Here is a 112,813-nt window from a genome sequence, read left to right as displayed (position 1 = left end):
GGCCGCAGTTCTCGATGGTCGGCTGACCGTCGCAAACAGAAAACGCGCCGCATGACCCCCATGTTTTGTCCACTCCCTCGCTAACGTGACCCAAGGCCGCCCAATTGGTTGGCGTTCAAAACTGTCGACGAGAATGATGTCCGCAGGCGTATGGTCGATTTGGACGACCTCCAGTGGCTGGTTTGCCTTGTTTTCGCCTGTGACCGGCGCAAATTTCTGGCGGGCCGCCTTTGCCCCTTCTCGTGCCTTTGCAATTTCGAGGGCATCCATTGCATCCAGACGACGCTGAACCGTCCGCCGCGTCGGCGGCTGTAACCCCTGTTGCCAGCAGGCACTGCGGATCTCCGTCACGACGCGCGACAGGCTCGGACGTTCCCGGCGCAAGAAATAACGGCGAAGATGCTCTTCGATCACCGCTTCAACTTTGCCGGATATCAAAGTTGTTCCAGTCGGGCGGCCCCGTTTCCGCGGCACCAGAGCGCTCGTGCGCCCACCCTCTTCGGCCAGCCGCTTTAACCAACGCCATACCGTAGCCCTGCTGACACCGAGTTCCCAAACGGCATCATTGATGCCACTTTCCAGACTGCCAGTTCCTTTGAGATATGCCTGAACAAGCGGACGCAGAACGGTCGCCCTGCGCGCCTCCTCAGCACCAGCGGCAACGGAGTCTTCGCGATCATCATCCATCAATATTTGCCGCACAAGTCTGTGAACCCTGTCTCAGTTTTAAGGGCAAAAATATCGGAATCAAAGGCAAAACCTCATATTTAAGGGCAAAGGACAGCCGCTGATTTCGTTGAATTTCCCATCTCACAATTAAGGGCTACGCGACACATCTATCGCTACATCTATTCCGAGAAAGGTCAGCGCGAAGACCTGTAGTGGTATCTTCCGACCCACCGTGTCGCCCGCAGACCACGTCGCACCAGAAGGCGTGGAGAACCCAAATTTCACCGCGATGTCAGTATCCTGTTCCGCCCCGATGATGTCGCCCATCGTCGCCAGTTTGGTCACTGGGAGGCAGATTTGATGCTGTTCAAACAAAAGCTTGGCCAGACCAGCGTCACCTCACTGGTTGAGCGCGTCAGCCGCTTCACCATGATCCTGAAGAACCCCAACAAGCGCACCAAGCCGGTCATGGCCAAGATAATGAGCGCCATCAAAGATCTCCCCCTCGTCGCCCGTCGGTCCATGACTTTTGACCGCGGAACCGAGTTTGTTAATTGGCCCCACCTCCAAGCCGAGATCGGAACCCAGACGTGGTTTTGCGACCCTTCCAGCCCTTGGCAGAAAGGCACCGTCGAGAACACAAACCGACGCCTTCGAAGGTGGCTGCCCCGCAAACGCGACATTCGACAATGCACAGATCACGATATGAAGGTGATCTGTGATCGCCTCAACAACACGCCGCGCAAGTGTCTTGGATGGAAGACCCCAGCCGAGGGCATTGCCAAGTTGTTCAGCTTGCATGATCAGGCTATTTCAACGTCATGAGAATCCCAACCAGTGTCCTGCGACTGAAGGGCTTCCGGTTCCCTCGCGAAATCATCGCATACGCTGTTTGGGCTTACCATCGCTTCGCAATGAGCACGGCCGACGTCGAAGACCTGCTGGCCGAGCGCGGTGTGATTGTAAGCCGGGAAGCGATCCGGTTGTGGGTCAATCGCTTTGGTCCCCATTTCGCAAAGTGCGTCCGGCGCGATCGTCCTCGCCCCAATGGCAAATGGCATCTGGATGAGGTCGTTATCTCGATTCGAGGGAAGAAACATTGGCTGTGGCGTGCCATTGACGCGGAAGGGGACGTCCTCGACATTCTCGTGCAAACGCGACGAAACGCTAGAGCAGCCAAGCGGTTTCTCCAAAGGCTGATCAATCAGTTCGGCGAGCCGAGGGTCGTGATCACCGACAAGCTGCGCAGCTATGTTAAGCCGATCAAAACATTGGCACCGGACGCTGACCACCGCGCCCACAAGGGATTGAACAACGCCATCGAAGGATCACACAGGCCAACCCGGAAGCGAGAGAAGATATTCGGCCGGTTCAAGTCACATCGGCAGGCTCAGAGGTTTCTATCCGCTCACGATCAGATCAACCTGATTTTCCGTCCCCGCCGATTTCAACTCACCGCAAACTCATATCGCCACGCCCGAGCTGACGCGTTCAGCCTCTGGGCAGAATACACCATCGAGATGGTGGCGTAATTTACAGACCAGCAACACCCTACGACACGCGGCCAACAACTTGGCAATGCCCCCTCGACTACCGGGAGCGACTTTTCCCCAACCTGTTCGCTGACGGGGATCTGCCTCAATAATTGAAGAGAATCTACTGGAGGCCATAAATATTGCTTCGGTTTTCAGTTGGAGGCGCACCACATCCGATACCGCCCCTGCCCGGTCACCTCGCGGATAAGGCCCCGCGTTTCCATCCAGGCGAGGTTGCGCTGGACGGCGGCGCGGCTGGCACCGGTCAGGGTCTCGGCCATTGGAGCGGAGACGACGGGCCATTCGGTCAGCACCGCGCGCAATGCTGGTGGTGTCTTGCCAGAGAGCGGGGCCATCATGGTTTCCGCCCGCGCTGACCATGCCTGGATATCGTCGAGGTGCCGCATCGCGGTCAGGCATGCTGTTTCCATTCCCTCGAGCCAACGCTCCAAGCGCTCAGCTGGTGGACCACTGGGGCGCAGCCCCCCTGCCCCGCGTATGGCCAGAGGCGCAAAGATGGCCCCCTTGCCCTCGCCCACCGCAATACGTGCGGCGGTAACCGCAGCTTCCATCTGGCCGCCGTGTTGCCCGAGACCCGCAAGGTTCCAGAGGTGAAGCCCCATGCATGAGCGTGTGATCGGGTGCAGATCGGCAGCTTGCGCCATCAGGGCAAGCCAACCGCCCGCGCGATCCGCAAAGGGCTCGGCTTCATCCGCCATGTTTTCAGGGTCACGGCGATCAAGGAAAGCGGACAGGTCCACCTCTGGGCCGGGACCGCCTGCAAGACGCCGCACCGCCCATCCGACACGCGCGAGCGCTGCGGTGTCGTCCTGCACCGCGGACAAGCGCATGGATATCCAGAGCGCCAGCCGCTCCGGGCCAATTCGGTCGCCCACAAACCAGCTGAGGTCAGCCGCCTCCATCAGCGCGAGCCTGTGCCGCCAGCCCTCCGGGCCACGGCGCAGCCGGTCGTCCAGCGCGCCGATCCGGTCAGCCACTCGGGCGAGACGCGCGGCATTGCCCGCCTCAGCCTTCCGCCAATCGTCGAGGACTGCGGTTTCACGCAGCTCTGCCCTCGGTCCGGGCGGCAGATAATCCGGCTCCACTTCCATCGGACCGGGCAGGAACCACCGGTCGTCCTCAGACGTCTCTTCAAGCCCCTCCAGATCCACTAGAGGATCGTCAAAACTATCATGCCGCGTAGATACTTGAGGCTTCATATGTGCAAAATACGGCACTTTTGCATTTTACCCAAGTGTTTTGTCAGGGTGCGCCTGCACTCCTTATATAGCACGCGCGCGCGGTGGTCTGCGAGATCTCTCTGATCGCGCTCAGCGTATGAAAACCGAGGGGTTTTTGATGAGCAGCAGCTCAGAGAGCGCCCTTGCATCTGTTTACAAACGGTCGTTTATTGGCAATATATTAAATTGCAAAGGGCCCAGTTTCATGCCCCTGATCGGCTACGCCCGCGTCTCCACCGAAGATCAGACCCCCCTGCCCCAGTCTGAGGCACTGCAGTCTGCGGGATGCGCCGAGATCTTTGAAGAGCACGCCTCGGGCGGCAATCGCGCGCGGCCCGTGCTTGCACGTGTGCTGGAGCGGATTGGCAAGGGCGACACGCTGGTCGTCGTTCGGATTGATCGGCTTGCGCGGTCTCTGTCGCACTTGCTTGAGGTGATCGAAAGACTGGAGGGCAAGGGGGCGTTCTTCCGCTCGCTCCAGGACCCGATCGACACTGCCTCGCCCCAGGGCAAGTTCACGTTGCAGGTTCTGGGCGCTGCGGCTGAGTTCGAACGCGCCCTGATCCGCGAGCGTACCAAAGCCGGACTTGCCTCGGCACGCTCAAAGGGCCGCGTCGGCGGCAACCCAGGTCTTCGCGTCAAGGACCCTGAAGCGCTGCGCACGGTGCGGCTGGCGCGACAGGACGGCTACATGGAGCGCTTGAACGAAACTGCGCAGGATTGGGTGCCCCATGTGCGCCGTTTGCGCCCCGATATGGCTTGGGAAGACGTCCTGCGGATCATCAATGGCCCCCTGCACCATGATCGGCGCTGGACGTCGCGAAACCGACGATCGCCTGCCTGCGATTGTCGCCGCAATCAAAGGTGCTGACCCCGAGATCACCTTGCAGGCAATCTGCGACCGACTGGAATCCATGCGTGAGCGCACCCCTCGCGGTCGCACCAGCTGGCAGCCTTCCTCAGTCAGAATGTTGCTGGAGCGGGCAGAGCGCCTCGGGCTCGTCTAATCGGCTATTCGGTGCCAATCGCTCAATCATTCAGAAGCGACGATTCGTCGGCAGACCCCGCCGCGATACCTAGGGGTAGGCTGCAGTGAAGCCACAACATGTTCGACAAGGCGCTAGAGCAGACTGAGATTTATCCTGATCGGCTAGATACTTAGACTACTTTCTCACGCCAGAAAGCACGCCCAGCTCAAGTTCCCGCCCTCCGCCTTCAAAAAAAATTGTTGTCTGGCGATAAGTTGCGTGTCATGAGTGCTGTAGTCGCAAAAAAGCGAAAATCGCGCACTTTGGCGACGAAACACAATCGACCCACCAAGAGGTCACGAGGGCAGCATGAACGGCAAGGCAGATTTCCCCGGTGCAAAATCCATTGCAGCTTCCATTTCTGCCAACGCCGCGCGCCTGTCGGATGCTCTCAACCATCATATGCGCAACAGCTTTCAACCGGAAAGCAGAAAGACGCTGCGGAAGTTTCACCCTGCAGAGGTCTCTGAGCTGACAGGCATCAGCATGTCGAACCTGAGAACGCGCCATCAGGAAGGTGATTTTCCCGAAGTCGAGACAGACTCTCGCGGCAGGCGTCTCTATTCCGCTGAAGAGATCGATCAAATCCGCAGGGTGATGGCGCGGACCGGTCGCAACGGGGAAGCTTATTCGCCAGGCCGGCGGGATGGCGATGGACTTCAGATCATATCCATCGTGAATTTCAAAGGCGGGTCCAGCAAGACGACGACAGCAATTCATCTAGCCCAACGTTATGCCCTCAGAGGGTATCGCGTCTTGGCAGTAGACATGGATCCCCAAGCCAGCCTAACGACTATGTTCGGATACCGCCCAGAAATCGAATTTGCCGAAAGCGGCACGGTGTACGACGCCCTGAAATACGAGGATCCGGTTCCCCTGAGCCAAGTCGTCCGCAAGACTTACTTCCACAACCTCGACCTCGCGCCAGCCGGATTGTTGCTGTCTGAGTATGAAACCGAGACGGCTTACGCGCTTCAACACAAGGTCGATCCTCCGTTCACTCAAAGGTTGGCCATTGCGCTCGATGAGATCGAAGCCAACTACGATCTGGTGATCATCGATTGCCCACCGCAGTTGGGCTTCACGACGATGACGGCATTGCTCGCGTCAACCGGCCTCCTGATTACCGTGGTGCCGAGTATGCTGGACGTCGCCTCCATGGCGCAATTCCTTGAGATGGCGGGAGAAACCGTCAGGACTTTGGAGGAAGCAACAGGACCGATCGACTGGTCGTTCCTCAAGTACCTCGTCGCGAGGTTCGAACCGACCGATGTCCCACAATCGCAGATGGCTGGGTTCCTAAGGTCGATTTTGCTCGACCAGGTTCTCAACACGCCCATGCTGAAATCCACTGCCATTTCGGACGCCGGGATGACGCAGCAGACGATCTATGAACTAGAGCCGAGCCAGGTCGTCAAGAAGACATTGGACAGGATACTCGAAAGCGTAAACGGCGTCGCAGACGAGTTCGAAAAGACGATTCAACAGGCTTGGGGGAGGACGGTCGAGTAATGGCGCGTAGAAACCTTTTCCAGCCCCCTCCCCCACCGGACACCACCGAGGACGTGGCAACGGCTGACCTTAAGCCTCGTTTCCCCAACACCGGTGCGATGAGCGGTGTGAAATCGACCCTGAAGGATCTATCCAGCAACGCTGTACGGGAAATTCCGGTCGATCTCATCGAGGAAGACGGGCCGAAAGACCGTCTTTCATTCTCCGATGCCGACGTCGCGTCTCTTGCCGCGAGCATCAAGGAACATGGGCAGCAGGTGCCGATCATGGTCCGTCCGCTTGCGGACAAACCGGGTCGGTACAAGATCGTTTATGGTCGTCGCCGACTGCGGGCCCTTCAATCGATCGGAGTATCGGCCAGAGCCTTGGTGCGCACTCTTTCGGACGAGGAGGCGATCCTTGCCCAAGGCCAGGAAAACTCACACAGACTGGACCCTAGTTTCATTGAAAAGGCCTTGTTCGCCGCGCAGCTGAGCGACAATGGCTACGATCAGCCAGTGATCCTCGACGCACTTGCCATCGACAAACCTATGTTGTCGCGAATGACTAAGGTTGCCCGCACAATACCGGTGACAGTGATACAGTTGATCGGCTCGGCACATGGCGTCGGACGTCGCCGGTGGGAAGACCTAGCAGACAAGGCGAAGGGCAGCAATGCTGACCTAGTTCGAGTAGCTTCCGATTTGGGTCTGGATCAGATCCCTACTTCGGACGACCGCTTTGCGCGCGTCAGCGACGCCATTTCGAAACTTGGCAACCCCGCGAGGTCCACAAAGTCCGCAGCACATATGGTTGTCTCAAGCGACGGCAAGACACTTGCAGAGGTCAAGGATAGCCCGCGCGCTTTGACGGTAAAAATGTCCAAGGTTGATACCCCGGAGTTCGCTCAATGGATGCGAGACAACGCGGAAGTTGAGTTGAAACGTCTCTATGAGGCGTGGAAGTCGGACCAGCAATCCGGCTGACAGACAGGCGAGCAGAGCAACAAAAAAGGAGCACGAAAACAGCCAGAAAAGAAAGAGCCCCCCAAGGTCATCCCCGGAGAGCCCAATCTGTTCTTAGCACCCTCAGATGTACCAGCTTCTCCGTAGCAGTCAATAACAACCGAATCGGTTGAACGATGATCTGTTGCCTTTTCTCAAGAAATCGGGGGATCTGGGCCTTTCCCGACCGGTTGTCGTGAAAAATTCATGGCATTCACTCAGGCATCCGCCTCCGTTGGAGAGCGGACAGAGATCATGTTGTCCGCGGACAACGCCCGCCCCGAACGTCACATCATCATCGACACACTGCGCCAGGCGGCTCCGTTGATGGGTCTAAAAGCATCAGTCATTGCGACGCTCGACGCGATGCTCTCGTGCCTTCCACCGAAAAGGCCGCACAACACCGTCTTTGCATCTAACGCCACGCTTGCGTTCCGACGCAATGGAATCTCCGACCGAACAATTAGGCGCCATGCGGCCATTCTCCAAGAACTCGGGCTGCTTGTTCGCCGTGATAGCGCAAATCGAAAAAGGTTCAGCAAGCGAAACGTAACCGAAGGCACCGCCCTTCGATTCGGGTTCGACCTCACACCCTTGTTCCAACGCTTCCAAGAGCTCGCAGAGCTTGCTGCCCAGGCCGTTCGCGAAAACGACCAGATCGCCTACCTCAAAGCAAAAATACGTGCCGCAGCAAACGACATCCTGCAAGCCGAACCCGACGACATTGATGCGATAATCGCTATGCGCACCCTTCGCAGAAAGCTTTCACTGGATGAATGCCACAGCCTCTTGGCTGGCCTAGATATCGAAGCGGTGGAAGCCGAACAACCTTGTGAAGCAGTCGTCGCCGGAGAGGAAAAAATGTCCGGCAACGACGGCCAAAATGTCCGCCATCATCATAACTCAAACAAAGAACATATTGATAAGAGAGAACACCACCCGTCGAAAACTCGACCAACACATCCAAGGGCAATACCCCTTAGCGTTCCCGAAATCCTTAGCGCCTGCCCTGAAGCAGCCCAATTTTCACTCACACCAGTGAAGACTATGTCCGACGTGGTTTCACACGCACGAACTCTCGCACCAATGCTCGGGATAGACTCGAGAAACTACCAAGACGCTCAAGAACAGCTGGGCATAGAAGGGGCAGCGCTTACCGTCTGGGCGATCATGCAGTTCCACGACAAAGTCCAAAAGGTCGGTGCCTATTTTCGGTCGATAACGTCAGGGAGAAACAGCCCTGACTTCGTTCCAGAGCAGCTTGTTCGGCGACTCTCTCGGGCACAACTGCAACCGATTTAGTCAGACAGTGCTCTACTGCTTGTGCCAAGAAATTGTCCGCGGACAACTACGGTCGAGGGAGAGAGGGGTTGTGAAATGGGTGACGGGAAGTGAGATCGGAAGAGTGGCTTCCGGCGCCCGTCGTGGAGAATATCTGATGGCGAAATCTGTCCAGAAAGTCACTCTGTCCCCGTCCCGGGATTTTCCCTTTAACAAGCTCGTCCTGAGCCAGATCAACGTCCGGCGCGTCAAGGCCGGCATCTCGGTCGAGGAACTGGCCGGAGACATCGCCCGCCGCAGGTTGCTGCAGAGCTTGAGCGTCCGGCCGGTTCTAACCAAGGATAGGTCCGAAACCGTCATGTTCGAAATCCCCGCTGGCAGCCGACGCTTCCTGGCCCTGTCACTCCTCGTGAAGCAGAAACGCCTGGCCAAGACGACGCCCATTCCCTGCATCGTGCGGGATGCCAAGTCCACGATCCTCGCCGAAGACGACCCGCTCGCTGAGAACATGCGGCACGCTGCTTTGCATCCGCTCGATCAGTTCCGGGCATTCGTGGCGCTGCGGCAGAAGGGTCAGGGTGACGAAGAGATCGCAGCCGCCTTCTTTGTCACGCCGCAGGTGGTCAAGCAGCGCCTGAAACTCGCCGCCGTGGCCCCTGCCCTGCTCGAGCTTTATGCCGAGGATCAAATGACGCTGGAGCAGCTGATGGCCTTCACGATCAATCCAGACCATGAGCGTCAGGTCCAGGTCTGGGATGCGATCAAATCGTCCTGGAACAAGGAGCCTTTTCAGATCCGGCGCATGCTGAAGGAAACCTCGGTGCGCGCCTCAGACCGTCGTGCCGCCTTTGTCGGCGTCGAGGCCTATGAGGCTGCTGGCGGCACCATGTTGCACGACCTCTTTCAGGGCGATGACGGCGGCTGGCTGGAAGACCCTTCCCTGCTCGATCGTCTGGTCAGCGAGAAGCTTCAAGTTGAAGCCGAAGCGATCGCGACCGAAGGTTGGAAATGGATCGAGGTCTCGCTCGACCTGCCCAATGGCTACAGCCATGGCCTTCGACGGCTTAGCGGCGATCCGGCGCCGATGACGGATGAGCGACCCATGCCAAGCTGCACCGAGCGCTCGAAGAGGAATACGAGGGCCAGGACGAATTCCCCGAAGAGATCGCGCGGGCAGGGGCTTTGGTGAAGCTTGATCGCTATGGCGAGCTTGCCTTCTATCGGGGCTTTGTGCAGCCCGAGGATGAGCCTCGGGAAGATGTTGACGTCCACAGCGGTGAACAGGCGGCAGACGGGCAGGGCACTTAGCTTTCAGGAGATGGTGTCGGCCATGGCACGGTGATCACCTCTGGCGGTCAGGCGCTTGGCGCCAACGTACCCGACGACGATGTGTCGGATGCGCGCTGGCTGAAAGCGCTCGAGGACGAGAAAGCCAAGCTGAAGAAGCTGCTGGCGGAAGCGATGCTCGACAATGCGATCCTGAAGGATGTCGCCTCACGAAGGTGGTAGCGCCCGGCGCTAGGCGGGAGGCGTTGGCGCATGTCGTGAAAGGCCACGGTGTGAGCCAGCGACGGGCGTGCAAGGCATTGGCGGTGGATCGGTCGAGCGTGCGCCATTGCAGTGTGCGACCGGACGATGCCGAGGCGAGAGCCGCGATGAAGGCTGTCGCAGCCGAGAGGCGGCGGTTGGGCTATCTGCGCGGCATGGTCGAGAAGGCCGGTGGGGCAGCATCTCGAGAGCAGCTTCTATGGCAGGCTCAGCGGGCAGGCGGCGTGATGGGGCAGGGGGTCAGAGACCAGCGGCCTTGGTCAGGTTCACGCGGAACCGGTCCCGACGGCGCTGGTAGCGGCGGGTCATCTCGGCCGAGGCGTGCCCCAGCTGCTTTTGGACATAGCGTTCGTCGACCTCAGCGGAACTGGCGAGGCCGGCACGCAGCGAGTGGCCAGAGAATAGCGTCAGGCGATCTTTCTCGGGCAGTTCGGATCGGATGCCTGCGTCCAGCACTGTGCGCTTGATCAGGCGTGCGACATGCTTGTCGTTGAGCCTCGTTTCGGATGCTCTTTTGCCGTCGCGCGAGGTGCCAACGAAGACCGGACCGAAATCGATCTTGGCAAAGTGCAGCCATTGCTGGAGCGCGTGCACGGGGCAGGTCTGATCCTTCGAGCCGCGGCCGATCTCGACCTCGCGCCAACCTGTCTTCGCATTGAGGGTCAGGAGGGCGCCTTTCTCGAATATCTCGATCCAGCCACCGGAATCCGGCGTGTCGTCTTTATGGACGTCGAGGCTGACGATTTCCGAGCGGCGCAAGCCTCCAGCGTAGCCGAGCAACAGGATCGCACGATCTCGTAGCCCGCGAAGATCGTAGGACAGGGTGGCAACCATTGCGAGGATGTCCTCGGCCTGGATCGCTTCCTTCTGCACCGGCGGGCGCGCGTGTTTGCGCTTGATCCCCGCCATGACCGAAGCAATGTGGCGGTTCTTGCGATCGAGAGTGAACCCCCGTTGCGCGTAGTTCCAGGCGAGGCCGGACAGGCGGCGGTCGATCGTGCTGACCGACAGGGGTCGGGCCGCCGACAGCGAAGGGGAGGAGCTTGAACCGGATGCCAGATCGGCGAGGTAGAGCCCGATCATCTCAGGGGAGGGGGGCAATGGCTCCGCGCCCTTCAGCCGGCACCATCGCGTGAAATGCGCCCAGTCCTTTGCATAAGCTTTCAGCGTGTTGTCCGACGCGGACGCGCGCGCGTAGTCACGCGCGGTGTCGACCAGTCGATCGAGCGTGCCGGACCCCGCGACATGGGAGGGCAGGGCGATACCGTCGCTTTCCTCTTGATCTCTCCCGTCGAGGGGAACATCATTTGTCGCATCAGAGGGCGCTGACGTCGATTTCTCGGTCTCTGAGGGCATCTTTCCACTGAATCTGTCGGTCTGCCGGAGTTCTTGAGACTGCGGTCCATTTGCTTTCAATGCTTTGCCGGTTTTTCATTTCGAGATTGAGTCGGAATTCATGAGACTGTATACGGATGTGAGTCGCTATTCGTGAGACTACACAGCATCCGTGCGTCGTTCAAGTCATGTCCGATAATCCCGCGCCTGACCAAGACTGGGAAGAAGCCGAGTTTCGCGCAAGAGTGCTTGCCGAACTGCCAGAACAGCTCACCGAAGGTGACGTTGAATGGGCGATGCGGCAGTTGAATGTCAGCCGGGCGACGGTCTTCCGCTTGGCAAAGCAGTTCCGGGAGGATGCGCGGACCAGCGCACTTCTGCCGAATACATCCGGCCCAAAGCCAGGCATGCAGCCAATGGACCCTGCGATCGAGGCGATCGTGACCCATCATTTCAAGGCGTTTTATGCCACCCGTCGCAAACCGACCAAGACCCGGTTCTGGCGCGAGGTTGCAGCCGACTGCAAGGCGAAAGGGCTGGCACCTCCTTCAATCAGACGCCTTGGCCGCTGGCTGGATCTGAAGGATCAGGCAAAACTCATGGCCAGGCGGGAGGGGAAGGACAAGGCGGAGCGCCGCCACCTTGCCACGCCCGGAACGCTCACCGCGGCCCGCCCGCTCGACATCGTCCAGATCGATCATACCAAGGCTGATGTGACGGTCGTCGATCCAGTGACCCGGCGCCCACTTGGCCGGCCGACGCTGACCGTGGCGATCGACGGGAATACCCGCATGGTTCTGGGGTTTCACCTGTCTCTGGAACCGCCCTCGCTTCTTTCAGTCGCGCTTTGCCTGACCCATGCGGTGATGGACAAGTCGCATTGGCTGACGGCGCGTGGGATCAATACGGACTGGCCCGCCCATGGTATCCCCAGGGCGATCTACGTGGACAACGGCGCGGAATTCCATGCCCGCGCCTTCGGGCTCGCCTGCGCCGAGTACCAGATCGACCTTCGGTACCGCCCTCCAGGCACACCGCGCTACGGCGGCCATATCGAGCGCCTGATCGGCACGATGATGGGGGCGGTTCACCTGCTGCCGGGCTCGCATTTCTCGAACATCTTCGAACGCGGCGATCTCGACGCCGAGGCCGAGGCGGTGATGACACTTGCGGAGCTGGAAACCTGGCTGGCGCTCGAAATCACCGGCTCCTACCATGCGCGCATCCACAGCGCCTTGGAAACTACGCCCTTAGCGGCCTGGGTTGCGCAGGCGGATACGGCGAAGCTCCGCATGCCCGCTGATCTACGGCAGTTCCTGGTCGATTTTCTGCCTTCGGAGCAGCGTATGCTTCAACGCGACGGTTTTCACCTCTTTCATATCCGCTACTGGTCGGGCGAGCTGCGTTGGCTGATGGCCCGGGAAAGTCGCAAATACACCCTCAAATACGACCCACGCGATCTCTCGCGCATCTTCGTGCTGACCGAGGATGGCATTATCGAGGCGCGGCCGGCCGATTTGACCCGTCCCGCGATCACGCTCTGGGAACACCGCGCGGCGCGGCGCGCCTTGCGGGAGGCCGGGCGCCGGTCGGTGGATGAGGAGCTCATCTTTCTCACGATCGAGGCGCAGCGCGACCTCGTTGATAGCGCCGCGCGGCAGACCAAGGCGATCCGGCGCCACCAGGCCCGGCGAGCGCATCTCGATCCGCGCCCAATGATCGATGTGACACCTGCATCTGAACCGTCTGCCGCTCTTCCCGCTTCGGAAAACAAGAGCAATGCACTGAAAGATCACCCGGGCTTCTATGTCGAGGAGTGGTACGAGGATGACTGAGTTTCCGCATCTCTATCCGAACGCCGGCAGGATTGCCGCTCTCAGTGCCGAGGAGCGGATTCTGCGCATCCGTGCAGACCGGTGGGTGTCCTATCCCCGAGCGGAGGCGGCGCTCGCCAAGCTGGAAACCCTGCTGTCATTCCCGGAGCGCGCCCGGATGCCGAACCTGCTCCTAGTCGGCGAAAGCGGCATGGGAAAGACCATGATCATCGAGAAATTCACGCGAGATCACCCCTCGAGTTTTGACGACACAACCGGTCGGTTGCATATGCCGGTCGTCGCGGTGCAGATGGTCTCAGGCCCGGATGAAACCCGCTTCTACCGTCGTATTCTGGCTGCAATTGGTGCCCCGGAACCTCCCCGCGCAACGCTTGCTGTCCTTGAAAGCCTGGCACTGCGCCTGCTCACCGAGTTGCGCCCTCATATGCTGGTGATCGACGAGATTCACAGTCTGCAGGCGGGCACGATCCGCGAACAGGCACGGTTTCTGAACATGCTGCGGTTTCTGGGCAACGAGCTGCGCGTGCCTCTCGTTTGCGTCGGCACCGCCCAGGCCCGCAATGCGCTGCGCACCGATGACCAGCTGGTGCGTCGGTTCGAGGCTTTCGCCCTGCCGCCCTGGCAGGACGGGGCCGATTTCACCGGGCTGATGAGCACGCTGATGCGCAGCCTGCCGCTGAGGCGGGAAAGCGAGATCGACGAGAAGGCGCTCTCACGGATGATCAAGGTGACCAGCGGCATCACTTCGGGGATATTTTCCATCATGTCTCAGCTGGCAATCGCCGCCATTGAAAGCGGCGAGGAACGCATCCTCTCGCGCGATATTCTGGGCGGCGACCGGTTGCAGGCGGTCCTGGGAGAGCCGGTGTGACCGCGCACGGGCGCTTGCCGGTAGTCTACCTCCCCGAGGCCGACGAACGGCTGTCTTCCTGGGCCGCGCGCATGGCCCCGTTCTACGCCATGACGGTTTCGGAATTCGTCGCCGCGCTTGGCCTGAAGGGGCACGACGTGTTCGACTTGGAATGGCGTCTTTCGGAAGGGCAGGGGGCTCTGATCGCGGCTCGGACCGGCCTTTCGCCGGAAGCGGTGCAGGCCATGACTTTTCGGAAGTTGGGGTCAGCGGTGCGCATGATGATCGCGCGGAAGAACCGGTCTCCGTGTCGGCACTGTCCCGAAGACGTGCATCGCAAAGCCGCCGCGCTGCCGTGGCGATTTCGCTGCCCGGTGCATGGTGTGGAGTTTCGGGACGCCACCGGCGAGACCCTGTCCAACCGGTTCGGTACGGATTGCTTCAAGAAACTTGAAGGGCATGCCGAGGCCGGGGCCACTTACCTCGATGCCTGGGCGCGCGGTGCGGGGCAGCAAGACCTGGAAGCGCTCGAAGTGCTTCAGGTTCTGACGGTGCGGCATCGCCGGGCCTCGCCGCCGAACGTTTGCGAGCAGCCACGGATGTCTCTGAAAGATCGCCGAGACTATCATGATTTTCTGACCACGCCGATCATCCGACAGGCGCTAACGGTCGTCGTTCCCGAATACGATCAGGTGGCGCCAGTGCTTGCCAAGGCAGTGCGCCCCGGTTTCCACGCCCTGGCGCAGAGCTCGCTGTTGCAATGTTTCGCGCTGACGGTCGGCGTCGGGCGGATCATTGAGGATCCGGTCAAACGGGTGATCTCAGTCATGCTTGTGAGCGATGCGGAAGGGCAGGGACGGGTCCGGCAGGCGATTAGGTCATGGCCTCTCTCGTTAAGACGAAGCATCTCAGCCCGGCTCTGGCGTGCTCAGCGCGACGACAGAGAGCGTCAGAGCGCTGCAAAGCCCAACAAACGCCGCCTGTCTCACGAATTCCGACTCATCCAGTCTCATGAATACCGCTCCAGAATCTCATGAACCCCGGTTCGTTTTTCAGGGAAGTGCTTGAATCTCATGAATTCCGGTCATCCGACAGAATCCGATGCTGAAGTTGAACTGTCTGGCAACATATCTTGTTATGTCTGATAATGTAAACTTATTGGACATAATGCAGCACTGCAGGGCGGGGCGGTTAGAGCATCATATGTAGACGAAAGCGCCGCGAGTGATTAGTCTTGTGGTATGACATACCAGCTGGCCACCATCTCTGACGATCTCAACACTTTACCGCAGCTGCCGGGCTGGGTCACCTCCGGACGTGCGGAAACCCTTGAAACTGTGGCCTTTCGGTCGGGGGCGGCGCTGACAGTGATCGACCAGCTGGTCTCCGATCCGCGGCATGGTGTGCCGGTGAAGCTGCTGGCCAATCGGCTGGCGCTCCGTTCCGCGACGGCGACTTCAAAACTGGAAGGGCGGCTGGCGCGCGAGGCCGATATTCGTGACGCTTATCACCTGACGCCGCCCGGCCAGGCACGAGGTCCCGATGGTGATCTGCTGGCCTTCTGGCGCGAGGCGGTGCGGCTTCGGCTGGGTGGACCCGGCGAGATCGCAGATTTCATCGGCATGGACCTCGCAAGCGAGGTGGTTGTCTGGCTGGACGCGGGCCAAGAATGTGCGCGGACCCAAGGGCTGCTTGCGGGCTGCATGTCCGTCCTGCGGTCCGTGCTTGAGGCCGACGACCGGGCGGAACGGGTCGCCTGCCTGCTCTCGGACATCGTCCTGGCTCGGGCGCTGAACTGGAAAACAATGCTGCCGGTTACGGCGCGGCGGCTGACGAAGGCGGCATTGCGCGAACTGGCAGCAGAGGGGCAGGGGGCCGAGCTGGCAGTCCAGATGCGGATCCTCGAGTCCATCGAAGAGGCGATCCGACTGTCGCGGGACCTTGCCCGCCGCGCCGAGGCGCTTCGGGTCGTCGCCCCGAAGTTGCGAGCAAAAGGATCGGATGCGGCCATCGATCTGTTCCTGACCGAAGATGCCGTGGCTCCGGCGTCGATGCTGTCGCCGAGTATCCGGGGCACCAAAATTTCGATGACCGATCGCGCCGCGCGGCGGTTCTGCGATCGGCTGGTTGAGCTGGGCGTGGCGCGGGAACTGACCGGGCGCCCGACGTTCCGGCTCTATGGGATCGCACCATGACGACCGCGACCAGGAAACGGAAACTGGCGGGCAACGGAGGCAGTGCTGATTTTGACCGCGACCTCGACGACCTCCCGCAGGAGCTCCGCTGGCGCGAATGGATGGGCCGGATCGAGGCGGTGCTGTTCGCCAGTGCCTCGCCAGTCAGCCGCGAGGACCTGGCACGTATAGTTGGGCAGGGGGCCTCGGTGGAGATGCTGATCGAGGACATCCAAGCTGAGCTGACTGGCCGTCCCTATGAGTTGGCACAGTTCGCCGGCGGCTGGATATTCCGTACCAAGACGCAGTTTGCCGAAGCGATCAAAGCTGCCGCCGATCTCGGCGACCAGTCGCTCGCCTTCTCCGAGATGGAGATGGGCGTGCTTTGCGCCATCGCTTATCACCAGCCTATCGACCGTGCAGGCCTGGCCGACATTTTCGGCAAGGAGGTCAGCCGCGATCTTCTGGCCCGGCTGCGGTACAAGGACCTGATCGCCAGTGGGCCCCGGTCGCCGCGGCCCGGGGCTCCGCATACCTTCGTGACGACCGAGACGTTTCTTGTGACCTTTGATCTACAAAACTTGCGGGACCTGCCGGAGCTTGAGTTGGATTCCCGGGATCACGGATGACTGGACACGTGCAATCTTGACAAATTGGCTGTCTGTCGTTATCTATCCCTTTGAAGGGAAAGATTATGCCGACGCAAGTATCAGCAGATCTCACAATCAAGGAAGCCGCACATCTTGCTGGAGTTGCCCCAAGGCGGATCGAGAAGGATTGCGAAGAGGGCATCGTTCCAAGGCGTAAGACAAAGCTTTGGATGCGCAAGACCGTAGCTGCGCATGTGCCTATGCAAGCGGTAGCTTATGCGCGGGCCATGCAGTCGCTCGATGGCATCAAGATGGAAAAGAAATCGAAGCGTCTGGTTTGGAAGTTCTTGCGAAACTCGAAGACTGACAAGTTTGGGGCTTTGGAGCTCTCGCCGGGTCTGACGCTTCACCTTGAACCGCTCGTCACTGAGGTTTGGGATCGAACACGAGTCTATCTTGAAACCAGGCATGAGCACTTGGCCGTAGATCCAGATATCTTGGGCGGTGAGCCGATCCTGAAAGGGACACGCATTACCTGCCAATCCGTTCTCGGGCGCATTGAGGGTGGCGAGACCTTGGACGACTTGGTCGAGGACTATCCCGAGATCAGCAAGGAGGCGTTCGAGGCCGCGCTTGTCTATGCAAAAGCGCATCCGCCCCGGGGAAGACCAGCTTCCGGCAAGCCTTGGCGCAAGGCGGCATTAGCCTAAATCATGCGGCTCTTTCTGGACGAATGCCTGTCACCGCGTGTGGCGAACGAGCTCATGGCGGAGGAGGGCTACTATGTCGTTCATCCGCGCAATCAGGGCGGGCTCGGTGAAGCAGATCATACCGTGCTCGCCCGTTGCATCGAACACGACCTCATCATTGTCACTGAGAACGCACGCGACTTTCGTGCACTAGCGTCACGCGCTGAAATACACCCTGGCATGATCATCTTGCCATGCCTCGGCAGAGTACAGGCGAAGGCGCTTATCAAAGCTGCCATCGCACACCTCAGAACACTCGGCGATCCTTCGGATGTGATGGTCAACAGGGTTCTGGAGGCCGAAGCTGAGAGGACCATGATGTTATATGACTTGCCGGAACAATAGCTATCCGCTCGGACCGGTCCAATCGGCCCGCTTGGCGCGGAATACAAAGACTGTTCCGGTAAAGGGGTCTTGGGCCAGTGCCGCCTGCACCATCGAAGCCAATCCATCGTGTCCTTTACGGAAGTCCACCGGCCGCGTTGCAATCAATATTCGAACGCCTTGCGATGGCATCAGCATGAAGAAGCTTCAAGCGCATGGGCGATCTCTGCAATGCGAGAGGCAGATGTCTGCAGCGGCAGTTCTATGACGATCTCTCGAAAGATCAATCTGATCGCCTCATTCGGAACAGTCAGAGCTTCTGGCTCTTCCGGCCCAGCAGAAACCACCAGTGGAGCGAAAAGCGGCTCATCGGCCTCCGGCGCAGGTAGCAACAGCTTTCCTTGCTTGGCCTGTCGACGCCACGCCGATAGCTGGTTCGGAAGGATACCATATCGCTCAGCGACAGCGTTCACCGTTGCACCGACCTCAAGCGTGTCCGCAACCGCCTGTGCCTTTGCGGTATCCGACCAACGGCGGTGGCCGGACGCATAAATCTCAGCGCCAAGCGATCTGAGAAACGAATTTGTAGCGCACATTGCGAAACGCACTCCCCATCATAAGATGAGTTCGTTCTCGCAGCGCGGATCACACCCTACAACGTGACCCCGGGACACCGCTTACGAAAGATCTCACCCCAACCGTCACCACGGGCCCTCTGCGCGCTTTGCGCCGCGTCTGGCAAGCGGGCACCCCGATATCCGCGTGCCCATGCGCGAGATCGACCTGCACCCCAAGGCAGGGGAACCGCCCGTCACCGTCTATGACAGCTCGGGCGGCTTTGTCAGGTTGTAGGAAAGAGTCTGGGTTTATCGGTGGCGTCGCAGACCACGCAAACTTTAGCTGGGAGTGCCGGACAGCCTGTCAGCGGACACACTGATGCTGCGAGGGCGGCGAATTTCTGAAGGCCCCTTTTCCAGCCTGCGCAAGGGCCATTTTCAAAGAAGTTGTTCGCCAAAGACCACCTAATTTTGTCTGATTTATAGATTGACTAAATTACTCAGGAAACTTACGAGGTGGGCATTCGCCATTTTTTGAGGCCGTTTCCATGACCCTTCGCCCCCTCCTCGGCGCCACCGCGCTGAGCTTCTTCGCCGCCAGCCTTGTGCAAGCCGATCCGATCACTCTGACCGATATCGCAGGTCGCGAGGTCACGGTGGATGCGCCGGTAGATCGCGTGATCCTGGGCTAGGGGCGGCAGGTCTTCTTCGCCGCCGTGCTGGACGGCGAGAATCCGTTCGAGCGCGTGGTCGGCTGGCGCGACGACTTCCGCGAGGCTTCGCCCGAAAGCTACGCGGCCTATGCGGAGAAATTTCCAGAGCTGGCCGGCATCCCGACCTTTGGTGGCTTCAAGGACGGCACTTTCGATATCGAGCAGGCAGTCTCACTGGAGCCCGATGTGCTGATCATGAACCTTGAGGCGCAGGCGGCCACCGAGGAGGCCGGCTACGAGGAGAAGCTCGCCAAGCTTGGCATCCCTATTGTCTATGTGGACTTCCGCGAGCAGCCTTTCGAGCACACGCCCCGCTCCATGGAGATCATCGGCCAGCTGTTTGGCGAGGAGGACCGTGCCGCAGAGTTCAACGCCTTCTATGCCGAGCAGATCGCCCGGGTGACCGACGTGATAGAGGCAGGCCGATCTCGACCGGCCGTTGACCTTCGTCGAGCGAGCAGCGGGGTATTCGGAGGAATGCTGCATGTCCTTCGGCGACGGAAATTTCGGCCGTTTCGTCGAACTGGCCGGCGGCGAGAACATGGCCAGCCCCTTCATCGCCGGGACCTTTGGCACGGTCAACGCCGAGCAGGTCATTGCCTCGGACCCAGAGGTGATCGTCGCCACCGGCGGAAACTGGGAAGCCTACGTGCCTGGCGGCGCCTGGATCGGGGTGGGGCCGGGCGCCGACGCGGTTGAGGCGCGTGCAAAGCTCACCGCGCTGATGGAGCGCCCGGCCTTCACGGGCGTCGACGCTGTCGAAAGCGGCCGTGTGCACGCAATCTGGCACCAGTTCTACAACAGCCCCTACAGCTTCGTGGCGGTGCAGCAGCTGGCGAAGTGGCTGCACCCAGAGCTGTTCACCGATCTCGACCCTGAGGAGACGCTGAAAGAGCTGCATGCGCGCTTCCTGCCGGTCGACTACGAGCCCGGATATTGGGTATCGCTGCGCGACGACACGACGAACTGACACCCTGGGCGGCCGCAGGGCCGCCCCACACGCGAGGTTCGCCATGTCGGCCGTGATGAGTAACTCCACCTTTCATGCTGAGGGCTATCGTGCCGGCGTCGCGCGACGGCTGGCGATTCTGCTCGGGCTTGCAGGATTGCTCGTGTTGTCGATCGCGGTTGACGTTTCGCTCGGCCCGGCGCGTTACCCTTTGGGAGACGTCTTCCGGACCATCTTCGCGCCGGGCGCGGCGGAGTTGCAAATGCGGGTCGTGATCTGGGATATCCGGATGCCAATGGCGCTTCTGGCCGTGACTGTGGGTGCAAGCCTGTCGCTGGCCGGGGCGCAGATGCAGACCATCCTCGCCAACCCGCTGGCCAGCCCCTTCACACTGGGCCTTTCGGCGGCGGCAAGCTTTGGCGCGGCGATGGCGATGGTGCTGGGCGTGGCGCTGTTCCCGACCGCGGTCGAGCTGATGGTGCCACTCAACGCTTTTGCCATGGCCATGGCGGCGTCACTCTTGATCTTTGGCCTATCGACGCTGCGTGGCGTGACGGTGGAGACCATCGTGCTGCTGGGCATCGCGCTGGTCTTCACCTTCAACGCCGCGCTGGCCCTGATGCAGTATTTTGCGTCCGAGCAGGCACTCGCGGCGGTAGTCTTCTGGACCATGGGCAGTCTGACCAAGGCGACTTGGGGCAAGGTGGCGGTCACTGCCGCAATTCTGCTGGTCTGCACGCCGCTCTTCGCCCGCCGAGCCTGGGCCCTGACGGCGATCCGGCTGGGAGAAACCCGGGCGGCGGCGATGGGCGTGCCGGTTCGGCGGTTGCGGCTGGAAGCGCTGCTTCTCGTATCTTTGCTGGCGGCCGTGCCCGTAGCTTTCGTCGGCACTATCGGCTTCATTGGCATTGTCGGTCCCCATGTCGCGCGATTACTGCTGGGGGAGGACCAGCGCTTCTTCTTACCGGGTGCGATGCTGTCGGGGGCCGTAATCCTTTCGGCGACCTCGGTGCTGTCCAAGGCAATCCTGCCTGGCGCTGTCTTGCCGATCGGCATTATCACCGCGCTGGTCGGCGTGCCCTTCTTCGCGGCCCTGATCCTGACAAAGGGCCGCAAGTCATGGTGAGTTTGGCTCTGGAGGAGGTTGGGGCGCGCTACGGCCGCAAGCAGATCTTGACGAAGGCCACGACACCGGAGATCGCGGGTGGCGTGCTGACCGCGCTCGTGGGGGCCAACGCCGCCGGCAAATCTACGTTGTTCCGCAGTATTGCCGGACAGCTGCGCGGGGCGGGGCGGGTGCGCCTGTCCGGGGCCGAGATGGGCGATCTGCGCTACATGCCACAGGACACGGCGATGACCGCTGCCCTGACAGTCTACGAATCCATCATCCTCGCTTTGAAGCAGGGCAAAGCCGGCTGGCGTCTGTCGCCGCGCGAGCTGGCGGCAGTCGACGCGGTGTTGTACCGCTTCGGCATTGATCACCTTGCGCAGCGTCAATTGCCCGAGCTGTCTGGCGGGCAAAGGCAGTCCGTCTCGATTGCACAGACGCTGGTGACGCGGCCGAAGCTGGTCTTGATGGACGAGCCGACCTCCGCTCTCGATCTCTACCGCCAATATGAAGTTCTCGAGGCGCTTCGCCGCTACGCCGAAGAGACCGGGGCGGTGGTGATCCTGGCGCTGCATGACCTGAACCAAGTAATGCGCTCCTGCACGACGACTTTGGCGCTGGCCGAGGGGCGCATCCTTGCGACCGGGCCCACACTGGAGGTTCTCACGCCTTCGCTGATACGCAAGCTTTACGGGATCGACAGCAGGGTCGAACGCTGTTCGCAAGGTTGCCCGATGATGATCGTGGATGGCCCTGCGCCACAGAAAACCGGGCAACAAGCAGGAATCTGATGACTAATGGAGGCCGCCGACCACCGGTCCGCGGGTCCGAGTGAGTGGCGTGGCGCGAAGCATGGAGGTCCGCTTTGCGAATGCCGCCCCGCGGAATTTGCAATCGGCCAAATGTCTTGTGTGGATGGCTCCCGCATAGCAAGGCTTTAATGTGACCCTCTGCACCTTTTCAGAAGCGGTCTTGTGTCCGGCCTGTTTGCGCGGTCTTGACCGCTGGCCCTGATGGGATCCGCGGATCAGGTTCCTAACTGCTTTGCGGGCAGAAACGCCCGGGACATTCGCCGGAGTGTCCTGATCGTCGCGGCTGAAGGGTACACCATCACATCGTTGGTCTTGCTATCTCCTTGTTCCTTTTGCGGTCAGGCGGCGTGTGGCCTGTAGGGTTCGTTTCTGGTCAGGACCGCCCACATGATCCGCGCCGTCTTGTTGGCCATGGCGACCGTGGCGAGGCGGGTTGGTTTTCTTTTCAACAGGTCCGCAAGCCACGGATCGGCGCGCTCGGGGTGATTGGTGACCTGTCGGACGCGCGATGTCATGCCGACCACAATGAGCTGCCGCAGATATCGGTCGCCCATCTTGGTGATCTTGCCCAATCGCTCCTTGCCGCCGCTTGAGTGGTTGCGGGGTGTGAGCCCCAGCCAGGCTGCGAACTCTCGTCCGCTCCGGAACTGGTGGCCTGAACCTATGGTGGCCGCGACGGCCGAGGCCGTAACAGGCCCCACGCCCGGGATGGTTTGCAAAAGCTGTGCCTGTCGACTCAGGCGGGCTTGGATGCGCATGGTGATCTCGTACCATCGCAGCCGGTTATGGAGCTCGACGAGCTGTCGGCTGAGAACCCGCAGGACATCCCAGGCGAGTTCCGGCAGGTCGTCGCTCGGGCCTTCGATGACCCCTTTCGCAAAATCGATGGCGCGCGCGACGCCCCGGGCGATGGTGATGCCGAACTCCGCCGCGAGGCTGCGCAACATGTTGATGAGTTGTGTACGTTGGCGGACCACAAAATCGCGCGCCCGATGCAACGACAGCAGAGCCTGTTGCTCTTCGGACTTGATCTCGACGAAGCGCATCGTGGGCCGGGACACCGCCTCGCAGATTGCCTCTGCGTCCACGGCGTCGGATTTGCTGCGCTTCACGTATGGCTTCACATACATCGGCGGCATCAGCCGGACCGTATGCCCCAGTTTCGAAAGCTCGCGCGCCCAGTGATGGCTCGAAGCACAGGCTTCGATACCGACAAGACACGGCTCGAGGCGCTGGAAGAAAGACAATACCTGAGCCCGGCGAAGCGGACGGTTGAAGGCGACTTGTCCGACATCGGTGATGCCATGCACGTGAAAAACGTCCTTGGCCAAATCCAGGCCGACGGTGGTAACTTGCATCGGGTGACTCCTCTCAATCGCAGATTCTGACACCTGCAGTATGGCGCATTGCGACGCCGGGGAGCGGGAGCCATCCACCCCATCTGTTTTGGGCCGTTCGCAATGTTTTGACGGTTCGGGCGCAAAGCAGCCGTTCGATCCCCCGGACCTCAGTGTTCGCAAAGGGCCGTTTGCCGCCGCCGCTTAGTAGCGATTGCCAGTGGAAACGGGCAAAGCGACTGCAAGTGGTTCGCGACTTGCTGCACCTTGTGAAGTGACAGTCCCATCTCCGAGATGAAATCCATCTGTAGATCCAAGGGGATTTCAGAAAAAAAAGAGAACGTTGGACCCATCGCCGACTGAGCAACGTCGATATCAGAGATTGCGATGGCAAGCTGATATGCAGAAAGATCTTCGCTGTAGGGAGCGTTCACAGTTGCGAGAACCTTAGTTGTAACGGACACCGTCATTTGATTACCTGCCTGACCCATATGATGAACTGCATTGCTCCTGCCGCTGAAAGGTATGCGCATCGCTACCCGCCGCGCAAGAACCTACGCTGACCTACAATATGAGCAATCAAACGCGGTCAAAGCCATAATAAAGAACCAGGGGTTACAGGATAGAACGCGTTTATCGATGGGCTGTTTTGACGTCAACGTCACGTAGACCCGCCTAGGAACTGTTACCCATACGGCCAGTATTAATTAGTGTAACAGCCCTCAAGAAAGTTATTTTCGGAGCGCGCGAAGAGTATTTTCCCTGCAGCGCGCCCCTGAGGAAGCCAATGCTCTTCCTATTTCCGGTTCGCCCAAGAGGACAGAAAGTCTGCCGGGTCAGGCATTCGAATGTTCCAATCTGCAAGCTCCCGCACATTTTCGGGTAGCAGCTGCTTGAACAGTTTCAAATAAGTTCTCGTTTTTTCCACGCAGGCGAGGCTTGCAGCGTTGTCTTTGACTTCCTGCATCGCAATCAGAACAGGGTTTACTTGGTCCAATTCCCATTCCTCGTATACATCGAGGATATCTCCATGAAGCCAAGTTGCTTCAGTCATCAGAATTGCATGGGAAAAATACACCACATAGTATTGGTAGCTTTCTGGGCAGGGGAACATCGACCTGCGATGTGCAGTTTTGTCATGACCCTGCGATAAATAGAAATCAGAAATAATCCGTGCGGCAGCAGCCTTTTTTTCTTTGGGTAGGTCTTCGGAGAACACAGCTTTTATCTCGTTGTCGCCCTGCACATAGAAGACTGGGTCGCCATAGTCGTGGCTTGGGAACTGGTCTACGCTAGCAGTTACAGAGAAATACACTCCAATAATATCGCCTACCTGTGCTTTCTCATGAGGAACGATATGAGGCTCAAAGGAGGGCCCGCCGATATAGTTGACGGTCTCTACTTGGAACGGGTTCGCCGAACAATTTACTTGGTCAAGGTTGCAGGCAGAGGTGAGCTTTTCAGCGTCGGTTTCGAACGTGAGCGGCTGGGTTGTGTTTTGGGGTGAAGTAGATTTTGAAGAAGACATGGTCCGCTTTCCTTATGTTTTTGTTCAACAGCGTTGGTGCTGTATTCATGATGTGAGATCGATTTCAGTGGCGCGGTAACGCCAAGTGAGATTTTTTCCGGTTTTTTTTGAATGGTGTTCGCGAACTCCTTTCATTCGGCGGGGTGTGGGCTTTCGGGCCTCAAAATGGAGATCGGAACGATTTTCGGCGCGCGGTTGCATTACGTAACGTCAAGGGTGGCTTGATAGGGCGCAGACGGTGAACCGGACCCACGGGCCACCAAGACCTCAACTGGACAAAAGGGTGATGCTCAAAGGCCTGTCGTCCTGCGCGTTCTGTATGGACGCGCAGAACGACAGGCCTCCTTTGCAAAGGTTGGGAGGGTCGGGCTGGGTGCCATTCACTCCTTCAAGAAAGCCCTTCAGATGACATATACGAACAACATCCCTCAGATTTCTGGCCTGCAGCTGTTTGAAAGCGTGGCCCCGACAGCCGTTGAACAACTTGCCCGGCAGTTCCACCGTGCGGGCCTTTGTAACTCGAATGATCTGCTCGATGCCCTGGCCACGGGGTTGAGCGCATTTGCCCGCGCGCGAGGCATTGCTCTGTCAGAGGAGTTCAAGCGTGTCTGGCCGGGCGCATTGGATGTGCTCAAGCAGAACCGCTGCGAGGATGACTGGGAGAAGCTGTTGCCGCAGGAGGCGACCGCGCCCAAAGCCCCTTCTCGTCAGATTGTGCGGATGAGCGCTCAGATGCTGCATGTGCTAGAAGCTGCCGAGGCCGCTGGCATGCGACCCCCGACCGCGACCTGGCTGGGCGTTTGGATTGTGACGGCCGCCGTGATCGGGCATTCGGGGCCGTTGGACGCCGATCTCAGCCTCGAAGAGCTGGCGGAGTGCTTCTGAGCACCAAGCTTATTGGGGTCTGGCGCCCCGATGAACGGGCTGCAGAATGTTGGTGAGCAGGACCTTGAGTTGCCCCTGCGCATGCCGAGAGGTCGGGTGCACTCTCTGCGCTTTCTCGTGGGCTTTTACGAGCCGTCGCAGATGCAGAACGGGAACGTCGTAGAGTTGTGCGACATGCGTGAGCGATCGGGCATGATGCATCTCTGAATAAGGACGTTTGGCACTGCTGCGCTGGAGACCGGCGCAGCAGTCACAATACTCATCGAGATGAAACGCTCCCGCTTTATCAAATCGTCCCGCGGGGTGCGAGAGCCTCTGTCTGCGTCGATACGCTTCAAGCGCAGCCTCGAGCTCATCTGCTGAGTAGCCGCGCTCCGCAGCGATTGTTGCTATCATATCCTCAGGCATCCGGGTCTCCTGTTCACGGCTCAAGCAGGGCAGGGGCCCTTCTTCCGAAGCTCTTGAGAAGAAATAGGCACCGCTGATGCCGTGCCAAAACGCGGAGGAATATCCTGCGCCAAAAGGGCGGAGCCCCCTCAAAAACACCCCAAAACTGCCCGGCACGGGCTCTTTCATGTGTTTCCTAATTCTCTTGTTTCAAAGCAGCGTCTATTTTTGTTTAGAACCAATGAGTTGCGGTGTTTGTGACGCAAAAACCCCGGGTTATGACGCAATTTCCCGGTGGTTTGACGCAAAAACCCCGGGTTTCGACGCAATTTCCCCGGAACATGACGCAATTTCCCGGGCGATCTTTTGTGCGGAAAACAAGATGAGGCAGGGGTGACCCTCAGCGAGTGTTTCTGACTTCCAGCGTGCGGGCCTATGAAGCCTGCTCAGAATCCCGTGACGATCACGCCAGGGCGTTGACCGTGCAATGCCGCGCCTGTTTCAAAACTGCTTCGGATCGCTGCGAGTGGCTGCGCATATTCTCAGTGCATGCAGGCCCTTTTGACGAGACGGGTGTGACAGCCTTCGCGCTGTCGGACGTGTGTTGGGGCCGCCGAGAAATTTTTGCAGAGATGTCATTTTTCTATCTCACCGGATTACCGCCCCCAAAACTTCGATCCGATGTCCCTGTCATGGGCACTTTCAACCCCCGCCCATTTAAGGAGAACAAAATGTCTAAAGAAGTACCTCTCACCCTAAAGCCTTCCTCCTTTCCGCAACATGCCGTCGAAAAGTGGCGCCTGCTTGTAGACGCGTATCTCGAGAGCCCGTCAGAGGCAGAAGAAGGTGATCTGTTGGGGCTCGACATCGGGCACGTGCTTGCTGGCGCATCCGGATATCCTGCCTCGGAAGTTCAGGCCTCCTTTTTTCTTGAAGGGGGCGTCTGTGATGCTCGTGTCATGAACTTTCCGACCCGTAGTGCCGGAAACTGCGTTCTGGTCGAACGTGCTGTCGAGCGTAGCGTAGATATCGGTTCTATTTTCATGTTGTTTTGCCACTGGGATTTCTCCAGTAGACAGCTGAATACTCTTGTCTTCCGCGACTTCACTCTGATTTACGATGGTCTTACGGTACAGGGCGCGCGCTACGTTTCTTCGAAGGTGAAGCTGATCCTCCATGAGGAAACAAACGGAAGAACGCCTGCGCAACTCAAGCAGGATATCGAACTGTGCCTCAACGGCTTTGCGAGGGCCCGCGACGGACTTAGTCGTGTCAGGTTCACTGTAGATCTTGAGGCCTGAGCGCTCGGGGCCTAAGCCCCTGCTATGATGCCGAAGTCTCGCCCCTTCTTCCGCAGGTTTTGCCGGGGAAGAAGGGGGAGAGGATCTCAAAGGGGGATGGGCGTAGCCTCTGCCAAAGCTTCGGCCGCCCCTCGAGAATAGGAAGCAGCGGCACCTGCTGCGCAAAAACGGAAGAAGGGGAGGGGCCCTTCTTTTGCATTTTTGCAGAGCAGTCGGACCCCAAAGTTGCCCCCCAAGAGGGCGAATGAGATTTTCATCCGGAGACTTCGAGCGGCTCGTAGTACTCCGTTTTTGTGCTCTTTCGGATGTTTCTGATGATCTCGCATAGAGCTTCGAGAATATTTCCGGCCTAAAGGCGGTCTTGTTTTTGGAAGGGATTTGCCGGGGTCTATGTCCTTGTGATCTGCCCCCAGCAAGTGGTCCGATTTGATTGTTAGTGCATGGTGGGCCTCTGGTCTATCGGGACCCTGCTTTCAGGCGCTGGAGGACCATATCCCAGTGCGCTGTGCGGCCTGACTGTATTGTAGTGGCGCCGCCACCGTTCGATCAGGATTTGAGCCTCTCGCACTGTGGTGAAGACCTCACCATTGAGCAACTCGTCCCGGAAACGGGCATTGAAGCTCTCGCAGTAACCGTTTTCCCACGGTGATCCTGGCGCAATGAAGGCTGTCTTGGCGCCCACTGCGTCGATCCAAGCCCTCACCTTCTTGGCAATAAACTCCGCGCCATTGTCTGACCTTATGAATGCAGGAGGGCCGCGTAGGATGAACAGATCAGTCAAGGCGTCGACTACATCCGTTGAATTGAGCCGGCGATTGACCTTGATCACCAGCGCCTCCTTCGTGAACTCATCGATGATATTCAGCGTGCGGAAGACCCGCCCGTCGTGGGTTCGATCTTGGACGAAGTCATAGGACCAGACATGGTTCGGGCGCTCCGGTCGCAACCGAACGCAGGACCCATCGTTCAGCCAGAGCCGACCCTTCTTTGGTTGTTTATGCGGAACCTTCAGCCCCTCCCGTCGCCAGATCCGTTCAACACGCTTGTCGTCTAATAGGTCAATGCGATTTCCAGGTCTTTTTTGTCGCGGTGCTCCCATAGCGTTGTCGTCTTCGAGGTCAGGTGTTCAGAACTGCCTCACAATGGCGCCATGCTTGAAAGTCTCTCGATGTGATTCACGCTGTCATCGCCGATGTCGGGGCGTGCAGCAAAGCGCGTCGCGAGATGACTTTGGCCAGACCCGGAATGTGCCTGGCATTCGGTTGTCTCAAGAATTATGTGGCGAGGCTTCTATTCTCGAACATCGTGTTAGTTTTCCACATAGTCAGAAGCGTAACAGCCAGTTTGCGCGCCACTGCCACGCGGGCTTTCCAGCTTCCGGATCGGGCGCTCAATCGCAAACCCCACTGCTTCAACGCAATCGATGGTGACGTGCGATACAAGATCACTGTTGCGGCTTCGAACAGTAGCTTGCGGGTGAGGCGATCTCCCGTCTTTGATATTCGCCCTCCGATGTCGACTTCACCCGACTGATAGCGCTTGGGCGTCAGCCCAAGATAGGCACCGACGTCGCAGGCCGAGCGGAACCGAGTTGGATCGTCCACAGCTGTCACGAAGGCGATCGCCGTAAGACTGCCGACACCGGGGGCACTTGAGACAATCCGGCAGGCCTCATCTTCTTGTGCGAAGCGCGCGAGTTGGCGGTCAAATGCCCGGCGCTGGTCTTTGAGACCGGACAGCACCGACAGAAGGCTTTCAAACAGATCGCGCAAAACGGCATCGTCTGGCAATGCCCGACGGACCGACTGCTCAAAGACCTGCCCTTTGCCCGCTGCCAACTGTAATCCGAAAGTCTTGGCCAAGCCTCGGATCTGGTTGATCATCATAGTGCACATGCGCACGATACGCTCCCGCGCTGTCAGAACGGCACGCATTCGGTAACGGTCAAAGGACTTGATCGCCACCGGTTCATACCAGCCACTGTGTACCAAACGGGCAAGCCCGAAGGCATCGTTGCGATCCGTTTTGTTGGCTTGCAGCTTTAATGCGGCAGCAGCACGCCGTGCGTGAATGCAATCGACTGCGATTTCTTTCTCCCGCAGGGCATGCCAAAGCCAGACAGCTTGAGGACCTGTCTCCATACCTGCCCGCACCAGGTCTGGGGCCTTCTCACGCATGATCGTTGCTATTGCGTCGGCCGAACTGGGCACGCTGCCTTCCCAAACACGTTGCCCGGAATCGTCCACAACGCAGACGGCCGTTTCTTTCATAGAAACGTCGAGTCCCACAAAATGCTTCATCTTCTCCTCCATGCTGATGAAAGCGATAGAGTAACACGAGAGCTATCCCTCGGATTACGCCATGTGGTTCACATGCCAGCCGCTGTTGTTCAGCATCCCAGTGATCATGCGATACCCATAGCGCCCGAACTCTCGCGTCAGTGCGACAATGTCCTCGGTCAGCCGTTCTTCGTCTGGCAGGCCGATGGGCACCTTGCGCTGCGTCGAGCGATGCTGCCCCAATGTGCGACAGACCCGGCGTTCAGATACGCTGAGGGCCTGCCGCACATGGTTAATGCACCGGCGGCGACGGGCGGGGCTCAGAAGTTTCCCCGGGCAGCCTCAGTCAGGATCAACTTGTCCAACGTCAGATCTGAAACCGCACGCCTGAGCCGGGTATTCTCTGTCTCCAGCTCTTTCAGCCGCTTGAGCTGATCCCGGCTCATGCCTCCATACTCTTTGCGCCATCGATAATAGGTCGGCTGCGTTACGCCAATCTGACGCACAGCATCCGCAATCGAATGACCTTGCCCTTGCAGCACTTCTACCTGCCGCAGCTTCAGCACGATCTCTTCGGGTTTATCTCTCTTTCCAGCCATCTCTGGTCCTCCTGAAATGGGATAATACTATCCCAGTTGGTGGACCACTTCAGTGGGGGCACTCCAGATGCCCGCGCGACAGCTGAACTATTGGGCGTTGATCCTTCGACCCTTTATCGCTGGTCGAAGGGGCAGGTGCCCATCGGTATGCCACCCTTTCCGAAGGTACTCGATCTATCGAACGGCCGGGCAAATTCCCGCAGCCAGCGCTGGCGTCGAGCTGAGGTTCAGGCTTGGCACTGCCACCAGGATCTTCCGGTTTATGTACGGCGATCGCCGGTCTTCGGCGCGCTTATCCCGACAGCATGAGTATTATCGCCTGAGTGGGGGGCAAAGAAATGGTGCGCCGATTTCCAACACAAGAGACCCGGACCATATGGTCCGGGTCTCTTCGTCTATGTGCGATGAAGCGATGGATGGTTTAGGGGTTGGCTTTGTCGCTGAACTCGGGAGTGACCGTGGTCTAAGCCGGCGCGTGGTTTTCCGGGCCTACGGTTACAAAGAAGATTTTGTTTCCGACGGCTTTGAAGGGCAATTCGTCCGAACCGGTGGCAAGCTCACAGATGATTTCGGCGCCCAGCAGGAAAGCGATCATCGGGTCATCAACGCGCAGTTCGGGCGGCAGAACCATCGTATTTGGCATCAACGGTTTCTTGGTTTTGAATGTCAGGAAAAATGACCATCCGTTACCTTCGTTCTCAAGAGTAAACCGCTCGAGCGTATGAATAGACATATGCTCGGGGAATTCGGGGGAGCGGTAGCTTGAGGGCCACATCCCTTTTGCGCGGAGCGCCTCAAGGACAAGATCTTTATAACACTTCCATGGCGAAGGTGTGGTCTCGATCATAGTCGTTCTGAACTTCATCTTACTCTCTCTTTCTGATCCCAACCATTGGTGCTGGGGGGTTAATGAAAAGATAGAGACGCGGTTTGCGCTCCGGTCCTGCTCTTTGTGAAGACCGTGAGGTGATGTCCTGCGCGGCCCGTATGACTAATTTGGGCGCGTTCAATCCCGCGCGGAAACGCGATTAAGACAAATCTAAATTTTTTTTGGATGACCTTAGGTCAAGCAGCTCGGTCGGAAGCATCAAGATGACCGGCCTGCTTTTGTCCGGGCCTCAAAGACCAGAAAAACTTTTCAGCGGTTTTGAAACGGCGTTCATTTTCCCTCTGTCCTTTTCACCCCTGAGAAAGATGGAGTGAGGATGACAAAGACACTACCCACCCCGCGGACCGACAGCGTGCTTTTCTTGCTGGACCGCTCTTTTTTGATCCGGCGCTGGCAGCATGGCAGCGATCCCTTTTTTTGGCGTTACGAGAAACTGGGTCGGCTAAGTTCTGTCAGCGATGGTACGAAGCAGCGCTACACGTGGGATGCGGTCTTCAAATTTGAAGGCGGCCTGCCGCCCGAGGGGCTGCGCGCAGAGTATCAAAGCCACCTGCTGACGGAGTATCAAACGGCAGGGCTTTGCTCAGTCAAACCTTCCTACATCCTGAGTGCCGCGCGGTGCGGAGATCTGCCCTGCCGGCGCATTGGTAGAGCGTACCGGTTTGTGCCCATCGAGATCGAGGCTTGGCAAAGAAAACGGTTCGTGAACCGCAAAACGCTGAAAAAATTGAACAATAACCAAGATGAATGAGACGGGGGGTGAGCTTTATGGTCCAAACTTCGTCCTCCGTTCCGTTCATTCAGCATGCATGAACGGCCGGGTACCCGAATGAACATCAAAGAAAGGCAATGAACGATGAGCAGTCAAAATCCCATTATCCTAAAATCCCTTAGGGACGTGCAGCACGTACTTCCCTCTATCTATTCCGAGGCTTCTGCAAAGACCCTTGATGCGGCATTGCGCAAGGCCGAACGTCTCACGGGGCGCAAACTTTCGCAACTGCCAGCAGATGAGAACGACTGGTTCCAGAGGTCCCGTAGCATCATCTGGGCGGGTGAGTTCCGGGGCGTGACCCCTGGGGATCAGCAAGACGCATTTGAGACTTGGGTCAAGAAGGTCGCCGCGATGATCCGGCGCGCGCACTGCCATGTTGCGCAGCCCGTGGAGGTTGTCGACGAGCGGCGAGCCTGGGACCAGGTCGTTGGTTATGCTGAAGCAGTGGAGAACACTTTCGACGAGAGCGGGGACCGCATCCTTCCAAATTATTTTGCCCGCAGCATGGAAACTCTTCGCGCGCGGTGTACCGCGGTTCACCCCGCAGCGCTGACAACGGAGGCCGCGAAAAGAGTCCTCGAAGCTTGTCGGTCGGACAAGGTGACTTCTTTCCGGAACTCGATATCAGCATTCAATACGTTGATCCGTGATCGGCATAGGCATGCGGCAATTGCTCACCTGATCCCAACAGCGCCAATCGGGGCCTTGCCCCTGCTGCGGGACCCGGCGCTCGATTGGGGCAAGTTCTCCGAGGCGTTCATAGCCTCCCGTGATCGGGCCATCTTGCGGGCTGTTCAGCCGGACCGGGCAGAGCGGCGAGACCGCTTCCAGGGGCGCCTGGGAAAGAACAAGCTCGGCTCCGCCGGGGCGCGGAAAAGACAGCGGAAAATCCGGAACACCGGTAACGCTACGAAAGGACATCTCAATGCTTTGAGTTGGTTGATCAGGCATTCTTTTCCGAACCGGGAAGAAGCTTACGACTTCGATGCTATCGAGGAGATATTCCAACCGGAGATCATCACGCGCGCTGTGGCGAATTTTATTGCGCGGGCGAAGGCGTCGGCCTCGCTCCTCGACCCGAACGATACGGCGTCTGCAGGGACGATCCTGTCGCGGCTTCAGACCCTTGCCGCGCGAAACGGCTGGTCTGACGATGTCGTGTTCGAGATCGAAGACGCCCGCTTTGATCAAGTCGACAGCTATCAAGCGCGTGAGATGTCAAAAGAGCGCGAGCAATTTGTCAAGCTGGTGCAGCGGGATCCGTCTGTTGCCCGTGCCATCGTCTCCGGGCCGCGTCGCCTGGCCGCAGAGGCGCAACTGGTTTTTGACGATTGGAAGAGCCAGAAGGAGCGCGTCAAAGATGAAGCTTTGCATTTATCGATGGGGGCAGCACTTCTTGCGCTGCAGTTGGCCCGGGCGGTGAGGAGCAAAAACCTCAATCTTCTGCTTATCGACGGTCCGGACGCTGAACTCATCCGGCCTCTGCGCGAGAGCCGACCTTGGCTCGATATCACTCGAGGGCGGGTCAAGAACAGAAGGCCGATCGAGGGAGAGATTCCGGACAGGCAGTGGCAGGTTATCATCGAATGGCTCGACCGCGGCCTGCCTCGATGGTGCGAAAAACATGGGGTGGATGTCGATGCCAACACCCTCCTGTTGCCGGGGCCAGCGGGGGTGCTCTCCCGACAGTCCTTTAACCGGATATGGAACCGGTGTGTGAGCCGGATCGGCGTCCCGGGGCTCAAGCCGCATTTGATGCGCCATGTGGCGGCGACGATCTGGCTTGCGGCGAACCCGGGCGACTACGCGACCGTCGCGGCCTTTCTGTGCGACAGCGTGAGCACCGTCGAAAAGTTCTATGCGCGAGGGGAGGGGGCGGCTGCGGCAAAGCTCTTTGCAGAAGCCTTGGAAGCTCTCGACCCCACCCTGAAATCTTTCATATCGAGAGGATGAACTGATGGTGACAACAAACCCACGCGCAGAAGGTCTGGCGCAGCGCATGCCGCATGTACCGGACAAAGTCGTAGCCAAGATGCAGCTGCATCTCATAGTCACAGGAACGCTTCCCGAAAAGGGGATGCCAGCTGTGCTCGAAGATTTTTTCTCACGTCTCGAGGCGGCGGGCCTGCCGCCGGAGCAGGCGACTGAGACGATCTTCCGCGCGGCGGGCAGGTCGCGGAGCCGGTTCCGGTGCCTGATCAATGCGCTGCGGCACTTTGCTCCTGAGGTGCCTTTGGCAGCATCGGTTCAAGTCAAACAGGACTGGGACCGATGGCTGAACAGTCGGTACAACAAGAAAGCCAAAGTGGCCCGGAGGTCGGCACGTGTCGGGTTGCCGCCGGAAGAATGGCCGGAGAGCTGGTCGCAGGCTCTGCCGTGCCTCGAGCGCAGCGTCCGTCCTTACGGCGAGCGCTTGCGAAAGCTTGGGCCCGAGACACAACAGAGCGTGATCTCGGCGGTAGGCCTTCTGGCACGGTCAAGGATTTGGGCTGAGGAGCGCGGGGTCAATATATCCGATGAGCCAACTGAAGAGTTGTTCGAGGTCTTTCTGCATTACTTGCAGGAGGAGCGGGAGGTCGGCTTCCGCACGGCCCGGGACTATTTCGAAAGGCTGCGCATGTTTTTCCTTCGCGCCGGCGCGTTTGATGAGGAGGGCCATGACGCAGTCTGTGCGTTGATCAGTGCACTCGGTCAGGAGGCCGCGGAAAATGATCCGGGAAAATGGGCTAAGCTTCGCGCGTTCCGTCGGGAGTTCACCCTTGCCGACATTCTGAAAGAGGCGCGAAAGTCATGCGCCGCCGCCCGGGGGTTTCCGGGCAATTCGACGGGGGCATTCAAGCTGCGGCAGAAGGGAATGATCTACGCACTACTCGTGAACGCGGGTGATCGTCAGGGTGATTTGAGGCACGCCAGGATCGGGGTTGAGTTCGTACGCGATGAGAGCGGCGACTGGCGGCATGGCATTCGACAGAACAAGACTGGCAACAAAAAGGAGGTGGATCTGCTTTGGCCCGGGACCTCAGCCTTGATTGACCAACATATCCTCGGCGACCGGCCCGCGTGGCAGATGCAAACACGGCTCGCCGAGGTCGAAGGGATGAATCTTTTGACGCTGTCGGACAGGGTGGTCAATCACGGGTACATCAACCGGCGCCTCGCGCAGGATTTCAAAGTACACGGTCATCTTGTGCGTACCCTGATTGCTGATCTCCTGCGCCGGGTTCGACCGGATGCACTTTGGGCTCTGCAACATATGCTCGGCCACGTGAGCCAGACCATGCAGCGGGTTTATCGGTCGGAATTCGACGAGAGCCGCGCGGTCATGGCTTTTGATGATCTCTATAGTCAATTGTCTGAAGGAACACCCAGCACCCTTCGGATGACCCATGGGGCCCCAGTTCATCGTCTTGTCGACAGAAGCTGACGCTGGCAGGTGAAAGGCAGGACATCCCGGGCCAATACTTTCTCAAAGACGACGAGATTTCTTCTGTCTCCTTCGGGTTCATCCCAATTCCTCCTTGGGAAGGCCAAGACCGGCCTTTTTCGAACTTCAAAGAGGTCCAGGAGAAAGGGTACCGAAGTCATGAGGAAAATCGTCATCAAACCCGGCAATGCGCTGCGCATCGAGGAGGCGTTGAAACAGGTCAACGGGCGGGCGAGAGCCCATGCGATTACCACGGCACGTGCCGTGGAGGCGCTCGCGCACGAGGTTGAGCAGGCCTTTATCGAGCGGGGGGCCACGAAAAAATCTCTGCTGGGGACGCAGGTTCAATACAGGCCGGGCGGGCCAGGAAACTCTTATGCGAAAGCGGGTCTGCAAGTTATCACGACGTCGCTTACCCTTGAGCGTGGGTCCACGCATTGGGCGCTCGTGGGGATCGAGCGGGAGACGATCTGGGCAAGCGACAAGAAGAAAAGCCATGTCGCACTCTCTGAGGCGGCGATCAGGAAAATTGCAAAGGCCGCGCTTGGGGACCTCAATATTGTGGGTGCCCCCTCCTGCCGTTTCGAGCCTCTTTTGCAGAGAGCTTTGACCGTGGCCTGCATGCCTTGCCGCAGTTCGCATGAAAAGCTTGCCATTTTGAAAGTGTTAGAGACTGAGCTGCCCATCTGACATGCGCCAGAACCGCTCATTTCAAGGCGGTCACATATCACATACTTCTCGTGTCTGTGGATGGCTGGGTGTCACAGGCGCGGGACACCCCCCTTTTTTATGGGAGCCGGATCATGGGATCTCCTCGCCTTGCCATGTGTCCGCCATCCCTGAACGGACATGGGGCACCTTTGCGCCAAATTGAGGCCAGCGCCGGGCCGTCCGGTCACCGGGCCGACCGCAGGATGGCGGTTCTCGCGCATACCACACGCACGCTGAAGGTTTTCTGACCCCGGCCCCTCCGTGAAGGTCATCGCGGGCCCAGAAACTAAGGCCCGGCGATCCGCCTTTGAGGCCGAGGTCGCAGCTCTGCGGTTCGTCCCTCGCTGGGGGGCGGGGGTGGAATGGGCTTTTCCAGGGTCGGCCACATGTCTCCTGTGCGCTCTTTGGCGCATACCTGTGAGTCCCCTTGTCTCTTCGAGGCGATGGACGGAAGGCAGCCCGGAATAGGCCGTTGCTACGATCCCACCGGGGGGCTGCCTCCTCGATCCGTGCCTCCATGTTTCCCCTCCGCACCGCGGTAGCGGGGGATGAGATAGACAATCTCGACCTTTTCAAGATCCCGTCGTTCCACGGGGGAGGGGCGCTCTCCCCGAGCACTTGCGCGCCCATGGGCGCGCGCAGGTCCATAGGGGCGAGAAAAAATATTCAATCTAAACAATGCCTTGTCGCCTAAAAGGGAGGAGTTGGCACAGAAAGTTGCTCAGGGCATTCCCGTCGCCATTCGGTTGATCCGATCTCATGATCAGGAAGGCCGCAGTGGCCTTCCTTCGATTGGGAAAGGATACGTTCATGACGAACGATAATGCGACACCTCTGGATATAGTCGTTCTCTTGGCTCTGCTGGCGAAAGACCGTTTGTCGCCGGCAGGGATAGTTTGGCTATATGACCGCCTGGACGGGGAGGAAATAATCGATTTTTCTCTCGAGAAACACCCTGAGGGTTGGGTTTGGGGGCTGTCTTTCCGAGTCCCTGAAAAAGACCGGCACCTCTTTGGATCGAGGGTGGACCATCCGCGCCCGAAACCGCTGCCCACAAAGCGGCGCGCCTTTCTCGCTGGCGCAGCAGCGCTCTGTGACTTTTTCACCTGTTCTAAAGAGTTGCCGTTTATCGCAACGGATACTCAACTGATCGTCACAGGCTTTGGCGACGGCGGGTGCTCGGAAGATTCCACTGAGAGATGGCTGGGGCCTTGGGTCGACGGCGCGCCCGTTACTGCCACTTCATAAGCAAGCGCATGCGGGGGGCTCTGCACCCCCCCAAGCCATGTAACTTTGACCTCCCCCTCATAAACCTTTTGGAAAGAACAAAATGACACAAGAGAATACTTACCTGAGCCGAATGTCGGCTGAAAGAGATGCAGCTGAAGAAAAGCTTGCCGCTACCCGTGCCGCACTTGCCACCGACCTGCGCAGGGCGGGTGTCACCGAGGCACGCGTCTACTACGAAGGCTACAGCGATTCCGGTAATATCGAAGGATACCACCTCACGCCTTCAGATATCTCCCTTTGCGATGATCTGCATGACCGCCTGGAGAATTTCTGCTGGGATTTTGCCTATTCCTATAACCCCGGCTTCGAGATCGACTGCGGCGGGGGTGGTGAATTGGAATGGGACCTGCAGCGGGACAAGATCGATCTAAGCTACTGTGACTACGGTTACGAAGAAGCCGAACCTGAACTCCATAGGGATCAATAATATGGCGCATCCTCTTCATCATGCATTGAGTTCAGCGCGCCGCTTTGGTGGTGAGGCGGCGGACTACCAGGCGGTTCACGATTGGTATGATGCCTCAAAAGAGCATATGGCGTATTTTACGCACCGTGCGTTGCGTCATCACACCCAAGGGATCTTTGAAGCAGAGCGGGTATTCGGCCGCTCGTTGACCAACAGCGCGGGCCGGGTCATCCCGGTTCGCTGGATCGGTGAACAGCATGTAAAGGAAGATTGCCGTGGCAGAATCCCATCGCTCTATGACTGGCTGGGGCGCATCCAGCAGGAGAGCTGGATGGCAAATGGCCACATCGACGACGATCTGACGCATACCGGTAGCGATCCACTTGCAGATTGGATGCAGGCTGTCAGTTCCCGGCAAACCATCCTCGGCTTTGAAGAGTGGCTTGAGAAAGCCCGCATGGAACGCCTGGTTGCAGCCGCTGCGTGAAGACCTTCTTTTGTTGTCTTCTCTAAAGCCTTGCCGTTTATCTCAACGGATACCGATTTGATCGCGCCGAGCTTTGATGAGGGCGGGATTGCTGAGGATTTCACCTTGAAATGTCTGGGCCCCTGCCTCGATGGGAGCCCGACACTTTCACCTCATAAGCGCGCGTGCGGGAGGTTGTACCGCCCTTGGGAAGGGCAAAGCTGCTGTGACTGTCCGCTCCATTTGCACGCGGTGAGACTTTTTTCGAGAAACTGCACGATTTGATTATCGGCCTCAGAAAAAGGTTCTTAGTTCATTTTTAGGCACTGCAGGTGCCGCTCAACTGAAACCATCACATAGGAAAGGATACACAGATGGGACTGGATATGGGCTTTTACCGGGATGGGGAGGAGGTGTTTTACCTGCGCAACCACGACCGTCTCTTTGACGCGTTTGCGAAAGGCTCTGGAGGTAATGTCTATGAGGGCTATAGCGACTTCTATGTCACCCTCGGCACGTTAGCAGTGGTTGCGACCATGCTCGAAAAAGAGCTCGCGGCTTCGGGCCTCACTCTGGCCGATGCTTTGTCCGACATCCCCGAGGAATTGCACGATTTGGATGCACGGGCTGCGGAATGGAAGGACCTGCTGCGCTACTACCCTGCGGTTGTCACGTTCCTTGCCAATGACATCGTCGAAAACGGCCCTCTCATTTGCAGCTGGTCTGCCTGAAGGCGAGGCGCCGGGTAGAGCAGAAGAGCTTCCGGCGCTGCAAGACCAAAAGCCGTCGCCCCCCCCTCAAACCTCTGCGCGGCGACGTGGCTCCGCTTTACCTCCCGCGAACTCAAAAATCCAAAAAGGTAAACCGAGCTTGGTGTTCACGGCATAAAGGCGGGAACAGGCATTGTGAATTTTTTTGCAGAAAAGCACGAATATGATTACCGGGTCCAACAAAACGCCCCCAGATATTTATTAGGCCGCCGAACAGGCGGCTGGAGATTGAGGTTTTGCTGGCCTGCCGGTTGGACCCATCTCTTCAACGGGCCTACTTTCACCGCCGAAGAGGCGGCTTAGAAGACGAACGGGAGCATGCTTCCTCTGACCTGGGCCCATCAGGCAACCCGCTCAAGAAGCGGTCCAAGATAGGAGTTCCGCCGCCGCGCGGTTGCTCCCATCTTCTTACCAGGGCCCCCTTCGGGGGGCCTTGGGTTCACCGCCGAATAGGCGGCTGGAGATTGAGGTTTTGCCGACCTGTCGGTTGGACCCATCTCCATAACGGGCCTGCTTTCACCGCCGAAGAGGCGGCCTAGAAGACGAACGGAAGCTTGCTTCCTCTGACCTAGGCCCATCAGGCACCCCGCTCAAGAAGCGGAGTGAGATGAGAGTCCCGCCGATGCGCGGTTGCTCCCATCTTCTTACCAGGGCCCCCTTCGGGGGGCCTTGGGTTTACCGCCGAAGAGGCGGCTGGAGATCAGGGTTTTGCCGACCTGCCGGTTGGACCCATCTCCATAACGGGCCTGCTTTCACCGCCGAATAGGCGGCTGGAGAACAGGGTCTTGCCAACCTGCCGGTTAGGCCCATCTCTTCTCTATTATTTGAAGTACCGTGCTCATGATGTCGCTCTGAGCCGGGAAAATCTTGGAGACGATATGTCGATGGCGGCGGATTGTAGCTATTCGGGGTATACGCCCCGCCTGGTCATTTTCGATGAGACAGCTTCGCCTTTCCGAGACTGGCTGGAGAGTATGTGCCGCGACCACGGCGGAGAGGTTTTCCTGGGCGAGGCGGCTTGGGCGCATATCACCGAGCAGGCCAGTCCGATTGTCCGAACTTGCATTGAGCGCTACTGTCGCGATCCTCTGTCTCTGGTGGCGGCCGAGCAATCGGGGGCGGCTTAGAGGACAAAGTTTAATCCTGATGTTGCCGCGACGCCCCGGCCAGAAAAGCTAAGCGAATTTCCTGGAGTTGCCCGGCAGGCCCGCGGTTATCACCGGGTGGGTGGGCCAGAGGGCCGTTGGCAACTGTCCGCTACGCCCCAGGGGCCGGGCGGAACGGAGAACTTATGCGGGAAGTTTGGCCCTGGAAGGCAGGACGCTTGAGCATTCCTTTCTCTGGCCGGATCGGCGGAAGGCGAGCGCACCACCTTGCAGGAGACATAGAAGGATGAGGTAAAATGGACATCCCATTGGAGATCGCGTGGCATAATGTCGAGAAGTCAGAGCCCCTTGAAGGGCGTATTCGAGAGGGGGAGTTGGACTTCAGCGAACTTTCTTGACTGTGAAATAATAATCAGTCCGCGGTGTTGTTTCGCGCGTCGTCAGTTTTGTGGGTGCCCGCTTCCGCCGCTGCGATCTTGGCCGCTTCTTCCTCTCCCTTCCACTGATCTACCTGCTCCTGCGCGCGCTCCGCCACGCCTTCAGGCGCTTTCGCATGTTAGAACATCCGGCGCCTGTTCGTAGCTGTAGCGAAGCAGCCCAGTTCAAAGAACATTTCTTCGATCTGATCGGGTGCCTCGTCTTCGAGCCAGTCGATCCATTCGTCGAAGGTTTCAGCGATAGCAAGGCGGGCCTCACGCTGGACCTTATCGTCCTTTCGGGCCTGTTGACCGGCGATGATGCCGATTGAGATCATCGCTTTTTCCATGCGGGCCTGCATGGATGGCGACATTTCGAATTTCGTTTTCTTCGTTGCACGCGCGGGCTTGCGGGACAGTGACTTCTTCATCGGTAATGCTCCAGATTTTGGTTTGCGATTTCACCGGAGCCTCGGGTTTTCTGCCCGCCGCAACCGGCTTGCAAACTATATGGCTACGCAAATTTTTGTCTGGTCGCAGAACGGTAAAACAAATTTTGAGCTTCGACATAAGCCTCTGATGTTAATTGTTTTATTTTCTGAAGTGCGCTGGTTTCTCTTTCTGGTGAAATACTTCAAGCATCCCCGTTTTCCGCGCACCATCATCCATTTTGCGGTGCGGTGGTATCTGCGCTACCCTCTGTCCTATCAGGACGTGGTGGATCTGCTCGCAGAGCGGGGAATCACTATTGATCGGTCTACGGTGTATCGCTGGGTTCAGAAATTCTGACCTGAATTGACCAAACGGGCGGAAAAGTTTTTACGCCGGGCCAGCGTCGATTGGCATGTTGATGAGACCTATGTGTGGGTGAGCGGCAAGTGACGCTACCTGTGGCGGGCCGCCGACGCGAATGGTCAGATGGTCGATTTTCGCCTCACCACACGACGGGACGCGAAGGCTGCTAAAGCTTTTGTGAACAAGGCGATCGAGCGTGTGCGACTGCGCCGGCCCGTGACAATTGTGACCGACAAAACGCAGACCTATTGACGCGCCATTTGCGAAATCAATCATCGCTATGATCCACATTTTGACAGCATGCGACACATCAACAGAAAGTGGCGCAACAATCTCATCGAGAGCGATCATGCAGCCATGAAACGGCTTCTTGGCTACCGACAGAGCTTTCGATCCTTGCGATCAGCCAAAGCGTCCCTGAGTGGGATTGAGACGATCAGAACTATCAATTGGATCCATCATAAGCAACCAGACGTTCGAGGGGAGATAAAATTCATCGGCCAGTTGTTTGCCGACGCATGATCCGGAAAACCTACATCGACCCAACCCGGCCTCACCTAAACAATGCAACAGTCCCCGTTGCCCTCAGTCGCCGCGCAGCAGCGGATCGGCGAGCCCTTCCAGTGCATAGCTGTCGGCAAGGCTGAAGACAGGCTGGTCCGGCTGCAGGGCAGCTGCCAGCATCTCGACATCGTCTGGCGTCATCGCCTCTCCGTACAGCGCCAAGGCTGCCAGACCTCGGCGCATCGCGTCGTCGAATTCCTCCGAGTCATAAGTTTCGGGCCAGTCACGCGACACCCTCACCGCCTCGGGGTCCGAGGTGCGCGCACTAACGGCGCCGCCGGGAAGACTGGCTAGGTCGTTCAGACAGCCCTCACCGCAATTGTCCCCTGGTACGAGCGCGATCCACTTGCGCCCGCCGAGCAACACCGCCAGATACATGATCCGTGCCTTGGCCACCGAGACGCCCTCGTCCAGCAGCATCTCGTAGAACACCCTCTGTGTGCGCCAGTAACTCCGCACCCGGTTTTCGGGATAGGTATAGTGGTCATGCACCACCGCGGCCTTGATGAATTCGGGATCGAAGGGTTGCCCGATCAGCGGCTGCGCCCAGTCAGGGATGGACGCACCGTCTGTGGTGCCGGTTAGCACCTCAGGCGCTGCGCCCGGGTCCCGGCGCGACGCCTTCCAGTACGTGTTCCCAGCATCGGCGTAGGTTAGGTCGTTGACCAGCAGGCAGCGCCGCTCAACCTCGCAGCCCTCTGACTGAAACAGCAGATCGCCCTCGAAGCCTGGGGCGACGGCCATCATCGTGGAGTCCTGCGTATCCTGCAGCGGAGACTGATCAAAACCGTAAAGCCCGTTGATTGCGGCGATGTCGCACGCGGCTAGACTACCGCGCTGCCCTATCTTCGCAGGATTGCCGGTCCAGGCCCCGCCGGGATTGGACTTTGGTGTAATCACGAAGGATCCCGCCGCATCAGTACGGCCATAGTGCAGCATCGAACTGTAGCAGTAGGGGCCGACGTCTTGAAACCACTGCGGATCGGCGTCGAACTGCGCCTTCATTAGCTTCGTAGCAGTCGAGGAAAAGGCGACTTCGATGAAATTCGAACGGTCCGAGCGTGCGTTCTCGTGATGCATGCCCAGCACGTGGCCGATCTCGTGCGCGATGCTGCCCCATTGGCACCAGTCCGCCAACTGCACCATGCGCGCGCCGGATCTCGGGCGTCCCAAAATCGTCTGGCAGCTGTTGCCCTTGGGATCGTCGAAGAATACTACATGGCTTGACTGTGGAGACCCCGAGATCTCGTCAAAGCGGATCGCGGTCTTAGATTCCCAATGCCGAATTGCCTGGCGCACCCGCGGCACCCAGTCCCCAGGCACGCTGGCATCGATGCGGTAGGGGATCCTACCGCCGGGCCACAAAAGTGAAGTGTCTTTCGTGACCAGGCCGAATAGCCCGCTGTCGACCTCCGCAAGGCCTTGCAGCGAAATACCGCCTCGCGCCTCAAGATCAAACAGTTCGGCTGCGGTGCCAAGGACGATATCGCCCTGATAGACCGCGTTGCCGCTGGCGTCGGTCATAAAGCCGATTTCGTAGATCTGCCCGCCGATCTCGATGTCGACGGTCTCGAGAACGCCCTCTGCTTGACCCGGCGGCTGCAATTCGTCCGACGCACGGGCCAATGCGAAGCTTTGGGCGGCGGCGCCATGCGCCAGAAATAGAGACAAGAGTACACTCAGGTAAGATTTAACAGGCCGGATCATGACTCGCTCCTTTCGACGGCGAACTTGATGTCCTCGATGTCGGACAGATTGATAGTGTGGCTGCCCTCGTCAGTTTGCAGCACCACCGGATCGCCGCCTCGGACGTCGCAGAGCTGAGACAGGAACTCGTCCTGGTCGCTGATCAGATCGACATACCACAGCCGGTCAGCACCTTGAGTACCATCGGGCTTGGGGTAAAGGCGGAGCATATGATGAGAAGCGGTGTAGCCGAAATCGCAGACCGCGTTCATGCGGAACGACCGGCGCCCAGAAATCTCAGTGATCCGGCCGCGCAGTGTCGTCAGTGCACCGTCCGTGTCACGAAAGGTCACGATGTCCTCGTAGATCCGTAGCGCGTCCACCGGATTCAGCACGCGTCCCATTCGAATTTTGCCCCGCGCCACGCTGAATTCTAAGTCAGCGCTAGCCAGCAACCGCGCCCGCAGCCAAGGTGAGCGCTGTTTTTCCGATGGCATCACGCTGTTAAGGACCGACGCGGTGAAGGTCACAATTGGTGCAGCGAAAGACGTGCCGCTGAATTGGCTTGTGTCGTACACGCCCTCGCGTTTGGCGCGGAGGGCCGCTACATTGCAGCCTGGCGCACCCAGGAACACCACGTCCTCGCCGTGATTCGAGAACCACGCAAGACCCGGCGGCCGACTGCCAGAGTCCATCGCGGCGACCACGATCATGTTCCAGCCGCCGTGCTGCGCGTCCGCGGCGTCCGTGCCCCAGCTTTGCGGCTTCAGTCCCTTGACGGTCACCGGCTGCCCTTTGTCGCTGTCGTTGTTACCGAGGTTTCCGGCTGCGACCACCAGCAGCGGCGCCAATGGGTTAAAAAGGGTATCCTGTATTCCACGCAAATAGGCGTCGTTGTCGTCAACCGACCCAAAGCTCAGGTTGACAATGGAGGCTCTGTTTTTGCGGATCGTCATCGCAACGTTATCCAACAGGGTAAAAACTAAATCTTCGGGGTCCGGCCCTCGTTTCCGGTAGCCTCGGTAGATCCGTTTGCTTTGGACGGTGATCGGAAGCCCCTCAGTGCGACTGAGATCCATAAGACCGGGGCCTCCCAGTGCTAGGCTGGTAACGGCAGTGCCATGCACCACATTTTTCATCTCCGGCTCCGGCATGTTGTCCATGCTATTGGCACTGGAATGGCCGTCATTTCCCCCCATGAGAGCCCATTCCACCCCGCCAAAATCCGCAGTCTCTAACCGGAAGAAACCACCGTCTAGGATCAGTATCTTGGTCCGGTTTGCTGACTCGCCCAGAAGCGTTTTCTTAGCCGCGATGGCGCCGCTCACAGCCTCGCGAAAGTCCGCTTGGAATCTAGAACCACCCCAAGCCGACGGAGCGTCCTGTGAACATCTTCTTGTCGCCCCGGAGTCGCCTACGTCCTTGAAGATCGACAGCTGCGAGCGCTCGAGCGGAGGCGCCTCCTCATAGGTGATACCAAGTAAGTCAGTCTGTATAGAAAGGCCCCCGGCCGAGGCCGGGTTCCAACCGTTTTCCAACAACGCCGATCGGCTGCGGAATTGCACCTTGGCGGTTTGCGCCACCGGCGCGGCCGATATAATGGGCACGCTCGCATAAAACGTGTCGATGTCACGGACCCGACTGCGCGGGTTTAGCGTAGTCGCCACATCTGCGGGCAGATCCGATAGGCGGATTCGCACACCCGACGCCTCGACGTTGCAAAATGCAGGATTGCTCTGGCAGAACGGCCGCGTCAGCGGGACCTCCTCCAGCTGCGGCACCTGCTGGCGCGCGTCGATGGCCGCGCCCACGTCGCGCAGCACCCCGTCGGTGATGTCGTTGTCAATGGTGGTGAGAGCCTGCCTCAGAGCGCCCTGCGCCGTGCTGCGGTCGATGCCCATACCTTCGAGATTCCGCACCAGGGCGAAGCCTTCATAGGCTAAGCGACTGCGGTCAGTCGAGTCGATCCCCGCGTTGCGCAAAATGGCCTCGGCGCTCACGGCGAGGCCCGCCACGGTTGCACCATCGTCAAAGCCAGCCAAAATGGTTCTGGTGTCGTTCGGAGCTGATGCGGAAATCTGCGGCGCATCCAGCATTGCAGTGGCTGGCCCACTCTGGGCTTGAGCCGTGTATAACCTGCCGGGGGCGTCGCGTTCGAAGATACTCGACAGCGTATCATCGCGGCTGGGCAAGCGCCCGACCAAACGCACCTCCTGTTCGTCCGGCAGGCAGTCCGGTACATCGGTTTGCTCTGCGTGAACGAAAAAGAGTCCATCTGCGTCCACGTTTCCGCCTTGCATCCTGACCGCCTCGGCAAACACCTTTCGGTTGTTGGGCGACACAAACCCGCAGGTTTCGCGTACCAGATCGTCCAGTGACCCCGCGGTCCGCAACGCGGCCGTGGTGACTGAATTTTCGGCGATGAACCGCGCCGTCTCGTCTGAAATCGCACCCCGGATCGGAATATTGGCAAAAAAGGCGGAGTCCTCTGCCGGCGCTTGAGTCGCGGCAAATACCAGAATGAAAAAACAGACGCGGAAATTCGGTGTCGTCATCACGAAACCTCAATCAGAATAATTACCTACAATACACGATTTACGCGATTCCACCAAGCGTGTCGGCCTACAGGTCAATGCTCCAGATTTTGGTTTGCGATTTCACAGATGCCTTGGGTTTTCCGCCCACCGCATCCGGCTTGCAAACTATGTGGCTACGCAAATTTTTGCCTGATTGCAGATCGGTAAGGAAAACTAGGAGCTTTGACATAAATCAATGATATCGAGAAATTCATTTCTGAAGTGCGCTAATTTCTCTTTCTGGTGACATGTTTCCGCGGGCGTCAGCGGCTGTCATCGCTGCCAGATATTCGCCCTCCGAAACGGCCCTTCGTGGTGTAAGAATGCGCGCGTCTGTGAGTTCACGGTGAAGTGCAGTCCTTGATATCTCGTTTTACGCCAACCGGTTCTGTATTTCCATCAGGTTGCTTTCAAAGACCTCAGCGGGCGTCCGGTAGCCAAGACATTTGCGCGGCGTCGCGTTGAGGCGGTGGCAAATCGACCTCAAATATCGATTTGTGAGCGCCGTCGGTGCGGTTGATCTTGGCAGGTATCGACGCAACCTGTTGTTCGTATTCTCAACAGTGCCTTTCTGATAGGGCGCTTGCGGGTCACAGAACCAGGCTTCCGCTCCGATTCCGGCCTTGAGATATTTCCAGGCCGAGAACTCGGTGCCGCGGTCGAAGGTGATTGACTTGCGCGCGTCGGCGGGCAGGGGAACCAACCCGTTGATCAGGGACTCCATGATCGGTTTGGATTGTCGATCTTCATTACGCATCACGACGGCATAGCGGCTGACGCGTTCCACCAATGACGTCACGTTTACCTTCCCATGCTCCTTGCGGAACATCATCAAGTCGCACTCCCAATGGCCAAATTCTAAGCGTTCTGAGACACGCTCAGGCCTGTGTGCCAGGCTTTGAATGTCGAATATGTGGGTTCTGTTGTGCCTGCGGTAACCACGCGGCCGACGGCGGCGGCGATGCTCGGGGAGATGGCGGTAGAACTGTTCCTCGCGACCGTCTTTGGAATAGGCAAAGCGATAGATCGTCTCGTGGCTCACGCGGATCGGGTGCCGTTCGAGCCGCATCCTGCCGGCTATCTGTTCGGGCGACCAGCCAGCCTTCAGGCGGTCTTCGATGGCGGCTTTCAAATCAGGGTGAATGATCATCTTGCGATGGATCGCGCGGCGCTGCTCATATTTGTCCTGAGCGACGAGCGCGTGATACCCGTTTAGCTCAGGCAGTTCGCCGTCCGTGTACCGATTACGCTTAATGTCTCGATAGATCGTGGACGGATCGCGACCCAGTCGATCCGCGATCTCTGAAATCGGCATTTTGGCTTCAAGCCACTTTGCAAGCTTGCGACGTTCGTCCAGATTCAGGTGACAGTAGTGAATCCCCATTCTTCATACTCCATGCAACTGTCTGTATTTGTAAAGAATTTGCACTTCGTTTGTGAATCCACCCAGCATCAAATCAGCTTCCCAATGGCCGAACTGACGGCGATGAGCGACATCATCGGGTCGGAATAGAATGCTGACATCGCGGTGGAATTTGGGTTCTCTGCGCCTTCTGGTGCGACGTGGTCTGCGGGCGACACGGTGGGTCGGTAGATACCACCATAGGTCTTCGCGCTGACCTTCCTTGGAATAGATGTAGCGATAGATGGTTTCCTGACAGACCCTGAGGGGCGCGCGCTCGTGGATCATACGGTTACTAATCTGCTCTGGTGTCCAGCCGTTCTTTATACGCTCGATCACGCGCTTACGAAGCTCAGGATGTTTGATCAGTTTGCGCTCTCGAGCACGACGTTCCGCTTGCATCATATGGGCAGCGGCACCGTAATAGCCATCGCATCCCGGCATGCTCTCATCCGAGAAATAGTTGCGCTTTAGCTCGCGAAATATCGTTGATCTGCAGCGCTTCAGAACGCGCGCCATCTCGTCAACTGGGACCTTAGCGTGTCTCCAGCGTTCTATCTTGCGTCGTTCTGTGATACTCAGTTGGTCGTAAACGGCTCCCATACCGATTCCTCTCATTAGATAAACTACTGTTTTCTAACAAGAGTCGCACTTGAGGGTAGCGCGCGCCGTCGCTGGATATTTGTAAACACCATTCAGAAATGTCACTGGGTTTGCAAAGCAGGAATGTCACTACTGGGCGCGACGGTAGCAAGGCTTTGCAGCCCGGAGACCCCACATATCGAAGGGCTGAAAAGCCTTGCGGGGATTGGCTTAGAGACCCAGCTTCCGTTGTTCGGTCTGATTGTAGAATGCTCTGACGCCGTCTTCGCGCACGATCTTTTCAAAGGCACGCCACGCAAGGACATCACCAAAGAAGGGCGGATTGTCTGAAATCGTCAACGTGCCGAATTGGTTCTCAACTGACAGGATCCAGCCGGGATCGATGCTGGTCTTGTAAATCTCGACGTCAAAGTGATGCCCGTCGATGGTGACGGTCTGGGTGTATTCGGAAAAGATGATCTCTGGCTCGTCCTCAGTCATACCGTCGATTTTGGCCTATTCCGCCGCCTGCGCAATCTTCTTCTTGGCTTTCGACCCTGAGGGCCTGCCAGGACGCCGCCCATTCGGTTTATAACCCATCTTCTCGGAATTTGTCCGCACCTTCGGCTTTGGCGGCGCGGCGTCCTGCATCTCCTTGATGTGTTCCAGAACTGCGCTCAGGTTTTTGTTGCTGGTGATTGCCGCATGGGTGACGCGCTGATCCATGTCGAAGACTGTGTAGGGCAGGGAGCGGCCTTTGGAGCGCACCTCGAACCGGCCATCAACAAAGGCGTAGGTGTCCACGTATTTGCCAACCAGCCCGCGCGTGATGTCACTCTCTTCGAGCATGATCCGCTTGCGGTCGTAGGAGAACGTCAACTGCCTGCCGACATAGCGGTTCTCGCGCCAGCACAGCACATCTGCCAGCCGATCCGGCTCGACATTGAGCGCGCGATGCAGGTTGTCCGACCTGGCCGGGGCCTTGGCGAACCTGGCGTTGTGGCGGCCTTTGAAGCCTTGCAAATAGGCGTTTCCAGCTTCCATGTCTGAAATGCCCGCGATGCGCAGTTCCTTGACCAGCCGATCCTGCAACGTGCGGTTGGCGCGTTCGACACGGCCTTTGGCCTGGCTCGAATTGGCGCAGAGAATCTCGATGTTCAGCTCACTCAGCGCCCGACCAAACTGGGTGATCCGCGCACCACCCTTGGCGTCCTCTTTGGAGACACGGAACACCGTGTGCTTGTCAGAATAGAACGCGACCGGGCGACCGTGTTTGTGCAGATAGCTTTCCAAAGCTTCAAAGTAGCTGAACGTGCTCTCTGACTTCACAAACCGCAGTTCCATGAGCGTGCTGGTCGCGTCATCAATGAACACAAGCAGGGTGCAAGGTGGTGCGCGGTCTTCAAACCAGCGATGGTCCGAGCCGTCGATCTGGATCAGCTCACCGAAGCATTCCCGGCGCAGGCGAGGTTGATGAAACTGGCGGCGCTGCTTGCGAGACAGCCAGATGCCATCTTCAACCATCCACTTGCGCACCGTCTCACGCGAGACCTTTAACCCATGATGTTCGGCCAACATCTCAGCCGCAAGCGTCGGCCCGAAGTCCGGATAATGTTCCTTGATGACGGTCAGCGCATAATCGCGTTTGGCTGAGTGGATTTGGTTGTTCGGCGCGCGCCCACGCGACTTATGCCGGATCGCTGAGGCGCCGTCCTGGCGGTATCGCTTTAAAAGCCGAAACACTTGCCGCCGTGTCAGATCCAACATGTTCGCCGCATTAGCTACCGTCAGCCGACCATCGTCGACCTGCGCCAAAACCTCAACGCGGTTCAACTCGCGCTCACTCATCGTCACCCATCCCATGTCCACTAATCCTCGCTACCGTATGCAAGGAGAGTGACACTTCTGCTTTGCCGATGGGTGACATTACTGCTTTGCGTGGTGTCTCAAGGGTCGTTGCGACAGTTTCCGCTATCTCAGTTTCCTCAACTCTTCCCTGAACGCTTCCGTCGGTGTGCGCCAACCAAGGCACTTTCTTGGCGTGCCGTTGAGGCGGTCACAAATCGCCTTCATATTGCGATTTGAGAGCGCCGCGAGCTGGGTGTCACGGGGAAGATATCGCCGTGCGCGTTTGTTGAGGTTCTCGACCGAGCCTTTTTGCCAGGGTGCTTGTGGGTCACAAAACCAGCTGTCAGTGCCGATGCCCGACTTGAGCTTTCTCCACTCCCGGAATTCGAAACCACGGTCAAAGGTGATCGATTTGCGGGCCGGCTGGGGTAGGGGTTCCATCACATCCATCAGCTTGCGCATGAAGTGGGTCGAACTGCGGTCGTTGTTGCGAAACAGGACGGCGAACCTGGTCTTGCGTTCGACGAGCGAAGCCACGTTCATCTTGCCATTGGCACGTTCAAAGATCATCAGATCGCCTTCCCAGTCACCGAACGCCTCGCGTGTCTTCACATGTTCAGGGCGCTCGTGAATGGACCGATCCAGCGGGAATACCTGGTCTCGGGGGCGTCTGGCATACCGGGACCGTCGTTTCTTGCGACGACTTGGAAGGTATCTGGCTAATTCTTCGGATTGTCCCTCAGCGCTGTAAACATGGGCGTAGATCGTCTCATGGCTGACGCGAATGGCATGTCCTTCGAATGTAAGCCGACCGGCAATCTGCTCGGGCGACCAGCCTTCTTTCAACTGAGTGATAACAGCCTTCCGAAGCTTAGGGAGACGGATCAATTTCCGCCGCCGCGCACGTCGAGCTTCTGCCTTCCGCTGTGCAATCACACAATAGTAGCCACTGAGATTTGGCATTTCGCCATCAATGTAAAAATTCCGCTTTATGTCGCGATAGACTGTTGAGCGGTGTCTCCCAAGCTCAGCGGCTATTTTGTTGATCGAGAATTTTGCTCTGAGCATGTCCTCGATGATGCGTCTTTCACGCAAATCCAGCTCTGTATGTGCCATGTCTGTTCTCCTTGCTTTTTCAGCAAGATACCGGAAGTGTCGCAACCCAGTTTAGAATGTGCCCCGGCTACAATATTTTAGCCTGTAATGAAGTTTATGTTAATTTCCAGGCCTCGCCATCTTGTACCACCCGCGACTCAGACAACAGCTTCTCCAGATGCGCCGCAACGTTTCGTTCTGCGGCCATTGCGATATGTGGGTCGGTTTTCTGGTAGACGGAAGCGGCGATATTCTGGACCGAATCCGGGGTGTTTGAGAGGTGGGCGAGGATCTCCGCCTCGCGACGCATGCGGTTGGAAAGCAACCGTTTGACGTAAGGTTGCGGATCCCGGAGTATAGGTCCGTGCCCCGGAAAGTAGATCCTATCGTCGCGCTCAATCAGCCGCTGTAGCTGCGCGCAGTAGTCGTGCATGTTTCCGTCAGGGGGGCTGACGATCGAACTGTTCCAACTCATAACGTGGTCGCCCGTGAAGAGCACTCCGTCAGGTCTCGCGAAACAAAGGTGGTCGCTCGCGTGACCAGGTGTGTGCAGGACGGTAAGACCGGCAATGACCTGTCCGTCCTCCAGAAACCGGTCAGGTCGAAATGCATCGTCAGGGAATGCCCGTGAGGCATAAACAGGTGCGTCTGTCCGTGCTCGCAGGGCTGGGACGACTCCAAAATGATCAGAATGGTGGTGTGTGAGCAGAATCCCGGATGGTTTGGCCCCCAAATTTTTGATGATTGCCTCGAAATGTGTACTGTCTTCTGCTGGGCCGGGGTCGATTATGAACCGACCATCAGGCGTATCAATGATGTAGCTATTTGTCCCGTGGTAGGTCATCTTTCCGGGATTGTTCGCGACGATCCTCAGAATTCCAGGGGCCAATTCGACTCCCTTCGCGCGGCAAGGCTCCGGCTCTGAGAAAAACATGCTGCTTCTTTTCATTGTGTGCGACCAGGTATTGATTGCGAACAATTTGGTTCGCACAGTTTTGCGCATTGCTCTCGCATGGCGCCGGAAACCTCAGGCTGGCGTCCGGTGCCTGTCAAATCCGGCATCGGACCATTTCAACTTATATTGGACCAAGACCGTATGAGACTGAAACAGTCTGATACAGTCTTGGGCTGGCAGTCACACAGCGCGGCGATTATGGTAAGCAGTATACAGAACTACAGCAATTGTCGCCTTCGTCAGATCCCCGAGAAGGAACGGGTAAAGACCGGCGTTCAGCAACTTTTCGCCATAGCCGACAAAGCCACCCAACCAGAACAGCCCTGCGCAATACATGAGTATCGAGCCCAAAAAGACCGCGACAGATGCTCTGAATGAAGGCCAAAGTCCTTGCAGTGCTTGAACAACCCAACCGGCAGCCGCCGCTGCAAGTGCGAAGCCTATCAGGTATCCGCCTGTGGGACCCGCAATATACGCCAGTCCGGCCGGAGCCGGAGGCGTGCCTGCGAAGACCGGCAGGCCAAGCAGACCTTCAAAAAGGTATGTCACAACAACAAGACTACTGCGCACCGGCCCCAGGAAAAGGCCCAGACCCAAGACAACCAGGGTCTGTGTAGACATAGGTACGGGGTAGAACGGCACCACGATTTTGGCGGATAGTGCCAAAAGAATTGTGCCGACGAGTATTATCGAGATTTCTCGGGTCAGTCTTGCGACTGATTGGCTTTGAGTGGTTTCCAGATTCATCTTTTTCGTCCTTGTTTCTGAAGATTGTTATTTTTTGGATAGTAAGCTCACATGCGCTTGGCGACTTCTTCCAACATGACTTCGCTCGCCCCGCCGCCGATGGCCTGCACACGGGCATCGCGTGACATGCGTTCCACCGGTGTTTCGCGCATATAACCCATGCCGCCGTGAAACTGGACGCAGTCATAAAGCACGCTGTTCACCAGTTCGCCGCAATAGGCTTTGACCATTGAGACCTCTTTCACGCAGTCACCGCCCGCGGCATCCAGACCGGCGGCGTGATAGACCAGCTGACGTCCTGCCGCGATCCGCGTCTGACAGTCGGCCAGCCGTTGGCGCACGGCCTGCTTGTCCCACAGAACGCCGCCAAAGGCCCTGCGCTGCTTGACGTAATCCACGGTCATGTCCAGCGCGGTTTGCGCTTCGGCACAGGCCATCGCACCCAGGACGATGCGTTCGTTCTGGAAGTTCTTCATCACCGAATAGAAGCCGCGGTTGACCTCGCCCAGAACGTTTTCGGCCGGGATGCGGACATCTTCGAAGATCAGTTCGGCAGTGTCCGAGCACAGCCAGCCGGTCTTGTTCAACGCCCGTCCGACCGAAAAGCCCGGCGTGCCTTTTTCGACCGCAAACATGGTGATCCCGCGCGACCCCTTGGCATCGGGATCGGTCTTGGCGCCGACAAAGTAGAGATCGCCATGCACGCCGTTGGTGATGAACATCTTGGTGCCGTTCAGCACCCAATCCGACCCGTCCCGCACCGCGCGGGTGCGCATGCCGGCCACGTCCGAGCCCGCGCCCGGCTCGGTCACGGCGACGGCGGTGATCATTTCGCCAGAGGTGATCGACGGCATCCACCGCGCCTTCTGTTCGGGCGTGCCGGCGTTTTCCAGATGCGGCGAGGCCATGTCGGTGTGGACCAGAACCGTGGCCGAGAATCCGCCGAAGGTGGATCGCCCGACCTCTTCGGCCAAAACCACGCTGGACATCACGTCCAGCCCCGCGCCGCCATACTGTTCGTCATAGCGCATCCCCAGAACGCCGAGATCACCCATCCGGCGCAGCACGTCGCGGGGCACCATGCCCTCCTCCTCCCAGGGCTCGGCCTTGGCGGTCACCTCGGTTTCGATGAACCGGCGCAGCTGGTCGCGGATCAAGTTGAGGTCTTCGTTGAACGGGCCGGAGGCCGCGGTGATGTTGTCTTGTCTGGTCATGTGTTTTCCTCTGGATCGAGTTTGATAAGTGGGGCGTGCCCGGCAACCGTGTCGCCCGGTGCACAATAGATTTCCGTCACTACGCCCGCGACCGGCGCGGGCAGGCTTTGCAACAGCTTCATGGCCTCAAGCACCACAAGCGTGTCACCGGCTTTAACGCGGTCGCCGCGTGCGACACGCACCTCGGCAACGGCGCCGGGCATGGGTGCGGACAACAGGTCAGCGACGCCAGACCCGCCGGTGGCACGTTGCAGATGCTGGTCTTCCAGCGTGCGCAGGTCTGTCGCGGTCATTCCGGCAGGGGTTTGCAGGTGCACCCGCCAGTGACCCGGCGCGCGCGAGACATAGGCGGTGCGCGAAAACGGAACCCCGTCGATGCGTCCGCTCAGACGGCATCCTGTTAAGGCGGCACTCTCGACCGCGATGGTCTGGCCGTCCAGTTGTACGGCTGTCAACACCGACCCGGAGCCGTTTACGCGGATCGGGTCGTCTTTGGTCGTCTCCCAATAGGATGCTGCACCGGGCCACCCCGCAGGGGCCGTGAGCCGCCATGACCCCAGGCTTTCCCAGGGCGACGCGCCCGCCGGGGCGAGATGCAGATGCAGCGCCATCGCGGCAAGGGCCATGTCCCGGGGATCAGCGGACGGTTCAGTCCAGCCGCCTGGAAACATCTCGGGCAGGCCTGAGGTATGGTGCCGGAACGCCTCAAAATCCGGGTGTGTCAGCAACGCGCGCTGATAGGCCAGGTTCAGACCGACGCCACCGACTGCAAAGGCATCCATTGCGACAACCGCCCGGCGGATCGCACCGGCCCGATCCGGCGCGTGGACGATCAGCTTGGCAATCATCGAATCGTAATGGTGGCTGACGACCGAGCCTGCCTCGACCCCGGTATCGAGCCGCACGCCGGCGGGCGGAGCCCAAAGGCTGATCTCGCCCGTTTCGGGGCGGAAATTCTCGGCCGGGTTTTCGGCGGCGATGCGGATTTCAATGGCGTGCCCGTCAAACTGCACATCGCCTTGCGTCAGCGCCAGCGGCTCGCCCCGCGCGATGCGCAACTGCCATTCGACCAGATCGATGCCGGTGATCGCCTCGGTCACGGGGTGTTCCACCTGCAACCGGGTATTCATTTCCAGAAAGTAGTATTCACCGCGCCCGGGGTCATAGAGGTATTCCACCGTCCCGGCGGAGCGATAGCCGATCGCCTGCGCCAACCGCACCGCTGCCGCACGCATGCGGTCGCGCACAGCCTCGGGAAGATCGGCGGCGGGGGCTTCTTCGATCAGCTTTTGGTGGTTGCGTTGCAGCGAACAATCGCGGTCGCCCAGATGCAGCACGGTGCCGTGAGTGTCGCCCAGAACCTGCACTTCGACGTGGCGGGCACGGGGTGCATAGCGTTCGAGGAACACCGCCGGATCGTCGAAGGCGCTCTGCGCTTCGGCCCGGGCAGATGCAATCGCTTCGGGTGCGTCGCCCGGATCGGAGACCAGCCGCATCCCGCGTCCGCCGCCGCCGGCGCTGGCCTTGACCAGAAAGGGGGTGCCTAGCGCCTCGGCCTCTTGCAGCAGGCGCGCGTCGGACTGATCCTCGCCTCGATAGCCGGGCAGGACGGGCACGCCTGCGGCTTCGGCGGCAGCCTTGGCCTCGATCTTGGAGCCCATCCGCGCGATAGCGTCGGGTTCCGGCCCGATGAACACAAGGCCCGCCGCCTCGACCGCCGCCGCGAAACCGGCATTCTCAGACAGAAAACCATAGCCCGGGTGCACCGCACACGCGCCCGTCGCCCGCGCGGCCTCAAGGATGGCCTCGACGTTCAAATAACTGTCCGACGGGGCGGCCCCACCGATGCAGACGGCATGATCGGCCTCGGCCACGAAGGGCGCGTCGCGGTCCGCGTCCGAAAACACCGCTACGTTTTCGAGCCCCAGTTTGCGGCACCCGCGCTGGATGCGCCGGGCAATCTCGCCCCGGTTGGCGATCAGAACGCGGGTGAAGCTCATTTCACCCGCCATGACGGAACGCCCTTGTTGATGAAACTGTTGATGCCTTCGATACCTTCCTCAGTCTCCCACGCATCGGCCAGCCGGTCGGCGGTGTAGATCATGTTGGTCTCCAGATCGTGGGACGCGACATAGGCGATCAGCGCCTTGGTATCGGCCACGGCACCCGGCGCGGCCTGAAGGTGATCATGCACCACCCGGTTCACCGTGGCGTCCAGGTCGCCCGGCGCGACAACCTCGGTCAACAGACCGATCCGCTCGGCGCGGGCCGTGTCGAACAACGCCCCCGACAGCATGGTTTCACGCGAATGCACCTTGCCGATGCGGGCCACCACATAAGGCGATATATTCGCGGGCAGAAGGCCCAGTTTTACCTCGGTCAGACCGAAGCGCGCGCCTTCGGCGCCGATGGTGTAGTCGCAGACGGAGATCATGCCGACACCGCCACCGTAAGCCGGGCCGTTGATCCTCCCGATCAAGGGTTTGGGCAGCGTGTCAAGACGGCGCAACAGCCGCGCCAGCGTGGCGCTTTGTGCGACCCTTTCACTACGGGTTTTCTCGACATTAGAGGCGAACCAGTTGAAATCGCCGCCCGCGCAGAAGCTCTTGCCCGCGCCGGTCAGGACCACAATACGCACATCGTCATCTGCAGCCAGCTTTTCGGCGGCATCGTATAGCTCTGCGATCAATTCGCCATTCAGCGCATTGTGTTTGTCGGGGCGGTTGAGCGTCAGCGTGGCGACGCCACGCGCATCGGTTTCGATAAGGATCGTGTTGTAGGTATTGGTCAACTTGAAGCCTCACATTCTGAATACAGGCGTATGGCGACCGGCTTCGGGCACCGATGTCACGATGGCCAGACACAGGCCAAGGATATCGCGGGTTTGCGCGGGTTCGATCAGCCCGTCATCCCAAAGCCGCGAGGTGGCATAATAGGGATCGGACTGTTCACCGTACTGGGCCCGAACCTGCTCCTCGATCAGCTTCATGTCGGCCTCCATCTTGCCCGGGTCGCCCCCTTTCTGGCGGCGCAGTTCCAGCATCACATTTGTGGCGATGTCGGCAGACATGGTGGCCAGTTCCGCCGTGGGCCAGGCAAAGAGAAAATTCGGGGCGAAACCACGTCCGCACATGCCGTAGTTGCCTGCCCCGTATGAGCCGCCCAAGAGGACCGACAGGCGCGGCACCTTGGCAACCGACATGGCATAGACCAGCTTGGCGCTGTCTTTGGCAATGCCGCCGCGCTCGGCTTCGGTGCCGACCATGAAGCCCGAGATGTTGTGGAGGAACAAAAGCGGGATGTTGCGTTGATCGCACATCGACACGAATTGCGCGCCCTTGAGCGAACTGTCGGACACAAGCGCCCCATTATTTGCGAGAATGCCCACTCGATAGCCGTGAATCCGCGCGGTGCCGCAGACCAGCGTCTCACCCCATCCGGGCTTGAATTCGCGGAATTCGCCGGCGTCGATCATGCGCAGCAGAACCTCGCGCATGTCATAGGGCTGTTTGCGATCGGCGCTGATGACGCCAAGCAGTTCCTCTGGGTTGCGCGCCGGCGGCGCGCAGGTTGCATCGGGACCCATCGGGCGCGACAGGCCCAGTTCGGATACGATGTCGCGCATCAGAGCAAGCGCATGATACTCGTCCTCGGCCAGATGGTCAGACACACCGGAGACGCGCGAATGCATCTCGGCCCCCCCCAATGTTTCTCCATCAACCTCTTCGTTGATCGCCACCTTGACGATCGAGGGGCCGCCCAGATGGATGCGTGCGTTGCCGCGTACCATGATGACTTCGTCCGACAGGGCCGGGATATAGGCCCCACCGGCCGTGCAGCCTCCAAAGACCGCCGAGATCTGCGGCAGGCCGCTCGCGGACATGTTGGTTTGACGATAAAAGGAATTGCCGAAATGGCGGGCATCGGGGAAAACCCGGTCCTGCTCTGGCAGATAGGCACCGCCGCAATCCACCAGATAGAGGCAGGGCAGCCGGTTCTCGGCTGCGATTTCCTGGGCGCGGATGTGTTTCTGCACGGTTTCGTGATAGAAAGACCCACCCTTCACTGTCGCATCGTTGGCGATCACAACGCAGGGCAGCCCGTGGACGATCCCGATACCGGTCACGATCCCCGCACCGGGCACCTCGCCCCCGTATTGACCGTAGGCGGCAAGCGACGACAGCTCAAGAAACGCAGTGCCCGGATCCACCAGCAGGTCGATCCGTTCGCGGACCAACAGCTTGCCGCGCTTGCGATGCCGCGCGACCATATCGGGGCGGCCGCCAGCCGTTGCTTCGGCGATCCGCGCACGCAGCGTTTCGACGCGCTCGCTTTGTGCGGCGTGGTTGCGGGTGTAGGTCTCTGATGCGGTCAGCACCGCTGTTTCAAGACGTGCCATGAAGTCAGGTATCCTGTCTTTGGAGTATCCCGTTGAGGAACACATCGGCATAGGTGCGTGACAACGCATCGGCGCTACCGCGGTCCGGGTCGAACCAATCGAGCGTGGCGTTCAATGTACCGATCAGCATCAGGCGCAGGCGACGGATATCGACGTCTTGCTTCAGCGTGCCATCTTTCTTAAGCTGGGACAGAAGACTGTCCCACTCTGCCTCATAGGCCCTGCGCGTGGGCAAGTTGGCATCCCGGACGGATTGCGGCACCTGCCCGAAAATACGCACATTCGCCGATGTATAATCGCTCACATCAATAAGCGCGCGCAGATGCGCCCGGATCGCGGCGCGCAGTACCGTTTCGCCGTCGGCATCGGCCCGCAGGTCGGTGACGGCGTCTCTCATGCTCTCGTGAACGACTCGAATCCCTGCATCAAGAACGGCCGCGACGATCTCGTCCTTGGAACCGAAATGATAATATATGCTACCCGCCTTGATCCCGGCGGCCTCGGCAATTTTTCGGAGCGAAACGGACCCGTAGCCTTGTTCGCGGAAAAGCCGCGCGGCAATGTCCAGCACCCCATCCCGTCCAACCGCGCTGCGCGATGTCTCGTTGATTTTGATTGCCGTGTTTTGTGCCATATACTTTCGTATCGCCCCAACGCCTAACTAACGCCTGTTAGGTTAATAACGCAAATGAGTAAATCGTCGTGATCGTGCCAGACTAGAGTTTGCGGAAAATTCCGCATTGGCGACCGCCAAGAGGCCGCCCAGACATTAATGTGCTTGCCCGGACCCCGTCATCGGGTCCAGGCAAATGCCTTAGATCACGAAACCGCCACCGCAGATGACGTGCTGGCCTGAAATGAAGTTCGATTCCGGCGCACAGAACAGATAGACGGCACCGGCAGCTTCTTCCGGAGTGCCGACCCGGCCCAGCGGGATCATGCGCTCCATCTGGGACAGGAGATCGGGATTCACGCCGACCTTGATCTCTTTTTCTTCGACCTTGATCGTGCTGTCGCCATCCGCGCTGCCTTCGGTCAAGCGGGTGCGAATCGGGCCGAAGGCGACGGCGTTGACGTTGACCTTATAGCGGCCCCATTCCTTGGCCATCGTCCGGGTGACCCCTAGGATACCGGCCTTTGCGGCGGAATAGTTGATCTGGCCAGCATTGCCGCCGGTCCCTGCGATGGACGAGATGTTGACCACCTTGCGGAACACCTCTTGCCCGGCGGCGGCCTCTTCCTTGGCCTTGGCGCTGATCACCGGCTGGGCAGCGCGCAGGATCTTGAAAGGTGCCGTCAGGTGGACGTCGATGATCGCCTGCCACTGTTCGTCGGACATCTTCTGAACGACGCTATCCCAAGTGTAGCCTGCGTTGTTCACGATGATGTCTAACCCGCCAAAGCTGTCCACGCCGGTCTTGATGAACCGTTCGGCAAAACCGTCTTCGGTGACGCTGCCGGCACAGACCACGGCCTCAGCTCCCATTGCGCGCACCGCCTCGGCGGTTTCATTGGCCGGATCCGCATCCAGATCGTTGATCACCAGCCGGGCCCCTTCCGAGGCCAGTTTGAGAGCGATTTCGCGGCCAATGCCCCGGCCCGAGCCCGAGACCAGCGCCACGCGCCCGTCGAGTTTTCCAGTCATATTGATTCCTCCCGAAAGGCGCTATCAGGCTTTTTCATAAAGCGTGGTGACGCAGGCCCCGCCGAGGCCCAGATTGTGCTGAAGCGCCAGACGTGCGCCATCAACCTGGCGCGCATCTGCCTGGCCGCGAAGCTGCTGAACGAGCTCGGTACATTGCGCTAGGCCGGTCGCCCCAAGCGGATGGCCTTTGGACAAAAGACCGCCCGACGGGTTGGTCACGTATTTTCCGCCGTAGGTGTTGTCGCCATCATCAACGAATTTCGCCGCTTCGCCGCGACCGCAAAGGCCAAGCGCCTCATAGGTGATAAGCTCGTTGTGGGCGAAACAGTCGTGCAGTTCGACCACATCCACGTCCTCGGGCCCGATGCCCGCGTCCTCGTAAACCTGATCGGCGGCGCGCTTGGCCATCGAAAAGCCGACCACTTCGCGCATGTCATGGGCTTCGAAAGTTTCCGGTCCGTCTGTTGTCATGGCCTGCGCCGCGATCCGAACGGAACTGTCCAATCCGTGCTTGTCGGCGAATTCCTTGGAACAAATGATCGCCGCCGCCGCGCCACAGGTTGGCGGACAGGCCATGAGCTTGGTCATGACGCCGGGCCAGACGACCTGGGCGGCCATGACATCTTCCGCCGTCACCTCCTGCCGGAACAGGGCAACCGGATTCTTCGCAGCATGTCGGCTGGCCTTGGCGCGGATCTTGGCGAAGGTCTCGACGGGTGTGCCGAACTCGTCCATATGCGCCTTGCCCGCACCGCCAAAGTACCGCAGTGCCAGCGGGATTTCGGAACGGCCAACCAGATCGTCGGTTTCACTGTCGAATGCCGCAAACGGGCTGACCCGGTCATGGAACATCGCACCGATTGCGCCGGGCTGCATCTGTTCGAACCCAAGTGCCAGAGCACATTCGACCGCGCCGCTTTCAACTGCCTGCCTGGCCAGGAACAGGGCGGACGATCCGGTCGAGCAGTTGTTGTTCACATTCAGAACCGGGATGCCTGTCATTCCGACATGGTACAGGGCGCGCTGACCGCAGGTGCTGTCGCCATAGACATAGCCAACATAGGCCTGTTGGACTTTATCATAATCCAACCCCGCGTCTGCCAGAGCGGACCGGGTCGCAGCGGTCGCCATCACATCGTAGCTTTCGGATTTTCCCGGCTTCTGGAACGGGACCATCCCAACGCCTGCAACATAGGCTTTGTCTGTCATTTCTCTCTCTCCCAAGTTCGGTCAGGCCACCCTAATCGGTCCGCCAGCCTATTTTCTACCATTTGTTAGATTTTAAATCCCAACCTTGGGAAGTGTCAATATCGCCAAGCTGTGACGTAGGGAGCTTGCGCTATTTTCTAACTTGTGTTTGTTTTCGGGCCACACGCCCTGATCGGCGGCACAATTGAGGGATTCTGGTCCCGGCGCAACCGCTGACAAGCGTTTAGCACTCAGCTTACGAAAGGTGGTCGGAATGGCATACTGTTATGAGTTCAAGGGTTTTATACCCGTCGTGCCCGAGGATACATATGTCCACCCCCAGGCCGTTCTGATCGGAAATGTCATCTTGGGTCATGGATGCTACATCGGCCCCGGAGCAAGCTTGCGGGGCGATTTCGGCAGGATCGTGATCGGGGATGGAGCCAATGTTCAGGACAATTGCATCATCCATTCCTTTCCCGGCCGCGACGCCGTGGTGGAAAGCGACGGCCACATCGGCCATGGCGCGATCCTGCACGGTTGCACAGTGGGCCGGAACGCTCTGGTCGGAATGAATTCCGTCATTATGGATGGTGTAGAGCTTGGGGCGGAATCGATTGTCGGCGCGCAGGCGTTTGTGCGTGGCGAAACCGTGATTCCGCCGCGTTCGATGGTGGTGGGATCGCCGGCAAAGGTGATCCGCGAGGTCAGCGAGAAAGAAATCGCGTGGAAAACGCGCGGCACCGCGGAATACCAGCAACTTGCGCGCGACTGTCTGGCCGGATTGACGCCGGTCGAGCCGCTGAAGGCGGTCGAGGCAAACCGGCCCGGCATGGCGGCCTCTGACGTCGTCTCCATTCAGGAGGCGCGGCGGACATCGTCCTGACCGGTCCGGGAACCGGACCGGTCAGGACTACTTCAGATTCCGAAAGCACCAGATGGAAGCGCCTTGACGCGGAACGGCACTCCCCGACCCGGTGTGCCGTCCCTCAAGCCTTTACAGACGGAAGATCCCGTAGTGCGGATCGTCGATCGGTGCATTGAGCGAGGCAGAAATCGACATGCCAAGCGCGTTGCGTGTGTCCGCCGGATCGAGGATGCCGTCGTCCCACAATTCCGAGGTCGAGGTATAAGCCTCGACATCGCGCTTGTATTTTTCCAGCACCGGTTCGCGGATCGCGGCGATTTCTTCTTCGGTCAGCTCTTTGCCTTCGCGCTGAAGCTGCCGAATCTTGACGTCCGCCATGGTATTTGCGGCCTGATCCGCCCCCATCACGCCGATCTCGGCCTGGGGCCACATGAACAGCGTGCGCGCGTCCCAGGCCCGTCCGCACATCCCGTAGTTGCCGGCCCCGTAAGACGCATTGGCGATCACGGTAAACTTCGGCACGACCGAGCCGCCCTGCGCCATCAGCATCTTGGCGCCATCCTTGGCGATGCCTCGTTCTTCGTATTCGCGGCCCACCATATAGCCGGTGATGTTCTGGAAAAAGACCAGAGGCGTGCGGTTCTGGTTGCACAACTGCATGAAATGCGCTGCCTTGAGCGAACTGTCGTTGAACAGCACCCCGTTGTTGGCAAGGATGCCGACCTTGTAACCCCAGATATGGGCAAAGCCGCAAACCATCGTGGTGCCATAGTCGGGCTGGTATTCGTGAAAGCGCGAGCCATCGACGATCCGCGCCAGAACCTCGCGCATATCAAACTGGGTTTTCCGGTCCTTGGGGATGATCCCATAAAGCTCCTTGGGGTCGTAGTATGGCTCTTCAAAAGCGGCGGTTTCGATGATCGTTTTCGGGGTGCGCATCCATTGGCTGACAATCTCGCGCGCCAGTGAAAAGGCGTGTTGTTCGGTCGCGGCGCGATAGTCGCCGGTGCCCGATACCGAGGTGTGCATGACCGCGCCGCCAAGCTCCTGAACACCGACCTCTTCGCCGGTAGCCGCCTTGACCAGCGGGGGACCGCCAAGGAAAATCGCGCCTGTGCCTTCGATGATGATGTTGTAGTCGCTCAGCGTCGGCACATAGGCACCGCCAGCCGTGCAGTGTCCGCCGACCACGGCAATCTGCGGGATATTGGCCTGGCTCAGCTTGACCTGGTTGCGGAACACCCGCCCGCCCAGATACCGGTCGGGAAACACCCCGTGCTGCAGCGGCAGGAAACCGCCCGCGCTGTCGCAGATATGGATGACCGGCAGACGGTTTTCCAGCGCGACATCCAGAAGACGCACGACCTTTTTCACGGTATGCGGATACCAGGCACCGCCCTTGACGCTGGCATCATTGGCATGAATGGCGACCTCGCGGCCTTGCACGATGCCGATCCCCGTAACCACGCCTGCGCCGGGCACCACCCCGTCATATTCACGACAGGCCGCCAGGGTTGAAAATTCCAAAAACGGAGTGCCGGGGTCCAGCAGCAGTTTCAACCGCTCGCGCACGCCCAGTTTGTTCTGGCGGGCGAGGCGGTCGATATCGCGTTGCGGACGTTCGAAACGCGCCGCGTGCTGGCGAGCGTGGAATTCCTTCAGCCGTTCAGACATGGCGGCGAAATTTGCCTTGTAGTCGGCGGCATTGGTGTCGATCTGACTTTCAATTCTGCGCATGGTCACTCCTCCTCCGGAGCCAATTGGGCCAGGATGTCTTTCAGACCAAAACTGTCGCCTTCGGCGAATGGCATTTCGGCAACGACCCCGTCGCGCGGCGCCGTCAGTGTGGTTTCCAACTTCATGCTTTCGATCACCAGAAGTGGCTGGCCTTCTTCAACCGCATCGCCGGGTTTAACCGCAACTGACACCACGACACCCGGCATGGGCGCCACCAATCGGTCGTCGCTCGCGCCACCGTCGCTTCCGGCCAGGCGTTCGGCGGGATCAACCCGCCCGACTTCGTAGGTTCGCCCGTCCATGTGCACAAAAGTTGCTTCCGGCCCCACGGCCAGTCGCAATTCGCGCACAACACCCTTGGCCCGCAGCTTGTAACCGCCCGGCAGACCCGTCGGATCCAATTGGCAGGCAACAGCGCCAGTGGGGGTGTTGAGCACGAACCGGCTGCCATCATGACCCAGCCAGCAATCAGTCTCTTCTCCGTCGATCTGAAAAATCCGTTGCATCAGTTTCTCCACCCACCCATCTTGCGGTACATTTCCGGTATCTGCATTACGTCACTCACCAGGCGCTCGTCCGATAGGGCCGCCGCCGCTATCAGCAAGTCAGAGACATCTTCGCCCGGCGCGGTTAGCGTTTCGGATTGTTCAGCCAGGAAGCCAGTTGAAACGTCACCAGAGGCGAAATCCGGATGTGCAAGGATTGCATCCAGGTAACCGGTGTTGGTCGTTACCCCGAGAATCACATAGCTTTGCACCGCGCTCCGGGCACGGGCGATGGCCTGCGCGCGATCCGGGCCATGCACGATCAGCTTGGACAACATCGGGTCGAAGTCGGTCGTTACCTTGCCGCCATCCAGAATGCCGCTGTCTACGCGGATCCCCTCGCCCTGGGGTTCGTCCAGCAGCAGGATATTGCCGATCGCGGGGCGAAAATCGGCGGTCGCATCCTCGGCACAGATGCGCAGTTCGATCGAGTGTCCGGTTTGGGGAATATCCGCCTGCACGGCGCTCAGCCCGTCGCCCGCCGCGACACGCAGCTGCTCGGCAACCAGATCAAAGCCGGTTACCATCTCGGTCACCGGATGTTCGACCTGAAGGCGGGTGTTCATTTCCAGGAAATAAAAGGCCCCATCCTGTGCATAGATGAATTCGACAGTCCCTGCCCCGCGGTATTTGACGGCGCGGGCAATTCCGGCAGCGGTCTCGCAGATCTCATCCCGTTGCTCGGGGGTCAGCGCCGGTGACGGCGTTTCCTCGATAATCTTCTGGAACCGGCGCTGGATCGAACATTCACGTTCCCAGAAATGGACCACGTTGCCCTGTCCGTCGCCCATCACCTGCACCTCGATATGGCGCGGGCGTTCGATATAGCGTTCGACGAAAAGCCGCCCGTCGCCGAAATATCGTTCGCCTTCGCGGCGCGCGGTTTCGATTTCGGTCTCCAGCGTGCTGTCCTCGCGTACGACGCGCATGCCCTTGCCGCCACCGCCGGCCGAGGGCTTGATGAGCAGCGGATAGCCAACGGCGCGGGCGCGTTCGACAAAGCTCGCCGGATCATCATCCTCGATGGCCGAGGGGGCGACGGGAAACCCGCGTTCCTCGACGAAGGCGCGGGCGCGGACCTTGTCCCCCATCAGGTCGATGACCTCGGACGTCGGGCCGACAAAGGTCACTCCGGCTTTTTCCAGCGCCGCGACAAAACCGGCATTCTCTGACAGAAAGCCATAGCCGGGATGAACCGCGTCCGCGCCGATCCCTTTGGCGGCTTCGACGATCTGAGGAATATCGAGATAGGCGGCCACGGGCGTCGGGCCGTCGATCATCACGACCTCATCTGCGATCAGATGCGCCGGCCCCTCTTGCTCGGCGACATGACGCAACACGGCAGTCGCAAGCCCGCGGGCCTTAGCGGTGCGCAACACGCGCGCCGCGATCTCGCCCCGATTGGCGACCAGGAGTTTCGAAATGGTCATGGTGTCGTCCTCTTAGTTCCGGGCCGCGGCATTCAGTCCGTCACGTGCGGCCAGATCGGCTGGCACGGGAATTTCGATATCAAGCAGCATCTGCGCGAACCCTTTGCCCTGCGGGTCTATGCGGACCGAGGCGATGCCGCCACCGCCAAGCGATTCATGCAACAGGAAATTCAGCGAATGGCTTCCAGGCAAGTCGAACCGTTCTACCCTGCCGTCGCAGACATGGGCGAAATAGTCCTTCACCACCTCTTCGCTGAGAGCCGAGCGGATATATGGTAGGTAGTCCGGCTTGCGCGCGAGGATGCCGATATTGGCGATGTCCCCCTTGTCGCCCGAGCGGCCCCAGGCCAAATCGACGAGGCGGACCTTGACAACGTCCGGACCGGGCTCGCGGCTATCTGCGGGCGGTGCGGCAGGCGGATCAAGGTGGACTGGCGTAGTGGCCACGCTCACGGGCACATCCTTGCCGTCGACCTCGACCGCGACGGGGGTTTCGGCCTTGCTCTGAAGGAAGGAAAATAGACGGACCACCGGCTGCACCTTTGGCCGTCCGGCGAAGAACCCGGTCAGACCCTGCGCGGTCGAAATCGCCATCGGTGCGATTTCGCCGGCAAAGATGTTCAGCGCGGCGCGATCGTCATGGACCGCGCCGATCTTGAGCACCACCTCGCGGGTCCGGGCGCGCGCATTTGCGCCGTAGGCCGCCTCGGCCCCCAGCACCTCGACGCTGACCTGCCGGAAATCTCCCATGTTGCGGTCGCGGAAAATCCGGCGACAGCGGGTCAGGATCGCCTCGGCCACACGTTCGGCCTTGGCGGGTGCGTCAATCGCGGCCAGTGTCAGGGTAGAGACCGCGCGCCAGCCATCGGCATGGGTCGCCGACACCTTGTAGCTGTCGGTGCGCCCAAGCCCCCTGCCGCCCTTGACCAGCACCCGGTCGGGTCCGACCTGTTCCAGGGTGACCCCGGACCAGTCGCAGATCACGTCGGGCAACAGGTAGGCGCGCGGGTCCCCGATTTCATAGAGCATCTGCTCTCCGACTGACCCGGGCACGACCAGCCCGCCGGTGTCAGGCGTCTTGGTCATGATGAAACTGCCGTCTTCGGACACCTCGACGATGGGCATGCCCATATTGTCCCAACCCGGCACGTCCTGCCAGTCGGTGAAGTTGCCGCCGGTTCCCTGGGGGCCGCATTCGATCAGGTGGCCGGCCAGCGATCCCTGGCTGAGCTTGTCCCAGTCATCGTCGCCCCAACCGTATTCATGCATCAGGGGACCAAGCGCGACCGCGCTGTCGGCGCAGCGTCCGGTGATCACGATGTCGGCCCCGGCATCCAGCGCGGCAGCGATGGGGCGGGCACCCAGATAGGCATTCATGCTCCAGATATCATCTGGAAATGCGACACCCGAGAACATTTCCGTCTGACCGTTTTTGCGAATTTCATCGGCCCTGGGCAACAGGTCATCGCCTAGCACGACTCCGACGGACAGATCGATCCCGGCCTGGGCGGCGGCTTTGGCAAGCGCATCGCTGCAGCCACGCGGGTTCACGCCCCCTGCATTGGCAACGACCTTGATCCCTTTTGCCTTGATATCCGACAACCAGGGTGCCAGCGCCTTGACGAAGTCCGGCGCATAGCCCGACTCGGGCGCTTTGGCGCGGGCCCGCGCCATCAGCGACATTGTCACCTCTGCCAGATAGTCAAACACCAGATAGTCGATCTCGCCCTTTGAGACCAGTTGACCGATCGCTTCCGGCGTATCGCCCCAGAAACCCGACGCGCATCCGATGCGCAGCTTTCGTTCCGACATATTCCTCTCCTCCCCGTTTGATCAGCGGCCCGTCCATTCGGGTTTGCGCTTCTCAATAAAGGCATCAAAGCCTTCGCGCGCGTCTTCGGTCTGCGCCACACGCGGTAACAGTGTTTCTGCAAACCGCATCTGCTGCGGATAGGTCATGTCCTCCATCGCGTGACAGGCGTATTTTCCCAGCCGGATCGCGCTCGGCGACTGCGCGGCGATCTGGGCAACCAGTTCTGCAACCTTGTCGTCCAGCCCCGCGGCATCGGTCACATAGTTGACCAGATTGAACTGCAGGGCTTCCTCGGCCGTCAGAGGAACGCCGGTGATGAACATCTCCATCAGCCTCCGCCGGGGCAGCACGCGCATCATGGGTGGCACGATCGTCATGGGAAACAGACCCACCTTCACTTCCGGCGTTCCGATGCGAGCATGATCCGCCATCACAGCCAGATCGCAGGCACAGATGATGCCCGCTCCTGCCCCCATAGCGACGCCATTGATGCGCGCGATCGTTGGCTTTCGGCACGCCTGTATCGTCTCGAACAACCTTCCGGCAAAATGATCCGGGTCCGCCGGATCCTGAACAAACGGGCCGCCATCCGCCCCCGCCTTGATGTCGCCCCCGGCACAGAAGGCGCGCTCGCCCTCGCCGGTCAGAACGATCACGCGGCAATCGCTGTCCCTCTCGGCAGCACATATGGCGGCCATGATCCCGTCTGCGACCTCACGGTTGAGGGCATTTCGATTGTCAGGACGTCGAATCGTGATACGCACTTCTTTGCCGAGCGCCTGCGATTGAACAACGCTCTCAGTCATTTCCGAAGCTCCCCCCCCCTCTGTATTGCAGGACACCGCGCTTTCTTACGTCAGGTCGTCAAAAGCTTGGCTTGATCTATTTTCTAACATATGTTTGATTTTGGTCAACACGGCGGACGACATTTTTCGGGAGGATGATATGACCACTCAAAGTGAGGCCATCTCGGCTGATCTGGAAGCCATCAGGGCGAACTATTCTTTGACTGATGAGCAACGGCAGATCGTCGATCACGTGGATCGGGTGTCGCGCGAGGTGCTACACCCACTGCAAGCGCGTATGGATGACGAGGAATGGTGGCCCGATGATCTGTTCAAGCAGATGGGCGAGCTGGGCCTGCTGGGGATTACCGCACCCGAAGAGCTTGGCGGATCGGGACAGAACGAGTTCACCCAGGCGCTGGTGTCCGAGGTGATTTCGAAGTGGAATCCGGCTGTGGGCCTCTCACACGGGGCGCATGACAACCTGTGCCTGAATAACCTGCTGCGCAATGGATCCGAAGAGCATGTGAAGAAATACGTGCCGGGCCTTTGCTCGGGCGAGCTGGTTGGTGCTTTGGGCCTGACCGAACCGGGTGCGGGATCCGATGCGCTCGGATCCATGGCCACAACTGCCCGCCGCGACGGTGATGATTATGTCATCAACGGCTCGAAGATTTACATCACCAACGGCCCCATTGCCGATGTGATCCTGCTTTATGCCAAAACCGACAAGTCGAAGGGCGCCAAGGGCATTTCTGCTTTCATCATCGAGACGGACAATCCCGGTTTCAAGGTGGCGCAAAAGCTTGACAAGATGGGCTTTCGCGGCTCGCCAACCGGAGAACTGGTGTTTGAGGATTGCCGCGTACCCGCATCCGCCATGGTTGGACCGGAAAACACCGGCGTTTCGGTGGTAATGAGCGGGTTGGATCTGGAGCGTGCTATGGTTGCCTCAGTCTGCGTTGGCATGGCCGAACGCGCCCTGGAACTAGGGCTGGAATACGCCAAGATTCGCGAACAATTCGGCAAACCGATTGCAAGTTTCCAGATGATGCAGTCGAAACTGGCCGAGATCTACACCGAGGTCGAAACCGCGCGCGCATTCGGTTATCGGGCACTGGCCGCCTGTACGGGCCTACCAAAAGGGGCCGGGGGCCGTGGCGAAATCCACAAACTGACCGCGGCGGCCTGTCTTTACGCAGGCGAGGCATTCAACAAGGCGGTGACCGAAGCCTGTCATATTCATGGTGGCTCTGGCTACATGCAGGACACCGAGATCAACCGGCTGTTCCGCGCCAACAAATTGTTGGAGATCGGCGCGGGAACAAGCGAAGTCCGCAAGATCATCATTGCCGAAGAACTTTTGCGCGCCTGAGGGGGACGAGACAATGAACAAGCAACTGCGCAACGACACCGCTCTGCCAACACATTTCATGACGGACGAACAGCAGGCCCTGGCCGATCAGGCCGGCAAGTTCTTCATGTCCGAATTCCACCATCTGAATGCGGAAATGGACGATACTGATGACCTGCCGTCTTCGGTTTTCCCCAAGCTGGGCGAAATGGGCTACCTGGGACTGAACGTGCCGACGGAATTCGGCGGTGCCGGGCTCGATTTTACCTCGGCCTGTATCATCACCGAGGAAATGTCGCGCGCCTCGGCGGCCATCGGACTGACCCATGTGGCGCACGACAACCTCTGCGTCAATAATATCTATCGCAACGCCAATGACGAGTTGCGCCGAAAATACCTGCCAGGTCTGTGCGACGGCACGCTGGTGGGTGCCCTGGGTCTGACCGAACCCGGCGCGGGGTCTGATGCGCTTGGCTCGATGCGGACCACGGCCAAAAAGGATGGCGACGACTACATCCTGAACGGCGCCAAGATCTACATCACCAATGGGCCGATTGCCGATCTGGTGCTGGTCTATGCCAAGACATCGCCCGAAAAAGGGGCCAAGGGCATTTCCGCCTTTATCGTGGAAACCGACACGCCCGGTTTCAAGGTGGCGCAGAAGCTGAACAAGATGGGATTCCGGGGCTCGCCGACGGGCGAACTGGTATTCGAAGATTGCCGTGTTCCGGCCAGAAACATGGTCGGCAAGCTGGATGGCGGGGTTGCCGTTACCATGTCCGGACTTGATCTGGAACGTGCCATCGTCTGTTTCAACGCTCTGGGCATTGCGCAGCGGGCGCTGGATATTTCCATCGATTACGCCAAGACACGCCAGCAATTCGGCAAACCGATCGCCAGTTTTCAGATGGTTCAGGCGATGCTGGCCGACATGTATACGCAGATCGAGGCCGCGCGGAGCCTGTCCTTGCGCACCGCTGCCATGTGTGAAGGCCTCGAAGAGGGCGAAGGCGGGCGCGGCGAAATACACAAGCTCACCGCTGCGGCGATCTACAAGGCCGCTGAGGCGACATCCTTCGTGCTGGACAAAGCTGTCCAGATTCACGGCGGCTCGGGTTACATGCGTGATACAGAAGTGAACCGGCTATACCGGACCGGTCGCGTGCTTGAGGTCGGCGCAGGCACCCAGGAGGTTCGCAAACTCATCATCTCTGGCGAATTGCTGAAGAACTAGGGGCGGAACATGAGCGAAGCGAAATCAAGGCGTTACGCGTCGGATCTCATGGCGGGTCAAGTTGCCCTGGTCACGGGGTCCGGATCTGGAATGGGCCGGGCGACGGCGATCGAAATGGCCGCTTGCGGGGCAAGGCTTGCGCTGTTCGCGCGCCGCGAAGAGCCGCTGGAAGAGACCGCCGAAATGATCCGGGCGGCGGGGGGCGAGGCCTTTGTCGTGCCCGGAGACACCCGCGACGAAGACAGTATCGAAGCTGCGATGGGGCGGATCAAGGACCACTATGGGCAGTTGGATGTTTTGGTGAACAATGCCGGCGGCCAGTATATCGCGGCCGCCCGCGATATCACCAACAAGGGCTTCGAAGCCGTGATCCGCAACAACCTGATCGGATCTTGGCAGATGACCCGGGCAGCGGCGGATCACTTCATGTACGACAATGGTGGATCGGTTGTGTTTGTCACCGCCATCTCTGCGCGCACCGCGCTTACCGGCTTTACACACACCGTCGCCGCCCGCGCCGGTGTGACGGGCATGATGAAAACGCTGGCCGCCGAATGGGGCGAGTACGGCATCCGGCTGAACTGTGTCGCGCCGGGCACGATCAAGACCGATGCGCTTGGCCGCTATCCGATTCCGCCGGAACAGTGGAAAAAGCTGAACCGCTCGGTGCTAAACCGGATGGGGGCGGCCGAGGACATCGCAGGCACGATCATTTTCCTGGCCTCGAAACTTGGCGGTTTCATCACCGGAGAAGACATTTATGTAGACGGCGGTGAAACCTTGCATATGGGTCATGACGCGCGGGACATGATCAACCCCGCGATGTTCGAGAAACGCGAACGGGGAGATGGCAAGAATGAATAAACAGCCCGTCCTTCTGGAGATTTCCGACAGGATCGCTACGGTTACGCTGAACGACCCCGAGCGGCGCAACCCGGTCACCGGCAACGACATGATCGCTGCCCTTCTGGAGACCTTCGCCAAGGTGCAGGCCGATCCTCAGGTCAGCGTGATGATCCTGACCGGGGCCGACCCGGCCTTTTGTGCAGGCGGGGACATCAAGGAGATGAACGATCCCGACAGCGTGTTCCGCAAGGAGCCGCTGGCGGCGGCGCAGAGTTATGTTGATGGGGTGCAGCGGCTGCCGCTTGCGCTCTACAACATGGATATTCCGACGATCGCCGCAGTCAACGGCCCGGCGGTGGGCGCGGGGTGCGACCTGACCATGATGTGCGACATGCGCATCGCGTCAGAAAAAGCAAGGTTCGGCGAGGTGTTTCTGAATCTCGGAATCATTCCGGGCGATGCGGGCAGCTGGTTCCTGTTGCGTCGTCTGGGCCACCAGAAGGCCGCCGATCTGACCTTCTCGGGGCGCATGGTCGAGGCCAAGGAAGCGCTGGAGCTTGGTATGGTGCTTGAACTTGTGCCTCATGAAAAATTGATGGAACGGGCCCGTGAACGGGCCGCTGTCATCGCCGCGAAACCGCCGCGCGCGGTGCGGGTCGCCAAGCGTCTGATGCGCAATGCCGAACGGATGGACCTGCCGGATTTCCTGAATTCCGCGGCGGCCTATCAGGCGCTCATGCATCAGACCGAAGACCACCACGAGGCGGTTGCTGCGTTCGTCGAAAAACGAAAACCCAATTTCACGGGGCGTTAAAGGAAAGATCGCATGTCAGACATCACCCAAAAGAAGATGGAGCAAATCGCGCAGATGTGGAATGCGCGCGGCAAGGGTCTGATAACGCATATGGCGCTTGAGATCGAAGAGGTCTCGACGGAAGGTGTTCGGGTTCGGATGCCGTTCAATCCGGACTTTTGCGTCGATGCGGAACAATCGCTGCTCCACGGTGGTATCCTGACGGCACTTCTGGACAGTGTCTTTGGACTGGCGAACTTTGTTGCCATCGAAGGCGTCAGTACCATGGCCACTCTTGACCTCAGAGTTGATTACCTGCGCCCGGCCCGTTCGCGCGCGGATGTCATCGTTCAAGCGCATTGTTTTCGCAAGACCCGCCACATCGCCTTCAATTCCGGCAGCGTCTGGTTCGCGGGCCATGAGGATGCTGAAATAGCTAGGGGAACCGCCTCGTTTGCATTGACGCGCGGCGAAACCAGCCTGTTTGACGCAATGACAAAAGGAAAAACCTCGTGATGGACGTGCAAACTGTCAATGCCAATGTATCCCGGGTGCCGTTCTTCCGATTTCTCAACTTTGAGGTCAGAAGTCTAGACAGTCTCCATGCTGAGGCGGAAATGACCTTTGATGACCGCCATATCGGTAACCCGATCATGGAGTACTACCATGGCGGCATAATCGCGAGTTTTATGGAGGCCACTGCCGCCATCGCGGTACAGCCCGATTTCGCCGACGTTCCGGCCAAGCCGATCAACCTGACCGTCGATTACCTCAGACCCGGTGTGAAGGGACCGCTTTTTGCGCGCGCTAACGTCACGCGCAAAGGCAAGCGGATGGCAAGCGTCAGCGTGCTCAGCTGGCAGACGGATCGGGAAAAGGCGGTTGCCGAAGGGCTGTATCACTTCCTTCTGGTCTGACCGGGGCAACCGCTTTCAGGGCTACCTTGTCCTGTGGACGGGGTCGCTTCCCGGTTACAAATGCCTTCCAATAGCAGATTGATGAGCATGCTGGAGAATTCAGGCAGTGATAGATATCCTTCCACTCCTGCCTTGTTCGGGTCGAACCATTCCACCGTCCAGTTTAAGGCACCCAACATCACTTGGCGCAAGGGGACGATCTTGATATCCGACCGTATGGCACCGTCGTCCTGAGCTTCACGGAGTATCCGATCCCAGAGTTTTCCATACTCATGGCGAATACCCCTGTGCCTCTCCCTGAAATGATTGGGGAGCATTCCATAGCTTCTGATATTCGCCGAGGTGAATTCACTTGCCTTGAAGAGGAAATCCAGGTGCGCCCAGATTGCAGTCGCTATCTTGGCGTGATGATCGTACGGGGCATCGAATTTCCGAACGGCGGCTTCGACACCTGATAGCAAGTCCCTCAGTCCGGCGTTTAGAACTTCGTCAACGATCGCTTCTTTGGAGTTGAAATGGTAATAGACGCTGCCCGCTTTCATGTCCGCTTCTTCCGCGATCTTTCTCAGCGTGGTCGCCTTGTAGCCATTGTCCCTCAGAACGCGCGCTGCGGCCTTTAGAATTTCTGCACGGGTCTTAGCCGCCTTGCTGTCGGGATCCGGGGTTTTGGCGGTAGTGGCGGGGCACAGCTTCAAGCCTTCGGTATCCGCCTTGCGATGTGGACACATTCCGTCAAGTATCAGCTTACTCATTCGTTCCGCGAGTATGCGCACCGGATACGAGTCGACATCGTACCATTCTACGGTCCAGTTCATGGCACTCAGGATGAACTGGCGGATCACAGCAGTGGATATGTCGCTTCGAAGGTGGTCGGCGCGTTTGGCGTCATTCAGGAATTTGCCCCAGGCACCCGCATATGATGCACGCAATTCGCGATGCGGGGCGCGTGTTTCGTCCGACAACATCGGATAGTTCCGAATATTGGCTGACGTAAAGTCGCTGTCGGTCAATAGGTAGGCAAGGTGTGTTTCAATCAGCAGTCCGAAAGTCTTGCGAAAATCCTCCGAACTTGTCGGTGCCGACCGAACGATTTCACTGACCGCCTGATATAGTTGACGGACGCCAAGATCGAGAACTTCGCTCAGAATCTGGTCCTTGGATTGAAAATGATAATAAATGCTGCCGGCCTCAATGCCAGCTTCCTGCGCGATGTCGCGCATAGTCGTTGCGTGATAGCCTTCATACCGAAAAAGTCGCGCAGCCGCCGAAAGGATACCCTCACGTGTCCTCTCAGACTTGCTCAAGTCTTCGCTCAGTGTCCTGGGGGGGTCAGTCTTGTGTACCATTTCATTTCGATACTTGCGGGACACGAGACTGTCCATTGCATTAAATCTAACAAATGTTAGAATAATCCAAGGAACGTTCCGAATCAAGTTCTTGACAAAGGTTTATCGGAAGAGGAGGACCTCCATGCGAGGGTTGAGTGGAAAACGGGTCATTGTGACCGGCGGTGGAAGCGGCATTGGCCGCGCAGTTTGCGAACGGTTCGGCGAAGAGGGCGCCGAAGTTGCCGTTTTCGATCTGAACAAGGATGGGGCGGAGGAAACTGTCCGACTGATCACCGAGGCTGGCGGGAAGGCGCAGGCCTTCAAGGTAGATATCACCGACCGTAGTCAAGTCGACACGGCGGTGGCCGAGTTCGAATCCGGCGGCCCGATTGATGTGCTGGTGAACAACGCCGGCTGGGACGTCAGCAGAATGTTTCTCGACACCGATGCCGATCTTTGGAAAAAGGTTATCGACATCAATCTTTACGGCCCGCTCAACATGCATCACGCGGTGCTTCCGGGCATGGTCAAGAGCGGCGGCGGTCGCGTGGTTAACATCGCCTCTGACGCTGGTCGTGTCGGGTCATCCGGCGAGGCGGTTTATTCAGCCTGCAAGGGCGGCATCATTTCGTTCACGAAGACCGTGGCGCGCGAGCTGGCGCGCAAAGGTATACAATTGAATGCGGTCGCCCCGGGACCGACCGACACACCTCTGTTCGCTCAATTTGCCGAGGGCGAGGCAGGTCAAAAGATCGCCGAAGGTCTCAAGCGGGCGATTCCGATGAAGCGCCTGGCGCAGCCGACGGATTACCCTGGCATCATCTGCTTCCTGTCGTCGGACGACGCAGGGTTCATTACCGGCCAGGTGATTTCGGTTTCGGGCGGCTTGTCCATGCACGGTTGAAGCCATGACAGCAGCGCCGGACACCAGGCGTTGCTGCCAAACCGTGCCAAAAGAGTTACCTCCCCGACTGGCCGCGCCTTTTGTGCGGCCCTTTTTCATTCTAGAAAGGTTGCGAATGTTTCAGCCAGGCTCTGACATCCAGCGGACAAGCACTCTGACCGCATTTCTGACGGGCTGCGGCATTGACAGTTACGAGGAACTCGTCCGCCGTTCGAATGAAGACCCAGACTGGTTCTGGGGCCGGATCATTGACCATGCCGGGATACGGTTCGCGCGGCCCTACAGCCGGTTGCGAGATATCTCCGAAGGGCCCGAATCGATCCGGTGGGCCGTCGGGAGTACTTTGAATCTGACGGAAACCTGTCTTGACGCCCGAATTGTCGATGGCTTGGGCGACAAGGTCGCAATCGACTGGGTCGGCGAAGACGGAAGCCGCCGCCGCTGGACCTATTCCGACCTTACCGCCGAAGCCTCCCGCGTTGCCTCGGCCCTTGCCACGCGCGGTGTAAGGCCCGGTCAGGCGGTGGGCATCTATATGCCGATGATCCCCGAAATCGAGGCCGCGCTTCTGGGGATTGCCCGGCTGGGCGCGGTTGCGGTGCCGCTGTTTTCCGGTTTTGCGCCTCATGCCATCGTATCGCGCCTGAACGACGCGGATGCCGTGGCGGTGCTGACAGCGGATGCCACACCCCGGCGAGGCAAGCCGGTCTGGATGGAGGCGAGCCTCGCCCAGGCTTTGACCGACGTGCCATCGGTTCATACCGTGATCAGCCTGCGACGGTTCGGCGGTGCGGTAGCCGATCCCGCCCGCGATCTGGACTGGAGCGAAACCGTGGGCCGCGCCAGTCCGGAGCTTGCCGCCGTTCCGGTCAAGGCCGAAGCCACCTTTCTGATCGCCTATACGTCAGGCACCACCGGACGGCCCAAGGGCGTCGTGCATACCCATCTGGGCGTGCAGGCCAAGGCCACGGCCGATTTCCTGCTTTGCCTCGACATGAAACGGGATGACCGGCACCTCTGGATGACCGACATGGGGTGGGTCATGGGACCGCTTACCCTTTTGTCGGTGCTCTTGTCCGGTTCGACTCTGGTGCTGGCCGAGGGCGCACCATCAATGCCCGGCGATCCCTTCAGGCTGTTGCGTCTTGCGTCCGAGATGGAGGTCACGCATCTCGGCGTGGCCCCGACCCTGGTACGGCAGTTCATGACGCAGGATACTGAATCTTTGTCGGGCTACGACTTGTCGTCCCTGCGCATCGTCGCCTCGACCGGCGAGCCCTGGACCGAGGATGCCTGGCTCTGGCAGCTCGATCATATCTGTCGCCGCCGCGCCGTGCCGCTGAACATCTCGGGCGGGACCGAGCTTTTTGGCGCGATCCTGACCTCGACCGTGCTGCACGAGCTCAAGCCCGGCGGATTTTCGGCCCAGGCCCTGGGTGTCGGGGCCAAGGTTCTGCGCCAGGACGGCAGCGAAGCCGCACCGGGCGAGGTCGGCGAACTGGTCGTGACCCAGCCGCCTCTGGGTCTGACCCCGGCCATCTGGGGGGACCGCGATCGCTACCTTGAAACCTACTGGTCCACCTTCCCCGGCCTCTGGCGGCACGGCGACTGGGTGCGCTGCGATCCGGACGGGACATGGTATATCCTGGGCCGGTCGGACGACACGCTGAACATCGCCGGCAAACGCATCGGCCCGCCCGAGATCGAGGCGGCCCTGACCGAAACCGGAGAGGTGGTGGACGCCGCTGCCATCGCGGCACCTGATGACATCAAGGGCGTGGCCGTCGTCTGCGTCTGCGTGGCGGCCCCAAATGTGTCGCCGGACGCGGAGCTCGTGAACCGGCTCAAGGATCGTGTCGGAGAGATCGTCTCGAAGCCCTTCCGCCCGCGCGAGATCCACTTTGTCGAAGCGCTGCCCAAGACCCGCAGCATGAAAACCATGCGCCGTGTCGTGCGTGCCGCCTTTCTCGGTGAAGATCCGGGCGATCTGTCGTCGATCAGCAACCCGGAAACCATTCAGCCCATCGCAGACCTGCAAAAGGAAAAGTCATGATCACTGTTTTCGGAGCCACGGGCACGACTGGCGCGCCCCTCGTCGATACGCTTCTGGCAAAAGGCGCGTCCGTGCGCGCTGTCACCAGCGCCCCCTCCAAGTTAGATGCGCTAAGGGCCAAAGGATGCGAGGCGGTCGCAGCGGATTTCACGGACCCTGCCGCGCTGGCGCGGGCCTGTGACGGGGCAGAAAAGATATACCTGGTCACGCCTGCCCATCTGAACATGCGCCAGTGGAAGGCGAACGTGATCGAGGCGGCCAAGGCCGCGGGCGTGCGCCATATCGTTGTGGCCACGGGGCTTGGCGCGTCGCCCAAGGCGGGGCTGACCTTTGGAAAGTGGCATTCCGAAACCCAGGAGCTGCTGAAGCAAAGCGGCCTTGACTGGACCTTTGTCCAGCCGACCTATTTCATGCAGAACCTGCTGTGGCAGGCCGGCAACATTGCAAAGGACGCCGTGTACTATGACGATCTGGGCGGCCCCGTGGCCTGGATCGACGCCCGCGACATCGCGGATGTCGCCGCCGAGGCGCTGACCGCTCCGGGTTACGAAGGCAAGGCTCTTGGCCTGACCGGGCCCGAAGCTCTTGCAGGGGATGACATCGCGGCCCTTCTGTCCGGGGTGACGGGACGAACAGTGTCGTGCGTGTCCCTGTCGGCCGAAAATGCCAAGGCGGGCATGGTGGCTGGCGGAATGCAGGACGAGGTCGCCAGAGCCATGGTCGAATTGGCTTCCATCGCGCCCAAGGGCTACCTTGCCGGCATCGAGACCACGGTCAGTGATGTGATGGGACGCCCGGCGCGCCGATTTGCCGATTTCGTCGCCGAGAACCGGGATGCTTTCGTCAAGTAACCTGATGGAGCCGCCGCGTTATCTCGAACTGGCTCCGCCTGAGGAAGCGGCCAAACAGATCGACCATTTGTTCGTGTTCCGCGATACCGGTGTGCTGAGCGGTGGTGGACACGGGCGGTTCGCAACCGACCTCTTTACCCTTTCGGTAACGCGCGACGACAGCGGCGGCGGGCGCGTATCGCTGGCAGAACCGCGCCCCTATTTTTCGCCCCGCCCAAGGCCATTCCTGGGTGTCGTGGCCGGGCTGCGACTGTCGTCACGACCGCAGCGATTTCCCGACTCCAAAGGGCTGGACATGCTGGCCTCAGAACTGGCCCGGGTTCAGAACGGGGACGATGACCTGCCTGCGCTCATCGCGGTGCTTGACGGCCTTGCGAGAGACCTGCGCTTTGCCGCACCAACCGGAGCTTACAGCGACCGGACCAAACGTCGAAAGGTGCGGGCGGAAACCGGCGTGTCGCGGCGGCGGCTTGCGACCTTGCGACGCTTTCGCCGGGCTCTCGGGCAGCTTGCGTCAAAGACCCTGCTGCTGAGCGATCTGGCGCTGGACGCCGGATACTACGATCAATCTCACTTGTCCGCCGCTTGCCGGATCTTCGCCGGCAAACCGCCCGGCGCGTTGCGCGCTCTGTCTATTCCGCGTCGTTTTGACCTTTCGCTACAAGATACGCGCCTCAAAGACCGCCTAAGATTGGTCATTGACGAATGAAATCGAAGAGGAAGACCCGCCATGACACAATTCAAACCGAAAAACCCCGACTATGACGCACGCGTGCGCAACAGTTTCGATCGCCAGAAGGTGATGAACACGTTGGGGATCAGCATTGCCGAGTTGTTACCCGGCCGCATCGTTCTGGAAATGGCACATCAGGTTGCACTGACCCAGCAGCATGGGTTTTTGCATGCCGGAATCCTGTCGACAGCGCTGGACAGCGCCTGCGGATACGCGGCCTTTTCGCTGATGCCAGCGGACGCGGCAGTGTTGACGGCCGAATTCAAGATCAACCTACTCAACCCGGCGGACGGCGAACGGTTTCGCTTCGTCGCTGACGTGGTGAAACCAGGCAGGACGCTGACCATATGCGAGGCGCGTGCCTATGCCGTGAAGAGCCAGGATGAAAAGCTCGTCGCAACGATGACCGGAACGCTCATGGCGCTGATCGGGCGGGCGGGGGTCGCGGACTGAGCGCAACCCGGCCGCAGCACATCCGATCCGGGCGGCCGGGCCGATTATTCAGACAGCTGGATCAGCTGTTCCAGCGGCTCGCGACCTCGGCCAACCGTTTCCCGTAGGCGCGCGCGGTATCCAGATCGCCGCCAGCAGGTTCAGACCTGCCAAGCGGTAATGTTAGCCTTTAGCAGTGCGGTCGCCGATTGTCCCTCGTCAGGGTTTTTCGGAGAGCTGAGACTGTATCGTAACGGAGGATCTGGTTCAGTTTCTGTTCAAGTTTATGCGGCAGCGGCCTGATGCTGCAACCGTAATTGGAACGGATGGACGCCCACGGTGCCGATGGGCTGCCGTCACGCCGGAGTTTCCAGTCAGGGCGGAGCTGGCGCACCATTCCGGCCAAGCGCGAGAACTTTCGTGCTGCCTTCGCCGGGTTCGACTTTCGGGGAGTTGCGAACTTTGACGACAACGATATTAAGCGCCTACTTGCCGATGAAGGAATTGTTCGCTATCGAGGCAAGATCGAAGCCGTGATCAACAACGCTCGCCGTACTTTCGAGGTCGTCCAAGAGGAAGGCTCCTTCGCCGCATTCATCTGGCTATATGAACCTGCCAAGGACGACGCACTGCCACAAATGCGGTCCAAATCACCAGCGTCCGAGACCCTGTCCAAAGACCTACGAAAGCTTGGCTTCAAATTCGTGGGGCCGGCCACCGTATATGCATTCATGCAGGCCATGGGATTTATCAACGATCACGCAGAGGTCTGTTGGATGCGAAAGGACGTCGAAACAGCCCGAAACACCCTTCGCACACCGACATAGGCAACTGTCGGCCAATTAACGTGAAAAAAATTCAGGGCCACTTAGCGTGGAAAGTCACAGACAGGTTTCGCGTCAGTCGACCTAGACTTCAGAGCTTTGAGAGTAGCGAGGCCAATTGAGCGGCGTCTTTGGGTTTCAGCTTTGCGCCGATCCTTTCCGACAGAACCCGTTCATAGATCGGCCACATCGCCCTCCTGACAGATTTACCCTTTTCAGAGATAGAAATGTTTTGACCTCGCCCATCTTCCAAGCAGTCCTGTCGGTTCACCAGCCCTGCTTTCACCATACGGTTCAGCAGCCGCGAGGTACCGTATTGGGGTAACAAAATCCGGTCTTTGAGTTCGAATGGCCGGAGTCCGTCCGGGCCAGCCTTCTCGAGTTCGAGAAGCGCGTCATACCATGCAATTGGCGGGTATCCTGCCGATTTCAGAGACGTTTCGACAGCCTCAAGCAAAACGCGGCTTTTAGTCATGAGGGCTGTCCAGGCGGCCTCAGTAGCATGGTCAATCTCGTTCATATCCAGCACCTATCATGTACATGTAAGTGCATCAACCTTGACATCGCATGTGACGCGCTATATATAGATGCAACTGCATCGACATATGGGATCATATCATGTCACAATCGCACCTCACAGAATTTGGGATATTCCTGCTCCGTATAGCACTCGGGATCATGTTCCTGGCGCACAGCCTGTTTCTCAAGCTCTTCATTTTCACACTTCCCGGAACGGCGCAGTTCTTCATTTCGATCGGGCTGCCCGGCTGGTTTGCTTATATGGTCTTTGCAGTCGAGGCGATTGCCGGTGCCCTTTTGGTCCTCGGCGTACAGGCTCGGTGGGTCGCGTCGGCGACCGTGCCCATCCTGGCCGGTGCGACCTGGGCTCACTCCGGAAACGGCTGGATGTTCGGATACGAGAACGGCGGGTGGGAATACCCGGCCTATCTGACGCTGCTTGCCATCGTGCAAGGGCTTCTGGGCGACGGCCGTTTCGCCCTCAGCCCTTCCTTCGCGCCCGGTAACGTGCAGATGGCGGGAGAGACAACATGAGCCTCCACCTCATTAGCCATGCGCTCTGCCCATATGTGCAGCGCGCGGCGATCTCGCTCACTGAGAAAGGTGTCACGTTCGAGAGAACTGACATCGATCTTTCGAACAAGCCCGACTGGTTTCTTGCCATATCTCCGCTGGGCAAGACGCCTGTCCTGGTTGTGGACGGGACGCCGATTTTCGAATCTGCGGTTATCCTCGAATATCTTGAGGATACACAACCCCACGCGCTTCATCCGCACGACGCTCTCGATCGCGCCCGCCACCGTGCCTGGATTGAATTTGGATCTGCTGTCTTGAACGACATTGCGGGGTTCTACTCGGCGCCGAACGAGAAAGCGTTGGAAGAAAAAGTGGCGGCGCTCCGCGCAAAGTTCCTTCGGCTGGACGCGGAGCTTGGGGAGGGACCATGGTTCGATGGCCACCGGTTCAGCCTCGTCGATGTCGTATTCGGCCCGGTCTTCCGCTATTTCGACGTTTTTGACACCATCGGAGAGTTTGGCGTCTTCACAGGGCTTGCCCGTGTAAGGGCCTGGCGACATGAACTGGAGCGTCGGGTTTCTGTGAAGAATGCCGTCAGTGAAGATTACCCGACCCTTCTGCGTGACTTCATCAGACGGCGCAATTCTTACCTGTCCCAGATCATGCAGACAGGAGGGCCGAAGAAGACAGTTACACAGGTGCGATCGGCTGACCGCTGATCACTTGATATCGTTTTGTCGGGCCGCAGTACAGAACCGGACGTTTGAGGTCGCTTGGCGAATGTCCGCTTTGTCCCGCACATCGGATAGTCGCCGACTTTCCCTTGAAGGCCCGCAGCAGCCCCAACCGGCAATTGCCGGCAGTCCATGCCCGTCGGTGCGATGCGCCGGGTTACTGCTGCCCCCACAGCGCAACCGGGAACAAACCACCGATCGCACTGATGAATGGCTCAGGGATCTACGAATCCTCCTGAGCTCAAACACCCGGAAAACCCTAGCCGTGTAGTCCGACAGAGGGCTGCGCTTCAATCGCGGGTCAATCTATCCCAGATGGTGGATCACTTTCAGGGGGTTACTCCAAAGGGCGGGGATAAGAAGCTCGTGGCAACGAGGATAAGAACGCTTTTATCGCTATTGGGGCGAACTGGCGTGGCTGGCTGACGATCGGGTCAGAGCGAAAATTAATCTGCGAGCCGGGCTTCGAGGATATGCCGCTGGATCTTGCCGCTGGTCGATCTGGGAAAATCCTCGAACGCGATGAAGCGAATTTCGCGTGGTCGCTTATAGCCAGCGAGGCTTTCGCGGCACAAGTTCAGCAGCGCCTCGGCATCCGGCCCGTCATCGTCACAGGCGACAAAGGCCACCGGGCTTTCCCCCCATTTCGCGTCGAAGGCCTTACCACGGCGGCATCGATCACATCGGGATGAGAAAGAAGCACACGTTCGATTTCCGCCGGATAGACGTTTTCACCTCCGGTCTTGATCAGGTATTTCGCCCGATCCACAAAGTCGACGGTGCCGTCCGCATTGCGCCGGAACAGATCGCCCATGTGGAAAAAGCCGTTGCGAAAGTCACGGGCATTGGTGTCGTCGGCGTTCCAGTACCCGGAAAACAGCGTCGGACCCCGAAGCGCCATTTCGCCCGGCGTTCCATCGGGGACTTCGCGGTCGTCGGGATCGACCAGCCGCACCTCGCAAAAGGCGCTGATGCGCTTGGACAGCCGGTCCGGGGTCACACCCGGCGCGATCAGATCGGCGGTTCCCGGCGGCAGGCCGGTTTCGGTCGCCCCGAAGGAATTCAGATAGGGCGTGTCCAGAAGACCGGTCAGTTCCGCGATCTGATGCGGCGGCACCAGATCAGCCATTGCGCCGCAAACCTTGATCCCCTTCAGCGGCAAAGGGTTGGCGTGCCGTTCGTTAATAAAAGCCTCCAGTGCCCCGGGCATCATCACGAACCAGCCGATCCTGTGGCGTGACAGCGCCTCGTTGATGACGGCGGGCTGCAGCCCGTCCACCATCACCACGGTCCCGCCCCGCAGGATCGTTGCCAGCGCATGATCGGTGGAGGCCATGTGGAACATCGGCGCCCAGGCGATGAACCCGTCGCCGGGATCCAGCGCCAGCTGGGCCGCAAAAACCATGGATCGGGCGATATGCGCGCGGTGGCTGATATGCGCCCCCTTGGGCAGGCCCGTGGTCCCCGAGGTATAGAGGATCGTCAGACCGGCCTCGGGGTCGTCAACCATGGTTCCGGTGCGCGGGTCCGGCTCGACCCCGGCAATGGCCGTTTCCAGGTCTGGCCCGACGGTTAGACAGGGTGTCGACGCGACGGCGCGGTAAGCTTCTGAAAGTTCCGGTTCGACAACCGCGAGAACCGGCTCGACCAGATCGATGCAGTGCCGCAGTTCATCGGGGGCAAGCCGCCAGTTCAGACAGGCGACGATCGCGCCGATTCCCGCTGCTGCAAGTTCGACCTCCAGGTATTCTGAGCGGTTATGCGACAGGATCGCGATCCTGTCTCCGGGCGCCACGCCTCGTGCCAGAAATACAGCCGCCAGACGATCGACCCGCTCCAGCAGTTCTGCATAGGTCAGTTTTCTGCTGCCGTCCTCGATGGCGAGGGCGCGGGCGCAGTCATGTGCGCGGGTTCGAAAGATCGAATACAGATCAGCGCGCCCCGCGCGGATGACGTCGGTCAGCATAGTTTCCCCCTTGCCCGAGCCTCGGTTCAGAGATCCTGCGCCAGGCGCACGCCCTCATCAATGGCGCGCAGCGCATCCAGTTCGGCGGCCTCCTTTGCCCCGCCGATCATCGTAACCGGGACGCCGCGCGCTACAACCTCTTTGGCCAGGGCCCGTTCCGGTTCCTGACCGGTGCACAGCACAATTGTATCGGCTGCGATGACCGTCGGGTTTCCGTCCGCGACGATGTGCAGCCCCGCATCGTCGATATGTTCATAGGTCACCCCGCCCATTGCCTCGACCCCATGTTTGCGCAGCGCGTTGCGCAGGATCCACCCTGTCGAAACACCAAGCCCCGCGCCCGGTTTAGCGGTCTTGCGCTGCAGCATGACGACCTTGCGGCGCGACGGCTTCGGTGCCAGAGGGTCGCCCGCCAGGGCACCCGAGGAGACAAACTCGGGGTCCACTCCCCAGGTTTCGCAAAAGACGTCGGAATTCGCGGTCTCGGCGGGTTTGGTCACTAGGAACTCGGCCACATCATGACCGATGCCCCCCGCCCCCATCACCACGACACGGTCGCCCGCCTCGCGGTCACCGGACAGAATTTCGGCGTAGGTCGCGACGCTGGGATGGTCGATACCCGGCAGGTCGGGAATGCGCGGCGTGACCCCGGTGGCGATGACCACATGGTCAAATCCCTCAAGATCGCTCGCCTCTGCCCGCTGTCCCAGACGCTGCGTGACCCCGTGTTTCTGCATCTGACCGGCATAATACCGCAGGGTTTCGTCGAATTCGTCCTTGCCTGGTGCGGCGCGGGCCAGATTCAGCTGACCGCCCAATTTGTCCTGCGCTTCGAACAGGGTGACATCGTGGCCCAGCCGTGCCGCCTCGGCGGCTGTGGCCATGCCCGCGGCACCACCGCCAACGACGGCCACTTTCTTTGGCGTGTCGGTTGGCGTATCCCGGAATTCCGTTTCACGCCCGGCCCTTGGATTGACCAGACATCCGACCGGCCGGTCCGAAAAAATGAAATCCAGGCAGGCCTGGTTGCAGGCAATGCAGGTGTTGATCTCGTCTGCGCGGCCCTCGCGCGTCTTTTTCACGAAATGCGGATCGGCCAGAAACGGGCGCGCCATCGAGATCATGTCCGCATCGCCAGAGGCAAGTATGTCTTCTGCAAGCTGGGGTGTGTTGATCCGGTTCGAGGCGACTACCGGGATCGACACCGCCGCTTTGACGTTGGCTGCCGCCTTGCGCCAGGCACCGCGCGGCACCGGGTAGGCGATCGTCGGCACGCGGGCCTCATGCCAGCCGATGCCGGTGTTCAGGATATCCGCACCCGCAGCCTCGATCTTGCGGGCCAGTGCGGCAATTTCTTCGGCGGGCGCGCCGCCCTCGACCAGATCGGCCGCCGAAATCCGGTAGATGACCAGAAAGTCGGGGCCGCAACGTTCGCGCACCGCGCGCACGATCTCGACCGGGAATCGGTGGCGGTTCGCGGCGCTGCCGCCCCAGTCGTCTTGGCGCTTGTTGGTGTGGGTGACGGTGAATTCGTTGATCAGGTATCCCTCGGACCCCATGATCTCGACGCCATCAAAGCCTGCGGCCAGCGCATTGGCGGCCGCTACGGCAAAATCCTCGATGGTACGGAGAATGTCGGCTTCGGTCATTTCACGCGGGATGAAACGGTTGATCGGGGCGCGGATCGGCGACGGGGCCACACACCCTTCGATCTTGGCATAGCGCCCGGCGTGGAGGAGTTGCGCGCAGACCAGGCTGCCTTCGGCCTGCACCGCCTCGCAGATCGGGCGCAGGTCAAGCGCTTCTTCCGGGTCATCGATTCTCGGACCTTCTGGATCGAATATGCCCTCGGCATTGGGCGAAAACCCGCCGGTGACCAGAATCGCCGCCTCCCCCCGCGCACGCTCGGCGTAAAACGCGATCTGTTTGGCTATGCCGTCAGGCTCGGTTTCCAACCGCGTGTGCATCGACCCCATGATGACACGATTTCGCAATGTATGCTGGCCTGCGCGGATGGGCGAGAGCATGGTTTCAAAGCTTCCATCTGGTCTATTTTTCACTTTGGTTCTCCTCCTCAAAACTGCACTTGATCTACATTCTAACATTTGTTAGATTTTTGGAAAGAAGATTTTCGCTCATGGGGAGGAGCACCGATGCAATTCCAGCCTACAGACGATCAGAAGGCGTTTCGCGAGACCGCAAAGCGCTTCGCAACTGAAAGGCTTGCGCCCACATATCAAGAACGCGCCAGCGGCCATACATTCGACCGTGCGCTGATCAAGGAGATGGGCGCACTGGGGCTGATCGGGGCCGATCTGCCCGAGGAATTCGGGGGTCTCGGCGAAAGCTCTGTCACGTCAGGGCTGATCGTCGAAGAGATCGCCTATGCCGATTTCAACGCAAGTTACGTGCAGCTTCTGGGCTCTCTCATGGGCGGAATGGTTGCCAAACATGCCTCCAAGGACATCGCGTCGGAATGGGTGCCCAAGGTTGTTTCGGGTGATGCGGTCATTGGCCTGGGCCTGACAGAGCCGCGCGGCGGTTCGGATGCGGCGAACCTGATTCTGAGGGCCGAGAAATCCGGCAACGGCTGGCGGCTGAACGGTGAAAAGACATCCATGAGTTTTGCCAGTCAGGCGGATGCGGCGGTCGTCTTTGCCCGTACCGGCGATCCTGATGGCGGCTCACGCGGGGTCAGCGCCTTTTTCGTCGATCTGAACCAGGAAGGCATCAAGCGCACCCATTTTGACGACATCGGCACCAAGCCTGTCGGGCGCGGCTCGGTTTTCTTTGACGATGTTTTCGTGCCGGCTGAAAACATGATGGCGGAACAGGACCATGCCTTTGGCACGATCATGGCGGGCTTCGACTATTCCCGCGCACTGATCGGGCTGGAGTGCCTGGGGGCCGCGCAAGCGTCGGTGGATGAAACCTGGGCCTACGTTCAGGAGCGCGAGGCATTCGGAGCCCCGATCGTGCAGTATCAGGGTGTCAGCTTTCCCTTGGCCGAGGCCGAGACCCAACTGACCATGATGCGCCAGCTTTGCTATTACACGTTGGACCTGCGCGACCGTGGCCTGCCCCACACCTCTCAGGCCGCCATGTGCAAATGGTACCTGCCCAAAACCGCCTGCGAGATCCTGCACCAGTGCCTGATCCTGCACGGACATTACGGCTACACCACCGACCTGCCCCACCACCAGCGCTATAACGATGTGCTCGGCTTGCAGATCGGTGACGGCACCGCGCAGATCCAGAAGCTGGTGATCGCCCGCGAGAAGGTCGGTCGCATGGCGCTGCAGTATGACAAGAAGGCGAAGGGAGCCTCGAAATGAGCGACCCCATCCTCGTCACTTCCGAGGGCAACACCGGCATCATCGAACTGGCCCGCCCCGAGAAATTCAATTGCCTGTCACTTGAGGTGCATGAGCGTATTTCTGTCGCGCGTGCGGAATTCGAGGCGAACCCCGCTATTCGGGCGATCCTCATCCGGGCGCAGGGCAAGCACTTTTGCACCGGTGCCGATCTGGTGGAAGTGAAAGGTAAATTGAACGATCCCGCCGCGCTGGACCATTTCATCGCCTTTGGCATGAACAACCTGCGTGCGCTCGAAACCTCCTCCCTCCCTGTCGTGGTGGCAGTGCAGGGGTTGTGTCTGGCCGGCGGGATCGAACTGATGCTGGCATGCGATGTGTGTTTCGCGGCCGAAAGCGCCCAGTTTGGCGATCAGCACGCGCAATTCGGGCTGATTCCCGGTTGGGGTGGCTCGCAGCGGTTGACACGGTTGATGGGGCAGCGCAGGGCGCTCGACCTGATGTTCTCGGCCCGCTGGCTCAAGTCGGACGAGGCCAAAGAGGCCGGATTGGTCAACTACATCGTGCCGGATGCGGACCTGCACAAGTCTGCGCTGGAATACTGCGAGAAAATCGCCACCCGTTCACGTCCCGGCATCGCCGAGATGAAGCGGTTGGCGCGCGAAGGCGCGGACCTTGGTATCGACCAGCAGATGCGGCTTGAGCGCGATGCCGCCGTGCGCGCACTGCCCAGCGATGACGTGGCCGAGGGCCTCGATGCATTCGAGAACCGGCGCGCCCCCGAATTCAAGGCTTGAGGACGAAGCATGGATTTCATTTTGAACGACGAACAACGCCAGATTTACGACTATGGCGGCCAGCTGGCGCAGAAGTTCGACAACGATTACTGGCTGAGACACGCACGCAAGCACGAGTTTCCGCACGAAATGTTCCGCCAGATCGCCGATGACGGCTTCCTCGGCATCATGGTGCCCGAGGAATATGGCGGCGCGGGCCTTGGTATGACCGAAATGGCCCTGTTCATGGAGGGCACCGCCAATCACGGCATTCCTCTTTTGATGATGGTGGTCGGGCCGACCATGTCGCTGGCCCATATCGCCAGCCACGGGAGCGAGTTCCACAAGAAAGAACTGCTGCCGGCTGCCTGCCGCGGTGATATCCAGTTCTGTTTCGCGATCACCGAACCGGGGGCCGGGTCTAACACGATGAAGGCCACTACGCTGGCCAAGCGTCGAGGCAACCGGTTCAGCCTGTCGGGCGAAAAGACCTTCATCACCGGGGCCGAAGTGGCCGACTACTGCCTCGTGGTGGCGCGGACCAAACCGCATACCGAGGTCAGCCGCAAGACCGACGGCTTTACCCTGTTCGCCGTGGATCTGAAGAAAAAAGGCGTCGACAAGCAGCGGGTGAAGATCTCGATCCCCCTGCCCGAGGAGCAGTGGACACTGTTCTTCGACGATGTGGATCTCGGCCCCGAGGATGTGGTCGGCGAGGTGGACGAAGGGTTCTCGATCCTGTTCGACAGCCTCAACCCCGAGCGTATCATCCTGGCCGCCTTGTGCTGCGGCATCGGCCGGTTCGCCCTGAACAAGGGCGTGGCCTATGCCTCCGAGCGCAATGTGTTCGGCCAACCCATCGGTGCGCACCAGGGCGTGCAGCATCCGATGGCCAAGGCGCACACAGCGGTCGAGATGGCCAGTCTGATGACCCGGCGCGCGGCATGGGAGTTCGACAACAAGCTGCCTGCCGGTGCGTCGTCGAACATGGCGAAATATGCCGCCGCCGAAGCCGGGATCGAAGCGGTCGACGCGGCGCTTCAGGCGCATGGTGGATCGGGCTTTACCGAAGATACGGGACTTTACGAAATGTACCCGCTGGTCCGCCTGCTGCGCACAGCGCCGGTGAACCGCGAACTGTGCCTGAGCTTTATCGGCGAAAAGGTCATGGGCCTGCCACGATCCTATTGATCGCCACGGCTTGGAACGGAGAACGACATGCAATTTGGAATGCGCTTCCGGCGGGAGGATGCCGCCGACAAGGTAAATGATCGCTTCTGGCACGCGATCGAGGGCACGCCGCTCGACGAGGTGCGCCGTATTCAGGAAGAGCGGCTGCGTGACCAGATGGCCTATCTCAAGTCGAATTCGACCTTCTATCAGGAAAAGTTCGCCGACGCCGGTGTCGATTTCGACGAGATTCGCAGCATCGAAGACCTGCAGAAGCTGCCTTACACCTACAAGACCGAGATCCGCGAAAGCCTTGCTGCGGAACCGCCCTTCGGCAAGCACCGCGCGGCACCAATGTCGGACATCATCCAGATGCAGGCCTCGTCGGGCACCACCGGCAGCCCCTCGTATGTGGCCCTGACCGAATCCGACGCCGAAATGTGGCACGAGATGACGGCGCGCTGCTTCTTCGCCAACGGGGTGCGACCGGGCGATATGGTGTTGCACGCGTTTTCGCTGGCCAAGGGCTTTGTCGGCGGCATCCCGGTGATGCAGGGATTGCAGTACATGGGCACGATCGATGTGCCGGTGGGGGCGGATGGCGGTGCAGAACGTCTGCTGCGCGCCTGCGCAGACACGCGGCCGCGTTGCGTGGTCGGCGCTCCGAACTTTGTTCTGCACCTGGCCGAAAAGGCTCCCGAGGTGCTGGGATGCAAGGCCAGCGAACTGGGTATCGAGCGCGTGATCGTCGGCGGCGAACCCGGCGGCGGCATTCCCGCAATTCGGGCAAAGATCGAAAAGGCCTGGGGTGCGAAATGCACCGAGATGCTGGGCGGCACCGATCTGGGCGTGACATACTGGGCCGAGTGCGACGCCCAGTCGGGTATGCACATGGTCAACATGGACTATATCATCACCGAATTGCTCGACCCCGAAAGCGGCGAAATCATCCCCTGGGAAAAAGGTGCCGAGGGCGAGATGGTCTATACCGCGCTCGGCCGCCAGGCGAGCCCGCTCGTGCGGTTCCGGTCAGGCGATTATATCGAAGTGATCGATACCGAATGCTCCTGCGGCCGCACCGGGCCGAAGATCCGCTGTACCGGCCGGACCGACGACATGCTGATCGTCCGGGGGGCCAATGTCTTCCCGTCGGCGATCAACAGCGTCATTACCGAAATGGTGCCGGACACCAATGGCGTCATGCGCATCGTGGCCGATTTCGAGGGCCACACCACGCAGGGCGCGCTGACGGTGATTGTCGAACGCGGCCCCAATCGCGATCCGGCCGATGACGTCACCCTCAAAAAGAAAATCGAGCAGCGCCTGCGCGAATCCTTGGTCTTCAAGGCCGACGTTCACCTGGTTGCGGCCGACACTTTCGAAAAACCTGGCGCCGCCAAGGTCGCCTTCGTTCTCAGGAAATATCCAGACCTGCCATGACTAGAATGAAATCCCTTCTCGACACCGCGTCGGACGACTTCCGCGCCAACGACGTGTCTTACCGCGAAAAGGTCGATGAACTACATGCCCTCCGGCTCTTACAGCGCGTCGGCGGCCCCGAAATGGCGCGCAAACGTCATGTGGACAAAGGCAAAATCCTGCCGCGCGAACGGATCGAACGACTGATCGACCCGGGCACACCATTTCTGGAACTCGGCGAGTTGGCCGGACTGAATATGCACAAGGGAGTTCCACCCGGCGCCGGCATCATCACCGGTATTGGCGTGATCGAAGGCCGTCAGTGCATGATCATCGCCAATGATGCCACCGTAAAGGGCGGCACCTATTTCGGGATCACCTGCCGCAAACACGTCCGGGCACAGAAAATTGCCTGGAAAAACCGCCTGCCCGTCATCACCCTCGTGGACTCCGGCGGTGCCTTCCTGCCCGACCAGGCCAACCTTTTCCCCGACGAAGGCCAGTTCGGCTCCATCTTTCATCAACAGATCGGCATGTCTGGCGATGGTGTGCCGCAAATCGCCGTGGTCATGGGGCCCTGCACCGCGGGTGGTGCCTATATCCCCGCGCTCTGTGACGAAGTGGTGATCGTGCGCGGTCAGGGCTTTATGTATCTAGGCGGACCGGAATTGACCTTTGCCGCAACCGGCGAAAAGGTCGAAGCCGAAGAACTGGGTGGCGGCAAGATGCATTCGTCCGTCTCCGGTGTGACAGACCATTTGGCCGAAGATGACGCCCACGCTCTGGCCATCACGCGCGAAATTGTCAGCCATCTTGGCGAAAAACCCCAACCCCGCAAGACGCCCGAAACGCCCCGTGCGCCCGCCTACCCGGTCGAAGAGATTTATGGACTCATCAGCCGCGACCCCAAGGTGCCGACCGACAACCGCGAAATCGTGGCTCGGTTGGTCGATGAGAGCGATTTTCACGAATTCAAACCGCTTTATGGCGACACGATCATGACCGGCTGGGGCCGCATCCACGGCCACGAGGTCGGTATTCTCGCAAATACAGGCGTGCTTTTCGTCGAAGCCGCACTGAAGGCCACGCATTTCATCAATCTCTGCGTCCAGCGTGATATTCCGCTGCTGTTCCTGGCCGATGTGAACGGCTTCATGGTGGGCCGCGAGGTCGAGCAGATGGGCATTGCCAAGGCTGGCGCCAAGATGATCACGGCCATGTCTTCGGCCCGGGTGCCGAAATTCACCATTATCACCGGCGGCTCCTATGGGGCGGGATACCTGGCCATGCTGGGCCGCCCGTTCCAGCCGGACGCAATGTTTGCCTGGCCGACGGGACGGTCGGCGATCATGGGGCCGGAACAGGCCGCCAGCGTGCTGGCTCAGGTCCGCGCGCAGATCAACGAACGCGAAGGCAAAAGCTGGACCCCCGAGGAGGAGGAAGCCTTCAAGGCACCGATCCGCAAGGAATACGAAGATTTTCAGGGAGCCTATAATTTTGCTTCCAACCTTTGGATCGACAGCGTGATCGAGCCCTGTGAGACCCGTGATGTCATGGCGCTGATGCTGGATGTGACATCGCGCAGACCCAAGGTCGATACCAAATTCGGCGTGTTCAGGATGTGAGGAGCGAACCGTGAAAATCAAGACGCTTCTGATCGCCAACCGCGGCGAAATTGCCTGCCGGATCGCGCGCACTGCGCGGGCCAGCGGTATCATTCCCGTCGGCGTGCATTCGCAGGCCGACGCCAATGCCCTGCATGTCCGCGAGATTGGCAAATCTGTCTGTATCGGCGCCGGACCTGCATCCGAGAGCTATCTGAAAATCGACGCGGTGATTGCCGCTGCGCAATCAGTGGGCGCGGATGCGATCCATCCCGGTTATGGCTTTCTGGCCGAAAACCCCGATTTTGCTCGTTCGGTCGAAGCCGCCGGCATGATCTTCATGGGGCCGACGCCTGAAACGCTTGAACGTTTCGGCGACAAGGCCAGCGCCAAAGAGGCCGCCGTGGCGGCCAGCGTCCCGGTGATTTCGGGCGCCGAAGGTGCGCGGTCCGATCCCGAGCAGATTGCCGAGGAGGTGCGCCAAATGGGCCTGCCGGTGCTGCTCAAGGCGGTCGGCGGCGGTGGTGGGCGCGGACAACGGCTCGTCACTGACGAAACCACGCTGGTCGAGGACATCGAAGGCGCGCTGCGCGAAGCAAAATCCACCTTCGGCTCCGAAGGGCTGCTGTTGGAGCGTTTCCTGCCCGAGGCGCGCCATGTTGAAGTGCAGATCGCAGGTGACGGCAAAGGCCATGTGGTGCATCTGTTCGAACGCGATTGCACGCTTCAGCGCCGCCACCAGAAGGTCATCGAGGAAGCCCCGGCCTGGGGTCTGCCCCGAACGCTTCTGGACGACATCGCACGCGACGCGGTGCGCTTGGGCGAAACGCTGGACTATCGCGGGCTGGGCACGGTCGAATTTCTGGTCGCGGGTGGCGAGTATTTCTTCCTTGAGGTGAACCCGCGCATTCAGGTGGAACATCCCGTCACCGAAGCGATCACCGGGCTGGACCTTGTCGCGCTTCACCTGCGGATTGCCGAAGGCGCGGGCCTTGGACTGGTGCAGGACGATCTGACGATCAACGGCCACGCGGTCGAGGCGCGGCTTTACGCCGAAGATCCGGCGATGCAATTCGCCCCGTCGACGGGCACGCTCTCCACGCTCAGCCTGCCATCGGGCCTGCGCATCGACAGCGGCGTCGAAGAAGGCGATGCCGTCACGCCCTACTACGACCCGATGATCGCCAAGCTGATCGTGCACGCGCCCGACCGGGAAACCGCATTGGCACGTCTGGCCACGGCGCTTGATCATGTCGCGGTCGAAGGTGTCGAGACCAATCGCGCCTTTCTAACGGCGCTGGCGCGAAACCATGAATTCGAACGGATGCAGGTGCATACCCGCTGGATCGACGGCAGGCTGGATGAGCTGACACAGGCACCCGGCCTGACCCGCCCCGATCTGTGGAAGGCGACCGCTGCCATTCTCTTCGTGACCCAGTCGCGCAGCGACACAAACGCCAATCCCTGGACCAACCGTGATGCCTTTACCGGCTGGCGGCTTGGACTGGGCGGCGATGCGATTGAAGCGGGGCAGCGCGTGACGCTTACCGATTCTGACGAGGTATCCGAAGAACTGCGCGTCAGTCCTGTCAAACCGGGTGCCAAGTACACCATCCATTCGGAGAAAGGCGAGGCGCTGATACTGTCGGCACGTGAACTGACCCCGGGCCGTTGGCGTGTCGGCGAAGGCGACACCGTCCATCTGATCGACGCGCGCCTGCACGCGGGCGTGATCGAACTGGATACGCCCGAAGGCCGCCTGGTATTTCGGCCCGCCGCGCCCCTTGCCTTTGCCGGCGACAATGCCGCGGCGGATCGCGCCGTGACCTCTCCGCTGACCGGCATGATTGTCGAAATCAAGGTCTCCGATGGTCAGAGCGTGGCCGAAGGCGACGTGGTCGCGGTCATGGAATCCATGAAACTCGAAATCTCGATCCGGGCGGCCGCGGCCGGGATCGCCAGCAATATATCCGTCTCGAATGGGGACATGGTCGATCGCGGCCAGGTCATCGCCGAGATCCTGCCATCCGAGGAGTGATGAAATGAGCGACTTTCCCAAATTCGTAGAATTTCGTGAAGAAGGCCCGCGTGAGGGTTTTCAGATCGAAAAGAAGATTTACCCGATCGAAGAGCGGATCGAACTGATCGACATGCTCAGCGAAACCGGCTTGAAACGCATTCAGGTCGGCAGCTTTGTCAGCCCGAAATACGTTCCTCAGATGGCGGACACCGGCGAGTTGTTCCAGCGTATCAAGCGCAAACCGGGCGTGAACTACACATCGCTGTGGCTGAACGACAAAGGGTTTCGCAAGGCCCTGACCGCGCATGAGGTCGATATCGACCCGCGTCTGCTGTTCTATCCTTCCGAAGCATTCGCCCAATCGAACAACAATTGTTCCTCGGCCGAGATGCGGGAAAAACAACGTGACTGGGTCCGTCTTTACAAGGAAGAGGGATATACCGTCGACGCGGCCTATGTGATGACCGCCTTCGGCTGCAACCTCGAGGGCCCCATCCCCCAAGAACGCATCTTGGACGATTTCCGCTTTATCCTTCAGCTATGCGAAGAAGAGAACATCCCCGTGCCGATCCTCGTGGTCGCCGACACCATGGGTTGGGGAAACCCCGAGGCGGTCAAACGGATGATCGGCGCCCTGCGCGAATTGGCGCCCGAGGCGCGCATCGGTATGCACATCCATGACACACGTGGGCTGGGGATCGCCAACGTTTATGCGGCCCTGTCGATGGGCGTGGACATGTTCGAAAGCTCCGTCGCCGGTCTTGGCGGCTGTCCTTTCGCGGGCCACGGCCACGCGCGCGCCGCAGGAAATGTCTGCACCGAGGATTCAGTGTTCCTGTGTCACGAGCTCGGCATCGAAACCGGCATTGATCTGGACAAGCTGATCGCAGCGGCGGTCAAAGCAGAAGAGATCATCGGTGTGCCGCTCATGGGCCGGGTCATGCACACCGGCGGGTTGGACAAATACCGCAAGTCACGCTGAGGGAGCAAGAAGATGACAAAAGCACTTGACGGAAAGGTCGTTCTGGTCACCGGGGCCGGCGGTGGGATCGGGCGTGATATCGCCTTGATGGCAGCCGCAGAAGGCGCCGCCGTGGTGGTCAATGATCTGGGCGCATCCCTGAAAGGCACCGGTCAGACAGAAACTGCGGCGCAGAAAGTCGTCGAAGAGATCAAGGCGGCGGGCGGCGATGCGATCGCCGATGGCGGCAACGTCACCGATCCGGACGCCGCGCGCGCGATGATCGAGGCGGGTGTCAAGGAATTCGGCCGCATCGACGCGGTGGTGAACAACGCCGGCATCCTGCGCGACGGGTTCTTCCACAAAATGACCTACGAGGATTTCGACGCGGTGGTGAAGGTCCATCTCTATGGCGCCTTCAACACCAGCCGCGCGGCGGCCGATTATTTCCGCGAGCAAGAGGGCGGTGCTCTGGTGCACATGACCTCGACCTCGGGGCTGATCGGCAATCTGGCGCAGGCGAATTATTCGGCGGCAAAGCTGGGCATCGCGGCCTTCTCGAAATCGGTAGCGCTCGACCTGAAACGCTGGAACGTGCGGTCAAACTGCATCGCGCCCTTCGCCTGGAGCCGGATGATCTCGTCTATCAAGACAGACACCCCGGAACAGGTGGCACGGGTCGAAAAGATCAAGGAGATGACACCGGCCAAGGTTGCACCGATGGCCTGTTTCCTGATGAGCGACCGCGCGGCTGACGTGTCAGGACAAATCTTTGCGGTTCGCAAGAACGAGATCTTCCTGTTCAACCAGCCCCGCCCGGTGCGGTCGGTTCATTCCGATGATGGCTGGACCGCCGATGAAATCGCCGAGCGCGCCATTCCCGCGCTCAAATCACAGTTCACGCCGCTCGAAGTTTCGGCGGATGTCTTTTCGTGGGATCCGGTTTGATGGGAAAACGCAAAGAAAAAATCAGCTCCGACATTGCCTGGAGCACCTCTGACAAGATCAGCGTGCGTGGGCTCGATCTGCCCAACGAGATCCTGGGCCACATGAACCTCGGCGATCTGGCGTTTCTGCAGTTGACGGGTCGCAAGGCCACGCCCGAGGAAAGCCGCGTCTTTAACGCTATCGTCATTACCTTGGTCGAACATGGTATCACGCCCTCGGCCCTGGCGGCGCGGATGACCTATATGGGGGCGCCGGAATCGCTTCAGGCGGCTGTGGCGGCTGGCTTGTGCGGGCTGGGCACCGTCTTTGTCGGTTCTATGGAGGGTGCCTCGAAGATGCTTTACGAGGCACTGCCACAGGACAAGTTGGGCACCGGTGTCGATCTGGATGCGCTGGCCGTCGAGACGGTGGAAAAATTCCGCGCCCGCAAGATGATCGTGCCGGGGCTGGGCCATCCGGTGCACAAGCCGGTCGATCCGCGCACACCTCGCCTGTTCCAGATCGCTGCCGAGAACGGCAAGTCCGGTGAATACATCGAGTTGATCCAGAAAATTCAGGCCGTTGCCGAAGAAAAATCGGGTAAGATGCTGCCGATCAACGCCACCGGGGCGATCGGAGCGATCTGCTGTGAATTTGGCTTCCCCTGGAAGATCGTGCGGGGCTTTGGCGTCATGGCACGCGCCATCGGTCTGGTCGGTCATATCCTCGAAGAGAGCGAAAACCCGATTTCCTATGAGCTTTGGCAGCGTGCCGAGCAGGAAATTCTTGAAACGTCGGGTCCGGGAGCGAAGTAACCGATGCAGACGTCAGCCCCAGACACTCACACCGATCTGCGCGACGCCTTGCGCGCACTTTGCGCGCAGTTTCCGCCAGAGTATCATCGCAAGTTCGGCGAAGACGAAACCTACCCCGAGGAATTCGTCGATGCGCTGACCCGCGAGGGCTGGCTTGCCGCGATGATCCCAGAGGAATACGGTGGCTCGGGTCTGGGGTTGACCGAAGCCTCGATCATCATGGAGGAGGTGAACCGCTGCGGCGGAAACGCGGGCCATTGCCACGGGCAGATGTATAACATGGGCACGCTGCTGCGGCATGGTTCGGATGAGCAAAAGCAGAAATACCTGCCCGGCATCGCCAGCGGCGCGTTGCGCCTGCAATCCATGGCCGTGACCGAACCGACAACCGGGACCGACACCACCAAACTGAAGACCACCGCGGTCAAGAAAGGTGACCGGTATGAGATCAATGGCCAGAAGGTCTGGATCAGCCGTATCCAGCATTCCGACCTGATGATCCTGCTGGCACGCACCACGCCGCTGAGCGAGGTCAAGAAAAAGTCGCAGGGCCTGTCGATCTTTATGGTCGATCTGAAAGAGGCTATCGGCAACGGGATGGAGGTCCGCCCCATCGCCAATATGCCCGGCCACGAAACCAATGAAGTGTTTTTCGACAACCTGGAAATCCCCGCCGAGAACCTGATCGGCACCGAGGGGCGCGGGTTTTACCATATTCTTGACGGGTTGAACGCCGAACGGACCCTGATTGCGGCGGAATGTATCGGTGATGGATACTGGTTCGTCGACAAAGCCCGCGCCTATGCCGGTGACCGCGTGGTCTTTGACCGTCCCATCGGCCAGAACCAAGGCGTGCAATTCCCTATCGCCAGGTCTTATGTGAACATCGAGGCCGCCAATCTGATGCGCTTTGAAGCCTGCAGGCGGTTCGATGCTGGGCTGGATTGCGGAGCACAGGCGAATATGGCTAAGCTGCTGGCTTCGGAGGCCAGCTGGGAAGCGGCCAATGCCTGCATTCAGACCCATGGCGGCTTCGGTTTCGCACGGGAATACGATGTCGAGCGCAAGTTCCGCGAGGCGCGCCTCTATCAGGTCGCCCCGATCTCGACCAACCTGATCCTGTCATATGTCGGAGAACATATCCTCGGCATGCCAAGATCGTTCTGAAGGCTAGGATTATGGGTGAGATCGACCTTGACGCGCTGGCGCCCTGGCTGGGACGCACCGAGACTAAGGAAGATGTTCTGACGCACGGGCTGATCGACAAATTCCGCGCCACGCTCGGTCCGCATCTTTGGGATGGAGCGGGCGATGTCCCGCTGGGAATTCATTGGTGCCTTGCCCTTGATACCGTGCCAGCGACCGCCCTGTCAGAAGACGGCCATGCCGCGAGGGGTGGATTTCTGCCCCCTGTTCCGCTGCCCGCCCGCATGTGGGCTGGCGGCGATGTTACGCATATCGCGCCGCTGAAAATCGGCGAAACCATCACCCGACGCTCTTCGATCAGGGATATTGTGGCCAAGCAGGGCCGTAGTGGACCATTGGTCTTTGTGACCGTCGAACATGAGTATCTGAGTGGCAACCGGCTTTGTATCCGGGAGCAGCAAACGATCGTTTATCGTGAGATTTCCGCCCCCCGCACGGGCGAGAGCGCACCTGACGCGGGTGACCCCACCACGCTCAGATCGACCCTGACACCGGATCCTGTTCTGCTGTTTAGCTATTCGGCGCTGACGTTCAATGCCCATCGCATTCACTATGACCACATCTACGCCACCGAAACCGAAGCCTATTCCGGGCTTGTTGTCCATGGCCCCTTGCAAGCCACGCTACTTCTGAATCTGGCGGCGGATGCGTTGAAAACATCGCCTCACCGGTTTTCTTTTCGCGGACTCGCGCCACTCACCCTGCCCTGCGAATTGCAACTGCACAATGAAGAGACCGGCACCTCCGGGACAGTCTGGTGTCAGGATCAAAACGGTCTTCGAAGCTTTTCCGCAGAGTACGCGGCTGTCTGATCGTTTTTCTTCGGTAGCGAATTCAATTGTTGACCAAATTTTCTAACATCTGTTAGGAATGGCGGAGAAACTTGGTAAATAAACCAGGCAAACCTCTGAATTTAGAGGTGGGAGGAGGAACAATGCGAGGAAAACTCGTAACCAACGAAAAACCGTGCGGTCAGGCTATGCGCGCCTCCATGAGGTGTGGGGCAAAAGCACGGGCCGCAACATGACCACGAATAACGGGCACGTATCCTCACCGCTTGCGGTGCGTGGTGCAACTTTGAAATTTGGCGGTGTGACCGCGCTCGACGATGTGAGCATTTCTGTGGCCGACGATGAATTGCTTGCAATTATCGGACCGAACGGAGCCGGAAAAACATCACTTCTGAACGTGACTGCGGGCTTCTACCGTCCGCAGAAGGGCCGTGTCGAATTGTCCGGGCAGGACGTGACCGGCCTGCGTGTTGACCAGATCGCCCGGCGCGGTCTGGCGCGGACGTTTCAGGGCACCCATCTTTTTGCCGGGCAGACGGTGGTGGAAAACATTATGATCGGCCGCCACATGCTGATGAAATCGAATGTAGTCCAGGCCTTTTTCCAGTTCGGTCCCGTGATGCGCGAGGAATCGGAACATCGTGAAGCCGCAGAGGAGATCATCGATTTTCTCGAGATCGAGGCAATCCGCAACCGGCCCGTGGGCACGTTGGGGTATGGGTTGCGCAAGCGTGTCGATCTGGGCCGTGCATTGGCGCAGGAACCGTCGATCCTGCTGATGGATGAACCGATGGCCGGCATGAACTCGGAGGAAAAAGAAGACCTGGCGCGCTTCATTCTCGATGTGCGCGAGGCGCGCAAGATTCCGGTAGTTCTGGTGGAGCACGACATGGGCGTCGTGATGGACCTTGCCGACCGGATCGTGGTGCTGGATTTCGGGCGGGTCATCGCCGAAGGCACCCCGGAAGAAATCCAGAAGGACCCGGCTGTCATAAAGGCATATCTGGGGTAGCGGCATGGTCAAACAACGGACAGCAATGGTCTTTTCGGACCCAGCAGTGACACATAGCGAAACCCTGCCGCAGGTTTTGCTCGCGCGAGCGACATCCACACCGACCAACCTCGCCGAACGGCACAAGCGCCTGGGCATCTGGCGTGAATTCACCTGGGCCGATGTTCTTGACAGGGTTCGCGCCCTGGCTCTCGGGTTGGAGAACCTGGGCTTGTCGGCTGGCGAATCCGTCATGATGATTGGCGAAAACGAACCCGAACATTTCTGGGCTGAATACGCCGTCCAGTCGTTAGGCGGCAAAGTCCTGTCTGTCTATCCGGATCAAAACGCTGAAGAGATTCTGTATCTGGCCGAAGACTCGCAAACGCGGATTTTTCTGGCGCAGGATCAGGAGCAGGTCGATAAATGCATCGAGATTGCGGGCAAGTACTCGGGCGCCCTGGCGGTCGTTTACTGGGACGATTCCGGTCTGTGGGGCTATGATCATCCCCTGTTGCATTCGTTTGAAAGTGTGAGCGCGGCAGGGCGTCAGATCCACGCCAAGGAACCCGCCAGATTTGAAGAACACGTAAAACGTGGACGGGCGGACGATACCGCCTTGCTGTCCTATACCTCGGGTACCACGGGAAAACCCAAGGGCGTTGTCATCAGCCATCGCTACCTGTTCGACAATTGCTCGCGGGTGATGGGGGCAATCGAAATCGCGCCGGGCACCGAATACCTGACCTACATTTCGCCGGCCTGGGTCACGGAACAGATTTTCGGCCTGTCGATCGGTTTGATCGCGCCCATGGTCGTCAATTTCCCCGAAGGCCCTGAAGACGTACTGACCAACATTCGCGAACTGGCGGTCGACGCACTGGTGTTCAGCCCGCGCCAGTGGGAAAATCTCGCCTCCATCGTTCAGGCCCGGATGCTGGGGGCGGGCAAAATCCGCAATGCGATGTACAACTGGGGCATGAAGGTCGGCCACGACGTTTATGTGGAACGGCTGGAGGGGCGTAGCCCCAGCCTTGCCGCACGCCTGCAGCTTCCCTTTGCCGAAGCTCTGGTGCTGCATCACCTGCGCGACAATCTTGGCCTTGGTAAGGCCAAAAACGCAATGAGCGGCGGCGCCCTGATGGCACCTGACGTCTTTCGTATGTTCCACGCGATGGGGGTTAAGCTGCGCAACGTGTATGGCGCGACCGAAATCGGCCTTCTGACCGCGCATGTCGGCGAAAGCTATCAGCTGGAAACCAGCGGCAGCTGGATGCAAAGCAACACGAACTACGGCGAACCGCTGGAATACAGGGTCTCGGACGAAGGGGAGCTTCAGGTGCGTGGCGGATCGGGCTTCGGTGGCTATCACGGCAAGCCCGAAAAGACCGCAGAGGAATTGACCGAAGACGGTTGGTACAAGACCGGTGACGCGGTGTCGATGACCGACGACGGCGAGCTTTTGTTCTTTGACCGTGTCAAGGATATGCGCCGCCTGGCAAATGGGCACAGCTATCCGCCGCAATTCATCGAAACGCGGTTGCGGTATAGCCCCTTCATCAAGGATCTCATGACCTTGGGCGACGAAACCCGGAGCTTCGTCAGCGCGCTTATCAATATCGATATGGAAGTTCTCGGGCGTTGGGCGGAAGAGAACAAGATCAGCTTTTCGACCTACACCGATCTCTCGCAGAAACCCGAAGTTCTGGACCTTATCAAAGGCGAAGTGGCGCGCATCAATGCGCTCCTGCCCGAAGGCTCGCGCGTGGCACGTTTTGCGAATTTTCCCAAGGAACTCGACCCGGATGAAGGCGAGTTGACCCGCAGCCGAAAGCTTCGCCGGGCCTTTCTGGAGGAACGGTATGCCAAGCTCGTCGAGGCGATCTATGCTGGCGATGACGAGACAGATCTCGAAATCGCTGTGACCTATCAGGACGGCCGTCAAGGCGTTCTCAAGACCACGGTTCGCGTGTCGGATGTTGAAAACGCATCGAAGGCTGCCAAGCGGCAGTCCAAATCTTAAAGGAGGTCGGCGACAATGGTCTATTTCATCAATGACATCATTACCGGGGCTTTGATCGGCCTTCTGTATTCGCTGGTGGCCATGGGCTTTGTTGTGATTTACCGCGCCAGCAAGGTGTTCAACTTCGCGCAGGGCGAGCTTGTGATCATCGGCGGGTTCATCGTCTGGTTCACAACGATGCAAGCGGGGCTTAGCCTTTGGTTGTCGATACCCCTTTCGCTGGTTCTGGCCGGGCTGGTCGGGTACGCAATCGAACGGATTTTCCTGACAAAGCTGATCGGTGAATCGGTTTTCTCGATGGTCATGGTCACCGTCGGCCTTTTGATCCTGCTGCGCGGTTTGGTGCTGCTTGTGTTCGGTCCCGCGGTAAGACCCTTCCCGATCATTTTTCCGCTGAAACCCTTGTTCCTCGGCGATATGTTGATCCCGATGAACCTCCTGATAGGTGGGATCATCACCATTGTCGCGGCCGTCGGCCTGTCGTGGTTCTTCAACCGGACCCGGTCCGGCCTCCGTATGACCGCTGTGGCGGAGGACCACGTCGTAGCTTCCTCGATGGGCATTTCGGTGAAAGGCTCGATTGCCGTTGCCTGGGTTCTCGGGGCAATCCTGTCCACAATTGGTGCGATGATCTTTCTCAGCGGCAAATCGCTGACCTTCCTGGCCTCGGATATCGGGTTCGCGGCCCTGCCGGTGGCGCTCTTTGCCGGGCTGGAATCCATCGGCGGGCTTATCTTGGCAGGAATAATCATCGGCATCGCGCAGAGCTTGACCACCAACTACCTTGATCCGTTGATCGGTGGCTCGCTCGGCAGTGTCGTTCCATATATCATAATGCTTGCCATTCTGCTGATCCGGCCGACCGGCCTGTTCGGCTGGCGCACAATCGAACGGGTGTAATCCATGGATCCTTCTGGCGTATTCCCGACAAGCTATCGCAGTGACAGACGTTTGATCCGAACGCGCTGGCAGTTTCTGGCCCTCGTCGTATTCATGGCTCTACTGCTGTTGGCGCCTTACCTGGTGAGCAGCCGTATCATCGCTATCCTGAATATGATGATGATCAGCGCCGTCATCGCCGTCGGGCTTCAGATCTGCACCGGCTATGCGGGCCAGATCAACCTGGGTCAGGCGGCGTTCATGGGGGTCGGCGCCTATACGGCCTCGATACTGGCCTCGAAGACCGGCCTTACGTTTCTGCTGACCATTCCTCTGGCCGGGCTCTCGGCTGCGCTGTTCGGCTTTCTCTTTGGCTTGACCGCGGCGCGGATCAAGGGGTTCTATCTGGCACTGACCACGATTGCAGCTCAGTTCCTGTTCCACTTTGCCGTATTGAACCTGCCGTCAACCTGGCTGGGTGGGTCGAACGGTATCACCGTGCCCCCGGCCGAGCTTTTCGGGCTGCGATTTGTCAGCGAATCTTCGCAGTTCTATCTGAATTTCGCCGTGACCGCGATCATGGTGGCGGGCGCGTTCGGGATCGTTCGGTCACGCTTCGGCCGTGCCTTCGTGGCGGTCAGGGATGATGACGTGGCCGCGGGTATAATGGGGATCAATGTCGCGGCCACAAAGGCAAATGCCTTCCTGATCGGCGCTTTCTATGCGGGCGTCGGCGGGGCGCTTTGGGCCTATCTGATCCGCTTCGTGGGGGTAGACCAGTTCACCCTGTTTCACTCGATCTTCTTCGTCGCGATGATCATCGTCGGCGGGATGGGTTCAATCGTGGGGGCCCTGATCGGCGTCTTCATTATCCGCATCATCCAGGAAATTATCGCGACGGTCGGCCCCAATATCGCCGACTCGGTATCATTCCTTGGCGGTGACATCGTGTTCGCTGGCATGAATGTCGTTCTTGGCGGCGTGATCGCATTGTTTATGATCCTCGAACCCAAGGGGCTGATGCACCGCTGGAACATCCTGAAGTCGTCATACCGTATCTGGCCGTTTCCTTACTGAGAAATAGAGCGGCTCTAAACCTGGGAGGAAGAATATGACTTACCAATCGAATCGAGGTCTTCGCGGCTTACTGGCAGCGGCTGCCTTGGCGGCCGCGGCGACCATGCCTTTGAAGGCGCAGGCCGAAGAGACCTATAATCTCGCCCTGCTGTCGGACTTTTCCGGCCCTTATGCTGACATCATGCCCATCCTGGCAGGCGGACGCGAAGCTGTGTTCACCTGGTGGAATGAAACCCGCGGCAAGGAACTTGGCGTCACGCTGAACTACAAAAACTACGAAACCCGCTATGACGCGGCACAGGTGGCAAGTCTCTGGCCCGGGATCAAATCGGAACTGGACCCGATTGCGGTTGTCGGCCTCGGCGGGCCTGACGTCGCGGCCCTTTCCGAACGCCTGCCGGAAGACAAAATCCCGATGTTCATGGCCACAGCGGCCTACGGTTTTGCCTGGCAACCGGATGCCTGGATTTTCAACCCACGCCCGACCTATTCGCACGAAAGTGTCGGCTTTCTGAACTGGATGCGTGAACAGCGCGGAGGAGACGAACCGCTCAAGGTTGCGATCCTCGCCTCCGAAGCATCGCCTGCCTATGTCGACATGGCAAAGGGCCTTGAACTCTATGCCGAAGAGCACCCCGAGGAGATCGACCTCGTCGAGGTCATCTATACCGAAGTTCAACCCACCGATCTGACGGGGCAAATGCGCCGCGTTGTACGAGCCGGGGCCGAGGCGCTGGTAATCCAAACTAACACCTCTATCGTGGTTGCCGCGAAACGTGGGCTGCAGGCCAACGGGGCGAACATCCCGATCATGATGAGTTCGCATAACGGGCTTCCAGCCTCGGGTGGCGCGCTTGGCGGGCTTGAGCAAATGGAGGGGGACTTTGAAGCCTACGGCATGGCGATTGCGGCCGATGAGGACACTCCCGCGCGACAATTCTACGAGACATTGGTTGCCGATTACGGACTCGAAGCACCTTGGAACGTCGTGACCGCAATGGGCGTATCTCAGGGTCTCTATACCGTGACCGTGATCGATCACGCGATCGAGGCGAACGGCGCCGAGGGCCTGACCGGAGAGATGGTACGTGAGGCGCTTTTTGCCAAACCGATCACCACCGAAGAAACCCATGGGTTCCTGCCGACCTTGTCCTTTACGCCAGAAGCACCGTTCCCATTGGAAGGCCTCAAAGTGAATGTGGGCACCGTCAAAGATGGGAAAATCACCATCGCGGCAACGGGTGTCGACGTTCCGCAAGTTGAGAAATGGTGAATTAATCCGGGCGCCGCAGTCGCGGCGCCCGTTCTGATCCTTAGCCCCGGGCAATATGACCATGCTGGAACTCAACAACGTAGAGGTGACATATTCCGACGTCATCCTGGCGCTCAAAGGCGTGTCCATGACAGTCCGTGCGGGACAATGTGTTGCTCTGCTCGGTGGCAATGGCGCAGGAAAAAGCACGACGCTTAAAGCCATCTCGGGAACGCTCAAATCCGAGGATGGAACCGTTTCGGCGGGGTCCATCGTTCTGGACGGAACTCCCATTCAGAACATGGAAGCCTCGGAAGTCGTGAAGAACGGTCTCATCCATGTGATGGAAGGGCGGCGCGTTTTGCGGCATCTGACGTCAGAGCAAAACCTGATCGTCGGCGGGCACATGGTGCCCAACTCCGCCGAGCTGAAAAAGCGCCTGGACCATGTTTACACCTTGATGCCCCGGCTTGCGGACCTGCGCAACCGCACCTCTGGCTTCATGTCTGGTGGCGAACAACAACTGCTGCTGATCGGCCGGGCCATGATGGCCAGCCCCAAGATCATCGCGATCGACGAACCGTCGTTGGGATTGGCCCCGATGATGATCCGGGATGTTTATGAAGTGCTCAAGCAGCTCAAGTCAGAAGGCACGACCTTCTTCCTGGTCGAACAAAACAGCGCCGCGGCGCTATCGATCGCCGACTATGCCTATGTGATGGAGAACGGCCGGATCGTGATGGACGGCCCTGCCGACAAGCTTGCTGACAACGAGGACATCAAGGAATTCTATCTCGGCGTCACCGCATCGGGCGAGCGCAAAAGCTATCGAGATATCAAACACTATCGCCGCCGGAAGAGATGGCTGGGATAGAAAGGAACGAAGATGAGTAACCTGCTTTCCATCAAAGGTCGTACCGCATTTGTAACCGGAGCGGGGCAAGGCGTTGGTCGGCAAGCCGCGCTTTATCTGGCGGAACACGGAGCCGGTGCCATCGTTGTCAACGATTTTCACGCCGAACGGGCCGAAAGCGTTGCCGCGGAAGTGGAGGCAGCGGGTGCAAAGGCTCTGCCACTCGCCTTCGACGTCTCGGATTTCGACGCGGTTGGCGCGGCGTTTGCCGAAACGCAGACCACATTTGGCGGCGTGGATATTCTGGTCAACAATGCGGGCAACGCCGGGCCGACATCGCGGCTCGACGATCTGGTCCCTTTTTGGGAATCCGATCCCGACGAATGGCGCCGCTGGATGGCCACCAATTTCGATGGGGTGCTGAACTGCACCCGTCACGCCATGCCGTTGATGGTTAACAGTGGCTATGGGCGCATTGTGACCGTCATTTCCGACGCCGGCCGTGTCGGTGAACCGCATCTGGCGGTTTATTCCGGGGCCAAGGCCGGTGCGGCCGGCTTCATGCGGGCAATTGCAAAGGCCGGCGGCCGGTTCGGGATCACCGCGAATTGCGTCGCCTTGGGGGGCACAAGAACTCCGGCTGTCGCCGACCTGATCCCGGATGCAGAGACCGAGAAGCGGGCATTGTCGCAGTACGTGATCCGCCGTCTGGGCGAGCCGGAAGACCCCGCCGGAATGATCCTGTTCCTCTGCTCGGATGCTGCCAGCTGGATCACCGGTCAAACCTATCCGGTGAATGGCGGGTATTCTTTTGCCTGCTAGAGCCGCCATCGGACGGCTGCCGCCTCTAGTTGGAGCTGTCCGAAAAAACGCTGTCATTATCTGCCCCGAGCTCGGGGGGCAGATCCGGTATCGCGGTTTCGAAACCATCGAATTTCAACGGCTGGACAATAAAAGTCTCGGCCTTGCCGCCGTCATGCGTAATCTTGCGCAGCAGCTGGCGCGCACGCACATGGGGGTCGTCCAACGTTTCGACCAGGGAATTGACCGGACCCCATGGCACCCCCGCCTTATCCAGAAGGTCGCCCCATTCGGCGCGCGTCTTGTTGACCAAAATCGCCGCGATTTCTTCGCGCAGCGCGGCCTTGCGGGCGACACGGTCGCGGCCTGTCAACGGCGCAAGATCCGCCCTGTTGATCACATCGCAGAACGGTTTCCAGAACCAGTCCTCATGCGCGATGGACAAGGTCAAGAGCTTGCCGTCTTTGCAGGTGAACACGCCATAGCCCGGCTCGGCGATAAATTCGCCCAGCGGTGTTCCATTGGCGGCGGGAACGAGGAATGCGGTCAACATCGAAACCACCGCATCCGACATGGACACGTCCACGTAACGCCCCTGCCCTGTGCGCTGGCTCGACACCACCGCCGACAGGATTGCGATCGCCGCGAACAACGCCGCGCCAACATCCGCAAGGGGGATCGGCGGCACAGGGCCGGGCTGCTTTGCATCGGCCTGATCGGCCAGCAAACCGCCAACCCCTTCATAGCTCAGGTCATGGCCAGCCCTGTCACGATAGGGGCCGTCCTGCCCGTAACCCGAAATCGATACATAAACCAGCCGCGAGTTGACACGACGCATGTCCTCGAAACCGGCACCCAAGGCCGCAAGCTTGCCAGGGCGGAACCCTTCGACGATGACATCCGATTCCTTGGCCAGTTCGCGAAACCGTGCCAGCCCCTCGGCCGATTTCAGATCCAACGCAACGCTGCGCTTGCCTCGGTTCAGTGCCCGGAACAAGGGCGGAAATTGCCGGGCCGGATCGCCGACACCCGGTCGTTCGATCATGATCACCTCGGCTCCCATGTCGGACAACAGCATTGTGGCATAGGGACCGGGAAACTGTTCGGCAAGGCTGAGAATTTTCAGGCCGGCCAGGGGTGTAGTGCTCATATCAATCTCCAGCTCTTTTGTTTTCCACGTGCGGGTCCGCCCGAGTGCAGCGCAAATCGCCGCAAAAGACAAGGCGAAAAACCAATAATATGTATAATTATCAGGAGCTTAGCATGAGTGAAGCAAAGCAGACGCTATTCGTTGAGCGGGTCGAAAAAACTGAATGGATTACCTTCCAGCGCACCGAACAGCTCAACGCAATGTCAACGCAGATGCTGCGCGAGATGGCGGCAGCACTGGAATCGGCGCTGGCCGACGATGGGGTGCGTACAATTGTCCTGACCGGCTCTGGCCGGGCATTCTGCGCCGGTGCCGATCTGAAAGAAGTTGCTGGCGCCAAACATGCACCAGGCGAGCCGGATCTTCTGGATCTTGTCGATCACACGTTTGGGCTGATGCGACATGGCCCGAAACCGGTGATCGCCGCAGTGAACGGGCTGGCGATGGCGGGCGGTTTGGAAATGGTGATGGCCTGCGATCTGGTCTTTGCCGCCGAAAGCGCGCAACTGGGCGACGCACATTCCAACTTTGGCGTCTTTCCCGGGGCCGGCGGTGCGGCGATCCTGCCGCGTAGGATTGGCCTGAACCGCGCGAAATACCTGCTGTTCTCGGGCGAGAACGTTTCGGCACGGGACATGATGGACTGGGGACTGGTGAACAAGGTCGTCGCGGACGAAGACCTGCGACAAGCGGTGCAGGCCTTTACCGACAGGCTGGCAGAAAAAAGCCCGGCGGTCTTACGCCGCATGAAGACGGTTGCCAATCGGTCGCTGGACGTGGACGAAACCGCCGCGCTTTCCGAAGAGATGCTGAACCTGCGCGCGCACATGCGATCCTGGGACATGCACGAGGGTCTGTCGGCGTTCAATGAAAAACGAAAACCGCAGTTTCGCGGATACTAGGTCAGGAGGACAAACGATGCAGGACATTTACATCGTTGGCGTCGGGATGACGCCGTTCGGAAAGTTCCGGGACAAAACCATCAAGGACATGACCGGCGAGGCCGTCGCCGCCGCGCTTTCCGATGCCCGAGTGACGGCAGATCGTATCGACGGCGCATTCTTCTCGAACGCGGTGCAGGGCCACATGGAGGGCCAGCACATGATCCGCGGCGAAATCGCGCTGCGTGAAATGGGCATTCAGGGCATTCCGGTGGTGAATGTCGAAAACGCCTGCGCCAGCGCCTCGACCGGGTTCAAACTGGCAGTCGATTTCCTCAAGGCCGGCAATGGCGACTGCTGTCTCGCCGTGGGCGCCGAAAAGATGTATTCTGACGACCGTGCGTTGATGTTTTCGGCCTTCGACAGCGGCTGGGACGTCAGCAACAGCGAAGAGGTCGCGCAACGGCTGGCCGATCTGGGTGCAGGGGTCGAGGAACCCGAAGGATCGAAATCGCCCAAGCCCTACAGCGTGTTCATGGATGTCTACGCAGGCTTCGCCCGGCTGCACATGAAGACCTTTGGCACAACTCAGGAACAGTTCGCCGCCGTCGCCGCCAAGAACCATGCGCATTCCGTGCATAATCCACTGGCGCAATACCGAGAAGCCATGAGCGTCGATCAGGTATTGGCCGCGCCGCCGATCACCTATCCGCTGACCCTGCCGATGTGCGCCCCGATCTCGGACGGGGCCGCTGCGGCCGTTTTATGCACCGGCGAGGGGATAAAACGTCTGGGCCTAGATCCCGCGCGCGCGATCAAGGTCAAGGCCGCGATCCTGCGCTCGGGCACCGATCGTCCGCCGGAAGATTACAAGAACCACCTGACCCGGCTTGCCGCGCTTGAGGCCTATGAACAGGCCGGGATCGGCCCCGAGGATATATCGGTGGCCGAAGTGCATGACGCCACGGCCGTGGGCGAAGTGATCCAGATCGAGAACCTCGGATTTGTCGAATTCGGCGAGGGCGGTCCCGCCAGTCTGCGCGGCGAGACAAAGATCGGCGGACGCATTCCGGTGAACCCCTCGGGCGGGTTGGAATCCAAGGGCCACCCGGTCGGTGCCACAGGGATAGGGCAGGTTTTCGAACTGGTCACGCAACTGCGCGGCGAAGCTGGCGCGCGCCAGGTCGAAGGGGCAAAGAATGCCATCGCCGAAAACGGCGGGGGGTTGCACGGGGTAGAAGAAGCGGCCGCCTGCGTCATCATTCTGGGCCGTTGAAACAAGGAGACGAACCATGGAAAACGTGATCGCCGCCGCTCAGGCAATCTATACAGATGAGCAACGCATGTTGCTGGAAAACTTCCGCAAGATGGCCGAGGCAGAGTTCGCGCCGCTGGCCGAGAAATACGAGAACCTCGGCCACCCCCCCGATGCGAAAACCCTGAAGTCCCTGTTCGCCAAGGTCGAGGAATTCGGGCTGATCAGCGGCCTGATCCCCGAAGAGGAAGGCGGTGCCGGAATCGACCGCATGACCTATGGCATCCTATACGAGGAACTGGCCCGGATATGGGCCGATCTGGCAATCGCGGTGCTGATTCAGGGTCATGCCGTGTTCGCGGTCAACCTCTTGGGAAATGTGGCGCAGAAAGAGGCCTATCTGAAGCCGCTCCTGCGCAGCGAACGGATCTGTGCCACCTGTATTTCCGAACCAGAGGTCGGTTCGAACGTACGCGAGGTCAAGACACGTGCGGACCGAGAGGGCGATAAGATTTTCGTCACTGGCCAGAAGCTCTGGATTTCCAATGGGGCCCAGTCGGATTTCGCCATCGTTGTCTGCAATCTGGACGACGGTATTTCCATGGTCATCGTCGACCGCGACACCGGCAACTATGAGAGCCGCGAATTGCGCAAGATGGGACTTGTCGGTGCATCGACCTGTGAATTGTTTTTCGACCGGGCGGAAACCACCGCCGAGCATGTTCTGGGTAATGCAGGCGGCGGCCTGTTCCAGACGTTGAAACTGTTTGAGAGCGCGCGTGTGTTTGTTGGCCTGACCAGCATCGGCATTGGTCAGGCGGCATTGGAATGTGCGGTCAAATATGCCCAGGAACGCGAGCAGCATGGCAAGCCGATTGGCGGGCACCAGTTGATTCAAGGCTACCTGGCCGACATGGCCACGCACCTGGATGCCGCGCGCCTGTTGTGCCAGCGCGGGCTGCAACTTCTGGACCTGGGCGTGCGCTGTGACACCCAGACCTCGATGGCGAAATGGTATGCAACCGAAATGGCCGTCGAAATCGCCGGCAAAGCGGTGCAGATCCACGGCGGCAACGGCATCACCAAAGAGTTCGACGTTGAACGGCACTTCCGCAATGCAAAGGTCATGCCGATTCCCGATGGCACCACCGAAATCCAAAAACTGGTCATCGGGCGCAACCTGACCGGGCTTAACGCGTTCTGAAATCGTGACTCTAAGAATTGCGGCCGGGGATTCCCGGTCGCCTTATCGTAGGCCCCCGGTCCGGGGGGGGCGGCCAACGGATCATGCCCCAACCGGCGCTGCGGGACGCGTTTGATCAATGCCTGTCCCGCGTCAGTGGCAAAAAACTCACGGTTCAGGTCGGTTTCGATATAACCGGGGCAGATGGCATTCACCCGGATGCCATGCCGCGCCCATTCAAGCGCCAGAGACCGGGTCAGTTGAATCAGCCCTTCCTTGGACGCGGCATAGGCGGACACATGGCTGGCCACCCGTGTGCCCAGAAACGAGGCGACATTGACGATACAGCCCCCGCGTCCGGCATCAATCATCGCTTTGGCGGCGATACGTGCGACATGAAATGCGCCCTTGAGATTTGTGTCTATGATCGCGTCGATTTCGGCCGGCCCGTGTTCCAATGCGGGAAGAGATGCCGTCGTTCCGGCATTGTTGATGACAGTGTCAAAGACCCGTCCCTTCAGCGCGGCTTCCACCGACTTCGGGTCCGCCACGTCCATCTCTATCACATCGGCCTGCCCCCCTTCCGCCGCTATCTTTGCGGAAAGCTCAGACAAGCGGGCGACGCGGCGGGCGGCCAATGTGACGTCGACATCCTGCCCCGCCAGCAGTTCGGCGAAATGCTCGCCCAATCCCGAAGATCTGGCGGACGACTATCAATTCATCCCGGGCCAGTACGTCACGCTGCGCCGTGCCGATGATATCGATGGTGTGCGGCGATGCTATTCGGTCAGCTCCGGCCGAGACGATGGCGAGTTGCGCGTTCTGGTCAAGCTGCTGGAAGGCGGAGCGTTTTCCTCTTTCGTTCATAGCGAACTGCCACCGGGCACCGAACTTGATGTCATGACGCCCGAAGGCACATTCGGATCAAAGATACGACAAGGCGGACCACGCACCTATCTCGCCCTGGCCCCGGGCAGTGGAACTACTCCAATCATTTCGATCATCCGCTCGGTGCTTGCCACCGAGGCCGGGGCCAACTTCATCCTTTTTTACGGCAGTCGAACGCTAAGTTCCATCATCTTCCGCGACGAATTGAACGATCTCAAGGATACCTATCCCGGACGGTTCTCTCTTTTTCATACACTGACTGCGTATTCCGGGGTGATCCGCCCACCGATTCCGATTTGATGCGCCCACCCGTTCCGATTTTATCCGCCCACCGATT

At 59.5% G+C, this 112,813-nt stretch carries 102 protein-coding genes and 9 pseudogenes; 69 read left to right on the top strand and 42 right to left on the bottom strand.

Features of this window, described 5'->3' with window-relative positions; translation table 11 throughout:
- Positions 1-687: DNA-binding domain-containing protein (locus ACGYK9_RS16730; protein WP_394414205.1), on the bottom strand; the 687-nt coding region annotated here is incomplete at its 3' end.
- 210 nt (positions 688-897) lie between these two features.
- Here ACGYK9_RS16730 and ACGYK9_RS16725 point away from each other — a divergent pair.
- Together ACGYK9_RS16725 and ACGYK9_RS16720 are read left to right on the top strand one after the other, a co-directional pair.
- Positions 898-1,494: pseudogene (locus tag ACGYK9_RS16725) on the top strand (IS30 family transposase); the annotation flags it as partial.
- Complete coding sequence (locus tag ACGYK9_RS16720; protein WP_394414202.1) at positions 1,491-2,201, top strand: IS6 family transposase; 711 nt, start codon at positions 1,491-1,493, stop codon at positions 2,199-2,201. The pseudogene ACGYK9_RS16725 and the gene ACGYK9_RS16720, both read left to right, overlap by 4 nt.
- Positions 2,202-2,356: 155 nt before the next feature.
- Here the strand turns inward: ACGYK9_RS16720 and ACGYK9_RS16715 are convergent, their stop codons facing one another.
- Positions 2,357-3,424, bottom strand: a complete 1,068-nt coding sequence (locus ACGYK9_RS16715) for a hypothetical protein (protein WP_394414199.1) — start codon at positions 3,422-3,424, stop codon at positions 2,357-2,359.
- Positions 3,425-3,650: 226 nt separating this feature from the next.
- Here ACGYK9_RS16715 and ACGYK9_RS16710 point away from each other — a divergent pair.
- From ACGYK9_RS16710 to ACGYK9_RS16690, 5 genes and pseudogenes are all read left to right on the top strand, one after another.
- Positions 3,651-4,452 (top strand): annotated as a pseudogene (locus ACGYK9_RS16710) (recombinase family protein).
- A 330-nt stretch (positions 4,453-4,782) separates the two neighbouring features.
- Positions 4,783-5,985, top strand: coding sequence for a plasmid partitioning protein RepA (repA, locus tag ACGYK9_RS16705; RefSeq protein WP_394414197.1), 1,203 nt, complete (start codon positions 4,783-4,785; stop codon positions 5,983-5,985).
- Positions 5,985-6,950 carry a plasmid partitioning protein RepB gene (repB, locus tag ACGYK9_RS16700; RefSeq protein WP_394414194.1) on the top strand — a complete coding sequence of 322 codons (966 nt, stop codon included), beginning with the start codon at positions 5,985-5,987 and terminating at the stop codon, positions 6,948-6,950. The genes repA and repB overlap by 1 nt, the downstream gene beginning before the upstream one ends.
- Before the next feature lie 225 nt (positions 6,951-7,175).
- Positions 7,176-8,270: a plasmid replication protein RepC gene (gene repC / locus ACGYK9_RS16695; RefSeq protein WP_394414192.1), complete on the top strand. Its 1,095-nt coding sequence runs from the start codon at positions 7,176-7,178 to the stop codon at positions 8,268-8,270.
- Positions 8,271-8,406: 136 nt separating this feature from the next.
- Positions 8,407-9,638, top strand: a pseudogene (locus ACGYK9_RS16690) (ParB/RepB/Spo0J family partition protein); the annotation flags it as partial.
- 399 nt (positions 9,639-10,037) lie between these two features.
- Here the strand turns inward: ACGYK9_RS16690 and ACGYK9_RS16685 are convergent.
- A complete protein-coding gene (locus ACGYK9_RS16685; RefSeq protein WP_394414189.1) occupies positions 10,038-11,153 on the bottom strand; it encodes a tyrosine-type recombinase/integrase in 1,116 nt (371 codons plus the stop codon).
- Positions 11,154-11,320: 167 nt separating this feature from the next.
- Between ACGYK9_RS16685 and ACGYK9_RS16680 the strand changes: the two genes are divergently transcribed.
- The 7 genes from ACGYK9_RS16680 (at position 11,321) to ACGYK9_RS16650 (ending at position 17,675) form a co-directional block, all read left to right on the top strand.
- Positions 11,321-12,967, top strand: a complete 1,647-nt coding sequence (locus ACGYK9_RS16680) for a Mu transposase C-terminal domain-containing protein (RefSeq protein ID WP_394414186.1) — start codon at positions 11,321-11,323, stop codon at positions 12,965-12,967.
- Complete coding sequence (locus ACGYK9_RS16675; RefSeq protein WP_394414183.1) at positions 12,960-13,838, top strand: TniB family NTP-binding protein; 879 nt, start codon at positions 12,960-12,962, stop codon at positions 13,836-13,838. The genes ACGYK9_RS16680 and ACGYK9_RS16675 overlap by 8 nt, the downstream gene beginning before the upstream one ends.
- Positions 13,835-14,854, top strand: coding sequence for a TniQ family protein (locus tag ACGYK9_RS16670; protein WP_394414180.1), 1,020 nt, complete (start codon positions 13,835-13,837; stop codon positions 14,852-14,854). The genes ACGYK9_RS16675 and ACGYK9_RS16670 overlap by 4 nt, the downstream gene beginning before the upstream one ends.
- A 204-nt stretch (positions 14,855-15,058) precedes the next feature.
- Complete coding sequence (locus ACGYK9_RS16665) at positions 15,059-16,012, top strand: DUF1403 family protein (protein ID WP_394414177.1); 954 nt, start codon at positions 15,059-15,061, stop codon at positions 16,010-16,012.
- Positions 16,009-16,620, top strand: a complete 612-nt coding sequence (locus tag ACGYK9_RS16660; RefSeq protein WP_394414174.1) for an SMC-Scp complex subunit ScpB — start codon at positions 16,009-16,011, stop codon at positions 16,618-16,620. The genes ACGYK9_RS16665 and ACGYK9_RS16660 overlap by 4 nt, the downstream gene beginning before the upstream one ends.
- A 65-nt stretch (positions 16,621-16,685) precedes the next feature.
- Positions 16,686-17,291 carry a DUF433 domain-containing protein gene (locus tag ACGYK9_RS16655; RefSeq protein WP_394414171.1) on the top strand — a complete coding sequence of 202 codons (606 nt, stop codon included), beginning with the start codon at positions 16,686-16,688 and terminating at the stop codon, positions 17,289-17,291.
- Between the two features lie 3 nt (positions 17,292-17,294).
- Positions 17,295-17,675: a DUF5615 family PIN-like protein gene (locus ACGYK9_RS16650; protein ID WP_394414168.1), complete on the top strand. Its 381-nt coding sequence runs from the start codon at positions 17,295-17,297 to the stop codon at positions 17,673-17,675.
- Here ACGYK9_RS16650 and tnpB read toward each other — a convergent pair whose 3' ends face one another.
- Both tnpB and ACGYK9_RS16640 read right to left on the bottom strand, forming a co-directional pair.
- Positions 17,676-17,846: an IS66 family insertion sequence element accessory protein TnpB gene (tnpB, locus tag ACGYK9_RS16645; RefSeq protein ID WP_394422607.1), complete on the bottom strand. Its 171-nt coding sequence runs from the start codon at positions 17,844-17,846 to the stop codon at positions 17,676-17,678.
- The gene (locus tag ACGYK9_RS16640) at positions 17,846-18,262 is read right to left on the bottom strand and encodes a transposase (RefSeq protein ID WP_394422604.1); all 417 of its coding nucleotides are present in this window, start codon (positions 18,260-18,262) and stop codon (positions 17,846-17,848) included. Before ACGYK9_RS16640 ends, tnpB begins: the two co-directional genes overlap by 1 nt.
- A gap of 107 nt (positions 18,263-18,369) precedes the next feature.
- Here ACGYK9_RS16640 and ACGYK9_RS16635 point away from each other — a divergent pair.
- The 6 genes and pseudogenes from ACGYK9_RS16635 to ACGYK9_RS16610 form a co-directional block, all read left to right on the top strand.
- Positions 18,370-18,494 (top strand): annotated as a pseudogene (locus tag ACGYK9_RS16635) (hypothetical protein); the annotation flags it as partial.
- A 265-nt stretch (positions 18,495-18,759) separates the two neighbouring features.
- Positions 18,760-18,903 (top strand): hypothetical protein, encoded by a 144-nt coding sequence (locus tag ACGYK9_RS16630; RefSeq protein WP_394414159.1) that lies wholly within the window; start codon positions 18,760-18,762, stop codon positions 18,901-18,903.
- Between the two features lie 216 nt (positions 18,904-19,119).
- A pseudogene (locus tag ACGYK9_RS16625) lies at positions 19,120-19,302 on the top strand (ABC transporter substrate-binding protein); the annotation flags it as partial.
- Between the two features lie 106 nt (positions 19,303-19,408).
- Entirely contained in the window at positions 19,409-19,894 is a 486-nt protein-coding gene (locus tag ACGYK9_RS16620; RefSeq protein WP_394414208.1) for a hypothetical protein, read from the top strand.
- Between the two features lie 55 nt (positions 19,895-19,949).
- Positions 19,950-20,999 carry a FecCD family ABC transporter permease gene (locus ACGYK9_RS16615; protein ID WP_394414156.1) on the top strand — a complete coding sequence of 350 codons (1,050 nt, stop codon included), beginning with the start codon at positions 19,950-19,952 and terminating at the stop codon, positions 20,997-20,999.
- Positions 20,993-21,772, top strand: coding sequence for an ABC transporter ATP-binding protein (locus ACGYK9_RS16610; RefSeq protein ID WP_394414153.1), 780 nt, complete (start codon positions 20,993-20,995; stop codon positions 21,770-21,772). The genes ACGYK9_RS16615 and ACGYK9_RS16610 overlap by 7 nt, the downstream gene beginning before the upstream one ends.
- A 359-nt stretch (positions 21,773-22,131) precedes the next feature.
- Here ACGYK9_RS16610 and ACGYK9_RS16605 read toward each other — a convergent pair whose 3' ends face one another.
- The 3 genes from ACGYK9_RS16605 to ACGYK9_RS16595 all read right to left on the bottom strand — a co-directional run bounded on the left by ACGYK9_RS16605 (position 22,132) and on the right by ACGYK9_RS16595 (position 24,658).
- A complete protein-coding gene (locus tag ACGYK9_RS16605) occupies positions 22,132-23,151 on the bottom strand; it encodes an IS110 family transposase (RefSeq protein WP_394414150.1) in 1,020 nt (339 codons plus the stop codon).
- Positions 23,152-23,300: 149 nt separating this feature from the next.
- On the bottom strand, positions 23,301-23,663 hold the full coding sequence (locus ACGYK9_RS16600; protein ID WP_394414147.1) for a hypothetical protein: 363 nt from the start codon (positions 23,661-23,663) through the stop codon (positions 23,301-23,303).
- Positions 23,664-23,926: 263 nt separating this feature from the next.
- Positions 23,927-24,658 carry a hypothetical protein gene (locus tag ACGYK9_RS16595; protein ID WP_394414145.1) on the bottom strand — a complete coding sequence of 244 codons (732 nt, stop codon included), beginning with the start codon at positions 24,656-24,658 and terminating at the stop codon, positions 23,927-23,929.
- Positions 24,659-25,063: 405 nt separating this feature from the next.
- On the opposite strand from ACGYK9_RS16595, the gene ACGYK9_RS16590 reads away from it, so the two are divergent.
- A complete protein-coding gene (locus ACGYK9_RS16590) occupies positions 25,064-25,543 on the top strand; it encodes a hypothetical protein (protein ID WP_394414142.1) in 480 nt (159 codons plus the stop codon).
- 9 nt (positions 25,544-25,552) lie between these two features.
- Here ACGYK9_RS16590 and ACGYK9_RS16585 read toward each other — a convergent pair whose 3' ends face one another.
- Positions 25,553-26,119 carry a hypothetical protein gene (locus tag ACGYK9_RS16585; RefSeq protein ID WP_394414139.1) on the bottom strand — a complete coding sequence of 189 codons (567 nt, stop codon included), beginning with the start codon at positions 26,117-26,119 and terminating at the stop codon, positions 25,553-25,555.
- 542 nt (positions 26,120-26,661) lie between these two features.
- Here ACGYK9_RS16585 and ACGYK9_RS16580 point away from each other — a divergent pair.
- Positions 26,662-27,231 carry a hypothetical protein gene (locus tag ACGYK9_RS16580; protein WP_394414136.1) on the top strand — a complete coding sequence of 190 codons (570 nt, stop codon included), beginning with the start codon at positions 26,662-26,664 and terminating at the stop codon, positions 27,229-27,231.
- 433 nt (positions 27,232-27,664) lie between these two features.
- Here the strand turns inward: ACGYK9_RS16580 and ACGYK9_RS16575 are convergent.
- From ACGYK9_RS16575 to ACGYK9_RS16560, 4 genes and pseudogenes are all read right to left on the bottom strand, one after another.
- Positions 27,665-28,285: pseudogene (locus ACGYK9_RS16575) on the bottom strand (IS3 family transposase); the annotation flags it as partial.
- A 220-nt stretch (positions 28,286-28,505) separates the two neighbouring features.
- Positions 28,506-29,531, bottom strand: coding sequence for an IS110 family transposase (locus ACGYK9_RS16570; RefSeq protein WP_394414133.1), 1,026 nt, complete (start codon positions 29,529-29,531; stop codon positions 28,506-28,508).
- A gap of 66 nt (positions 29,532-29,597) precedes the next feature.
- Positions 29,598-30,109 (bottom strand): annotated as a pseudogene (locus ACGYK9_RS16565) (transposase); the annotation flags it as partial.
- A 463-nt stretch (positions 30,110-30,572) separates the two neighbouring features.
- Complete coding sequence (locus tag ACGYK9_RS16560) at positions 30,573-30,956, bottom strand: hypothetical protein (RefSeq protein WP_394414130.1); 384 nt, start codon at positions 30,954-30,956, stop codon at positions 30,573-30,575.
- 358 nt (positions 30,957-31,314) lie between these two features.
- On the opposite strand from ACGYK9_RS16560, the gene ACGYK9_RS16555 reads away from it, so the two are divergent.
- The 8 genes from ACGYK9_RS16555 to ACGYK9_RS16520 all read left to right on the top strand — a co-directional run bounded on the left by ACGYK9_RS16555 (position 31,315) and on the right by ACGYK9_RS16520 (position 38,801).
- The gene (locus ACGYK9_RS16555; protein ID WP_394414127.1) at positions 31,315-31,749 is read left to right on the top strand and encodes a hypothetical protein; all 435 of its coding nucleotides are present in this window, start codon (positions 31,315-31,317) and stop codon (positions 31,747-31,749) included.
- A 105-nt stretch (positions 31,750-31,854) separates the two neighbouring features.
- On the top strand, positions 31,855-33,726 hold the full coding sequence (locus tag ACGYK9_RS16550) for a hypothetical protein (RefSeq protein WP_394414124.1): 1,872 nt from the start codon (positions 31,855-31,857) through the stop codon (positions 33,724-33,726).
- A 4-nt stretch (positions 33,727-33,730) separates the two neighbouring features.
- Positions 33,731-35,197, top strand: coding sequence for a hypothetical protein (locus ACGYK9_RS16545; RefSeq protein ID WP_394414121.1), 1,467 nt, complete (start codon positions 33,731-33,733; stop codon positions 35,195-35,197).
- 159 nt (positions 35,198-35,356) lie between these two features.
- Positions 35,357-35,887: a hypothetical protein gene (locus ACGYK9_RS16540; protein ID WP_394414118.1), complete on the top strand. Its 531-nt coding sequence runs from the start codon at positions 35,357-35,359 to the stop codon at positions 35,885-35,887.
- A gap of 831 nt (positions 35,888-36,718) precedes the next feature.
- Positions 36,719-37,156 carry a hypothetical protein gene (locus tag ACGYK9_RS16535; RefSeq protein ID WP_394414115.1) on the top strand — a complete coding sequence of 146 codons (438 nt, stop codon included), beginning with the start codon at positions 36,719-36,721 and terminating at the stop codon, positions 37,154-37,156.
- Between the two features lie 82 nt (positions 37,157-37,238).
- A complete protein-coding gene (locus ACGYK9_RS16530; RefSeq protein ID WP_394414112.1) occupies positions 37,239-37,625 on the top strand; it encodes a hypothetical protein in 387 nt (128 codons plus the stop codon).
- A gap of 1 nt (position 37,626) precedes the next feature.
- On the top strand, positions 37,627-38,091 hold the full coding sequence (locus ACGYK9_RS16525) for a DUF6915 family protein (RefSeq protein WP_394414109.1): 465 nt from the start codon (positions 37,627-37,629) through the stop codon (positions 38,089-38,091).
- Positions 38,092-38,444: 353 nt separating this feature from the next.
- The gene (locus ACGYK9_RS16520; protein WP_394414106.1) at positions 38,445-38,801 is read left to right on the top strand and encodes a hypothetical protein; all 357 of its coding nucleotides are present in this window, start codon (positions 38,445-38,447) and stop codon (positions 38,799-38,801) included.
- Positions 38,802-40,502: 1,701 nt separating this feature from the next.
- Here the strand turns inward: ACGYK9_RS16520 and ACGYK9_RS16515 are convergent.
- Positions 40,503-40,712 (bottom strand): hypothetical protein, encoded by a 210-nt coding sequence (locus ACGYK9_RS16515; protein WP_394414103.1) that lies wholly within the window; start codon positions 40,710-40,712, stop codon positions 40,503-40,505.
- A gap of 10 nt (positions 40,713-40,722) precedes the next feature.
- Between ACGYK9_RS16515 and ACGYK9_RS16510 the strand changes: the two genes are divergently transcribed.
- Both ACGYK9_RS16510 and ACGYK9_RS16505 read left to right on the top strand, forming a co-directional pair.
- Complete coding sequence (locus ACGYK9_RS16510; RefSeq protein ID WP_394414100.1) at positions 40,723-41,151, top strand: hypothetical protein; 429 nt, start codon at positions 40,723-40,725, stop codon at positions 41,149-41,151.
- A gap of 129 nt (positions 41,152-41,280) precedes the next feature.
- Positions 41,281-41,679, top strand: a pseudogene (locus ACGYK9_RS16505) (DDE-type integrase/transposase/recombinase).
- Between the two features lie 63 nt (positions 41,680-41,742).
- Here ACGYK9_RS16505 and ACGYK9_RS16500 read toward each other — a convergent pair.
- From ACGYK9_RS16500 to ACGYK9_RS16425, 16 genes are all read right to left on the bottom strand, one after another.
- Positions 41,743-43,428: a M12 family metallopeptidase gene (locus tag ACGYK9_RS16500; RefSeq protein ID WP_394414097.1), complete on the bottom strand. Its 1,686-nt coding sequence runs from the start codon at positions 43,426-43,428 to the stop codon at positions 41,743-41,745.
- Entirely contained in the window at positions 43,425-45,962 is a 2,538-nt protein-coding gene (locus ACGYK9_RS16495; protein ID WP_394414094.1) for a S8/S53 family peptidase, read from the bottom strand. The genes ACGYK9_RS16500 and ACGYK9_RS16495 overlap by 4 nt, the downstream gene beginning before the upstream one ends.
- A 394-nt stretch (positions 45,963-46,356) precedes the next feature.
- Positions 46,357-47,367 (bottom strand): IS30 family transposase, encoded by a 1,011-nt coding sequence (locus ACGYK9_RS16490; RefSeq protein WP_394414091.1) that lies wholly within the window; start codon positions 47,365-47,367, stop codon positions 46,357-46,359.
- Positions 47,368-47,370: 3 nt separating this feature from the next.
- Complete coding sequence (locus tag ACGYK9_RS16485; RefSeq protein ID WP_394414088.1) at positions 47,371-47,988, bottom strand: IS30 family transposase; 618 nt, start codon at positions 47,986-47,988, stop codon at positions 47,371-47,373.
- 210 nt (positions 47,989-48,198) lie between these two features.
- The gene (locus tag ACGYK9_RS16480; protein WP_088636303.1) at positions 48,199-48,468 is read right to left on the bottom strand and encodes a hypothetical protein; all 270 of its coding nucleotides are present in this window, start codon (positions 48,466-48,468) and stop codon (positions 48,199-48,201) included.
- A gap of 15 nt (positions 48,469-48,483) precedes the next feature.
- Positions 48,484-49,830: an ISNCY family transposase gene (locus ACGYK9_RS16475; RefSeq protein WP_348156470.1), complete on the bottom strand. Its 1,347-nt coding sequence runs from the start codon at positions 49,828-49,830 to the stop codon at positions 48,484-48,486.
- A 108-nt stretch (positions 49,831-49,938) separates the two neighbouring features.
- Positions 49,939-50,931 (bottom strand): IS30 family transposase, encoded by a 993-nt coding sequence (locus ACGYK9_RS16470; protein ID WP_067629841.1) that lies wholly within the window; start codon positions 50,929-50,931, stop codon positions 49,939-49,941.
- A 94-nt stretch (positions 50,932-51,025) separates the two neighbouring features.
- Positions 51,026-51,844: an MBL fold metallo-hydrolase gene (locus tag ACGYK9_RS16465; RefSeq protein WP_136340210.1), complete on the bottom strand. Its 819-nt coding sequence runs from the start codon at positions 51,842-51,844 to the stop codon at positions 51,026-51,028.
- 201 nt (positions 51,845-52,045) lie between these two features.
- Entirely contained in the window at positions 52,046-52,612 is a 567-nt protein-coding gene (locus ACGYK9_RS16460) for a biotin transporter BioY (RefSeq protein ID WP_136340106.1), read from the bottom strand.
- A 47-nt stretch (positions 52,613-52,659) separates the two neighbouring features.
- The gene (locus tag ACGYK9_RS16455; protein WP_152467144.1) at positions 52,660-53,826 is read right to left on the bottom strand and encodes an acyl-CoA dehydrogenase family protein; all 1,167 of its coding nucleotides are present in this window, start codon (positions 53,824-53,826) and stop codon (positions 52,660-52,662) included.
- The gene (locus ACGYK9_RS16450) at positions 53,823-55,838 is read right to left on the bottom strand and encodes a biotin carboxylase N-terminal domain-containing protein (protein WP_276155040.1); all 2,016 of its coding nucleotides are present in this window, start codon (positions 55,836-55,838) and stop codon (positions 53,823-53,825) included. The genes ACGYK9_RS16455 and ACGYK9_RS16450 overlap by 4 nt, the downstream gene beginning before the upstream one ends.
- Positions 55,823-56,617, bottom strand: a complete 795-nt coding sequence (locus ACGYK9_RS16445; RefSeq protein WP_028288551.1) for a crotonase/enoyl-CoA hydratase family protein — start codon at positions 56,615-56,617, stop codon at positions 55,823-55,825. The genes ACGYK9_RS16450 and ACGYK9_RS16445 overlap by 16 nt, the downstream gene beginning before the upstream one ends.
- A 9-nt stretch (positions 56,618-56,626) precedes the next feature.
- Positions 56,627-58,225: an acyl-CoA carboxylase subunit beta gene (locus ACGYK9_RS16440; RefSeq protein ID WP_043753606.1), complete on the bottom strand. Its 1,599-nt coding sequence runs from the start codon at positions 58,223-58,225 to the stop codon at positions 56,627-56,629.
- Between the two features lie 4 nt (positions 58,226-58,229).
- A complete protein-coding gene (locus tag ACGYK9_RS16435) occupies positions 58,230-58,859 on the bottom strand; it encodes a TetR/AcrR family transcriptional regulator (protein WP_197918523.1) in 630 nt (209 codons plus the stop codon).
- A 180-nt stretch (positions 58,860-59,039) separates the two neighbouring features.
- Positions 59,040-59,870 (bottom strand): SDR family NAD(P)-dependent oxidoreductase, encoded by an 831-nt coding sequence (locus tag ACGYK9_RS16430; protein ID WP_027264429.1) that lies wholly within the window; start codon positions 59,868-59,870, stop codon positions 59,040-59,042.
- A gap of 24 nt (positions 59,871-59,894) precedes the next feature.
- The gene (locus tag ACGYK9_RS16425; RefSeq protein ID WP_152467141.1) at positions 59,895-61,079 is read right to left on the bottom strand and encodes a lipid-transfer protein; all 1,185 of its coding nucleotides are present in this window, start codon (positions 61,077-61,079) and stop codon (positions 59,895-59,897) included.
- A gap of 253 nt (positions 61,080-61,332) precedes the next feature.
- On the opposite strand from ACGYK9_RS16425, the gene ACGYK9_RS16420 reads away from it, so the two are divergent.
- Positions 61,333-61,944, top strand: coding sequence for a transferase hexapeptide repeat family protein (locus ACGYK9_RS16420; RefSeq protein ID WP_043753615.1), 612 nt, complete (start codon positions 61,333-61,335; stop codon positions 61,942-61,944).
- A 111-nt stretch (positions 61,945-62,055) separates the two neighbouring features.
- Here ACGYK9_RS16420 and ACGYK9_RS16415 read toward each other — a convergent pair whose 3' ends face one another.
- From ACGYK9_RS16415 to ACGYK9_RS16395, 5 genes are read right to left on the bottom strand one after another with little or no spacing between them, the layout of a single operon-like run.
- Positions 62,056-63,663: an acyl-CoA carboxylase subunit beta gene (locus ACGYK9_RS16415; protein ID WP_043753618.1), complete on the bottom strand. Its 1,608-nt coding sequence runs from the start codon at positions 63,661-63,663 to the stop codon at positions 62,056-62,058.
- A gap of 2 nt (positions 63,664-63,665) precedes the next feature.
- Positions 63,666-64,169: an acetyl-CoA carboxylase biotin carboxyl carrier protein subunit gene (locus tag ACGYK9_RS16410; RefSeq protein WP_232237131.1), complete on the bottom strand. Its 504-nt coding sequence runs from the start codon at positions 64,167-64,169 to the stop codon at positions 63,666-63,668.
- Positions 64,169-65,638, bottom strand: coding sequence for an acetyl/propionyl/methylcrotonyl-CoA carboxylase subunit alpha (locus ACGYK9_RS16405; protein WP_136340206.1), 1,470 nt, complete (start codon positions 65,636-65,638; stop codon positions 64,169-64,171). Before ACGYK9_RS16405 ends, ACGYK9_RS16410 begins: the two co-directional genes overlap by 1 nt.
- 12 nt (positions 65,639-65,650) lie before the next feature.
- The gene (locus ACGYK9_RS16400; protein WP_152467139.1) at positions 65,651-67,450 is read right to left on the bottom strand and encodes an acyclic terpene utilization AtuA family protein; all 1,800 of its coding nucleotides are present in this window, start codon (positions 67,448-67,450) and stop codon (positions 65,651-65,653) included.
- A gap of 21 nt (positions 67,451-67,471) precedes the next feature.
- Entirely contained in the window at positions 67,472-68,257 is a 786-nt protein-coding gene (locus ACGYK9_RS16395; RefSeq protein WP_043753629.1) for an enoyl-CoA hydratase-related protein, read from the bottom strand.
- Positions 68,258-68,396: 139 nt separating this feature from the next.
- Here ACGYK9_RS16395 and ACGYK9_RS16390 point away from each other — a divergent pair, with 139 nt between their 5' ends.
- From ACGYK9_RS16390 to ACGYK9_RS16365, 6 genes are read left to right on the top strand one after another with little or no spacing between them, the layout of a single operon-like run.
- Entirely contained in the window at positions 68,397-69,611 is a 1,215-nt protein-coding gene (locus tag ACGYK9_RS16390) for an acyl-CoA dehydrogenase family protein (RefSeq protein ID WP_152467198.1), read from the top strand.
- 13 nt (positions 69,612-69,624) lie between these two features.
- Positions 69,625-70,824, top strand: coding sequence for an acyl-CoA dehydrogenase family protein (locus tag ACGYK9_RS16385; protein ID WP_152467138.1), 1,200 nt, complete (start codon positions 69,625-69,627; stop codon positions 70,822-70,824).
- Between the two features lie 9 nt (positions 70,825-70,833).
- Entirely contained in the window at positions 70,834-71,688 is an 855-nt protein-coding gene (locus ACGYK9_RS16380; protein WP_057796873.1) for an SDR family NAD(P)-dependent oxidoreductase, read from the top strand.
- Positions 71,681-72,484 (top strand): enoyl-CoA hydratase-related protein, encoded by an 804-nt coding sequence (locus ACGYK9_RS16375; protein ID WP_152467137.1) that lies wholly within the window; start codon positions 71,681-71,683, stop codon positions 72,482-72,484. Before ACGYK9_RS16380 ends, ACGYK9_RS16375 begins: the two co-directional genes overlap by 8 nt.
- A gap of 12 nt (positions 72,485-72,496) precedes the next feature.
- Positions 72,497-72,979 (top strand): PaaI family thioesterase, encoded by a 483-nt coding sequence (locus ACGYK9_RS16370; protein ID WP_027264417.1) that lies wholly within the window; start codon positions 72,497-72,499, stop codon positions 72,977-72,979.
- Complete coding sequence (locus ACGYK9_RS16365; protein WP_028093915.1) at positions 72,979-73,380, top strand: PaaI family thioesterase; 402 nt, start codon at positions 72,979-72,981, stop codon at positions 73,378-73,380. Before ACGYK9_RS16370 ends, ACGYK9_RS16365 begins: the two co-directional genes overlap by 1 nt.
- Here the strand turns inward: ACGYK9_RS16365 and ACGYK9_RS16360 are convergent.
- Positions 73,362-74,726 (bottom strand): TetR/AcrR family transcriptional regulator, encoded by a 1,365-nt coding sequence (locus tag ACGYK9_RS16360; protein ID WP_136340203.1) that lies wholly within the window; start codon positions 74,724-74,726, stop codon positions 73,362-73,364. The genes ACGYK9_RS16365 and ACGYK9_RS16360 overlap by 19 nt on opposite strands.
- A 124-nt stretch (positions 74,727-74,850) precedes the next feature.
- Between ACGYK9_RS16360 and ACGYK9_RS16355 the strand changes: the two genes are divergently transcribed.
- The 6 genes from ACGYK9_RS16355 to ACGYK9_RS16330 all read left to right on the top strand — a co-directional run bounded on the left by ACGYK9_RS16355 (position 74,851) and on the right by ACGYK9_RS16330 (position 80,508).
- The gene (locus ACGYK9_RS16355; RefSeq protein WP_152467136.1) at positions 74,851-75,612 is read left to right on the top strand and encodes a glucose 1-dehydrogenase; all 762 of its coding nucleotides are present in this window, start codon (positions 74,851-74,853) and stop codon (positions 75,610-75,612) included.
- A gap of 115 nt (positions 75,613-75,727) precedes the next feature.
- On the top strand, positions 75,728-77,665 hold the full coding sequence (locus ACGYK9_RS16350) for an AMP-binding protein (protein ID WP_197918524.1): 1,938 nt from the start codon (positions 75,728-75,730) through the stop codon (positions 77,663-77,665).
- Positions 77,662-78,516, top strand: a complete 855-nt coding sequence (locus ACGYK9_RS16345; protein ID WP_152467134.1) for an SDR family oxidoreductase — start codon at positions 77,662-77,664, stop codon at positions 78,514-78,516. Before ACGYK9_RS16350 ends, ACGYK9_RS16345 begins: the two co-directional genes overlap by 4 nt.
- A gap of 4 nt (positions 78,517-78,520) precedes the next feature.
- Complete coding sequence (locus ACGYK9_RS16340) at positions 78,521-79,225, top strand: helix-turn-helix domain-containing protein (RefSeq protein WP_234168045.1); 705 nt, start codon at positions 78,521-78,523, stop codon at positions 79,223-79,225.
- Positions 79,226-79,246: 21 nt separating this feature from the next.
- Entirely contained in the window at positions 79,247-79,702 is a 456-nt protein-coding gene (locus ACGYK9_RS16335) for a PaaI family thioesterase (RefSeq protein WP_152467132.1), read from the top strand.
- 305 nt (positions 79,703-80,007) lie between these two features.
- The gene (locus ACGYK9_RS16330) at positions 80,008-80,508 is read left to right on the top strand and encodes a DNA-3-methyladenine glycosylase I (RefSeq protein ID WP_136340201.1); all 501 of its coding nucleotides are present in this window, start codon (positions 80,008-80,010) and stop codon (positions 80,506-80,508) included.
- Between the two features lie 88 nt (positions 80,509-80,596).
- Here ACGYK9_RS16330 and ACGYK9_RS16325 read toward each other — a convergent pair whose 3' ends face one another.
- Complete coding sequence (locus ACGYK9_RS16325) at positions 80,597-81,025, bottom strand: MarR family winged helix-turn-helix transcriptional regulator (RefSeq protein WP_232237122.1); 429 nt, start codon at positions 81,023-81,025, stop codon at positions 80,597-80,599.
- Positions 81,026-81,123: 98 nt separating this feature from the next.
- Here ACGYK9_RS16325 and ACGYK9_RS16320 point away from each other — a divergent pair, with 98 nt between their 5' ends.
- Positions 81,124-81,558: a DoxX family protein gene (locus ACGYK9_RS16320; RefSeq protein WP_036051600.1), complete on the top strand. Its 435-nt coding sequence runs from the start codon at positions 81,124-81,126 to the stop codon at positions 81,556-81,558.
- The gene (locus tag ACGYK9_RS16315) at positions 81,555-82,259 is read left to right on the top strand and encodes a glutathione S-transferase family protein (protein ID WP_043753650.1); all 705 of its coding nucleotides are present in this window, start codon (positions 81,555-81,557) and stop codon (positions 82,257-82,259) included. The genes ACGYK9_RS16320 and ACGYK9_RS16315 overlap by 4 nt, the downstream gene beginning before the upstream one ends.
- Positions 82,260-82,720: 461 nt before the next feature.
- Here the strand turns inward: ACGYK9_RS16315 and ACGYK9_RS16310 are convergent, their stop codons facing one another.
- Genes ACGYK9_RS16310 through ACGYK9_RS16300 form a run of 3 tightly spaced genes read right to left on the bottom strand, consistent with a single transcriptional unit; the run spans position 82,721 to position 86,267 of the window.
- On the bottom strand, positions 82,721-82,903 hold the full coding sequence (locus tag ACGYK9_RS16310) for a hypothetical protein (protein ID WP_394414083.1): 183 nt from the start codon (positions 82,901-82,903) through the stop codon (positions 82,721-82,723).
- Positions 82,852-84,240, bottom strand: coding sequence for a class I adenylate-forming enzyme family protein (locus ACGYK9_RS16305; RefSeq protein WP_394414080.1), 1,389 nt, complete (start codon positions 84,238-84,240; stop codon positions 82,852-82,854). The genes ACGYK9_RS16310 and ACGYK9_RS16305 overlap by 52 nt, the downstream gene beginning before the upstream one ends.
- A 26-nt stretch (positions 84,241-84,266) precedes the next feature.
- Positions 84,267-86,267 carry an NADPH-dependent 2,4-dienoyl-CoA reductase gene (locus ACGYK9_RS16300; protein WP_152467196.1) on the bottom strand — a complete coding sequence of 667 codons (2,001 nt, stop codon included), beginning with the start codon at positions 86,265-86,267 and terminating at the stop codon, positions 84,267-84,269.
- A 126-nt stretch (positions 86,268-86,393) separates the two neighbouring features.
- On the opposite strand from ACGYK9_RS16300, the gene ACGYK9_RS16295 reads away from it, so the two are divergent.
- The 18 genes from ACGYK9_RS16295 to ACGYK9_RS16210 all read left to right on the top strand — a co-directional run bounded on the left by ACGYK9_RS16295 (position 86,394) and on the right by ACGYK9_RS16210 (position 107,140).
- On the top strand, positions 86,394-87,575 hold the full coding sequence (locus ACGYK9_RS16295) for an acyl-CoA dehydrogenase family protein (RefSeq protein ID WP_043753664.1): 1,182 nt from the start codon (positions 86,394-86,396) through the stop codon (positions 87,573-87,575).
- Positions 87,572-88,351: an enoyl-CoA hydratase/isomerase family protein gene (locus tag ACGYK9_RS16290; protein WP_027264403.1), complete on the top strand. Its 780-nt coding sequence runs from the start codon at positions 87,572-87,574 to the stop codon at positions 88,349-88,351. The genes ACGYK9_RS16295 and ACGYK9_RS16290 overlap by 4 nt, the downstream gene beginning before the upstream one ends.
- Positions 88,352-88,360: 9 nt before the next feature.
- Positions 88,361-89,521 (top strand): acyl-CoA dehydrogenase family protein, encoded by a 1,161-nt coding sequence (locus ACGYK9_RS16285; protein WP_027264402.1) that lies wholly within the window; start codon positions 88,361-88,363, stop codon positions 89,519-89,521.
- A 27-nt stretch (positions 89,522-89,548) separates the two neighbouring features.
- Entirely contained in the window at positions 89,549-90,940 is a 1,392-nt protein-coding gene (locus tag ACGYK9_RS16280) for a phenylacetate--CoA ligase family protein (RefSeq protein ID WP_136340197.1), read from the top strand.
- Positions 90,937-92,544, top strand: a complete 1,608-nt coding sequence (locus ACGYK9_RS16275; protein ID WP_152467130.1) for an acyl-CoA carboxylase subunit beta — start codon at positions 90,937-90,939, stop codon at positions 92,542-92,544. The genes ACGYK9_RS16280 and ACGYK9_RS16275 overlap by 4 nt, the downstream gene beginning before the upstream one ends.
- Before the next feature lie 10 nt (positions 92,545-92,554).
- On the top strand, positions 92,555-94,561 hold the full coding sequence (locus ACGYK9_RS16270; protein ID WP_152467129.1) for a biotin carboxylase N-terminal domain-containing protein: 2,007 nt from the start codon (positions 92,555-92,557) through the stop codon (positions 94,559-94,561).
- Between the two features lie 4 nt (positions 94,562-94,565).
- On the top strand, positions 94,566-95,525 hold the full coding sequence (locus ACGYK9_RS16265) for a hydroxymethylglutaryl-CoA lyase (protein ID WP_152467128.1): 960 nt from the start codon (positions 94,566-94,568) through the stop codon (positions 95,523-95,525).
- Between the two features lie 12 nt (positions 95,526-95,537).
- On the top strand, positions 95,538-96,452 hold the full coding sequence (locus tag ACGYK9_RS16260; protein WP_152467127.1) for an SDR family NAD(P)-dependent oxidoreductase: 915 nt from the start codon (positions 95,538-95,540) through the stop codon (positions 96,450-96,452).
- On the top strand, positions 96,452-97,246 hold the full coding sequence (locus ACGYK9_RS16255) for a citryl-CoA lyase (RefSeq protein WP_152467126.1): 795 nt from the start codon (positions 96,452-96,454) through the stop codon (positions 97,244-97,246). Before ACGYK9_RS16260 ends, ACGYK9_RS16255 begins: the two co-directional genes overlap by 1 nt.
- Before the next feature lie 3 nt (positions 97,247-97,249).
- Positions 97,250-98,413 carry an acyl-CoA dehydrogenase family protein gene (locus tag ACGYK9_RS16250; RefSeq protein ID WP_152467125.1) on the top strand — a complete coding sequence of 388 codons (1,164 nt, stop codon included), beginning with the start codon at positions 97,250-97,252 and terminating at the stop codon, positions 98,411-98,413.
- Positions 98,414-98,424: 11 nt separating this feature from the next.
- A complete protein-coding gene (locus tag ACGYK9_RS16245) occupies positions 98,425-99,264 on the top strand; it encodes a MaoC family dehydratase N-terminal domain-containing protein (protein ID WP_152467124.1) in 840 nt (279 codons plus the stop codon).
- 211 nt (positions 99,265-99,475) lie between these two features.
- Positions 99,476-100,255, top strand: a complete 780-nt coding sequence (locus ACGYK9_RS16240; RefSeq protein ID WP_028288584.1) for an ABC transporter ATP-binding protein — start codon at positions 99,476-99,478, stop codon at positions 100,253-100,255.
- Positions 100,256-100,301: 46 nt separating this feature from the next.
- Positions 100,302-102,257, top strand: a complete 1,956-nt coding sequence (locus ACGYK9_RS16235; protein ID WP_233145719.1) for an AMP-binding protein — start codon at positions 100,302-100,304, stop codon at positions 102,255-102,257.
- A gap of 15 nt (positions 102,258-102,272) precedes the next feature.
- Positions 102,273-103,157 carry a branched-chain amino acid ABC transporter permease gene (locus ACGYK9_RS16230; RefSeq protein ID WP_028288586.1) on the top strand — a complete coding sequence of 295 codons (885 nt, stop codon included), beginning with the start codon at positions 102,273-102,275 and terminating at the stop codon, positions 103,155-103,157.
- A gap of 3 nt (positions 103,158-103,160) precedes the next feature.
- Positions 103,161-104,213 (top strand): branched-chain amino acid ABC transporter permease, encoded by a 1,053-nt coding sequence (locus ACGYK9_RS16225; RefSeq protein ID WP_027264390.1) that lies wholly within the window; start codon positions 103,161-103,163, stop codon positions 104,211-104,213.
- Positions 104,214-104,247: 34 nt separating this feature from the next.
- Positions 104,248-105,486, top strand: coding sequence for an ABC transporter substrate-binding protein (locus ACGYK9_RS16220; protein ID WP_051630972.1), 1,239 nt, complete (start codon positions 104,248-104,250; stop codon positions 105,484-105,486).
- A 61-nt stretch (positions 105,487-105,547) separates the two neighbouring features.
- Complete coding sequence (locus tag ACGYK9_RS16215; RefSeq protein WP_028288589.1) at positions 105,548-106,339, top strand: ABC transporter ATP-binding protein; 792 nt, start codon at positions 105,548-105,550, stop codon at positions 106,337-106,339.
- Between the two features lie 12 nt (positions 106,340-106,351).
- Entirely contained in the window at positions 106,352-107,140 is a 789-nt protein-coding gene (locus tag ACGYK9_RS16210; RefSeq protein WP_043753691.1) for an SDR family NAD(P)-dependent oxidoreductase, read from the top strand.
- 25 nt (positions 107,141-107,165) lie between these two features.
- Here the strand turns inward: ACGYK9_RS16210 and ACGYK9_RS16205 are convergent, their stop codons facing one another.
- The gene (locus ACGYK9_RS16205; RefSeq protein ID WP_232237125.1) at positions 107,166-108,269 is read right to left on the bottom strand and encodes a CaiB/BaiF CoA-transferase family protein; all 1,104 of its coding nucleotides are present in this window, start codon (positions 108,267-108,269) and stop codon (positions 107,166-107,168) included.
- Between the two features lie 113 nt (positions 108,270-108,382).
- On the opposite strand from ACGYK9_RS16205, the gene ACGYK9_RS16200 reads away from it, so the two are divergent.
- From ACGYK9_RS16200 to ACGYK9_RS16190, 3 genes are read left to right on the top strand one after another with little or no spacing between them, the layout of a single operon-like run.
- A complete protein-coding gene (locus tag ACGYK9_RS16200) occupies positions 108,383-109,171 on the top strand; it encodes an enoyl-CoA hydratase/isomerase family protein (RefSeq protein ID WP_152467123.1) in 789 nt (262 codons plus the stop codon).
- A gap of 16 nt (positions 109,172-109,187) precedes the next feature.
- Positions 109,188-110,426: a thiolase family protein gene (locus tag ACGYK9_RS16195; protein ID WP_152467122.1), complete on the top strand. Its 1,239-nt coding sequence runs from the start codon at positions 109,188-109,190 to the stop codon at positions 110,424-110,426.
- Positions 110,427-110,442: 16 nt separating this feature from the next.
- A complete protein-coding gene (locus ACGYK9_RS16190) occupies positions 110,443-111,609 on the top strand; it encodes an acyl-CoA dehydrogenase family protein (RefSeq protein ID WP_136340189.1) in 1,167 nt (388 codons plus the stop codon).
- Positions 111,610-111,755: 146 nt separating this feature from the next.
- Here the strand turns inward: ACGYK9_RS16190 and ACGYK9_RS16185 are convergent.
- Positions 111,756-112,277: pseudogene (locus ACGYK9_RS16185) on the bottom strand (SDR family NAD(P)-dependent oxidoreductase); the annotation flags it as partial.
- On the opposite strand from ACGYK9_RS16185, the gene ACGYK9_RS16180 reads away from it, so the two are divergent.
- Positions 112,228-112,776 carry an FAD-binding oxidoreductase gene (locus tag ACGYK9_RS16180; RefSeq protein WP_394414075.1) on the top strand — a complete coding sequence of 183 codons (549 nt, stop codon included), beginning with the start codon at positions 112,228-112,230 and terminating at the stop codon, positions 112,774-112,776. The pseudogene ACGYK9_RS16185 and the gene ACGYK9_RS16180 overlap by 50 nt on opposite strands.
- Positions 112,777-112,813: the final 37 nt, after the last annotated feature.

The organism is Sulfitobacter sp. 1A15258, assembly GCF_043557045.1.
Classification (GTDB): Bacteria; Pseudomonadota; Alphaproteobacteria; order Rhodobacterales; family Rhodobacteraceae; genus Sulfitobacter; species Sulfitobacter faviae.
The sequence above is the reverse complement of the archived record's forward strand: the minus strand, read 5'-3'. Positions and strand labels throughout refer to the sequence as shown.

Bases quoted from the DNA above. Each gene is read 5' to 3' on its own strand.
- ACGYK9_RS16720 (WP_394414202.1), top strand. From the start codon at position 1,491: ATGAGAATCCCAACCAGTGTCCTGCGACTGAAGGGCTTCCGGTTCCCT.
- ACGYK9_RS16715 (WP_394414199.1), bottom strand. From the start codon at position 3,424: ATGAAGCCTCAAGTATCTACGCGGCATGATAGTTTTGACGATCCTCTA.
- repA (WP_394414197.1), top strand. From the start codon at position 4,783: ATGAACGGCAAGGCAGATTTCCCCGGTGCAAAATCCATTGCAGCTTCC.
- repB (WP_394414194.1), top strand. From the start codon at position 5,985: ATGGCGCGTAGAAACCTTTTCCAGCCCCCTCCCCCACCGGACACCACC.
- repC (WP_394414192.1), top strand. From the start codon at position 7,176: ATGGCATTCACTCAGGCATCCGCCTCCGTTGGAGAGCGGACAGAGATC.
- ACGYK9_RS16685 (WP_394414189.1), bottom strand. From the start codon at position 11,153: ATGCCCTCAGAGACCGAGAAATCGACGTCAGCGCCCTCTGATGCGACA.
- ACGYK9_RS16680 (WP_394414186.1), top strand. From the start codon at position 11,321: ATGTCCGATAATCCCGCGCCTGACCAAGACTGGGAAGAAGCCGAGTTT.
- ACGYK9_RS16675 (WP_394414183.1), top strand. From the start codon at position 12,960: ATGACTGAGTTTCCGCATCTCTATCCGAACGCCGGCAGGATTGCCGCT.
- ACGYK9_RS16665 (WP_394414177.1), top strand. From the start codon at position 15,059: ATGACATACCAGCTGGCCACCATCTCTGACGATCTCAACACTTTACCG.
- ACGYK9_RS16660 (WP_394414174.1), top strand. From the start codon at position 16,009: ATGACGACCGCGACCAGGAAACGGAAACTGGCGGGCAACGGAGGCAGT.
- ACGYK9_RS16655 (WP_394414171.1), top strand. From the start codon at position 16,686: ATGCCGACGCAAGTATCAGCAGATCTCACAATCAAGGAAGCCGCACAT.
- ACGYK9_RS16650 (WP_394414168.1), top strand. From the start codon at position 17,295: ATGCGGCTCTTTCTGGACGAATGCCTGTCACCGCGTGTGGCGAACGAG.
- tnpB (WP_394422607.1), bottom strand. From the start codon at position 17,846: ATGCCATCGCAAGGCGTTCGAATATTGATTGCAACGCGGCCGGTGGAC.
- ACGYK9_RS16630 (WP_394414159.1), top strand. From the start codon at position 18,760: ATGACCCTTCGCCCCCTCCTCGGCGCCACCGCGCTGAGCTTCTTCGCC.
- ACGYK9_RS16620 (WP_394414208.1), top strand. From the start codon at position 19,409: ATGTCCTTCGGCGACGGAAATTTCGGCCGTTTCGTCGAACTGGCCGGC.
- ACGYK9_RS16615 (WP_394414156.1), top strand. From the start codon at position 19,950: ATGAGTAACTCCACCTTTCATGCTGAGGGCTATCGTGCCGGCGTCGCG.
- ACGYK9_RS16610 (WP_394414153.1), top strand. From the start codon at position 20,993: ATGGTGAGTTTGGCTCTGGAGGAGGTTGGGGCGCGCTACGGCCGCAAG.
- ACGYK9_RS16605 (WP_394414150.1), bottom strand. From the start codon at position 23,151: ATGCAAGTTACCACCGTCGGCCTGGATTTGGCCAAGGACGTTTTTCAC.
- ACGYK9_RS16600 (WP_394414147.1), bottom strand. From the start codon at position 23,663: ATGCGCATACCTTTCAGCGGCAGGAGCAATGCAGTTCATCATATGGGT.
- ACGYK9_RS16595 (WP_394414145.1), bottom strand. From the start codon at position 24,658: ATGTCTTCTTCAAAATCTACTTCACCCCAAAACACAACCCAGCCGCTC.
- ACGYK9_RS16590 (WP_394414142.1), top strand. From the start codon at position 25,064: ATGACATATACGAACAACATCCCTCAGATTTCTGGCCTGCAGCTGTTT.
- ACGYK9_RS16585 (WP_394414139.1), bottom strand. From the start codon at position 26,119: ATGAAAGAGCCCGTGCCGGGCAGTTTTGGGGTGTTTTTGAGGGGGCTC.
- ACGYK9_RS16580 (WP_394414136.1), top strand. From the start codon at position 26,662: ATGTCTAAAGAAGTACCTCTCACCCTAAAGCCTTCCTCCTTTCCGCAA.
- ACGYK9_RS16570 (WP_394414133.1), bottom strand. From the start codon at position 29,531: ATGAAGCATTTTGTGGGACTCGACGTTTCTATGAAAGAAACGGCCGTC.
- ACGYK9_RS16560 (WP_394414130.1), bottom strand. From the start codon at position 30,956: ATGATCGAGACCACACCTTCGCCATGGAAGTGTTATAAAGATCTTGTC.
- ACGYK9_RS16555 (WP_394414127.1), top strand. From the start codon at position 31,315: ATGACAAAGACACTACCCACCCCGCGGACCGACAGCGTGCTTTTCTTG.
- ACGYK9_RS16550 (WP_394414124.1), top strand. From the start codon at position 31,855: ATGAGCAGTCAAAATCCCATTATCCTAAAATCCCTTAGGGACGTGCAG.
- ACGYK9_RS16545 (WP_394414121.1), top strand. From the start codon at position 33,731: ATGGTGACAACAAACCCACGCGCAGAAGGTCTGGCGCAGCGCATGCCG.
- ACGYK9_RS16540 (WP_394414118.1), top strand. From the start codon at position 35,357: ATGAGGAAAATCGTCATCAAACCCGGCAATGCGCTGCGCATCGAGGAG.
- ACGYK9_RS16535 (WP_394414115.1), top strand. From the start codon at position 36,719: ATGACGAACGATAATGCGACACCTCTGGATATAGTCGTTCTCTTGGCT.
- ACGYK9_RS16530 (WP_394414112.1), top strand. From the start codon at position 37,239: ATGACACAAGAGAATACTTACCTGAGCCGAATGTCGGCTGAAAGAGAT.
- ACGYK9_RS16525 (WP_394414109.1), top strand. From the start codon at position 37,627: ATGGCGCATCCTCTTCATCATGCATTGAGTTCAGCGCGCCGCTTTGGT.
- ACGYK9_RS16520 (WP_394414106.1), top strand. From the start codon at position 38,445: ATGGGACTGGATATGGGCTTTTACCGGGATGGGGAGGAGGTGTTTTAC.
- ACGYK9_RS16515 (WP_394414103.1), bottom strand. From the start codon at position 40,712: ATGGAAAAAGCGATGATCTCAATCGGCATCATCGCCGGTCAACAGGCC.
- ACGYK9_RS16510 (WP_394414100.1), top strand. From the start codon at position 40,723: ATGGATGGCGACATTTCGAATTTCGTTTTCTTCGTTGCACGCGCGGGC.
- ACGYK9_RS16500 (WP_394414097.1), bottom strand. From the start codon at position 43,428: ATGATCCGGCCTGTTAAATCTTACCTGAGTGTACTCTTGTCTCTATTT.
- ACGYK9_RS16495 (WP_394414094.1), bottom strand. From the start codon at position 45,962: ATGACGACACCGAATTTCCGCGTCTGTTTTTTCATTCTGGTATTTGCC.
- ACGYK9_RS16490 (WP_394414091.1), bottom strand. From the start codon at position 47,367: ATGGGGATTCACTACTGTCACCTGAATCTGGACGAACGTCGCAAGCTT.
- ACGYK9_RS16485 (WP_394414088.1), bottom strand. From the start codon at position 47,988: ATGGGAGCCGTTTACGACCAACTGAGTATCACAGAACGACGCAAGATA.
- ACGYK9_RS16480 (WP_088636303.1), bottom strand. From the start codon at position 48,468: ATGACTGAGGACGAGCCAGAGATCATCTTTTCCGAATACACCCAGACC.
- ACGYK9_RS16475 (WP_348156470.1), bottom strand. From the start codon at position 49,830: ATGGGATGGGTGACGATGAGTGAGCGCGAGTTGAACCGCGTTGAGGTT.
- ACGYK9_RS16470 (WP_067629841.1), bottom strand. From the start codon at position 50,931: ATGGCACATACAGAGCTGGATTTGCGTGAAAGACGCATCATCGAGGAC.
- ACGYK9_RS16465 (WP_136340210.1), bottom strand. From the start codon at position 51,844: ATGTTTTTCTCAGAGCCGGAGCCTTGCCGCGCGAAGGGAGTCGAATTG.
- ACGYK9_RS16460 (WP_136340106.1), bottom strand. From the start codon at position 52,612: ATGAATCTGGAAACCACTCAAAGCCAATCAGTCGCAAGACTGACCCGA.
- ACGYK9_RS16455 (WP_152467144.1), bottom strand. From the start codon at position 53,826: ATGACCAGACAAGACAACATCACCGCGGCCTCCGGCCCGTTCAACGAA.
- ACGYK9_RS16450 (WP_276155040.1), bottom strand. From the start codon at position 55,838: ATGGCGGGTGAAATGAGCTTCACCCGCGTTCTGATCGCCAACCGGGGC.
- ACGYK9_RS16440 (WP_043753606.1), bottom strand. From the start codon at position 58,225: ATGGCACGTCTTGAAACAGCGGTGCTGACCGCATCAGAGACCTACACC.
- ACGYK9_RS16435 (WP_197918523.1), bottom strand. From the start codon at position 58,859: ATGGCACAAAACACGGCAATCAAAATCAACGAGACATCGCGCAGCGCG.
- ACGYK9_RS16430 (WP_027264429.1), bottom strand. From the start codon at position 59,870: ATGACTGGAAAACTCGACGGGCGCGTGGCGCTGGTCTCGGGCTCGGGC.
- ACGYK9_RS16425 (WP_152467141.1), bottom strand. From the start codon at position 61,079: ATGACAGACAAAGCCTATGTTGCAGGCGTTGGGATGGTCCCGTTCCAG.
- ACGYK9_RS16420 (WP_043753615.1), top strand. From the start codon at position 61,333: ATGGCATACTGTTATGAGTTCAAGGGTTTTATACCCGTCGTGCCCGAG.
- ACGYK9_RS16415 (WP_043753618.1), bottom strand. From the start codon at position 63,663: ATGCGCAGAATTGAAAGTCAGATCGACACCAATGCCGCCGACTACAAG.
- ACGYK9_RS16410 (WP_232237131.1), bottom strand. From the start codon at position 64,169: ATGCAACGGATTTTTCAGATCGACGGAGAAGAGACTGATTGCTGGCTG.
- ACGYK9_RS16405 (WP_136340206.1), bottom strand. From the start codon at position 65,638: ATGACCATTTCGAAACTCCTGGTCGCCAATCGGGGCGAGATCGCGGCG.
- ACGYK9_RS16400 (WP_152467139.1), bottom strand. From the start codon at position 67,450: ATGTCGGAACGAAAGCTGCGCATCGGATGCGCGTCGGGTTTCTGGGGC.
- ACGYK9_RS16395 (WP_043753629.1), bottom strand. From the start codon at position 68,257: ATGACTGAGAGCGTTGTTCAATCGCAGGCGCTCGGCAAAGAAGTGCGT.
- ACGYK9_RS16390 (WP_152467198.1), top strand. From the start codon at position 68,397: ATGACCACTCAAAGTGAGGCCATCTCGGCTGATCTGGAAGCCATCAGG.
- ACGYK9_RS16385 (WP_152467138.1), top strand. From the start codon at position 69,625: ATGAACAAGCAACTGCGCAACGACACCGCTCTGCCAACACATTTCATG.
- ACGYK9_RS16380 (WP_057796873.1), top strand. From the start codon at position 70,834: ATGAGCGAAGCGAAATCAAGGCGTTACGCGTCGGATCTCATGGCGGGT.
- ACGYK9_RS16375 (WP_152467137.1), top strand. From the start codon at position 71,681: ATGAATAAACAGCCCGTCCTTCTGGAGATTTCCGACAGGATCGCTACG.
- ACGYK9_RS16370 (WP_027264417.1), top strand. From the start codon at position 72,497: ATGTCAGACATCACCCAAAAGAAGATGGAGCAAATCGCGCAGATGTGG.
- ACGYK9_RS16365 (WP_028093915.1), top strand. From the start codon at position 72,979: ATGGACGTGCAAACTGTCAATGCCAATGTATCCCGGGTGCCGTTCTTC.
- ACGYK9_RS16360 (WP_136340203.1), bottom strand. From the start codon at position 74,726: ATGGTACACAAGACTGACCCCCCCAGGACACTGAGCGAAGACTTGAGC.
- ACGYK9_RS16355 (WP_152467136.1), top strand. From the start codon at position 74,851: ATGCGAGGGTTGAGTGGAAAACGGGTCATTGTGACCGGCGGTGGAAGC.
- ACGYK9_RS16350 (WP_197918524.1), top strand. From the start codon at position 75,728: ATGTTTCAGCCAGGCTCTGACATCCAGCGGACAAGCACTCTGACCGCA.
- ACGYK9_RS16345 (WP_152467134.1), top strand. From the start codon at position 77,662: ATGATCACTGTTTTCGGAGCCACGGGCACGACTGGCGCGCCCCTCGTC.
- ACGYK9_RS16340 (WP_234168045.1), top strand. From the start codon at position 78,521: ATGGAGCCGCCGCGTTATCTCGAACTGGCTCCGCCTGAGGAAGCGGCC.
- ACGYK9_RS16335 (WP_152467132.1), top strand. From the start codon at position 79,247: ATGACACAATTCAAACCGAAAAACCCCGACTATGACGCACGCGTGCGC.
- ACGYK9_RS16330 (WP_136340201.1), top strand. From the start codon at position 80,008: ATGGACGCCCACGGTGCCGATGGGCTGCCGTCACGCCGGAGTTTCCAG.
- ACGYK9_RS16325 (WP_232237122.1), bottom strand. From the start codon at position 81,025: ATGAACGAGATTGACCATGCTACTGAGGCCGCCTGGACAGCCCTCATG.
- ACGYK9_RS16320 (WP_036051600.1), top strand. From the start codon at position 81,124: ATGTCACAATCGCACCTCACAGAATTTGGGATATTCCTGCTCCGTATA.
- ACGYK9_RS16315 (WP_043753650.1), top strand. From the start codon at position 81,555: ATGAGCCTCCACCTCATTAGCCATGCGCTCTGCCCATATGTGCAGCGC.
- ACGYK9_RS16305 (WP_394414080.1), bottom strand. From the start codon at position 84,240: ATGCTGACCGACGTCATCCGCGCGGGGCGCGCTGATCTGTATTCGATC.
- ACGYK9_RS16300 (WP_152467196.1), bottom strand. From the start codon at position 86,267: ATGCTCTCGCCCATCCGCGCAGGCCAGCATACATTGCGAAATCGTGTC.
- ACGYK9_RS16295 (WP_043753664.1), top strand. From the start codon at position 86,394: ATGCAATTCCAGCCTACAGACGATCAGAAGGCGTTTCGCGAGACCGCA.
- ACGYK9_RS16290 (WP_027264403.1), top strand. From the start codon at position 87,572: ATGAGCGACCCCATCCTCGTCACTTCCGAGGGCAACACCGGCATCATC.
- ACGYK9_RS16285 (WP_027264402.1), top strand. From the start codon at position 88,361: ATGGATTTCATTTTGAACGACGAACAACGCCAGATTTACGACTATGGC.
- ACGYK9_RS16280 (WP_136340197.1), top strand. From the start codon at position 89,549: ATGCAATTTGGAATGCGCTTCCGGCGGGAGGATGCCGCCGACAAGGTA.
- ACGYK9_RS16275 (WP_152467130.1), top strand. From the start codon at position 90,937: ATGACTAGAATGAAATCCCTTCTCGACACCGCGTCGGACGACTTCCGC.
- ACGYK9_RS16265 (WP_152467128.1), top strand. From the start codon at position 94,566: ATGAGCGACTTTCCCAAATTCGTAGAATTTCGTGAAGAAGGCCCGCGT.
- ACGYK9_RS16260 (WP_152467127.1), top strand. From the start codon at position 95,538: ATGACAAAAGCACTTGACGGAAAGGTCGTTCTGGTCACCGGGGCCGGC.
- ACGYK9_RS16255 (WP_152467126.1), top strand. From the start codon at position 96,452: ATGGGAAAACGCAAAGAAAAAATCAGCTCCGACATTGCCTGGAGCACC.
- ACGYK9_RS16250 (WP_152467125.1), top strand. From the start codon at position 97,250: ATGCAGACGTCAGCCCCAGACACTCACACCGATCTGCGCGACGCCTTG.
- ACGYK9_RS16245 (WP_152467124.1), top strand. From the start codon at position 98,425: ATGGGTGAGATCGACCTTGACGCGCTGGCGCCCTGGCTGGGACGCACC.
- ACGYK9_RS16240 (WP_028288584.1), top strand. From the start codon at position 99,476: ATGACCACGAATAACGGGCACGTATCCTCACCGCTTGCGGTGCGTGGT.
- ACGYK9_RS16230 (WP_028288586.1), top strand. From the start codon at position 102,273: ATGGTCTATTTCATCAATGACATCATTACCGGGGCTTTGATCGGCCTT.
- ACGYK9_RS16225 (WP_027264390.1), top strand. From the start codon at position 103,161: ATGGATCCTTCTGGCGTATTCCCGACAAGCTATCGCAGTGACAGACGT.
- ACGYK9_RS16220 (WP_051630972.1), top strand. From the start codon at position 104,248: ATGACTTACCAATCGAATCGAGGTCTTCGCGGCTTACTGGCAGCGGCT.
- ACGYK9_RS16215 (WP_028288589.1), top strand. From the start codon at position 105,548: ATGCTGGAACTCAACAACGTAGAGGTGACATATTCCGACGTCATCCTG.
- ACGYK9_RS16210 (WP_043753691.1), top strand. From the start codon at position 106,352: ATGAGTAACCTGCTTTCCATCAAAGGTCGTACCGCATTTGTAACCGGA.
- ACGYK9_RS16205 (WP_232237125.1), bottom strand. From the start codon at position 108,269: ATGAGCACTACACCCCTGGCCGGCCTGAAAATTCTCAGCCTTGCCGAA.
- ACGYK9_RS16200 (WP_152467123.1), top strand. From the start codon at position 108,383: ATGAGTGAAGCAAAGCAGACGCTATTCGTTGAGCGGGTCGAAAAAACT.
- ACGYK9_RS16195 (WP_152467122.1), top strand. From the start codon at position 109,188: ATGCAGGACATTTACATCGTTGGCGTCGGGATGACGCCGTTCGGAAAG.
- ACGYK9_RS16190 (WP_136340189.1), top strand. From the start codon at position 110,443: ATGGAAAACGTGATCGCCGCCGCTCAGGCAATCTATACAGATGAGCAA.